The sequence below is a fragment of the Rhodococcus sp. ARP2 genome (assembly GCF_001029585.1).
Classification (GTDB): domain Bacteria; phylum Actinomycetota; class Actinomycetes; order Mycobacteriales; family Mycobacteriaceae; genus Rhodococcus_F; species Rhodococcus_F erythropolis.
The window spans coordinates 1-112073 of sequence record NZ_LEKE01000026.1 but is presented as its reverse complement, the minus strand read 5'-3'; the positions used below and the strand labels follow the sequence as shown (position 1 = coordinate 112073).

At 63.0% G+C, this 112073-nt stretch carries 97 protein-coding genes and 3 tRNA genes; 63 read left to right on the top strand and 37 right to left on the bottom strand.

Going from position 1 to position 112073, the window contains the following annotated elements; translation table 11 throughout:
- Positions 1-1123: 1123 nt before the first annotated feature.
- The 3 genes from ABX74_RS30305 to ABX74_RS06490 form a co-directional block, all read right to left on the bottom strand.
- Positions 1124-1267, bottom strand: coding sequence for a hypothetical protein (locus ABX74_RS30305; RefSeq protein ID WP_021333432.1), 144 nt, complete (start codon positions 1265-1267; stop codon positions 1124-1126).
- 450 nt (positions 1268-1717) lie between these two features.
- On the bottom strand, positions 1718-1876 hold the full coding sequence (locus ABX74_RS30300) for a hypothetical protein (RefSeq protein WP_020908247.1): 159 nt from the start codon (positions 1874-1876) through the stop codon (positions 1718-1720).
- Positions 1877-1994: 118 nt separating this feature from the next.
- Positions 1995-2070, bottom strand: a tRNA-Arg gene (locus ABX74_RS06490).
- Between the two features lie 97 nt (positions 2071-2167).
- Between ABX74_RS06490 and ABX74_RS06485 the strand changes: the two genes are divergently transcribed.
- Both ABX74_RS06485 and ssb read left to right on the top strand, forming a co-directional pair.
- Positions 2168-4303 carry a cytochrome c oxidase assembly protein gene (locus ABX74_RS06485; protein WP_020908246.1) on the top strand — a complete coding sequence of 712 codons (2136 nt, stop codon included), beginning with the start codon at positions 2168-2170 and terminating at the stop codon, positions 4301-4303.
- Between the two features lie 181 nt (positions 4304-4484).
- The gene (gene ssb / locus ABX74_RS06480) at positions 4485-4898 is read left to right on the top strand and encodes a single-stranded DNA-binding protein (RefSeq protein ID WP_007733347.1); all 414 of its coding nucleotides are present in this window, start codon (positions 4485-4487) and stop codon (positions 4896-4898) included.
- A gap of 4 nt (positions 4899-4902) precedes the next feature.
- Here the strand turns inward: ssb and ABX74_RS06475 are convergent, their stop codons facing one another.
- Complete coding sequence (locus ABX74_RS06475; RefSeq protein WP_020970009.1) at positions 4903-5361, bottom strand: MarR family winged helix-turn-helix transcriptional regulator; 459 nt, start codon at positions 5359-5361, stop codon at positions 4903-4905.
- A gap of 106 nt (positions 5362-5467) precedes the next feature.
- Here ABX74_RS06475 and ABX74_RS06470 point away from each other — a divergent pair, with 106 nt between their 5' ends.
- The 7 genes from ABX74_RS06470 (at position 5468) to ABX74_RS06440 (ending at position 16871) form a co-directional block, all read left to right on the top strand.
- On the top strand, positions 5468-7285 hold the full coding sequence (locus ABX74_RS06470; RefSeq protein ID WP_053061983.1) for an ABC transporter ATP-binding protein: 1818 nt from the start codon (positions 5468-5470) through the stop codon (positions 7283-7285).
- 95 nt (positions 7286-7380) lie between these two features.
- Entirely contained in the window at positions 7381-8559 is a 1179-nt protein-coding gene (locus ABX74_RS06465; protein WP_020908243.1) for an acyl-CoA dehydrogenase family protein, read from the top strand.
- A gap of 166 nt (positions 8560-8725) precedes the next feature.
- On the top strand, positions 8726-10405 hold the full coding sequence (gene ettA / locus ABX74_RS06460; RefSeq protein WP_007730925.1) for an energy-dependent translational throttle protein EttA: 1680 nt from the start codon (positions 8726-8728) through the stop codon (positions 10403-10405).
- A gap of 4 nt (positions 10406-10409) precedes the next feature.
- Positions 10410-10829, top strand: coding sequence for an acyl-CoA thioesterase (locus tag ABX74_RS06455; RefSeq protein WP_019749099.1), 420 nt, complete (start codon positions 10410-10412; stop codon positions 10827-10829).
- 99 nt (positions 10830-10928) lie between these two features.
- Positions 10929-15776: an NAD-glutamate dehydrogenase gene (locus ABX74_RS06450; RefSeq protein WP_047888445.1), complete on the top strand. Its 4848-nt coding sequence runs from the start codon at positions 10929-10931 to the stop codon at positions 15774-15776.
- On the top strand, positions 15773-16192 hold the full coding sequence (locus ABX74_RS06445; protein ID WP_003944573.1) for an acyl-CoA thioesterase: 420 nt from the start codon (positions 15773-15775) through the stop codon (positions 16190-16192). The genes ABX74_RS06450 and ABX74_RS06445 overlap by 4 nt, the downstream gene beginning before the upstream one ends.
- Complete coding sequence (locus tag ABX74_RS06440; RefSeq protein WP_019749097.1) at positions 16185-16871, top strand: hypothetical protein; 687 nt, start codon at positions 16185-16187, stop codon at positions 16869-16871. The genes ABX74_RS06445 and ABX74_RS06440 overlap by 8 nt, the downstream gene beginning before the upstream one ends.
- A gap of 66 nt (positions 16872-16937) precedes the next feature.
- Here ABX74_RS06440 and ABX74_RS06435 read toward each other — a convergent pair whose 3' ends face one another.
- Positions 16938-18536 (bottom strand): glycoside hydrolase family 13 protein, encoded by a 1599-nt coding sequence (locus tag ABX74_RS06435; protein ID WP_019749096.1) that lies wholly within the window; start codon positions 18534-18536, stop codon positions 16938-16940.
- A 163-nt stretch (positions 18537-18699) separates the two neighbouring features.
- Here ABX74_RS06435 and ABX74_RS06430 point away from each other — a divergent pair, with 163 nt between their 5' ends.
- Complete coding sequence (locus tag ABX74_RS06430) at positions 18700-19134, top strand: cupin domain-containing protein (protein WP_021344735.1); 435 nt, start codon at positions 18700-18702, stop codon at positions 19132-19134.
- Positions 19135-19138: 4 nt separating this feature from the next.
- Here the strand turns inward: ABX74_RS06430 and ABX74_RS06425 are convergent, their stop codons facing one another.
- Positions 19139-19546, bottom strand: a complete 408-nt coding sequence (locus ABX74_RS06425) for a globin (RefSeq protein ID WP_003944464.1) — start codon at positions 19544-19546, stop codon at positions 19139-19141.
- A gap of 182 nt (positions 19547-19728) precedes the next feature.
- Between ABX74_RS06425 and ABX74_RS06420 the strand changes: the two genes are divergently transcribed.
- From ABX74_RS06420 to ABX74_RS06410, 3 genes are all read left to right on the top strand, one after another.
- Positions 19729-20427, top strand: a complete 699-nt coding sequence (locus ABX74_RS06420; RefSeq protein WP_020908239.1) for an HNH endonuclease — start codon at positions 19729-19731, stop codon at positions 20425-20427.
- A 146-nt stretch (positions 20428-20573) separates the two neighbouring features.
- Positions 20574-20837, top strand: a complete 264-nt coding sequence (locus ABX74_RS06415; protein WP_007730943.1) for a hypothetical protein — start codon at positions 20574-20576, stop codon at positions 20835-20837.
- Entirely contained in the window at positions 20824-21303 is a 480-nt protein-coding gene (locus ABX74_RS06410) for a DUF5130 domain-containing protein (RefSeq protein ID WP_019749092.1), read from the top strand. The genes ABX74_RS06415 and ABX74_RS06410 overlap by 14 nt, the downstream gene beginning before the upstream one ends.
- Before the next feature lie 71 nt (positions 21304-21374).
- Here the strand turns inward: ABX74_RS06410 and pepN are convergent, their stop codons facing one another.
- Both pepN and ABX74_RS06400 read right to left on the bottom strand, forming a co-directional pair.
- Positions 21375-23954, bottom strand: a complete 2580-nt coding sequence (gene pepN, locus ABX74_RS06405; protein WP_047888444.1) for an aminopeptidase N — start codon at positions 23952-23954, stop codon at positions 21375-21377.
- A gap of 65 nt (positions 23955-24019) precedes the next feature.
- Positions 24020-25255, bottom strand: a complete 1236-nt coding sequence (locus tag ABX74_RS06400) for an NAD(P)/FAD-dependent oxidoreductase (RefSeq protein ID WP_047888443.1) — start codon at positions 25253-25255, stop codon at positions 24020-24022.
- Positions 25256-25421: 166 nt separating this feature from the next.
- Here ABX74_RS06400 and ABX74_RS06395 point away from each other — a divergent pair, with 166 nt between their 5' ends.
- Positions 25422-26045 carry a DsbA family protein gene (locus ABX74_RS06395; RefSeq protein ID WP_003944541.1) on the top strand — a complete coding sequence of 208 codons (624 nt, stop codon included), beginning with the start codon at positions 25422-25424 and terminating at the stop codon, positions 26043-26045.
- Here the strand turns inward: ABX74_RS06395 and ABX74_RS06390 are convergent.
- Entirely contained in the window at positions 26033-26911 is an 879-nt protein-coding gene (locus ABX74_RS06390) for a M48 family metallopeptidase (RefSeq protein ID WP_021333424.1), read from the bottom strand. The two genes, ABX74_RS06395 and ABX74_RS06390, sit on opposite strands and share 13 nt — an antisense overlap.
- Positions 26912-27011: 100 nt before the next feature.
- Between ABX74_RS06390 and ABX74_RS06385 the strand changes: the two genes are divergently transcribed.
- Positions 27012-27485, top strand: coding sequence for a ribose-5-phosphate isomerase (locus tag ABX74_RS06385; protein ID WP_003944571.1), 474 nt, complete (start codon positions 27012-27014; stop codon positions 27483-27485).
- Positions 27486-27500: 15 nt separating this feature from the next.
- A complete protein-coding gene (locus tag ABX74_RS06380) occupies positions 27501-28298 on the top strand; it encodes an Fpg/Nei family DNA glycosylase (protein ID WP_047888442.1) in 798 nt (265 codons plus the stop codon).
- Here ABX74_RS06380 and ABX74_RS06375 read toward each other — a convergent pair.
- Both ABX74_RS06375 and ABX74_RS06370 read right to left on the bottom strand, forming a co-directional pair.
- Positions 28295-29053, bottom strand: a complete 759-nt coding sequence (locus ABX74_RS06375; protein WP_047888449.1) for a hypothetical protein — start codon at positions 29051-29053, stop codon at positions 28295-28297. The two genes, ABX74_RS06380 and ABX74_RS06375, sit on opposite strands and share 4 nt — an antisense overlap.
- A gap of 193 nt (positions 29054-29246) precedes the next feature.
- Positions 29247-29320: transfer RNA gene (locus tag ABX74_RS06370), tRNA-Gly, on the bottom strand.
- 399 nt (positions 29321-29719) lie between these two features.
- Between ABX74_RS06370 and ABX74_RS06365 the strand changes: the two genes are divergently transcribed.
- From ABX74_RS06365 to clpX, 5 genes are all read left to right on the top strand, one after another.
- Positions 29720-29793 (top strand) — tRNA-Pro (locus tag ABX74_RS06365).
- Between the two features lie 115 nt (positions 29794-29908).
- Positions 29909-31282 carry a trigger factor gene (tig, locus tag ABX74_RS06360; RefSeq protein WP_019749086.1) on the top strand — a complete coding sequence of 458 codons (1374 nt, stop codon included), beginning with the start codon at positions 29909-29911 and terminating at the stop codon, positions 31280-31282.
- A gap of 216 nt (positions 31283-31498) precedes the next feature.
- The gene (locus ABX74_RS06355; RefSeq protein WP_007730960.1) at positions 31499-32086 is read left to right on the top strand and encodes an ATP-dependent Clp protease proteolytic subunit; all 588 of its coding nucleotides are present in this window, start codon (positions 31499-31501) and stop codon (positions 32084-32086) included.
- A 48-nt stretch (positions 32087-32134) separates the two neighbouring features.
- Positions 32135-32797 (top strand): ATP-dependent Clp protease proteolytic subunit, encoded by a 663-nt coding sequence (locus ABX74_RS06350; RefSeq protein WP_003944539.1) that lies wholly within the window; start codon positions 32135-32137, stop codon positions 32795-32797.
- 369 nt (positions 32798-33166) lie between these two features.
- Positions 33167-34447 (top strand): ATP-dependent Clp protease ATP-binding subunit ClpX, encoded by a 1281-nt coding sequence (gene clpX / locus ABX74_RS06345; RefSeq protein WP_003944582.1) that lies wholly within the window; start codon positions 33167-33169, stop codon positions 34445-34447.
- Positions 34448-34531: 84 nt separating this feature from the next.
- Here the strand turns inward: clpX and ABX74_RS06340 are convergent, their stop codons facing one another.
- The 3 genes from ABX74_RS06340 to ABX74_RS06330 form a co-directional block, all read right to left on the bottom strand.
- Positions 34532-35869, bottom strand: coding sequence for an MFS transporter (locus tag ABX74_RS06340; protein WP_020970000.1), 1338 nt, complete (start codon positions 35867-35869; stop codon positions 34532-34534).
- 203 nt (positions 35870-36072) lie between these two features.
- The gene (locus ABX74_RS06335) at positions 36073-38295 is read right to left on the bottom strand and encodes a glycoside hydrolase family 3 C-terminal domain-containing protein (protein WP_029538348.1); all 2223 of its coding nucleotides are present in this window, start codon (positions 38293-38295) and stop codon (positions 36073-36075) included.
- 71 nt (positions 38296-38366) lie between these two features.
- Complete coding sequence (locus tag ABX74_RS06330; RefSeq protein WP_042952259.1) at positions 38367-39041, bottom strand: TetR family transcriptional regulator; 675 nt, start codon at positions 39039-39041, stop codon at positions 38367-38369.
- A gap of 127 nt (positions 39042-39168) precedes the next feature.
- Between ABX74_RS06330 and aroQ the strand changes: the two genes are divergently transcribed.
- The 3 genes from aroQ to ABX74_RS06315 are packed head-to-tail and all read left to right on the top strand — an operon-like array spanning position 39169 to position 42406.
- Positions 39169-39618, top strand: coding sequence for a type II 3-dehydroquinate dehydratase (gene aroQ / locus ABX74_RS06325; protein WP_029538345.1), 450 nt, complete (start codon positions 39169-39171; stop codon positions 39616-39618).
- Positions 39618-40496, top strand: coding sequence for a shikimate dehydrogenase (locus tag ABX74_RS06320; RefSeq protein ID WP_021333420.1), 879 nt, complete (start codon positions 39618-39620; stop codon positions 40494-40496). Before aroQ ends, ABX74_RS06320 begins: the two co-directional genes overlap by 1 nt.
- Positions 40493-42406: a sugar phosphate isomerase/epimerase and 4-hydroxyphenylpyruvate domain-containing protein gene (locus ABX74_RS06315; RefSeq protein ID WP_047888441.1), complete on the top strand. Its 1914-nt coding sequence runs from the start codon at positions 40493-40495 to the stop codon at positions 42404-42406. The genes ABX74_RS06320 and ABX74_RS06315 overlap by 4 nt, the downstream gene beginning before the upstream one ends.
- Here the strand turns inward: ABX74_RS06315 and fdhD are convergent.
- Entirely contained in the window at positions 42357-43226 is an 870-nt protein-coding gene (gene fdhD, locus ABX74_RS06310; protein ID WP_020908229.1) for a formate dehydrogenase accessory sulfurtransferase FdhD, read from the bottom strand. The genes ABX74_RS06315 and fdhD overlap by 50 nt on opposite strands.
- Before the next feature lies 1 nt (position 43227).
- Positions 43228-45537, bottom strand: a complete 2310-nt coding sequence (locus ABX74_RS06305; RefSeq protein WP_189637310.1) for an FdhF/YdeP family oxidoreductase — start codon at positions 45535-45537, stop codon at positions 43228-43230.
- A gap of 120 nt (positions 45538-45657) precedes the next feature.
- Between ABX74_RS06305 and ABX74_RS06300 the strand changes: the two genes are divergently transcribed.
- From ABX74_RS06300 to ABX74_RS06290, 3 genes are all read left to right on the top strand, one after another.
- A complete protein-coding gene (locus tag ABX74_RS06300; protein ID WP_019749076.1) occupies positions 45658-46665 on the top strand; it encodes an iron-siderophore ABC transporter substrate-binding protein in 1008 nt (335 codons plus the stop codon).
- A 63-nt stretch (positions 46666-46728) separates the two neighbouring features.
- Complete coding sequence (locus ABX74_RS06295; protein ID WP_003944518.1) at positions 46729-47343, top strand: GNAT family N-acetyltransferase; 615 nt, start codon at positions 46729-46731, stop codon at positions 47341-47343.
- Between the two features lie 12 nt (positions 47344-47355).
- A complete protein-coding gene (locus tag ABX74_RS06290; RefSeq protein WP_047888448.1) occupies positions 47356-49389 on the top strand; it encodes an alpha/beta hydrolase family protein in 2034 nt (677 codons plus the stop codon).
- A gap of 72 nt (positions 49390-49461) precedes the next feature.
- Here ABX74_RS06290 and ABX74_RS06285 read toward each other — a convergent pair whose 3' ends face one another.
- Positions 49462-50163: a hypothetical protein gene (locus tag ABX74_RS06285; RefSeq protein ID WP_019749074.1), complete on the bottom strand. Its 702-nt coding sequence runs from the start codon at positions 50161-50163 to the stop codon at positions 49462-49464.
- A 172-nt stretch (positions 50164-50335) separates the two neighbouring features.
- On the opposite strand from ABX74_RS06285, the gene ABX74_RS06280 reads away from it, so the two are divergent.
- From ABX74_RS06280 to proB, 9 genes are all read left to right on the top strand, one after another.
- Positions 50336-53017 carry a valine--tRNA ligase gene (locus ABX74_RS06280; RefSeq protein WP_029538339.1) on the top strand — a complete coding sequence of 894 codons (2682 nt, stop codon included), beginning with the start codon at positions 50336-50338 and terminating at the stop codon, positions 53015-53017.
- The gene (gene folC, locus ABX74_RS06275; protein WP_019749072.1) at positions 53014-54453 is read left to right on the top strand and encodes a bifunctional tetrahydrofolate synthase/dihydrofolate synthase; all 1440 of its coding nucleotides are present in this window, start codon (positions 53014-53016) and stop codon (positions 54451-54453) included. The genes ABX74_RS06280 and folC overlap by 4 nt, the downstream gene beginning before the upstream one ends.
- On the top strand, positions 54450-54905 hold the full coding sequence (locus ABX74_RS06270) for a DUF4233 domain-containing protein (protein ID WP_047888439.1): 456 nt from the start codon (positions 54450-54452) through the stop codon (positions 54903-54905). Before folC ends, ABX74_RS06270 begins: the two co-directional genes overlap by 4 nt.
- Before the next feature lie 18 nt (positions 54906-54923).
- Positions 54924-55343, top strand: a complete 420-nt coding sequence (gene ndk / locus ABX74_RS06265) for a nucleoside-diphosphate kinase (RefSeq protein WP_042952256.1) — start codon at positions 54924-54926, stop codon at positions 55341-55343.
- Positions 55344-55835: 492 nt separating this feature from the next.
- Entirely contained in the window at positions 55836-59084 is a 3249-nt protein-coding gene (locus ABX74_RS06260; RefSeq protein ID WP_047888438.1) for a translation initiation factor IF-2 N-terminal domain-containing protein, read from the top strand.
- 319 nt (positions 59085-59403) lie between these two features.
- A complete protein-coding gene (gene rplU / locus ABX74_RS06255; protein WP_003944533.1) occupies positions 59404-59715 on the top strand; it encodes a 50S ribosomal protein L21 in 312 nt (103 codons plus the stop codon).
- Positions 59716-59757: 42 nt separating this feature from the next.
- The gene (gene rpmA / locus ABX74_RS06250; protein ID WP_003944532.1) at positions 59758-60027 is read left to right on the top strand and encodes a 50S ribosomal protein L27; all 270 of its coding nucleotides are present in this window, start codon (positions 59758-59760) and stop codon (positions 60025-60027) included.
- Between the two features lie 212 nt (positions 60028-60239).
- Positions 60240-61691, top strand: a complete 1452-nt coding sequence (obgE, locus tag ABX74_RS06245) for a GTPase ObgE (RefSeq protein ID WP_019749068.1) — start codon at positions 60240-60242, stop codon at positions 61689-61691.
- A 44-nt stretch (positions 61692-61735) separates the two neighbouring features.
- Positions 61736-62839, top strand: a complete 1104-nt coding sequence (gene proB, locus ABX74_RS06240; RefSeq protein WP_020908223.1) for a glutamate 5-kinase — start codon at positions 61736-61738, stop codon at positions 62837-62839.
- Here proB and ABX74_RS06235 read toward each other — a convergent pair.
- Positions 62812-63669 carry an NAD-dependent protein deacetylase gene (locus ABX74_RS06235; protein WP_019749066.1) on the bottom strand — a complete coding sequence of 286 codons (858 nt, stop codon included), beginning with the start codon at positions 63667-63669 and terminating at the stop codon, positions 62812-62814. The two genes, proB and ABX74_RS06235, sit on opposite strands and share 28 nt — an antisense overlap.
- A gap of 50 nt (positions 63670-63719) precedes the next feature.
- Between ABX74_RS06235 and ABX74_RS06230 the strand changes: the two genes are divergently transcribed.
- Complete coding sequence (locus ABX74_RS06230) at positions 63720-64241, top strand: VOC family protein (RefSeq protein ID WP_082148460.1); 522 nt, start codon at positions 63720-63722, stop codon at positions 64239-64241.
- A 44-nt stretch (positions 64242-64285) separates the two neighbouring features.
- Here the strand turns inward: ABX74_RS06230 and ABX74_RS06225 are convergent, their stop codons facing one another.
- The 9 genes from ABX74_RS06225 to ABX74_RS06185 all read right to left on the bottom strand — a co-directional run bounded on the left by ABX74_RS06225 (position 64286) and on the right by ABX74_RS06185 (position 74310).
- Positions 64286-65218, bottom strand: a complete 933-nt coding sequence (locus ABX74_RS06225; protein ID WP_007731007.1) for a D-isomer specific 2-hydroxyacid dehydrogenase family protein — start codon at positions 65216-65218, stop codon at positions 64286-64288.
- Positions 65219-65227: 9 nt separating this feature from the next.
- Entirely contained in the window at positions 65228-65626 is a 399-nt protein-coding gene (locus ABX74_RS06220; RefSeq protein ID WP_003944463.1) for an ectoine synthase, read from the bottom strand.
- 15 nt (positions 65627-65641) lie between these two features.
- Complete coding sequence (ectB, locus tag ABX74_RS06215; RefSeq protein WP_020969986.1) at positions 65642-66904, bottom strand: diaminobutyrate--2-oxoglutarate transaminase; 1263 nt, start codon at positions 66902-66904, stop codon at positions 65642-65644.
- 48 nt (positions 66905-66952) lie between these two features.
- A complete protein-coding gene (gene ectA / locus ABX74_RS06210) occupies positions 66953-67468 on the bottom strand; it encodes a diaminobutyrate acetyltransferase (protein ID WP_019749063.1) in 516 nt (171 codons plus the stop codon).
- 160 nt (positions 67469-67628) lie between these two features.
- Positions 67629-69728, bottom strand: coding sequence for a RecQ family ATP-dependent DNA helicase (locus ABX74_RS06205; RefSeq protein ID WP_047888436.1), 2100 nt, complete (start codon positions 69726-69728; stop codon positions 67629-67631).
- A 39-nt stretch (positions 69729-69767) separates the two neighbouring features.
- Positions 69768-70589 carry a MerR family transcriptional regulator gene (locus ABX74_RS06200; RefSeq protein ID WP_047888435.1) on the bottom strand — a complete coding sequence of 274 codons (822 nt, stop codon included), beginning with the start codon at positions 70587-70589 and terminating at the stop codon, positions 69768-69770.
- A 53-nt stretch (positions 70590-70642) separates the two neighbouring features.
- Positions 70643-71524, bottom strand: coding sequence for a ribokinase (locus ABX74_RS06195; RefSeq protein WP_047888434.1), 882 nt, complete (start codon positions 71522-71524; stop codon positions 70643-70645).
- Positions 71521-72963, bottom strand: a complete 1443-nt coding sequence (locus tag ABX74_RS06190; RefSeq protein WP_047888433.1) for an MFS transporter — start codon at positions 72961-72963, stop codon at positions 71521-71523. The genes ABX74_RS06195 and ABX74_RS06190 overlap by 4 nt, the downstream gene beginning before the upstream one ends.
- A gap of 243 nt (positions 72964-73206) precedes the next feature.
- Positions 73207-74310: an NADH:flavin oxidoreductase/NADH oxidase gene (locus ABX74_RS06185; RefSeq protein ID WP_020908218.1), complete on the bottom strand. Its 1104-nt coding sequence runs from the start codon at positions 74308-74310 to the stop codon at positions 73207-73209.
- Between the two features lie 218 nt (positions 74311-74528).
- On the opposite strand from ABX74_RS06185, the gene ABX74_RS06180 reads away from it, so the two are divergent.
- The 11 genes from ABX74_RS06180 to holA all read left to right on the top strand — a co-directional run bounded on the left by ABX74_RS06180 (position 74529) and on the right by holA (position 86087).
- The gene (locus tag ABX74_RS06180; protein WP_019749057.1) at positions 74529-75815 is read left to right on the top strand and encodes a glutamate-5-semialdehyde dehydrogenase; all 1287 of its coding nucleotides are present in this window, start codon (positions 74529-74531) and stop codon (positions 75813-75815) included.
- Between the two features lie 40 nt (positions 75816-75855).
- Entirely contained in the window at positions 75856-76767 is a 912-nt protein-coding gene (locus tag ABX74_RS06175; RefSeq protein WP_019749056.1) for an AAA family ATPase, read from the top strand.
- An 8-nt stretch (positions 76768-76775) separates the two neighbouring features.
- On the top strand, positions 76776-78239 hold the full coding sequence (locus ABX74_RS06170; protein ID WP_020908216.1) for a vWA domain-containing protein: 1464 nt from the start codon (positions 76776-76778) through the stop codon (positions 78237-78239).
- Positions 78240-78257: 18 nt separating this feature from the next.
- Positions 78258-78974, top strand: a complete 717-nt coding sequence (gene nadD, locus ABX74_RS06165; protein WP_003944462.1) for a nicotinate-nucleotide adenylyltransferase — start codon at positions 78258-78260, stop codon at positions 78972-78974.
- A 46-nt stretch (positions 78975-79020) separates the two neighbouring features.
- Positions 79021-79467 (top strand): ribosome silencing factor, encoded by a 447-nt coding sequence (gene rsfS, locus ABX74_RS06160; RefSeq protein ID WP_003944502.1) that lies wholly within the window; start codon positions 79021-79023, stop codon positions 79465-79467.
- On the top strand, positions 79464-80138 hold the full coding sequence (locus ABX74_RS06155; protein ID WP_019749053.1) for a histidine phosphatase family protein: 675 nt from the start codon (positions 79464-79466) through the stop codon (positions 80136-80138). The genes rsfS and ABX74_RS06155 overlap by 4 nt, the downstream gene beginning before the upstream one ends.
- On the top strand, positions 80125-80907 hold the full coding sequence (gene octT / locus ABX74_RS06150; protein WP_019749052.1) for a diglucosylglycerate octanoyltransferase: 783 nt from the start codon (positions 80125-80127) through the stop codon (positions 80905-80907). The genes ABX74_RS06155 and octT overlap by 14 nt, the downstream gene beginning before the upstream one ends.
- Before the next feature lie 4 nt (positions 80908-80911).
- Entirely contained in the window at positions 80912-81754 is an 843-nt protein-coding gene (locus ABX74_RS06145) for a DegV family protein (RefSeq protein ID WP_020908214.1), read from the top strand.
- A gap of 81 nt (positions 81755-81835) precedes the next feature.
- Positions 81836-82756: a ComEA family DNA-binding protein gene (locus ABX74_RS06140; RefSeq protein ID WP_042952244.1), complete on the top strand. Its 921-nt coding sequence runs from the start codon at positions 81836-81838 to the stop codon at positions 82754-82756.
- Positions 82753-85113: a ComEC/Rec2 family competence protein gene (locus tag ABX74_RS06135; protein ID WP_047888432.1), complete on the top strand. Its 2361-nt coding sequence runs from the start codon at positions 82753-82755 to the stop codon at positions 85111-85113. The genes ABX74_RS06140 and ABX74_RS06135 overlap by 4 nt, the downstream gene beginning before the upstream one ends.
- Entirely contained in the window at positions 85110-86087 is a 978-nt protein-coding gene (gene holA, locus ABX74_RS06130) for a DNA polymerase III subunit delta (RefSeq protein ID WP_003944476.1), read from the top strand. Before ABX74_RS06135 ends, holA begins: the two co-directional genes overlap by 4 nt.
- Before the next feature lie 666 nt (positions 86088-86753).
- Here the strand turns inward: holA and rpsT are convergent.
- A complete protein-coding gene (rpsT, locus tag ABX74_RS06125; protein ID WP_003944567.1) occupies positions 86754-87014 on the bottom strand; it encodes a 30S ribosomal protein S20 in 261 nt (86 codons plus the stop codon).
- A 197-nt stretch (positions 87015-87211) separates the two neighbouring features.
- Between rpsT and ABX74_RS06120 the strand changes: the two genes are divergently transcribed.
- From ABX74_RS06120 to ABX74_RS06105, 4 genes are read left to right on the top strand one after another with little or no spacing between them, the layout of a single operon-like run.
- Positions 87212-88834 carry a circularly permuted type 2 ATP-grasp protein gene (locus tag ABX74_RS06120; protein WP_019749047.1) on the top strand — a complete coding sequence of 541 codons (1623 nt, stop codon included), beginning with the start codon at positions 87212-87214 and terminating at the stop codon, positions 88832-88834.
- 56 nt (positions 88835-88890) lie between these two features.
- Positions 88891-89862: an alpha-E domain-containing protein gene (locus tag ABX74_RS06115; RefSeq protein ID WP_019749046.1), complete on the top strand. Its 972-nt coding sequence runs from the start codon at positions 88891-88893 to the stop codon at positions 89860-89862.
- 8 nt (positions 89863-89870) lie between these two features.
- The gene (locus ABX74_RS06110; protein ID WP_047888447.1) at positions 89871-90701 is read left to right on the top strand and encodes a transglutaminase domain-containing protein; all 831 of its coding nucleotides are present in this window, start codon (positions 89871-89873) and stop codon (positions 90699-90701) included.
- A gap of 59 nt (positions 90702-90760) precedes the next feature.
- Entirely contained in the window at positions 90761-91534 is a 774-nt protein-coding gene (locus ABX74_RS06105; RefSeq protein ID WP_019749045.1) for an aquaporin, read from the top strand.
- A 30-nt stretch (positions 91535-91564) separates the two neighbouring features.
- Here the strand turns inward: ABX74_RS06105 and ABX74_RS06100 are convergent, their stop codons facing one another.
- Positions 91565-92098, bottom strand: coding sequence for a type II toxin-antitoxin system PemK/MazF family toxin (locus ABX74_RS06100; protein WP_020969977.1), 534 nt, complete (start codon positions 92096-92098; stop codon positions 91565-91567).
- A gap of 72 nt (positions 92099-92170) precedes the next feature.
- Here ABX74_RS06100 and lepA point away from each other — a divergent pair, with 72 nt between their 5' ends.
- From lepA to ABX74_RS06085, 3 genes are all read left to right on the top strand, one after another.
- On the top strand, positions 92171-94063 hold the full coding sequence (lepA, locus tag ABX74_RS06095) for a translation elongation factor 4 (protein ID WP_047888431.1): 1893 nt from the start codon (positions 92171-92173) through the stop codon (positions 94061-94063).
- A gap of 6 nt (positions 94064-94069) precedes the next feature.
- Positions 94070-94999: an NAD(P)H-dependent flavin oxidoreductase gene (locus tag ABX74_RS06090; RefSeq protein ID WP_029255656.1), complete on the top strand. Its 930-nt coding sequence runs from the start codon at positions 94070-94072 to the stop codon at positions 94997-94999.
- Between the two features lie 80 nt (positions 95000-95079).
- The gene (locus tag ABX74_RS06085; protein WP_223257846.1) at positions 95080-96060 is read left to right on the top strand and encodes an ABC transporter substrate-binding protein; all 981 of its coding nucleotides are present in this window, start codon (positions 95080-95082) and stop codon (positions 96058-96060) included.
- 57 nt (positions 96061-96117) lie between these two features.
- On the opposite strand, the gene ABX74_RS06080 is transcribed toward ABX74_RS06085, so the two are convergent.
- Positions 96118-98076, bottom strand: coding sequence for a glycoside hydrolase family 15 protein (locus ABX74_RS06080; RefSeq protein WP_003944557.1), 1959 nt, complete (start codon positions 98074-98076; stop codon positions 96118-96120).
- Positions 98077-98158: 82 nt separating this feature from the next.
- Between ABX74_RS06080 and ABX74_RS06075 the strand changes: the two genes are divergently transcribed.
- From ABX74_RS06075 to ABX74_RS06055, 6 genes are all read left to right on the top strand, one after another.
- The gene (locus ABX74_RS06075) at positions 98159-98365 is read left to right on the top strand and encodes a hypothetical protein (RefSeq protein WP_003944489.1); all 207 of its coding nucleotides are present in this window, start codon (positions 98159-98161) and stop codon (positions 98363-98365) included.
- A 123-nt stretch (positions 98366-98488) separates the two neighbouring features.
- Positions 98489-98578: an Ms4533A family Cys-rich leader peptide gene (locus ABX74_RS30815; RefSeq protein ID WP_309599318.1), complete on the top strand. Its 90-nt coding sequence runs from the start codon at positions 98489-98491 to the stop codon at positions 98576-98578.
- A gap of 196 nt (positions 98579-98774) precedes the next feature.
- On the top strand, positions 98775-99806 hold the full coding sequence (locus ABX74_RS06070) for a sulfate ABC transporter substrate-binding protein (RefSeq protein WP_047888430.1): 1032 nt from the start codon (positions 98775-98777) through the stop codon (positions 99804-99806).
- A 7-nt stretch (positions 99807-99813) separates the two neighbouring features.
- On the top strand, positions 99814-100662 hold the full coding sequence (cysT, locus tag ABX74_RS06065; protein ID WP_019749039.1) for a sulfate ABC transporter permease subunit CysT: 849 nt from the start codon (positions 99814-99816) through the stop codon (positions 100660-100662).
- A complete protein-coding gene (cysW, locus tag ABX74_RS06060) occupies positions 100659-101465 on the top strand; it encodes a sulfate ABC transporter permease subunit CysW (RefSeq protein ID WP_003944503.1) in 807 nt (268 codons plus the stop codon). The genes cysT and cysW overlap by 4 nt, the downstream gene beginning before the upstream one ends.
- A complete protein-coding gene (locus tag ABX74_RS06055) occupies positions 101462-102511 on the top strand; it encodes a sulfate/molybdate ABC transporter ATP-binding protein (protein ID WP_047888429.1) in 1050 nt (349 codons plus the stop codon). The genes cysW and ABX74_RS06055 overlap by 4 nt, the downstream gene beginning before the upstream one ends.
- Positions 102512-102636: 125 nt before the next feature.
- Here the strand turns inward: ABX74_RS06055 and ABX74_RS06050 are convergent, their stop codons facing one another.
- The 7 genes from ABX74_RS06050 to ABX74_RS06020 all read right to left on the bottom strand — a co-directional run bounded on the left by ABX74_RS06050 (position 102637) and on the right by ABX74_RS06020 (position 109878).
- Complete coding sequence (locus ABX74_RS06050; RefSeq protein ID WP_047888428.1) at positions 102637-103533, bottom strand: universal stress protein; 897 nt, start codon at positions 103531-103533, stop codon at positions 102637-102639.
- Positions 103534-103588: 55 nt separating this feature from the next.
- The gene (locus ABX74_RS06045; protein WP_020908202.1) at positions 103589-104365 is read right to left on the bottom strand and encodes a DUF998 domain-containing protein; all 777 of its coding nucleotides are present in this window, start codon (positions 104363-104365) and stop codon (positions 103589-103591) included.
- 94 nt (positions 104366-104459) lie between these two features.
- On the bottom strand, positions 104460-105215 hold the full coding sequence (locus tag ABX74_RS06040; protein ID WP_020969974.1) for a sirohydrochlorin chelatase: 756 nt from the start codon (positions 105213-105215) through the stop codon (positions 104460-104462).
- Positions 105216-105219: 4 nt separating this feature from the next.
- A complete protein-coding gene (locus ABX74_RS06035) occupies positions 105220-106506 on the bottom strand; it encodes a sulfate adenylyltransferase subunit 1 (RefSeq protein ID WP_020969973.1) in 1287 nt (428 codons plus the stop codon).
- Positions 106506-107441 (bottom strand): sulfate adenylyltransferase subunit CysD, encoded by a 936-nt coding sequence (gene cysD, locus ABX74_RS06030; RefSeq protein WP_020908199.1) that lies wholly within the window; start codon positions 107439-107441, stop codon positions 106506-106508. Before cysD ends, ABX74_RS06035 begins: the two co-directional genes overlap by 1 nt.
- Positions 107438-108151: a phosphoadenylyl-sulfate reductase gene (locus ABX74_RS06025; protein ID WP_047888427.1), complete on the bottom strand. Its 714-nt coding sequence runs from the start codon at positions 108149-108151 to the stop codon at positions 107438-107440. Before ABX74_RS06025 ends, cysD begins: the two co-directional genes overlap by 4 nt.
- Positions 108148-109878: a nitrite/sulfite reductase gene (locus tag ABX74_RS06020; protein WP_020908197.1), complete on the bottom strand. Its 1731-nt coding sequence runs from the start codon at positions 109876-109878 to the stop codon at positions 108148-108150. Before ABX74_RS06020 ends, ABX74_RS06025 begins: the two co-directional genes overlap by 4 nt.
- Positions 109879-110381: 503 nt before the next feature.
- Here ABX74_RS06020 and hemW point away from each other — a divergent pair.
- Complete coding sequence (hemW, locus tag ABX74_RS06010; protein ID WP_019749029.1) at positions 110382-111608, top strand: radical SAM family heme chaperone HemW; 1227 nt, start codon at positions 110382-110384, stop codon at positions 111606-111608.
- Positions 111609-111643: 35 nt separating this feature from the next.
- A partial coding sequence (locus tag ABX74_RS06005; RefSeq protein WP_223257845.1) for a CG0192-related protein occupies positions 111644-112073 on the top strand: 430 nt, incomplete at its 3' end.

Genomic DNA, 112073 nt, shown 5'->3' with positions numbered 1-112073 from the left:
CGCCCACCGAGACACCACCCCCTCCCCGGCACGACGCGGGAAGACACGGTTACGCATGACGAACACCTTTCGTTCAGAACACATGATTTAGGCCCCGTTTCCGGGGCCGGCGAATAGCGAAACGGGACCTTGGAGCAGCTCTGGAGCCTGAATGCGAGCGTTGGTGATTCTCAGGCGTCCTATTGCGGAGCCGAACAGTTGGTAATCGGACCTGGTTGGCGCCAGCGCAGACCGACGGCCGGCTCTGGGTAGGCCAGGAAATTCCAAGAAAGATCGACCGCCGGCATTCCCTAACGCGACGACCTACGAGGTACTAAAGGCTGCGGCCGAGGATCTTTCCTGCGCGATTCATTGCAGTTCGGGCATGAGCACCATCCCGGATAGCAATAGCAACAGTGCGATGGCTCCGAGGGGGAGTCTTCGTGCTGCGTGCTTCGCTGCCGTGACGGTTTTCATGAAATTCCTTTCTTTGGCACAACGTAAAGAAATGTGCGCGGGGCCGTTCGCGAGAAGATGCAAATTCCGCGCAAACAACGCAGAAGGCGCAAACCGGGCGATGCGCAATCAGGAATCTAACACGAGCAAATCGCATAGCTGGACACGCCATGGACGTGCGTCCATGCAAGAAAAACTGCGCTTAGCTGGGTATATCTATCTTCCGTTGATTTCTTTCAAGTTAACTGGCTGGTTCATCACAATTCGATCTCGACCATCAGTTGCATGCCTGCCTTGGCCCTTGTCGACAATCGGTGAGCGGCCGAGCCGAGTCGGCGCTGCTGTACCGAATGGGCCTTTATGCAGTTCACCGCCCCTTATTTGCTGTCGGAACGACAAGGCGTGGAGCGAATTATCTGTGCACACACGCTCGACATAAATGCAAATCATTTTTCTGTGTATAGGAGGAGGGTGAATTAGGGGGTGAATTCAGTCGCGCGTCATCGAAACCCCTGTTCTGAAAGGATCCAGAGATAGGGGTCACATTAGATTCGTTTTTCTTAGCAGATTGGATTTCGGCCTGAGTTAACCGTCGCTAATGCTTCGGGGGCCGACATGGCATTTCGAGACGAAGAATCGCCCAGCTTTTCGTAGAAAGCCTTCGGTACGGTTACGTCAGTCCAGCTGATCACGCGCCGCAGCGACTTTTGGCGACGCTCTTGTGCGCACGGATGAGGCACTGCCTGGGATGTGAGTGGATCTCGGAAAATGCCACGTCGGAGGCTTCTTCGAAGATCTCGAGACCTCGCAAGTTCAGGTCGTTCTCGCGCATCTCGGCACGATGAAATGGCTTACTTTTCAAGCGCTTTCGATGCCCGGAGTCAAATGGTGACGGTCGTTGCGTAGTCGCTGACGGCGGATGCGGCCGGTTCGATCGGTGCGCAGTCGCCACATCCGAGCAACCGCACCGAGTAGCCGCGAGGTCCCACAGCCGGTACTTTTCGCAGCTCTCTGGACACTTCGCGAAATCGGACCTACGAATCGAGTTCTCGCGCAACCATTCTGACGCAGCTTGTGTCATTGGTGCTACACCCATGGCTGCCCGCAAGGTTCGACTGCCCCGGCTGCTGTTACGCCTTGGGATCCAGAGCTGAGAGGTTCTGTGACACTCACGGCCGCTCTGTATAGCGCGGTGCACGCGACTCAGCCGGCATTGGTGGGCAATTGCCTACCGGCTCTCGTCGTAGAACTTCGTGAGACGGCCTTTGTCGCAAGGGAAGGGCTACAACGATTGGTCGGGTCCGGTCAACGACGCGGGACCGGTCGTCGGTTGATGTGCTCCGGTGAACCTCTCGACGACGGATACCACGACGATCGCGAATGCCAGGATTCCAACCGTCCGGGCGAGTGACTTCAGGGTCTTCGGAAGTGCCTTCTTCATGCGAGGCAGATTACTGCGGACGGCACGTAATTTGTGGGCTAGGTTTCGGTCCGGATCGGACTGCTCTGCCCAGCGGCCGCTCGTCCACGCAGTGTGACTATCCGTGAATCAAATCTTGTGGTGCCCCCGGCAGGATTCGAACCTGCGACCAAGAGATTAGAAGGCTCTTGCTCTATCCCCTGAGCTACGGAGGCGCGTGGAACATCATACTCGAGGGTTCGGGATGTGACGCGCGCCGCCCAACTCCGACGCGTTGTCGTAGTCGGTTCGCGAAGGTCCTACCCTTGAGGTATGGCTACACCCGACCTCGCGCCGACAGATTCCCCACCGGAGTCCACACAGCACAGCGGTGCACCCGCTTCTTCGACCGCGATATTCGTGGTCAGTGGACTCATCGCAGGGCTCACCGCAGCCATCGTGGTGGGATTCTCCGCGTCGCAGGCACTGACTCTTCTGGGTATCCCGGATCCAGGTCCGATCACCACATACGGCCTCCCCGCGATGCGTGCACTGGGGGAGATCGCCGCGGTCATCGCGATCGGGTCACTGCTGTTGGCCGCGTTCTTCGTGCCGCCGCAGAAGTCGGGCGTCCTCGACGTCGATGGCTATCGAGCAGTCCGAACTGCATCGCACGCCGCGATCGTGTGGGCAATCTGTTCGTTCATGATGGTGCCTCTGACGCTCTCCGACACGTCGGGTCAGCCGTTCGCCGAAGCGATCAAACCGGCAAACCTCTGGTCGGGACTCGATCAGGTCGAGATCGCCGGCGCCTGGCGCTGGACGGCGATCATCGCGGTTGTTCTGGCGATCCTGGCCCGACTGACACTGCGCTGGTGGTGGACTCCGCTCCTGCTGCTGGTCGGTCTACTCGGACTGATGCCGCTCGCTCTCACCGGTCACTCGTCTTCGGGCGGCTCGCATGACATCGCTACCAACAGCCTGATCCTGCACCTCGTGGCGGCTTCGCTCTGGGCCGGCGGCTTGTTCGCGCTACTGGCACACGCGCGGCGCGGCGGCGATTACACCGACGTAGCGGCTCGGCGCTTTTCGACGGTCGCATCCATCTGCTTCGTCGTCATGGGATTCAGCGGCGTCATCAATGCGATTGTCCGTCTGCCTCTCGACGACGTGTTCACCACGACCTACGGGCGATTGATCGTCGCCAAAACAGTTGCACTGATCATCCTCGGGTTCTTCGGTTGGGCTCAGCGGAGTCGGGCGCTGCCGGCATTGGCGGAGAACCCGAAGAGTCGCTCTGCTCTGATTCGATTTGCCGGCGCTGAAACGATCGTGATGGCGGCGACCATCGGTCTCGCGATCGGCCTCGGTCGTACCCCGCCGCCTCCGCCGCTGTCGATTCCCTCGATCCCCGAGGTCGAACTCGGTTACAACCTTCCGGACCCGCCGTCGTTCATGGCGTTCGTGACGGACTGGCGATTCGACCTCATGTTCGGCACCGCCGCAATTGCTGCGGCGATTCTGTACGGCATCGGCCTGCGCAAGCTGGCCAAGCGTGGGGACTCCTGGCCCGTCGGCCGAACCATCGCCTGGATGAGCGGTTGCGCGGTGCTCCTGATCGCCACGTCGTCCGGTGTCGGCAAGTACGCGCCGGCAGTCTTCAGCGTTCACATGGGCGCACATATGGCGCTGTCGATGTTGGGCCCAGTCCTGCTGGTTCTGGGTGCGCCGATCACTTTGGCTCTGCGGGCGCTCGATCCGGCAGGCAAGGACGGCGTGCCAGGCATTCGCGAGTGGATTCTGACCGCGCTGCACAGCCCGTTCTCGCGATTCATCACCCACCCGATCGTGGCGGCAGTTCTCTTCGTCGGCGGTTTCTACGCGCTGTATCTCGGCGGAATCTACGGCGCGACCGTCGACTCGCACAGCGCTCACCTGCTGATGAACCTGCACTTCATCCTCAGCGGCTATCTCTTCTACTGGGTGGCGATCGGAATAGACCCGTCACCACGCCAATTGCAGCCGGTGACCAAGCTGGCGATGGTCTTCGGCTCACTTCCGTTCCACGCGTTTTTCGGCGTGGCATTGATGAGCACCACCGCCGTCATGGGCGGCGCGTACTTCCGCTCGCTCGGACTCGGTTGGAACAACGACCTGATCGGCGATCAGCAGCTGGGCGGCAGCATCGCGTGGGCGACCGGCGAGATCCCACTCATGGTGGTCATGCTCGCGCTGCTGGTTCAGTGGTCGCGCAGTGACGGAAGGACCGCGCGCCGAACGGACCGTGCGGCCGAGCGTGACCACGACGCCGACCTCGCTGCTCACAACGCCATGTTCGCCGAATTGGCCAGGCGGGACCGCGAGGGGTGGAAACCGCGTGAGGCTGCTGACGCGGAGACTGCAAGCGAGGACTCTGCGGACGAGACACCCAGCGAGAAGAAATCCGACGAATCCTCCACTAGCACTTAGTTCCGACACTGCCCGGGCCGTTTGGCTCGGGCAGTGCTGTTTCTCCACAGCTGTCCCGCCGATGCACAGGTGGAAATCGAAATCCCGAGCCAGGCGTTTGCCGTTCCACAATCGAAACTGCCGACGCAATGATCGGCCCCGCGGCAGTTGGCGGGTTCTGGAGTTCGAAGGGGGATCGGACATGTACGAAACGCATGCAACGGTTGTCGGAACCGTCATCACCAATCCGGTGAAGCGGCAGACAACCAATGGCGAAGAGGTGCTGAGCTTTCGGATGGCGAGCAACACGCGTCGCAAAGACGCGGTGACCGGAGAGTGGACGGACGGAGCGACCCTCTATCTCACGGTCAGCTGCTGGCGGCGGTTGGTCACCGGCGTCGGCGCATCCATCATGAAGGGTGATCCGGTCATGGTGGCGGGGGAGTTGCGCACCAACGAGTACACGACCAAAGAGGGTGTGCCTCGTTCCGATCTCGAGTTGCGGGCGACGGCAGTTGGCGCGGACCTTGCTCGTTGCATCTCGAAGATCGAGCGTCAGAGCAAGCCGACGTCGGCGGAGAATGTCGAGGACGCAGTCGACACCGTCGCTGCGTGAGAACTCAGATCGAGGGTTTCGGGCAGTCGCGGGGCCGAGAGTCGTGCCCCGCGTCCACTCGCTCGAGAAGTTCGGTGAGAGTTGCTCGCTCCGACTCGTCGAGGTCGTCGAACACATCCGAGGATTCGCGTCGTTGAGCTTTCGCGACGTCGGCAGCGAGGGTAGCGCCGGCGTCGGTGAGCTCGAGTAATACAGCTCGCCGATCGTTCGGATCGGGAGTGCGGCGCACCCATCCGGCCTCTTCGAGGGAATCCACGACGTCGGTCGCCGACCGCGGAACGATGCGCAATCGCTCGGCAAGAAACCCGAGTCGAACCGGCTCGCCCACTCGGGTCAGTACTCGCAGCGCTCGGCTTTGCGACGGCGAGAGACCGAATGGTTCCAGCGCTGCCACTTGGCGTCGGCGGATGAGCCGTGCCACGGACATCACTACGTCGGTGAGTTCGCGCTCTCGGGAATGCATGGCGTCAGTCTAGCGTTGTTGGTGTCAGCCTCATAGTGAGGTAACCTCATCAATATGAAACTAGGGTGAGAAAGCCTCCAGGAGGTAGAACGTGAAACCAGATCACATGCGAAACATCGAACGATCCGCTGTCGAGATCACTCCGGCGGACTCCGTACCGGCAAAGCGCGTACTCGGACTGTTCGCGCCGTATCGAACTCAGATCGCCATCGTCACCGCGGTCATCACACTCAGCGCGATCGTGGCGTTGGGCAGTCCGCTGCTCCTACGCGAAATGCTCGACAAGGCGATCCCGGACAAGAACCTCGGACTCGTCAGCGTTCTGGCCATCGGCATGATCGCCATTGCCGTGATCACGAGCTGTCTCGGCGTGGCGCAGACTTGGATGTCCAACAGCATCGGTCAGAAACTGATGCACCAACTGCGTGTGCGGGTCTACTCGCATCTGCAGAATCAGTCGCTCGGATTCTTCGCTCGAACCCGAACCGGAGAAGTTCAGTCGCGCATTGCCAACGACATCGGCGGTATGCAGTCGGTGGTCACCAACACGGCAACGTCCATCGCGCAGAATGCAACGACCGTGGCAGCCACCATTGTTGCTCTGTTCCTTCTGGATTGGCGGCTTGCCATCTTCTCGCTGGCGATCTTGCCGGTGTTCATCCGTATCGCACGCAAGATCGGTGACGAGCGCCGCAAGATCTCGGGTAAGCGGCAGAAGCTACTCAGTGATCTGTCGGTGCAGGTGGAGGAATCTCTCTCCGTCAGTGGCATTCTCCTCGGCAAGACGACAGGCGCGAAGTCGGCTCTGACGGATCGATTCACCGAGCGTTCAGCGGAAGTCGCGGACGTCGAACTCCGGGCCATGATGGCCGGCAAGTGGCGCATGGCGACCATGTCGATCACCTTCGCAGCCATGCCCGCACTGGTCTACTGGTTCGCCGGTTTCACTCTCGATCACGGCAACACCATCACCGTCGGCACCCTCGTCGCATTCACCACACTGCAGACACAATTGTTCCGCCCCACCATGATGCTGCTCAACACGGGCGTCGAGGTGCAGAGTTCGATGGCACTGTTCAGTCGCGTGTTCGAGTACCTGGATCTGCCGATCGACATCGCGGATCCGGAAGAGTCGAAGAGCTTCGACCGCACCAAGATGTCCGGCGAACTTCGGTTCGACCACGTCGACTTCTCGTATCCAGGAACCGACAGCAAGACTCTCGACAACATCGACCTCGCGGTCCCGGCCGGCGGAACCTTGGCGCTGGTCGGCTCCACAGGTTCGGGCAAGACCACCCTCGGATACTTGGCCGCACGTCTGTATGACCCGACTGCGGGATCGGTGAGAATCGACGACATCGATCTGCGGGACCTCGATCTGGCGACGGTCTCCGATCTGGTGGGCGTGGTGTCGCAGGAGACGTACCTCTTCCATACGACGATTCGTGAGAACCTTCGGTTCGCGAAACCCGATGCCACCGACGCCGAGATCGAGCAAGCGGCGCGCATCGCGCAGATCCACGAGTTCATCTCGGGTCTCGACGACGGGTACGACACCATGGTCGGCGAGCGCGGCTACCGATTCTCCGGTGGTGAGAAACAGCGCATCGCGATCGCGCGCACAGTTCTGCGGAATCCGCCGATCCTGGTCCTCGACGAGGCGACGAGCGCCTTGGATAATCGCACTGAACGTGCGCTGCAGGACGCGCTCGACGAGCTGATGGTCGGACGCACCACTCTTGTTGTAGCGCACCGACTCTCCACGGTTCGAGATGCGGATCTCATCGCGGTCCTCGACCAGGGCGTGGTTGTGGAAAAGGGCACCCACGACGAACTTGTGCAACAAGGTGGGCGATACGCACAGTTGCTTGCGGCCTCGGGTAGCGACGCCGTCGAACTCCCGTCGGAACTGCAGACCGTGTGAGTGTAAGAAATGTCGGCCATTTCACTTCCGCAAGTTTCTAGAACGTGTTCTACTTTAATGGTCGTTGATCGACTATCAGTGGAGGCGGAAAGATCATGGGTCAGGTTCTGGACAACATCTCACAGTTCGCCGACGAGATCCGCGCCGACGGAGTCGAGGGCGACAAGCTGATGCGCTTGACGGACGGCAGCGCGAAGCGTTTGCGCGACGCCGGCGTCATCCGGATGTTGCAGCCGAAGGAGTTCGGAGGCCTCGAGGCACATCCGCGTGAATTCGCCGAGACGGCAATGGCTATCGGCGCGATGGACGGTGCCACGGGCTGGGTCAGCGGCATCGTCGGGGTTCATCCGTGGGAGCTTGCGTTCTTCGACCGCAAGGCTCAGGAAGAGGTGTGGGGAACCGATCCTGATACGTGGATGGCGTCACCGTATGCGCCGATGGGCGTGGCGAGGCCGGTCGAGGGTGGCTACATCCTCAACGGTCGTTGGTCGTTCTCGTCCGGTACTGATCACTGTGACTGGATCATGATCGGTGCGATGGTCGGTGACGAGTCCGGTAAGCCGTTGATGCCGCCGAAGATTCTGCACGTGTTGTTGCCGCGCTCCGATTACGACATCGACCAGGACAGCTGGAATGTCGTGGGGCTGCGCGGTACGGGGTCGAAGGATCTGATCGTCAAGGATGCGTTCCTGCCGACGTATCGGACTCTTGATGCGGGAAAGGTTTTCGACGGGACGGCGTGGAAGGAAGCGGGCCGTACGGAGACGTTGTACAAGTTCCCGTTCTCGTGCATTTTCCCGTTGGGGATCACTTCGTCGTTGATCGGTATTGCTGAGGGTGCGTTGGCGTGCAATATGGCGGCGCAGCGTGAGCGTGTGACGGTCAGTGGTGTTCCGATCAAGGAAGATCCGTACGTGTTGTTCGCGATCGGTGAGGCTGCGGCCGAGATCGCTGCTTCTCGGGCTGCGATCTTGGAGACGGTGGATCGTTTCTGGGACATGACCGAGAAGGGGCAGGAAGTTTCGTTCGAGCTTCGTGCGATCGGTCGGCGTACGCAGACTGCTGCGGCGTGGCGGGCGGTGCGGGCGGTGGACGAGATCTTTGCTCGTTCCGGTGGTGGCGCGTTGCAGTTGAACACGCCGATGCAGCGGTTCTGGCGCGATGCTCATGCCGGTTTGGCACACGCGATCCATGTGCCTGGTTCCATTTTCCATTCGTCGACGCTCTCGCAGCTCGGTGGCGAGCCGAAGGGCATCCACCGGGCAATGATCTGAGCCGTCCTGGGGACACCCGGAGGTGTCCCCATCGCGGTTTTCGTGGGGGTCGATGAGCATGTCGGCGAATCTGGTCGGTGACCTCGGACTGTCCGCAGAACCCGCATCGGAGTGAGCGCCAACGCGCAATGTGGGTTATAGGACAAACACCGATAGGCTGGCGGTCATGGCTGAGTTCATTTACACGATGAAGAAGGTGCGCAAGGCGCACGGTGACAAGGTCATCCTCGATGACGTCACGATGAGCTTTTACCCCGGCGCGAAGATCGGTGTCGTCGGACCGAACGGCGCTGGTAAATCCAGCATCCTCAAGATCATGGCCGGACTGGACCAGCCGGGCAACGGCGAGGCATTCCTGGCTCCGGGCGCGACCGTCGGCATCCTCATGCAGGAGCCGGAGCTCGACGAGACCAAGACGGTTCGCGAGAACGTCGAGGACGGTCTCGGAGAGACGATGGTCCAGCTCAAGCGGTACAACGAGATCGCCGAGCTGATGGCCACGGATTACTCCGACGAGCTCATGGAAGAGATGGGCGAGCTGCAGGAGAAGCTCGATCACGCAGACGCGTGGGAGATCGACTCGCAGCTCGAGCAGGCTATGGACGCCCTGCGCTGCCCCCCGCCGGAAGAGATGGTCACCCACCTCTCCGGTGGTGAGAAGCGACGCGTTGCGCTCTGCAAGCTGCTGCTGAGCAAGCCCGACCTCCTGCTCCTCGATGAGCCCACCAACCACCTCGACGCCGAATCTGTCCTGTGGCTCGAGCAGCACCTCGCTGCTTACCCCGGCGCAATCCTCGCCGTGACCCACGATCGTTACTTCCTCGATCACGTCGCGCAGTGGATCTGTGAAGTCGACCGCGGACGCCTGTACCCGTACGAGGGCAACTACTCCACCTACCTGGAGCAGAAGGCTGCACGCCTCGAAGTTGCCGGCAAGAAGGATCAGAAGCTGCAGAAGCGCCTCAAGGACGAGCTCGCATGGGTTCGTTCCGGCGCCAAGGCCCGCCAGGCCAAGAACAAGGCTCGTCTCGATCGCTACGAGGAAATGGCGAACGAAGCCGAGAAGACCCGCAAACTCGACTTCGACGAGATCCAGATCCCGGCACCGCCGCGCCTGGGTGACGTGGTCGTGGAGGTCTCGAACCTCGACAAGGGATTCGACGGCCGCGTGCTGATCAAGGATCTTTCGTTCACGTTGCCGCGCAACGGAATTGTCGGCGTCATCGGCCCCAACGGCGTCGGTAAGACGACGCTGTTCAAGACCATCGTCGGTCTCGAGGAGCCTGACGCCGGTGAGGTCAAGATCGGTCAGACGGTCAAGCTGTCCTACGTCGACCAGAACCGTTCCGGAATCGACCCCAAGAAGACGGTCTGGGAGACCGTGTCCGACGGGCTCGATTTCATCGTCGTCGGCCAGACCGAGTTCCCCTCGCGTGCGTACATCAGCTCGTTCGGTTTCAAGGGCCACGATCAGCAGAAGCCGGCCGGCGTCCTCTCCGGTGGTGAGCGCAACCGCCTGAACCTGGCGATGACGCTCAAGCAGGGCGGCAACCTGATCCTGCTCGATGAGCCCACCAACGACCTCGACGTCGAAACCCTCGGCTCGCTGGAGAACGCTCTCGAAGAGTTCCCCGGCTGCGCCGTCGTGATCTCGCACGATCGCTGGTTCCTGGACCGCACCTGTACCCACATCCTCGCGTGGGAAGGTGGCTTCGGCGACAACGAGGCAGCTTGGTACTGGTACGAGGGCAACTTCGAGGGCTACGAGGCGAACAAGGTCGAGCGACTCGGCCCCGACGCCGCACGCCCGCACCGCGTGACTCACCGCAAGCTCACCAGGGACTGATCCGGTGTCCGACGTATACACAGCGCAGATCCAGGTCCGGTGGGGCGATTCCGACCGGTTGGGTCACGTCAACAACACGCGTTACGTCGAGTACATGCAGGAAGCTCGCATCCAGTTCCTGGAAGCGAAACTGGCGCCGCTCGGCGGCCGACCGGGATACCTCGTGGTTCGAAAGATGACCATCGAGTTCCTCAAGCCGGTCACCGATCGGTCCGGTCCGTTGAACGTGGAGATCTTCACGACTCACGTCGGGACTTCCTCGTTCACGGTTCGGCACGTCATCCGTGACAACGCGGGTGTCGAATGCGCCTTCGGCGACGCGTTGATGGTCGGATTCGACACCGTGTCCGAAAAGTCCAGACCGCTGGCGGACAGCGAACGTGCGGTGCTCGAAGCATCGCTTGTTCAGATGACGACATCGTAGATTTCGTTTCTCAGTTCACCCTAGGTACTGGTTGCCGCGGCTAGTCTCGAGTCAGAGATTGGTCGCGGCGATCAGAACCCACAAGGATGTGAGCCAGGAATGACAGACCGTGTACGGCAGCAGGGCACAGGCCTCGACGAAGCGACGTTGTTGACGCGTCTTCGCGAGGCCTTTTTCACGCACATCGACGAGGGTGACAGCGACGATGTCATCAACGGTCGATCGGATCGAGTCCTGCTCGCGCATCTCGCGCTCGGGAGGCAGCGGACGCCAGGCACGGCCGTATGGCGTGTGTACCGCCCGTCAGGATCCGAGGGTCTCGGCGCTGCCGTCCAGATCGTCACCGACGACATGTCGTTGCTCGTCGAGTCCGTTACCGCGATGCTCAACCGACAAGGCGTGGGAATCAGTCAATTCGCCCATCCGATCCTGACGGTTGAACGCGACAACGCGGGCAATCTGATTTCCTTGGGCGACAGCGGTATCCAAGAATCCTGGATGCACGTCCAGTTGGACTCCGAAGTCGAGGATTCCGATCTCGACGCGATCGAAGCCCACCTCGGCAAAGTGCTCGCGGACGTCCGCCAGGTGGTTGGTGACACCCCGGACATGAAGGCACTGCAACTGCGCGTTGCCGACGAGTTGGAGAGTGCTGCAGAAACTGCCTCCGGGAGGATCACCCCCGAAGAATTCTCCGATACCGCTCGGCTGCTCCGGTGGATGGCGGACGGAAACTACGCCGTACTCGGATACCGGCGATTCGAGGGCACGAAGGACGGCTCACGCACGGTCGCCGGCAGCGGGCTCGGCGTGCTGCGCTCCGACGCGGTCACCGAAGGCCCGATGAGTTTGCCTCCAGTTGCAGATCTCCCGGATCGACCGCTTCTGGTCCTGACGCAGGGATCGTTCCCCGCCACGGTGCACCGCGCTGTCTACCCGTACTTCGTGGGTGTCTCGATCCTCGACGACGAGGGAAACATCGTGGGGGAGCACAGATTCCTGGGTGTGTTCACCGTGGTCGCACTCCACGAGAACGTCCTCGCGATTCCTCTGATCGAGCGACGCGTCCGCGAAGTCATCGCGCGTGCCGGTGTCGACCTGCATTCGTACTCCGGGCAGGCGATGCTCGAGGTCATCCAGTCCTTCCCGCGCACCGAGTTGTTCTCGAGCGATGCCGAGACCTTGTTCGAGACCGTCCACGCCGTGCACAGCATCGGGCTGCGTCGACAGGTGCGACTCTTCGTCCGCGAGGACACGTTCGGACGGTTCGTATCCTGCTTGGTGTATCTGCCTCGCGACCGGTATACGACGCGGGTGCGACTGGCGATGCAAAACCTGTTGTGGCGCGAATTCGGCCCAGGCACAGTTGATTACACCGCCCGGGTTACCGAGAACGATCTTGCGCTGTTGCACGTGACGATCCGGCGCGATCCGGACAGTGAGCCGGTTCATCTGGATGTCTCCGAGGCCAACCGCGAGCGAGTTCAGGCCCTGCTGACCGAAGTCAGTCGTAGCTGGGACGACCGCATCAACGACCTTGTTCGCGACATTCCGGGTGTGGATCCGGAACTGGTGCAACGGTATTCGCGGGTGCTTCCCGATGGATACAAGGAGGACTTCGAACCGTCACGCGCGCTGGCCGACATCGCCAGGCTCGAGGCGTTGGCGCCAGGCGCGATCGACGTACTGCTCTATCGCGCTGTGGACTCCGCGCCCGGTGCCTGGCGCTTCACGCTCTTCGTCGGCGGCGACGGTATCTCGTTGAGTCAGGTGCTCCCCGTGCTGCAGTCACTCGGCGTCGAAGTTCTCGACGAGCGACCGCACGTCGTGCAGCGACTCGACGGCGTTCAGTGCTGGATCTACGATTTCGGATTGTCGGTACCGGCGGATCTTCGGGCGTCGGTCGAGATCGACCTCGATGCGCAGGTGCCACTCGAGACCAGTACCGCCCCGCTGACCGAGGTCCAGAAGCGATTCACGGCTGCATTCGGTGCAGTCTGGTTCGGCCGGGCAGAAGCTGACCGATTCAACGAGTTGGTGCTGCGGGCCGGAATGTCCTGGCGGCAAGCCGTGGTGTTGCGTGCTTACGCAAAGTATTTGCGCCAGGCCACATTTCCGTACAGTCAGTTCCACATCGAAGGAATCGCGCTAACGCACCCGCAGACCGCGTTTGCATTGGTGCAGTTGTTCGAGGCGATGTTCGACCCCGAGAAACAGGACGACATTCGCGTCGCCGAATTGGACGAGCAGTTGCGTGCGTCCATCGACGAGGTGCTCAGCTTGGATGCCGATCGCATTCTGCGTGGAATGTTCTCCTTGGTGAAGGCGACCTTGCGTACCAATTTCTACGTCGTCGACGCCGATGGCCGCTCTCGCGACTACCTGTCGGTCAAGCTCGATCCCTCGCGGATCAGCGAGTTGCCCAAGCCGCGGCCGGCTTTCGAGATCTACGTGTACTCACCCGAGGTCGAAGGCGTCCACCTGCGATTCGGCGCAGTCGCGCGCGGCGGACTCCGCTGGTCCGACCGGCGCGAGGATTTCCGCACCGAGGTGCTCGGCTTGGTGAAGGCTCAGGCCGTCAAGAACGCGGTGATCGTGCCGGTCGGCGCCAAGGGCGGCTTCGTCGTGAAGAATCCGCCTCTGCCGACGGGTGATCCGGCCGCTGATCGAACGGCGACGCTGGAAACGGGCAAGGCCTGCTACACCACGTTCATCTCCGGATTGCTCGACATCACGGACAACGTGCACGCGGCCACCGGCGAAGTTGTGACGCCGGATCGAGTGGTGCGCAAGGACGATCAGGATCGCTACCTGGTGGTCGCCGCGGACAAGGGCACGGCGACGTTCTCGGATCTCGCGAATTCGGTTGCCGCCAAGTACGACTTCTGGCTCGGCGACGCGTTTGCCTCCGGTGGCTCCGTGGGATACGACCACAAGGGCATGGGAATCACCGCTCGCGGCGCCTGGGAAAGCGTCAAGCGGCACTTCCGCGAACTCGGGGTCGACACGCAGACGCAGGATTTCACGACGGTAGGCGTCGGCGACATGAGCGGAGACGTGTTCGGCAACGGAATGCTCCTCAGTCGGCACATCCGTCTGGTGGGCGCGTTCGACCATCGACACATCTTCCTCGATCCGAACCCGGATGCACCGAGCTCGTTCGTCGAACGTCAACGACTTTTCGAGTTGCCACGGTCGTCATGGGCCGACTACGACAAGAGCCTGATCAGTGAAGGTGGCGGCGTCTGGGACCGCACGGTCAAGTCGGTTCCGATCGCCGAAAGCGTCAGAATCGCACTGGGTCTGGCCGAGGGGGTCACGAAGCTCTCGCCGCCGGAATTGATGCAGGCGATTCTGTCGGCACCGGTGGATCTGCTGTGGAACGGCGGAATCGGTACATACGTCAAGGCTTCGACCGAGACGAACGCGCAGGTCGGAGACAAGAGCAACGACGCGGTGCGAGTCGACGGTCAAGACCTACGAGTCAAGGTGATCGGTGAGGGCGGCAACCTCGGCGTGACTGCTCTGGGACGAATCGAGTTCAGCGCCAACGGCGGTCACATCAACACCGACGCCATCGACAACTCGGCCGGGGTCGACTGCTCCGATCACGAAGTGAACATCAAGATCCTTCTCGATTCGCTCGTGCGTTCGCAGTTACTGCCGACGCAAGAACGGAATCCGTTGCTGGCGTCGATGACCGACGACGTGGCGGCGTTGGTGTTGGCGGACAACATCGCCCAGAACGCGCTGCTCGGAATCTCCCGCGTGACCGCGCCGCAGATGCTCGGTGTTCACCGCCGTCAGTTGACGGATCTGACCAAGGCACGTGGCCTTGACCGCAAGCTCGAGGCGTTGCCGACCGACAAGGAGATCGAGCGTCGACTCGAGGCTGGTGTGGGTCTGACGTCGCCGGAATTGGCGACGCTGACGGCGCACGTCAAGCTTTCACTCAAGGACGATCTGCTCGCAACCGAGTTGCCGGACAACGATTTCTTCGCCCAGCAGATCCCGCAGTACTTCCCGACCGCTGTTCGCGATCGGTTCGAAACGGAGATCAAAGCACACCCATTGCGGCGGCAGATCGTCGCGACGATGCTCGTGAACGAAGTGATCGACAACGGCGGAATCACGTACGCCTACCGCTTGGCCGAGGAGACCGGAGCGAGCAGTACCGACTCGATCCGCGCGTACGCCGCTGTGCGAGAGGTCTTTGCGCTCGACGAGGTGTGGTCGCGAATCCGCTCGGCCGGCGTCAGTGCAGAGATCGAAAACGAGCTGATCGTGGAGTCATGCCGCTTGCTCGACCGCGCGTCGCGGTGGTTCCTGGCCAATCGGCCCCAGCCGATCGCGGTCGGCGCCGAAGTTGCGCGCTACTCGGCAGCGTATCGGGCGACGGCGCCGCTGGTTCCGGGGCTGCTCGCCGGCCACCAGCTCGACGATCTGCTCGTGCGCGCTCAATCCGTGATCGATCGCGGGGCTCCGGAAGCGTTGGCGCTGGACGTGTTCCGACTGCTCGACGTCTACTGCCTGCTCGACATCGCGGATATCGCCGACATCGCAGATCACGACATCACCGAAGTCGCGGAGCTGTATTACGCCTTGGACGCGCATCTGGGAATCGACTGGCTGCTGAGCGCGGTCTCGGGACTCGAGCGCGGCGATCGCTGGCACTCGCTTGCTCGGCTCGCGTTGCGAGACGACCTCTACAGTTCGCTGCGGCAGTTGACGATGGAGGTTCTGGCCGGCGGCGAGCCGGGGGAGTCGCCGCAGGAGAAGATCGACGAATGGGAATCGACCAACGCCTCGCGGCTGAGTCGGGCGAGGGCAGCTCTCGTCGAGATCTTCGAGTCTGGGACGCTTGACCTCGCGACGCTCTCGGTGGCGGCGCGTCAGGTTCGTAGCATGGTGCGCAGCATGGGCACCCGATCGGAGGTAGGACGTTGAGCGAAGGATTCCACGCCGAAGTTGTGGTTCGGTGGTCCGACATGGATGCCTTCCAGCACATCAACCACGCACGGATGGTGACGTTGCTCGAAGAGGCGAGGATTCCTTGGTTGTTCGAAGACTCGCGCCCGACGGTCACCCTGCGTGACGGGGCTGTGATTGCCGATCTCCATGTGCGGTACCGCGGGCAACTGCGGCACGACGATTCACCGCTCGATGTCTTCATGTGGGTGGAAAAGGTTCGCGCGGTGGACTTCACCATCGCGTACGAGGTTCGCCCCCGCGGCGCCGATCTCAGCGTCCCGCCGTCCATCGTGGCATCGACTCAGATCGCGGCCTTCGATATCGACACTCAACGTCTGCGCCGCCTCAGCGGGCCCGAGCGGGAGTACTTGGAGAGCTGGCAACGTGCATGAACGTGTCCTGACCGTGCCCGAGGAGGCCGAGCGAAAGAACTTGGCCGGCTTCATCGGTCACGCCTTGCGTTTGGACGAGTCCGCGGTCATCCGAATGCGTCGACGCGGCGATGCGCACCTGAGCGTCTGGGCGTCAACGGGTTTCGACGCTCTGGCGACGCGAACCGTGGCGGGCACCATCAACCCTGACGACACGTCGGCTGCCGGCGATCAGTTGCTCTCGGCGGTGGAGCAGGCAACAGGTGAGCTGATCGATCCGGGGTTCGCCATGGATTCGGCGTGGCGTGGGGCGTTGCCGCCGATGGACGGCTTCGAGCACCTGGACGACGTACCCGCCCGGGTGTTGATCGAACTGGCGCAGCGGGGCAACGCCTTGGCGCTCGAGCATGGAAGTAGTCACGGTCCGCCGGCGTCGTTGCTCGATCAGGACGTGCTCGAGGTCAGTGGTCCGTCAGGCACGGTCGGGATCTCGATGCGAGTTATTTTTGCCTTGACCGCAATGGGATTCGTTCCGCACGCCGGATCCGAAGCGATGACTGCGGACATCGATCTCGAACAGATCGACGCGTCGGAGCTGGTTCGGGTGCGGGCGAGTCGATCGTGGGTGCGCCTCGATGCACGGTTTGGTTCGATCTACCGTCACCGCGGTGGTTCGATACCGCTGATGGTTGCGCGGTAGGAGTTCAGGCGACGGCCACCTCCAGCGCGATGGGGCCGCCGCCTGACGACGTGCGAGAGTGTTCGGTCAGATCAGCCACGCCGCAGCGTTGACGGGCAACTGACCGTCGACGAGTGGTGCGCTGCTCAACAGCAGCTGCCCGCTCGGCAGTGCGATCGGCACCTCCGTGGTGTTGAGAGCGCAGATCAGACCGCCGCGTCGACGGAAAGCGAGGCAGCCGGGGGGACTGCCGTACCAATCGATGTCGGTGCCGGAAAACTCCGGCCTGGCGCTACGAAGTTCGAGGGCGGCGCGATACAGCGAGAGCATCGAGTCCACATCCTCGATCTGAGCCTCCACGGTGAGCGTCGACCACTCGGCCGGCATCGGCAGCCAGGTGCTCGCACCGGTGGTGAATCCGAAAGGCGGCTCGGTTCCTTCCCAGGGAAGGGGCACTCGACAGCCGTCGCGTCCTCTCTCGGCATGCCCGGATCGTTCCCAGACCGGGTCCTGTAGTGCATCGTCGGGCAGGTCGACGTTCGGCAGGCCGAGTTCGGCTCCGTTGTAGATGAAGCTCGCGCCCGGAAGCGCCAACTCGACGAGGATCATCGCCCGTGCGCGTTGCGTTCCGATCTCGCCCCCGCCGTAGCGCGTGACTTCACGTTCGACGTCGTGATTCGACAGTGTCCACGTGGGCACACCCCCGACCTCGGCGACGGCCGCGAGGGAGTTCTCCACGGCCTCTCGGACGGACTCGGCGGAGAATTCGGTTTCTGCAAGCCGGAAGTTGAATCCGAGATGCAGTTCGTCTGGCCGGATGTATTCGCCGAACTTCTGGTTGTCCTTCACCCAGATCTCGCCGACGGTCATCGCCTCCGGGAACTCGTCCATGACCTTGCGGATGCCGCGGTGGATTTCGTGAACTGCCGGATTGTTGAACCGCGGGTCGTCGTCGGAATTGCGCATGAGCTCGTTGAGCTCCCAGTCGTGGTCCGGCAAACCGTCGGGCTTGGCCATTCCGTGGGCCACGTCGATGCGGAATCCGTCGATTCCGCGTTCGAGCCAGAAGCGCAGAGTCTTGGCGAGGTCGTCGAAGACCTCGGGGTTGTCCCAGTTCAGGTCCGGCTGTTCCTTGGCGAAGATGTGCAGGTACCACTGGCCGGGTGTTCCGTCGGCTTCGCTGACGCGGGTCCATGCCGGGCCGCCGAAGATGCTCGGCCAGTTGTTCGGCGGTTCGTTGCCTTTTTCACCTTTGCCGTCTCGGAAGATGTAGCGGGATCGCTCCGCAGAACCGGGCGCCGACGCCAGGGCTGCCTTGAACCACTCGTGCTGATCACTCGTGTGGTTCGGGACCAGGTCCATGGTGACCTTGATTCCGCGCTCGTGGGCTGACGTGATCAGCGAATCCATCGTCGCCAGATCACCGAACAGGGGATCGATGTCGCGAGGGTCCGAGACGTCGTAGCCGTGGTCTGCCATAGGTGACTTCATCACCGGGCTCAACCAGATCGCGTCGATGCCGAGCAGTTCGAGGTAGCCGAGTTTCTCCTCGACTCCGCCGAGGTCGCCGATACCGTCACTGCCCGAATCGGCAAAGGAACGCGGATAGATCTGATAGAAGACCGCCTCGTTCCACCACGGGGCTTCGGGCCGGCTTACAGAGGACGAATCCGCGGGGGTGCTCACAGCAGTTCATAGTGCCAAACGTCTGGCACTCTCACGACTTGGACACGGCAAAAGCGTGACTCTTTACCTAGCCTTGGTGTACTTTGCATTCACGCGGTGACTCCATGTGGCAACTTTGGTGTTACTGCCGGGGGAGAAGTATCGAGAATTCAACCAAGGGGGCTTGGCCTTGACTTTGTCGGCAATCGAAGCGGTCAGTTTGGATCACGTACTGCTCGACGATGATCCGATCAACCGTGACTGGATAATCTTCGGCACACCGGTTGCACGGTCGGCGCAATGGTCGGCGAGTAAAGACGGGACCACGACTACGCACGTCTGGGATTGCACGAAGGGGCGCTTCCGCTGGTACTTCCATGCGGACGAAATCGTGCACATCATCGAAGGGTCGGTCACCGTTCAGGGCGACGGAATCGCGAAACGAACCCTGGGCGTCGGCGATGCCGCACTGTTCCGTGCGGGCAGCTGGTCGGAGTGGGAGGTCGAAGAGTACGTGCGCAAGCACGCAATCTTGAGTTCTCCCCTGCATCCCACGGTGTCGTTCGGGGTACGAGCGGCCCGCCGGATCGCGCGTGTGTTCAGGCCGAAGGCGAAGTAAACGGTCAGATGGCGGAGTTCACCATGGACGCAGCAGCCATCTCCATGTAGTCGATCAACTGCTTGCGGTGCACCGGGCTCAGGGTCTTCTCGTCAATGGACGCGATTGCGACGTGCATGCACCGAAGCCACGCATCACGCTCGATCGGGCCGATCACGAAGGGATTGTGGCGCATCCGCAGACGCGGGTGCCCACGTTCCTCCGAGTACGTGTGCGGCCCGCCCCAGTACTGCTCGAGGAACATCCGCATCCGCCGCTCGGCCGGGCCGAGATCCGCCTCGGGGTAGAGCGGGCGCACAACCTCGTCCTTCGCGACTTCTTCGTAGAATCGCGCGGTGAGCTTGTGAAACGTCTCGGCTCCGCCGACGGCGTCGTAGAAGGTCTGCTGCACGTCGTGCTGTACGTCATTCATGGCAAGTTCCATTGTGCCTGACGGCCGTAGTGGTCGGTTTCCGGGTCGACGACGGTTGCATCGGGTCGGAGTGCGTACCCATTCACCGGAAATTCACCGGCCGTCCTGGCAATTTTGTTCGAAATGGGAGTGCGTAACGCGATCATCCGTGGTCAACTTGGGGGCAGTCTCCCGGAGGTCGTATGAAGAACCGACATGCTGCACGCAATCACCGACAACTCCAGCCCACTAGCGCGCGGAACGACCACGCGTTAGGGGCTGTTCTGGAAGTTGTTCCTGACGGGTTCGCGCACACTGCTGACCCACTCTTTTCCGAAGAGCATTCTCACCTCGAGATGTTCCCTCCCGATCGCGTTGTGCCCGAGTGGGTAAAACGTCGGGTGCTACTGCTCAACGTCACGTACGAACCGCTGACCGCCCTTCCTGCCAGGCGCGCGGTCGTACTGATGGCCTGCGGCAAGGCCGATACCGTCCACGAGGACGAACAAGGCCCGGTAGTCCATTCTGCGGACTGGTCGGTGCAGGTTCCCTCGGTCATTCGATTGCGCACCTACGTGCGCGTTCCGTATCGCGCCCGCATCCCCATGACCCGTGCCGCACTGATGCATCGTGACCACTTCCGATGTGCGTACTGCGGAGCCAAAGCCGAAACCATCGACCACGTCGTTCCTCGCAGCCGAGGTGGCGGGCATTCGTGGGAGAACTGCGTCGCGTGCTGTGCCCCCTGCAATCACCGCAAGGCCGACAAGATGCTCAGCGAACTCGGATGGACTCTCCGTGCGGAATTGGTTCCCCCGTCCGGTCCGCATTGGCGTCTGCTCGCGGCGACCAAGGAATTGCATCCGGCGTGGATGCCGTATCTCGGCGTGGGCGCAGCCTGAGCTATGTGTCGGCGTGGGCGCAGCCTGAGCTATGTGTCGGCGTGGGCGCAGCCTGAGCGGCGTTCTGTCGTCACCGAAACGAAATTGCCCGAGAATTTGTGGCCCTGACGCTTTCCTTCCTGGCGTTCTGGGCTACGTTATCTGGTGTGAGCATTCTCGAGGTAGTACTGATATACGTTGGGATTCCGGCCTTGATCACCGCGTTCTTCGCGGCTGCGTCCTTCCTCGGGAAGAAGACGCCGGGACCGGTTCCGCCGGCGTTCCATCTCGGTGAGTCGTGGGATCACGCTCCCGTGCTGTGGAGTGCTGTCGACGAAGTCACCGTTCGCGGTGGCCATCACGGCAGTGCACACGCAATCGAAGCCGGTTCGGCTGATCTGATCGGAGGGTCCGCAAGTGGCAAGTGGTGATCATTCGACCGCGCTCGCAGTAGCGCCCGAGGACCTGCCCGTCGGCAGCGTCGTCACGTCCAGCGGACGCGTTTCCGGTGTGCACCGCATCGGCGAGCCGTTCACCGACGATCTTCCGTTCGAGACCATGGACCTGGTCGCGCTCGACGTCGCGATGACCGAAGCGACGCGGGCCACCAAGGTGCGATTCAACGCCTACATCGGTGATCTCGGTTCTGATCCGGCAGCGGGTGCCGACGCACTGTTCCCGACCACGCCCGAAGCCGAGCGTTCCGTGCTGATCGCCGTCTCGCCCAACCAGCGCACCGTCGAGGTACGCAGCGGGCGGGCAATCGCCGATCGGGTCACTGATCGCGTTACCCAGCTCGGAGCAACGGCAGCTGTTGCATCCTTCAGTGAAGGCAACCTGATCGACGGACTGATCAGTGCCATCCGCGTTATGGCAGCCGCAATTTCAGCGCCGTAACTGTTTGTCAGACACAGGCCGGTGCCCGCGTCGATTCGTGAGAATCGACGCGGGCACCGGCCTTTCGCATGTCAGCTCGCGTCGAACTTTCGTGCTGCGAGTGAACGAACCACACCGGCCTGGCCTTCGACGACCAGACGACGTAACGCGGGAGGGATGTCGCCTTCGAGGAATCGGTCTGCCGCCGCGACGGATTCTGCGGAGATCGACCACGCCGGGTACAGCCCGATGACGACGGTCTGTGCCACTTCGCTCGAGCGTCGTTCCCACACCGCCGCGATGTCGGCGAAGTAACGGGAGACGAAGGGTTCGAGCAATTCGTCCTGGCCTTCGCGAGCGAACCCGCCGATGATCGATCGTGCGGTGATGTTGGGCACCGAGTCGTCGCCGACGACCTTCGCCCAGACCTCTTCCTTGACAGCAGCCTGCGGACGTCCGGCCGCGGCCGCCGCGGCCTGACGAGCGCCCGCAGCGGTCGGGTCACGCTGGGCTTCGGCGTCGATGAACGGAGTTGCGGTTCCTTCGGCGTCGATCTCACCGGCAGCTGCCAGTGCCCCGACGATGCGCCAGCGCAGGTCCGTGTCGACGATCAGGCCGTCGAGCCCAACGGTGGAGGGATCGGCGTCGAGCAATTCGCGCAGTACCTCGGTGTGCCACGGGGAGAGTGCTGCACCGGTGAGTGCGTTGACGAATGCCAGCTGGTGGTCGGACCCGGCCTCTGCCTCACGTGCGAGTTCGAGCAACCGATTGGCGAAGCTCGCCGCGCCTTCGGCCTCGGCCCAGGCCGGATCTGCGTAGGAGCCGATGGTGGTTTGGGCTTGGAGCAAGAGACGTTGCACCACACCGACTTCGGTCTCTGAACTGATGCCGCGCTCGACCAGCGCGACGAAGTCGCGTGCCTTCAGTTCGGCCTGACGAGTCATTTCCCACGCCGCCGACCAGACCAGGGTGCGGGGGAGTGAGACGGTGATGTCGCCGACCCGCTCGATCGCCGTCGCCAAAGATTCGGGATCGAGTCGCACGGAGCCGTAGGTGAGATCGTCGTCGTTGACCAACACGAGTGCACCGCGGGCGACGCCGACAAGTGCGGGGACATCCGTGCTTTCCACGGCATCGAGGTCGAGTTCGACGCGATGGCTTCGTACCAACTTGCCGTCGACGTCGTCGTAGATGCCGATGGCGATCCGGTGGATTCGCCGCTCGCCGGCGCCTGGTGCCGCACCGTCCTGCAGGACGGCGAAGCGGGTGAACTTTCCGTCTGCGTCGACATCGAAGTCGGGGCGCAGGATGTTCAAACCGGTGGTCTTGAGCCACTGTCGACCCCAGTCGGAAAGGTCACGGCCCGAGGACTTTTCGAGTGAGCCCAGCAGATCGTCGAATGTTGCGTTTCCGAATGCGTGCTCACGGAAGTACTCACGCAGTCCGGCGAGGAACGGCTCGAGTCCGACGTAGGCGACCAACTGCTTGAGGACGCTGGCGCCCTTCGCGTAGGTGATGCCGTCGAAGTTGACCTCGACGGCAGCCAGGTCCGGAATGTCCGCGGCAATCGGGTGCGTCGACGGCAACTGATCCTGGCGGTATGCCCACGACTTCTCGACGTTGGCGAACGTCGTCCAGGCGTTCGTGTACTCCGTGGCCTCGGTCTGGCACAGGACCGAAGCGAAGGTCGCGAACGACTCGTTGAGCCACAGGTCGTCCCACCACGCCATCGTGACGAGGTCGCCGAACCACATGTGCGCCATTTCGTGCAGCACCGTCTCGGCACGACGCTCGTACGAGTAGCGGGTCACCTTGGAGCGGAAGACGTAGTCCTCGAGGAAGGTCACGGCGCCGGCATTCTCCATCGCGCCCGCATTGAATTCGGGGACGAAGAGCTGGTCGTACTTGCCGAAGGCATAGGGAACACCGAAGTTGCGGTGGTAGAAGTCGAATCCCTGCTTGGTCTCGGTGAAAAGCCGCTCCTCGTCCATGAACTCGGCCAGCGAAGCGCGGCAGAAGATTCCGAGCGGGATGTCGCCGTGCTCGTCGGAGTAGTTGTCGGTCCACTGCGCGTAGGGACCGGCGATGAGCGCCACCAGGTACGTGCTCATCTTCGGGGTGGTCCGGAAAACGTGCTTGCCGGGATCGGCGGCGAGGGTCTCGACGACCGCGGAGTTGGAGATGACCTTCCACGACGTGGGAGCGGTGACGCGGACGTCGAAGGTCGCCTTCAGATCGGGCTGATCGAAGCACGCGAACATGCGCTTGGCGTCAGCCGTCTCGAACTGTGAGTAGAGGTAGACGGTGTCATCGGTCGGGTCGACGAATCGGTGCAGCCCCTCGCCGGTGTGGGAGTAGATGCAATCGGCCTCGATGACCAACTCGTTGTCGGCAGCGAGGTCGGGAAGGCTGATGCCCGTCGACTCGTCGTAGTCGGAGACGTCGAGTGCGGTGCCGTTGAGGACCGCGGAATGGACTCGGGCCGCGACGATGTCGATGAAGCTGCTTGCTCCGGCCGTAGCCGTGAACGTGACGGTGGTCTTCGAAGAGAACGTCTCCTCGCCGGGTGCGTCGTTGCCGTCCGTGAGATCGAGTTCGATCAGGTAGTTCTCGACGGTCAGGATTGCTGACCGTTTCGCTGCGGTTTCGCGTGTCAGGTTCGGTGCGACCACAAAGATCTCCTCGTAGATGGTGCGGATCTATTACGTCCATCCCATCACGAAGAGAACGGCTCTACTCAAGCGGACACTTCTGCCAGCGGAATCTCCGGATCGGCCAGCCGTTCCGGATCGACGGGACGCGAAGAGGCGACCAATTCCTTGATGGCGTCACCGGCATCCCAGATGTTCACGTTCATGCCGGCGAGCACCTTGTTCGCGGAATCGAGCCAGAAGGCCAGGAACTCGCGCTTGTCGACATCGCCGCGAGTGACGACACGGGAGTAGCCGCCGTGCGGCGCGTGACCCACGTATTCCATCCCGAGGTCGTACTGATCGGTGAAGAAATACGGCATGCGCACGTACTCGGCGGGCCGACCCAACATGGTGTCTGCGGCGGTCTCGGGTTGGTTGAGTGCGTTTGCCCAGTGCTCCACCCGAATTCGTGCATTCAGAATCGGATGCTGTGCGGCCGCGATGTCGCCTACTGCAACGACGTCGGGGTCGCTGCTCTGCAGACCGGCGTCGACGAGAACTCCGTTGTCGACGTCGATACCCGCCTCCGACGCCAACTCGGTGTTCGGCAACGCGCCGACAGCAATCAATACGGCGTCGGCTGGAATCACGGTGCCGTCGCTCAAAGTGACGCCGGCGGCGTGATCGCCGTCGACAGAGATTGCGCTGACGTCCGTGCCAGTGCGCAAGTCGACGCCGTTCTGGCGGTGCAGAGCGGCGAAGACCTCACCCATTTCCGGGCCCAGGGTCGATTCGAGCGGAAGGCCGGCATGCTCGAGCACGGTGACATCGACGTCGAAACCGCGAGCCGACGCGGCAATTTCGAGACCGATCCAGCCGGCACCGATCACGACGAGCTTCTTGTCGGCGGCCAGGGTGCGCAGTAGCGCAGCGGCTTGATCGACTGTTCGCACGTAGTGAACGCCCTCGGCGTCGGACCCCGGGATGTCGAGGCGCCGCGAACGTGAGCCGGTGGCCAAGGCGAGCTTGTCGTAGCTGATCGTGGAACCGTCCGGAAGTGACACGGTGTGCGCAGCGGGGTCGATGGCCGTTGCCGTCGTTCCCGGACTCAGATCGATGTGATGGTCGCGGAACCACTCGCCGTCGTGGACGGTGAATTCGGGGAGTGTCTTCTTGCCTGCGAAGAACTCTTTCGACAGCGGCGGCCGCTCGTACGGAAGGTGGTCTTCTTCGCTCAATACGGTGATCTCACCGTCGAAATCTCTGTCACGCAGGGCTTCTGCGATCTTTGCGCCCGCGAGCCCGCCGCCGACGATCACGAATCTCCGGTTGGTGCTCATTACTGAACCACTCCTTCGTACTCGTTTCTTTTCGACACTACTGCGATCGGAAGGTGGTTCGGGGGAAAGCGCGGGAAGGATTACGGGTTCATGATTGTTGGCAGAACGGGAGTATGTCCCCGAACTGACAGAACCTGACCGACAAGAACTGATAGGGAGTTTCTTCGTGAGCGCAACCTCGAGTAAGACCACGGACACTGCTGACTTCTGGTTCGACCCGCTCTGCCCGTGGTGCTGGATCACCTCGCGCTGGATTCTCGAGGCCCAGCAGGTACGCGACATCGAGGCCAAGTTCCACGTGATGAGCCTTGCGGTTCTCAACGAGGGCCGCGACCTCCCCGACGAGTACCGCGAGATGATGACCAAGGCCTGGGGCCCGGTCCGCGTCGCTATCGCTGCAGCGCAGCTGAAGGGTGACGAGATCCTGCTGCCGCTGTACACGGCCATGGGTACGAAGATTCACAACGAGGGCAACAAGGACTTCGCCGACGTCATCAAGTCGTCGCTCGCCGAGGTCGGACTGCCGCCCGAACTGGCCGAGGCTGCCGACACCGACAAGTACGACGAGGCACTGCGTGAGAGCCACCACAAGGGCATGGACGCCGTCGGACCCGACGTCGGAACCCCGACGATCCATGTCAACGGCGTGGCGTTCTTCGGTCCCGTGCTGTCACGTATCCCGCGCGGCGAGGATGCAGGCAAGGTGTGGGACGGCGCCGTCGCGCTGGCCGGCTACCCGCACTTCTTCGAGCTCAAGCGGACCCGCAACGAGGATCCTCAGTTCGACTGAGCGGTAGTGAGCGCCGGATTTCGGTAGAGCTGACCGGGCCGGAAGAACAGATGCCCTGAGTGCGTGCGGTTGCGAAGCGCGGCCGCACGCCAGGTCAGCACCGGATGCGACGACAAGATGTTGACGAACCACGGGAAGAAACCGGATTCGAGTGTCGCGCGATCGGCGAGTTCGTCGAACCCGACCAGACCCACGAGATACTTTCCGGCGCCGAGGACACCCATGGCGCCCGGTGCGCCCTGTGGGCGCATGTGAAAACCGAAGTTGTCTGCCGTGTACTCCATGGAACGCGACAGCGAAGACCCGATCACCGGAATGTAGTTCGACGCGAACTGTCCCCACTGGCGCCAGTACGACGCATGCCCAGCAGCGATGTGGCCGACCTCGTGACCGATGATGAATGCGAGCGCATCGGGCTCGCGGGCCTGCCCACCGACCTCGAACAGGTCGCTGTAGACGACGACGAAACGCCGAAATCCGTGCCCTGACGCAAATGCGTTGATCCGTCCGTTCCCCAGCACGACGTAGGCATCCGGCGGAGTTTTCATGCCGAACCGTGCCGCGGCCTCGGCGACCAGCTGATACCCCTCCGGAAATTGCGAAGGCGTCATCTTGATTCCGTTGACCTGCTGCGATCCGTACAGCTGACCTCGCGCGAGGAACAGCAGGATCGGAGCCGCGAGCACCACGAGGATCCACGTCGACAGATCACCCGCAGCGATCAGAACGATCGCCACCACATAGGTGACGACTGTCGTCAGAACGGCGAGCACGAGTAGCGGGATTTCCCACGGGTGGCGAACCGCGTCACTGCCTGGTGACACACGAACGGCGGGTGCAGCGGCCTGGCCGTTGACGGGGTACATGGGCACCACGATAGGTGCGCTCGCGCGGCGATGCGTGTTCCTGAAAGTGTGACGTCGACCCGGGTGCGCCCGGCTGGTCGGGCCTGAGAGAATTGTCGCCATGCGCGTATACCTGGGTGCCGACCATGCCGGATTCGAACGTAAGAACGAGATCATCGAACACCTGAAAGCGAACGGCCACGAGGCTATCGACTGTGGTGCTCACGAGTACGACGCCGTGGACGACTACCCGGCATTCTGCATCGAAGCCGCAAAGCGCGTCGTTGCCGACGAGGGCAGCCTGGGAATCGTCCTGGGTGGCAGTGGCAACGGTGAGCAGATCGCCGCGAACAAGGTTCCCGGCGCACGGTGCGCTCTCGCTTGGAGCGTCGAAACGGCGAAGCTGGCCCGCGAGCACAACAACGCTCAGCTGATCGGCATCGGCGGACGTATGCATTCCCTCGAGGAATCACTCGCCATCGTCGACGCTTTCCTCGCCACCGCATGGTCGGGTGAAGAGCGTCATCAGCGTCGTATCGACATCTTGTCCGAGTACGAGAAGACCGGCGTCGCACCGGCTCTGCCGCAAGCCTGATCCGAAAGTTGTTCCGTGCCTGAAGGTCATACCCTGCATCGACTGGCACGGTTGCATGCCCGCAAGTTCGTCGGTTCACCGGTCCGCGTCCTCAGCCCGCAAGGCAGATTCGCCGAGGACGCGCGTCTGGTGGACGGACACGTACTCACGTCCTCGGATGCCTGGGGGAAGCACCTCTGGCACACCTATGACAACGGATTGACAGTTCACGTACACCTCGGGCTGTACGGAAAGTTCACCGACTCCGCCCTGCCGATGGAAGAACCGGTAGGCCAGGTCCGGATGCGAATGGTCGGTGCCGATTTCGGCACCGACCTTCGTGGTCCCACCGCCTGCGAAGTCCTGCTGCCGCCTCAGGTTGCCGCGATCGAGGCCAGACTCGGGCCGGACCCACTGCGCCGAGGCGCGGATCCGCGCAAGGCGTGGGTGCGAATCTCCAAGTCCAAGAAGGCGATCGGCGCGCTGCTCATGGACCAAGCGGTCCTGGCGGGTGTCGGCAACGTTTATCGCGCCGAACTTCTCTTTCGCCACGGAATCAACCCCGAACGACCGGGGAATCTCGTCTCTCACGACGAATGGACTGCCATGTGGGCAGATCTTGTCGAATTGATGAAGGTTGGTGTCAGGCGCGGGAAGATGCACGTCGTTCGCGCCGAGCACGACAACGGTGATCCGGCGTACGCGAAGGATCGTCCGCGGACTTACGTTTACAGAAGAGCAGGATCGCCGTGCCGCGTGTGCGGCACACCGATCCTGCATTCCGTCATGGAGGCGCGAAACCTGTTCTGGTGCCCGGTGTGCCAGTCGGTTTAGAAGTCGAAGCCTCCGAAGTCCCCACCACCGAAATCGCCGCCTCCGAAGTCCCCGTAGTCGCTGCCTCCACCGTCTGCGGTGAAATCGGTGTTGTCGACACTTCCTTGATCCGCTCCCGAGTCACCGGCGTCCATACCCTGATCTCCCGAGTCGCCGGCTCCCGTATCGCCCCCCTGCGCGAAAGCTTCTGCGCCGTAAGGAACCCCGGCCATACCGGAGAACATGGTCGAGAACAGCATCATCGAACCCAGACCCCAGGCGCCGGCGACGAGGGCAGGCTTCCACCAGGGTTCGGAGTACCAGCCGGCCGGGACCGGGCGTCCGGCGACTCGGCCACCGGGGTAGTAGTTGGGTGTGTGCGACGACGGATTGGGTGATGCCGCGACCTTGCGGCCCTCGAATTCGACCTCACGGTCTTCGGTGACCGAACCCGCAGCCTTCTGTCCGTCGATGGAAGGAACTTCCGGTCCCGGATCCATGCCCATTGCCACCCGCGCCGCGCGGATGTAGTAAAGCCCTTCCAGCGCAGTCTGTTTCGCGAGACGTGCTTGCACCGGCGTTGCGGCCTGATCGATCTGCGAGCCTGCGGCGTTGTACCGTTCGGCCGCGTCGGCGAGGGCTTGGCGCGACGCGTCGTCACTGCCGGTCAGGTTGTAGACCTGACCGCCGAGGCGTTCGATCGCCTGCCTGGCATCGGCTTTCGCGTCGTCGAGTTGTGTTGCGCTGTGGCCGGAACCGCGTTGCTGGCTTTTCATGACCAGAAATACGACTACGGCCAGAACGACGAGTATGAGAAGAATCGTGGTCACGAGTGGCCTCCCGAGCAGAATCGATCCGGACAACTCCAGGATACGGACCACAGGGGAGTGGCCTGAGTGCACAAAGTCTGAATACAAAAAATCCGCACCGGCCAGGCCGATGCGGATTTTTGTGGAGTTTCCCTCCTGATGGAGGGGATGACGGGAATCGAACCCGCGTGATCAGTTTGGAAGACTGAGGCTCTACCATTGAGCTACATCCCCGTGCATACGACAACTCGGGATCGCCGTGTTCGTCGTCTGCGATACGAAACTGTACCCAATGCCCCACCGGATTTCATAATCGGGGGATTGGAGAAGTTCGATACCGTCTTTCACCTGGGGAATTGCCGAAATGCCCGGCGAGTCGGGGTGTCTTGCCTTGCGGCCCGGCTTCTGATTCCGGCTGTCATCACGTTTCGTTCAGCCAAGGCTGTATGTGGCGGCGGTCGGATGACATACTGACGGGGTCGGGCAGGCGGGCCGTGTACAAACGGCGGTCGGGTTCGTGAGAGAGTAGTGAGCGCGATAGGGTTGTGCGCGGTCACCGATGGTGGCTGCCTTTGTGGCCCGCGGTCTTCGTGGCCTCGGATGGCCGTATCGTGTGTTTCATGTGATCGGAAACGGGATGTAGCGCAGCTTGGTAGCGCATCCGCTTTGGGAGCGGAGGGTCGCAGGTTCAAATCCTGTCATCCCGACAAGTACGTACATGGCACTTCACCTCCAGTAAGTCCGGGAGTGAAGTGCCGCGCCAGACAGCAGTACCGATTCAACACAAGTTGTGAGCAAGACCAGACGAAGGAGCGAAGTTTCGTGAAGAGCACCGTCGAGCAGCTCAGCCCGACGCGAGTCCGTATCAACGTTGAGGTGCCCTTCGCGGAACTCAAGTCTGATTTCGACAAGGCCTACAAGGCCCTCGCGCAGCAGATTCGTCTCCCCGGCTTCCGTCCCGGCAAGGCTCCGGCTCGCCTCCTCGAAGCACGTGTCGGTCGCGGCGCTGTGCTCGAGCAGGTCGTCAACGACGCTCTGCCGTCGCGTTACTCCGAGGCTGTCACCAGCGCCGGCGTGAAGGCCATCGGCCAGCCCGAGATCGAGGTCACCAAGATCGAAGACGGCGAGCTCCTCGAGTTCACCGCCGAGGTCGACGTGCGCCCCGAGATCGAGCTCCCTGACTTCAGCTCCATCAACGTCGAGGTCGATCCGATCGAGATCACCGACGAAGCCATCGAAGAGCAGTTGCTTTCGCTGCGTCAGCGTTTCGGCACCCTCACCGGCGTCGACCGCGCAGTCGAGGACGGCGACTTCGTCTCCATCGACCTGTCGGCCACCGTCGACGGCGAGAACGTTGCCGAGGCAACCGCTAGCGGACTGTCGCACGAGGTCGGATCGGGCCAGCTCATCGAGGGCCTCGACGAAGCCATCATCGGCCTCAAGGCGGGGGAGTCCAAGGACTTCACGTCGACGCTGGTCGCCGGCGAGTACGCGGGCAAGGAAGCTGTTGTCACCGTGACCGTGCAGACGGTCAAGGAGCGCGAGCTTCCGGCTGAGGACGACGAGTTCGCTCAGCTCGCCAGCGAGTTCGACACCCTGGAAGAACTGAAGGCTGACCTCCGCGAGCGCGTCGCACGCGTCCGCAAGGTCGAGCAGGCCGGTCAGATCCGCGACAAGGTTCTCGAGCAGCTGCTCGAGACGGTCGAGGTTCCGTTGCCGGAAGCCGTCGTCAAGGCTGAGGTCGATGCTGCCCTGCATGACGCCGTTCACGGTCTCGATCACGACGAAGAGGCACTGAACAAGCTCCTCGAAGAGCAGGGCAGCAGCCGCGAAGAGTTCGACAAGGATGCCCAGGAAGCCGCTGAGCGCTCCGTCAAGACGCAGCTCTTGCTCGACTCGATCGCCGATGCGGGCAACGTCACCGTCGGTCAGGACGAGCTCACCGAGCGCATCCTGTTCCAGGCGCAGCGTTACGGCATGGCTCCTGAGCAGTTCATCCAGCAGATCCAGCAGGCCAACCAGCTCGGCGCCGTCTTCGCAGACGTCCGTCGTGGCAAGGCTCTCGCGTCCGTCGTCGAGTCGGCCGGTGTCAAGGACACCTCCGGCGCCGTTGTCGACACCGCTGAACTGTTCGGCAGCAGCGAGGACGAAACCGAAGCGGATGCGTCTGATTCCGCCGAGAGCGAAGACAAGTAAAAACGCAGGCGGACGGGTGTTTTCACCACGATCGACTGCACTGAGTTTTCCGCTTTGAGCGAAGTAGGGCGGCACCGGGACTCCGGTGCCGCCCTACTTCGTTACTGTCTGTGTCAGTAGAAGTGTTTCGCATAGACGATCCACCGCACAAGTAGATCCACATAGAAGGCAGGTACCGTGACTTCCAATCACCTGGAGACTTTGCAGAGTCCCGCCATGACTTCAGCGACCGCTGGGTTGAACCTCAGCGACTCGGTGTACGAGCGCTTGCTGCGAGAGCGCATCATTTTCCTCGGTACCCAGGTCGACGACGACATCGCCAACAAGCTGTGCGCGCAGATCCTGCTGCTCTCGGCCGAGGACCCGACGCGAGACATCTCGCTCTACATCAACTCGCCCGGTGGATCTGTCACCGCAGGTATGGCGATCTTCGACACGATGCAGTTCGCCGAGTGCGACATCGCCACCTTCGGTATGGGCCTTGCGGCGTCGATGGGTCAGTTCCTGCTCTCGGCAGGCACCAAGGGCAAGCGTTACGCACTGCCTCACGCCCGCATCATGATGCACCAGCCGTCCGCCGGTATCGGTGGTTCCGCCAGTGACATCGCGATCATGGCCGAGCAGTTCAAGCACACCAAGCGCGAAATGGCCGAGCTGATCGCTCAGCACACCGGCCAGACGGTCGAGCAGATCACCGCGGACTCCGACCGTGACCGTTGGTTCACGGCGAAGGAAGCTCTCGAGTACGGCTTCGTCGACCACGTCGTCTCCCGTGCGAATCAGGCCGGCGGCACCGGCAACTGAGCCGGTTCGTCCATCCTCTCGCTGCCCAATTCATACTTTGGAGAACTGATGACCAATCTTTTCGGAGCTAACTCGCTGGGCGGCCAGGCGCCGTCGGGCCCCCAATCGCGTTACATCCTGCCCCAGTTCACGGAGCAGACCAGCTACGGCGTCAAGACGTCCGACCCGTACAACAAGCTGTTCGAGGAGCGCATCATCTTCCTCGGCTCGCAGGTCGACGACGTCTCCGCCAACGACCTCATGGCACAGTTGCTGGTTCTCGAATCGCAGGATCCGGACCGCGACATCACCATGTACATCAACTCGCCCGGTGGTTCGTTCACCGCGCTGATGGCGATCTACGACACGATGCAGTACGTCCGTGCCGACATCTCCACCGTCTGCCTCGGTCAGGCTGCTTCGGCAGCTGCTGTGCTTCTCGCCGGTGGTACGCCGGGCAAGCGCTTCGCGCTCCCCAACTCGCGCATTCTGATTCACCAGCCGGCCACGGGCGGCATCCAGGGTCAGGTTTCCGATCTGGAGATCCAGGCTGCGGAAATCGAGCGTATGCGTCGACTCATGGAGAGCACGCTGTCGCTGCACACTGGCAAGGATCCGGAGACCATCCGCGTCGACACCGATCGCGACAAGATCCTCACGGCCGAGCAGGCCAAGGAGTACGGCATCATCGACGACGTGCTGGCTTACCGGAAGCTCAGCGCACAGAAGTAGTCGATTTCCGCCTCGTGTCGAGGATCTGTATTCCGATTCCCGACACGAGGCGGACACGTCGAGAAGTGCCTGGTGGAGCGCTCGCCAGGCTGAGATCTCGACTCTTTTCTTTTTTATCCGCAGGCGAAACGCCGAGAACAGGTCGACCCCGTTCGGGATCTGCGGGTACCGTCACTTCACGGGCTGGTTCTCGACCGGCGTTCTGCGATTGTTCGACCAGATTTGTTCGATCGGTTTGTTGATCAGTTTGTCTGATCCGACAACTTCTGATCTGACAACTTCTGATCTGATACCGAGTACTGCGGAGCGTCTCGACCGATCGAGTGGCGGCGAGTGCACGTACATGATGGAAAGTAGGGACCTCACGAGATGGCACGCATCGGCGACGGCGGGGATCTGCTCAAGTGCTCTTTCTGCGGCAAGAGTCAGAAGCAGGTCAAAAAGCTCATTGCAGGACCCGGGGTGTACATCTGCGACGAGTGCATCGACCTCTGCAACGAGATCATCGAAGAGGAATTGGCCGAGTCGAGCGAGGTCAAGCTCGACGAGCTTCCCAAGCCTGCGGAGATCCGAGAATTCCTCGAGAACTACGTCATCGGTCAGGATTCCGCCAAGCGGACGCTGGCCGTGGCCGTCTACAACCACTACAAGCGCATTCAGGCCGGAGACAAGGGCCGTGATGCGCGGGGTGAGACGGTTGAGCTCGCAAAATCCAACATCTTGATGCTCGGCCCCACTGGCTGTGGCAAGACGTACCTCGCTCAGACTCTCGCGAAGATGCTCAACGTCCCGTTCGCCATCGCCGATGCGACGGCGTTGACCGAGGCCGGCTACGTCGGTGAGGACGTCGAGAACATTCTGCTCAAGCTGATTCAGGCTGCCGACTACGACGTCAAGCGCGCCGAGACCGGAATCATCTACATCGACGAGGTCGACAAGATCGCTCGCAAGAGCGAGAACCCGTCGATCACGCGTGACGTCTCCGGCGAAGGTGTTCAGCAGGCGTTGCTGAAGATCCTCGAAGGTACGCAGGCGAGCGTCCCGCCGCAGGGTGGTCGCAAGCATCCGCACCAGGAATTCATTCAGATCGACACCACGAACGTGCTGTTCATCGTCGCGGGCGCTTTCGCTGGTCTCGAGCGGATCGTCTCCGATCGTGTCGGCAAGCGCGGTATCGGTTTCGGCGCCGAGGTTCGGTCGAAGGCCGAACTGGATACGGTCGATCGTTTCGCCGAGGTCATGCCGGAGGATTTGATCAAGTTCGGTCTGATTCCCGAGTTCATCGGCCGTTTGCCGATGATCGCGTCGGTGACCAACCTCGACAAGGAATCGCTCGTTCAGATCTTGTCGGAGCCCAAGAACGCTCTCGTCAAGCAGTACCGTCGTCTCTTCGACATGGACGGCGTCGAACTCGAGTTCACCGAAGAAGCGCTCGACGCTATTGCCGATCAGGCGATCTTGCGTGGAACCGGCGCTCGTGGCCTGCGCGCCATCATGGAAGAGGTTCTTCTTCCGGTGATGTACGACATCCCCAGCCGTGACGACGTCGAAAAGGTGGTCGTCACCGCGGAGACCGTCAACGACAACGTACTTCCGACCATCGTTCCGCGTAAGCCGGAGCGTGGCGAGCGTCGAGACAAGACGGCGTAGAAACTTCAAAACGACTGTGGCCCGGTATCTCTCGCGAGATGCCGGGCCACAGTCGTTCGTGCAGGGTGTCTGGGGGGTGTTCGGCTAGATCGGGTTGCCGAGTTCCTTGAGGGGAGTGCGGAACGTCTCCTTGGCGGTGAACGCGGAGATCGCGCAGATGACGCAGGCCACCGATGTCAGAATGGCAACGGGCATCCAGTGTGTCTTGTCCCCGCCCATGAGGGCGTTGCCGATGGCGGGTGCAAAGCCTGCGAGGGCGAAGCCGACCTGGGTGCCGATCGCGATGCCGGAGTAGCGGACCTTGGTGTTGAACATTTCGGAGTAGAACGACGGCCAGATGGCATTCGGGGCAGCGTAGAAGACGGACATCAATCCGATTGCGGCCAGGAAGATCAGCGGGACGTTGCCGCTGGCGATTGCGCCGAAGTACACGTAGATGAACACCGCGCTACCGAGGGCGCCACCGATGAACAGCGGCCTGCGACCGATCCGGTCGGAGAGAATCGCCCAGGCGGGCTGGCTGAGCAAGGCCACGGCGTTGGCTGCGATGGCCACCCAGAGCATGGTCGACTTCGGAATCCCCACTTCCTCGGTGGTCGCGAAGGCGAGTCCGAAGACGGAGAAGATGGTCGAGACGACGGCGATGAAAGCGCAGCAGATCACGCGAATCAGATTTGCGCTGTGGGTGCGAAGGAGATCGGCAACAGGCAATTTGGCGACGGCCTTCGACTCCTGCTGCTCGGTGAACTCTTCCGGCTCTTCGAGCTTGAGACGCATGATGTATGCAGCCACGAGAACGATCAGGCTGCCCCAGAACGGGATTCGCCAGCCCCACGTGTAGAGGATGTCGTCGGGGAGTGCGGCGATGGGCAGGAAGACGAGGCTGGCGAGGATGAAGCCGGCCTGGGTGCCGTTGAGGGTCCAGCTGCAGAAGAATGCCCGTCGACCTTCGGGAGCATGTTCGAGAGTCAGTGAGCTGGCGCCACTCTGTTCGCCAGCGGCGGAGATGCCCTGAGCGATTCTCATCAGGACCAGCAGTATCGGTGCAAGAACTCCGATCGAATCCGCGCTGGGAATACATCCGATGAGGAATGTTGCTGCGCCCATCATGATGAGCGTGAGCAGCATGATCTTCTTGCGGCCGACGCGGTCACCGAAATGGCCGAGGACTACAGCGCCGAGGGGACGCGCGACGTACGCGACACCGAAGGTGGCCAGCGAAAGCAGTGCCGCATGTCCGCTGTCCGGGAAGAACACGGTGGGGAAGATGAGTGCAGCGGCGGATGCGTAGATGTAGAAGTCGTAGTACTCGAGCATGCTGCCGAGAAACGACGACGTTGCGGCGCGCTTGACCTTGGTCGTGTCCGGCCTGGCCAAGGATCCCGCCTCGGGGCCGGACGGTGTAACCGTACTAGCTGACATGCTCATCTCCTGGGTGGAAGCGTCGTGGAGGCTCTACATCCGCCGATGATGTTCGTCGAGGGTGTTCGTATCGAGAACGTCTGTGCGGAGAGCGATACAAGGAATGTAACCGACGCCACAGCGACTACACAAGATTATTAACCAAATAGTTCATAAAAATCTACCGGCGGACTCTTCGCACGTCGAAACCGCAGTTCAGGCGGTCAGGAGCCTGGCTGCGCGGCGGCCGCCACCAACTGCGCCACCTGTTCCTCGGTGATGCCGAGGCCGAAGGTGGCGAGTTTTCCGAGCGGCATCGAGCCTGCGAGTGCCATCATCTCGGGGCTGACCGCCTGTGCGCCGTCGCCCGCTGCGGCAGCCATGGCGGCGCCGAGAACTGCGCTGCCGACGGGATGGGCGAGCCATTCGCCGATGGTCGACATGGCGTCGAGCGTGCCGACGCCGACGTTCCCGGCCAGGGTGATCGTGTCGGTGGTTGCGATGTCCCGAGACGAGAAGCCGACGCGGATCTCGTAGTCGCCAGGTTCGATCGCCCAGTCCTGCGCCGCGACGGACCAATAGGCGAATGCCCTGGTGTCGAGCGTGATGGTCACAGTCGCGGATTCGTCGGGGTCGAGGTGGACCTTGGCAAAGCCCTTCAATTCCTGCGCGGGTCGATCGATGCTTGCCGAGGCGTCGTGGACGTAGACCTGAACGACGGTGCTGCCCGATCGGTCGCCGCTGTTGCGCACGGTGACGGTCACTTCGGCGGAGTTCTCACCGGCCTCGACGGAGGTATCGGTGATGTCGAAGGTGGTGTAGCTCAGCCCGAACCCGAACGGGTACGCCACTTCGCGCAGCGCGGAGTCGTAGTAGCGGTATCCCACGTACAGGCCTTCGCCGTAGCGGACGTGCTGCTGTGATCCCGGGAAATGCAGATACGACGGATTGTCTTGGAGGCGAAGCGGAATGGTCTCCGTGAGGCGGCCGGACGGATTCGTGATGCCGAACAGAAGATCGGCAATCGCCGAGCCGCCCGCCTGGCCGAGTAGCCAACCCTCGAGGATTGCGGCGGCATGATCCTTCCAAGGCTCGGTCGAAACCACACCGCCGTTGGCGAGCACGACGACCGTGTTCGGGTTCGCGCCGTGGACCGCTTCCAGCAGGGCGATCTGGTCAGCCGGCAGTTCGATGTCGGTTCGGTCGAATCCTTCGGATTCTGTGGCGGACGGTAGTCCGAGGAACAGCACCGCGACGTCAGCGCGGCGTGCGGCGTCGACAGCCTCGGTGACCATGTCGTCGTTCGGAGTGCCGTCGAAGGTGAAGCCCGGTGCGAAAGTGACGCGGTCGGCGCCTTCGAGGTCGAGGATCGCGTCCAAGGCATTGTCGAGCTTGGTTGGAACCACCTGTGAACTGCCGGCCCCCTGGTACCGCGGGCTGCACGCGAATTCGCCGATCACCGCGACAGTTTGCCCGCCGGGGGTCAGCGGCAGTAGTTCTCCGTCGTTGGCCAGCAAGACAGCGGACTCCGCTGCAGCGGTCCGTGCCAGTTCGTGGTGACGCTCGACGTCGTACGTGTGGCCTTCGGTGCGCGCGGCGGCGGTGCGTTTCACGAGCGTCGACAGTCGTTCGGCTGCAGTGGTGAGCACGGATTCGTCCAGGTCGCCGCCGCGCACGGCGTCGACGATCTGGGTATCGGTTCCGGTCGGCGGCATTTCCAGGTCGAGGCCCGCGGCGAGTGCCGCCACGCGGTCGTTGACCGCTCCCCAGTCCGAAACGACGAGGCCGTCGAAGCCCCACTGTTCGCGGAGTACCTCGGTGAGTAGCCAATGGTTCTGGCTCGAGTACACACCGTTGATCTTGTTGTACGAGCACATGACCGTCGTCGGGGCCGCGGTCTTTACGGCGTATTCGAAGCCGGCCAGATAGATCTCGCGCAGCGTCCGTTCGTCGACATCGGCACTGACTCTCATCCGGTCGTGTTCTTGGTTGTTGGCAGCGAAGTGCTTGAGCGAGGTTCCGACGCCGCGAGACTGGATGCCGGTGATCAGCGCTGCCGCGACGCGGCCGGAGAGGAATGGGTCCTCGGAGACGTATTCGAAATTCCTGCCACACAAGGGTGATCGTTTGATGTTGATGCCTGGGCCGAGGAGGACCGAGACCTGTTCGGCTTTGGCTTCGTCGCCCAGAGCCTCACCGACCTGGCGGATGAGGTCGAGGTTCCACGACGAGCCCAACCCGACCGCCGGTGGGAAACATGTCGCTGGAATGCTGTGGCCGAGTCCGAGTGCGTCGCCGCCCTCGGGTTGTTTCCGGACTCCGTGCGGACCGTCGGTCAGGAGTATCGATTCGATTCCGGCAACGGACTGGCTGTGCCAGAAATCCGAGCCGGACGTCAACGACGCCTTCTCCTCGAGTGAAAGCCCGTCTACGTAATTCTCGGTCACGTCATTCCTCCCGGTGGCAGCTGTGAGTTCCACTCACCACCGTAGGGGGATTTTTCGGACTTCGGGGTAGGTCAGGACGGCGCCTTCGAGGTCAGGAACGCAACAACCATGTCGCCGAGCATTGTTCGAAGATGCTCACGATGCGTCGAGTCGGTCAGATCGCGGTCGAAGAGCGCTTTGAAGGTGTACCGATTGGCGATACGAAAGACGCAGTAACTGCTGATCACCATGTGAATGTCGAGAGCATCGACGTCGGAGCGGAATGCCCCAGACTGCTGCCCGTCTTGCAGGATCTGCGAGACCAGGTCGGCGGCAGGGGCGCCGAGGCCGCTGAGTAACTCGGATTTCTCGATGTGCTCGCCGCGGAGCATGTTCTCGTTGGCCACGAGCCGAATGAAATTCGGGTGCTGTTCGTGGTGGTCGAAGGTGAGTTCGGCCAAAGCGCGGACTGCTGCCGTGGGGTTCAATCCCTCGAGGTCGAGTTCACGTTCCTGCGCACGAATGACGCTGTACGCATGCTCGAGTACCGACTTGTACAGCCCTTCCTTGTCGGTGAAGTAGTAGTAGATCATGCGCTTGGTGGTATGCGTCTTGGTTGCGATCTCGTCGACCCGGGCGCCGGCGAAGCCTTTGTCGGCAAACTCCTCGGTCGCGACGGCGATGATGTTCACCCTGGTCAGATCGCTGTTTCGGCGTCGTTTCTCCGGCTTCGACACCACAGAGTTCACTGACTGCTCGGAAACCATGTGCTCACTCTATCTGCCAGCAGTTTGTCGACTTTGCTTGTCGAGTTCACGTCGGGGGAGTAACGTCCAGTGAACTAACTCACTAGTTCGTACATTAGTTTCGAGCGTCAACCCCGAGGTGCCCCTGATGACTCCATCTCTACCGGTTCTGGTCCTCAACGGACCCAACTTGAATTTGTTGGGCCAGCGCCAACCGGAGTTCTACGGGAGAGACACCCTGGACGACGTCGTTTCCCGCTGTGAAGCGGCGGCCGAGAAGTTCGGAGTGGTGGTCGAGGCAAAGCAGTCGAACCACGAGGGCCAACTGATCGATTGGGTCCACGAGGCCAGGGGAAATGTCGCGGGCATCGTCATCAATCCCGGTGGGTACTCGCACACCTCCGTTGCGTTGCGCGACGCTCTGGTCACACTCGATGCCCCCGTCGTGGAGGTGCACATCAGCAACATCCACAGTCGCGAAGAATTCCGTCACCACTCGTATGTCTCCGGCATCGCCGACGCCGTCATCTGTGGATTGGGAATCGACGGATACAGCGCCGCAGTCGAATTCGTCTGCATCCGAGAAGGGAAGAACTGATGAGTGATTCGATCCTCTGCGGTCTGATCGGCACCGGAATCGGAGCCTCCTTGACTCCGATCATGCACGAGGAAGAAGGGCGCAGACAGGGCCTGCCTTACGTCTACCGCATCCTCGATCTCGACGTGATGGGAATGGCGCCGTCGGACATCGGTGAACTTCTCACCTATGCAAGACGTTTCGGCTTCCGCGGCCTCAACATCACTCACCCGTGCAAGCAGTTGGTGATCGAACACCTCGACGAGCTCTCGCCGGATGCGAGCCGGCTCGGAGCGGTGAACACGGTCCTCTTCGACTCCGGCAAGGCGATCGGACACAACACTGATTGGTCGGGCTTCGGCCGCAACTTCGACGACGGACTTCCCGGAGCACAGCTCGATCGCGTCGTGCAGCTCGGTGCCGGCGGAGCCGGTGCGGCGGTTGCCTATGCAGCGCTCACCCGCGGTGTCGGGACACTGACGTTGGTCGATTCGAGCCTGCCTCGCGCGGAGGAACTTGCACAAACCTTCGCGCAGCAGTTTCCGGCGCAGGTTGTCGAGGCGCGGCACACGAGCGACCTCGCCGAAGTGCTCGGCAACGCAAACGGATTGATCCACGCGACTCCGATGGGAATGGCGGCTCATCCCGGAATGGCATTCTCGCCAGATCTGCTCCGTCCAGATCTGTGGGTAGCGGAAATCGTCTACCGCCCGCTCGAGACCGAGCTGTTGCGTCAAGCGAGGTTGATCGGAGCCCCGACGCTCAGCGGAGGCGGAATGACTGTCTTTCAGGCCGTCGACGCGTTCCGGATCTTCACGGGCATCGAGCCCGACAGTAAGCGGATGCTCGCGCACATGACGGAACTCGTGCACGGCGAACAGACTGCGGCAGCGCTGTGAGTGCCCCGGTCCGGACGTCGATCGCGACGGTATCGCTCAGTGGGACTCTCGAGGAGAAGCTCGACGCCATCGCTGCTGCCGGCTTCGACGGCTTCGAGGTGTTCGAGCCGGATTTTGTTGCTTCGCCGTGGTCCCCGAAGGAATTGCGAACGCGGGCTGCGGATCTGGGCTTGACCCTCGATCTGTATCAGCCATTCCGTGACTTCGACACGGTGGACGAGGCCCAATTTGCTCGGAATCTTGTTCGAGTGGAACGCAAATTCGAGCTCATGGATCAACTGGGGTGCGAGACGCTCCTGGTGTGCTCCTCGCCCCTGCCGACCGCAAGTCACGATGACGGTCAGTTGACAGAGCAATTCGGAGCTCTCGCCGAACTGGCGTCCGAGCACGGCAAGAAGGTTGCCTACGAGGCGCTCGCATGGGGTGCCCACGTCAATACGTACGGCCATGCGTGGCAGATCGTCGAGGGCGTCGACCATCCTTCGCTCGGTACCTGTCTGGACAGCTTTCACATCCTCTCGCGCGGTGACGATCCCGCCGGAATTCGCGAGATTCCCGGCGAGAAGATCTTCTTCCTCCAGTTGGCGGACGCTCCGTTCTTGGCGATGGACATCCTCCAGTGGAGCCGGCATCACCGAAACTTTCCGGGGCAGGGCAGCTTCGATCTCAGTGCGTTCGCTCAGCATGTCTACGCCACCGGTTACGACGGACCGTGGTCGCTCGAGATCTTCAACGATGTATTCCGCCGCGCGGACACCCAGCGGACGGCAATCGACGCTCATCGGTCGCTCCTCCATCTGGAAGAACAGGTCGCCGCCGCGAACCCTGCCGCCGGTGGACCCACGCTGTTCACCGCCCCGGAGCGCACCCCGCTCGAAGGGATCGTGTCTCTGCGAATCGCTGCGGGTCCGGCTAAACAGGACCAGGTGCACTCGATGCTCTCTCGCGTCGGTTTTCATCTGGTCGGACGGCACCACGATCACGACTTGCAGTTGTGGCGGCACGGACCGCTCACCGTTGCCGTCGACGCGACAGCGGGCACGGTGTGGACGGCGCCCGGGCTGCCCGCGGATCTGCCGGTTCTCACTCAGATCGGCATCAGGGCAACCGAACCCGAAGTGTGGGGAGAGCGCGCTCTGGCACTCGAAGTACCGGCGACGCGCGTGCAGTTGCCCGGTTCGAGCGACGAGAACTCCGAGGTACCGGACGTCGTACGCTTGAAGGTCACCGATGCGACATCGATCGACCTTCGTGGCCCCGGCAGCGCTGCAGCGTGGGAATCGGCATTCGAGATCTACCCGCTGCCCTCCGAGCGCAATCGTGAACAGGGCGCAGTGTTCACCGGGATCGACCACGTGGCACTGGCAGTTCCGGCCGAGAGTTGGGACGGCATCATGCTGCTCCTGCGGTCCGTGTTCGAGATGCAACCGCACGAGGGGCAGGACGTCACCGATTCGGTCGGACTCATGCGGAGCCAGGCACTTACGCTCGTTCAGGACGGTGACGGACATACCCTGCGGATCTCACTGAACATGGTGGAGGGCAGTCGAAGCGGGCTGCCGACGGTCCGTCGCGGCGGCGTCAGCCACGTCGCTTTCGCGTGTGAGAACATCTTCGGTGCCGCTGCGTCCATGCAGGACTGGGGCTTTGCTCCGCTACCCATTTCCCCGAACTACTACGACGATCTGGACGCACGTTTCGGCCTGAATTCAGAACTGCTCGACCGGATGCGCAGCGCCGGAATCCTTTACGACGCTGACGCCCGCGGTGAGTTCTTCCACCTGTTCACCCCGACGGTCGGGGGAGACCTTTTCTTCGAGGTCGTGCAGCGAGTGAGTGGATACGAGGGCTACGGGGAGGTCAACTCCGCTGTGCGACTGTCGGCTCAGTTGCGCGCGAATCAGACGTGACCTCGACTCGGTGCGGGTGCGAGTAGATATTCATCGAATCGCCGCGGATGAAACCGGCGAGGGTCAACCCCGATTCCTGTGCCAACTCCACGGCCAATGACGACGGCGCGGAGACTGCGCCCAGAATCGGAATGCCCGCCATGACGGCCTTCTGGACGAGTTCGAACGACGCCCGCCCACTGACGATCAGGATCGTGTCGTAGAGCGGCACTCGGCCGTCGGTGATTGCCCAACCGATCACCTTGTCGACTGCGTTGTGCCGGCCGACGTCCTCGCGCAGCGCCAGGAGTTCGCCGGTGGCGGTGAACAATCCGGCTGCGTGCAGGCCTCCGGTGCGCTCGAAGATCCGTTGGCTCTCCCGAAGCGTGACCGGCATGGCAGACAGGACGGTGGAGGTGACGGAAGTCGTGTCACCGACCAGGGGATGCCGCGTGGTGGTTCGGACGGCATCGAGTGACGTCTTGCCGCACACGCCGCACGCGGAACTGACGACGGTGTTGCGATCGGTGGTGTGATCGGGCAACGGCACTCCGGGAGCGAGCGCGATGTCGAGGACGTTGTAGGTGTTCGCGCCGGTTTCGTCGACGCCGTCGCAGTACCGGACGACGCTCACGTCGTCGCGGGTACCGATGACGCCTTCGCTGAGAAGGAATCCGTGGACGAGGTCGACGTCGTTGCCTGGTGTTCGCATCGTCACGGCCAGCACCTGACCGCCAACCCTCATTTCGAGTGGTTCTTCGACGGCCAGCGTGTCGGGGCGCGTGACGACCCGATCACCCGAGATTCGAACGACCGGTGTTCGTGCGGTGACCCGTCCCATCTCAGGCGCCTGATGCTTCGAGTCGAACAGTGACGGCCTTCGAGACCGGCGTGTTCGACTTGGCTGCAACGTGTTCGAGGGGAACGAGCGGATTTGACTCGGGGTAGTACGCCGCCGCATTGCCGCGGGGGGTGTCGTAGGAGACGATGCGGAATTCCGTGACCCGACGCTCTTCGAGTGTTCCGTCTGGTGTTGTCCACTCGGACACGATGTCGACGAGATCGCCGTCGCGGAATCCGAGTGCAGTGATGTCTTCGGCATTGACGAGGATAACCTTGCGTCCGCCCTTGATACCGCGGTATCTGTCGTCGAGGCCGTAGATCGTGGTGTTGTACTGGTCGTGGCTGCGCATGGTCTGCAGTATCAGGCGCCCGCTCGGAGTGGGTATCCAGTGCAGTTCGTTCACGCCGAAGTTGGCTTTGCCGGTGTGCGTGCGGAACTCACGCGAGTCACGCGGTGGGTGTGGGAGCTGGAATCCATCCGGCTGGCGAACCCGGGTGTTGTAGTTTTCGCATCCGGGCACCACTCGTGAGATGGAGTCGCGAATCAGGTCGTAGTTGCCCTCGAAGGCCGACCAGCGGACGGAGTGATCGCTGCCGAGTAGTTCGCGGGCGAGTTGGCAGATGATGGCGACTTCGCTACGTAGGTAGGGGCTGACCGGCGTGAGGCGTCCGCGCGACAGGTGCACCATGGACATCGAATCTTCCACGGAGACAAGCTGCTTTCCGCCGGCCTGGACGTCGAGGTCCGTGCGTCCGAGGGTGGGCAGGATGATTGCGGTCTGCCCGTGAACGACGTGGCTTCGGTTCAGTTTGGTGGAAACCTGAACGGTGAGTTCGCATTGGCGCAGCGCGGTTTCGGTGGCTGCGGTGTCCGGGCTGGCCTGGATGAAGTTGCCGCCCATCGCCATGAAGAAGCTTGCCTTGCCGGCATTCATCGCGCGGATCGCGTCCACGGTGTCCCACCCGTGCTTGCGAGGGCTCGAGATCGAGAACTCGGTGTCGAGCGCGGCCAGGAACTCTTCCGGCATCTTCTCCCAGATGCCCATCGTGCGGTCACCCTGGACATTGGAGTGTCCTCGCACCGGACAGACCCCGGCACCGGGTTTGCCCATCATTCCACGCATGAGCAGCAGGTTGACCGCTTCTTCGATGGTGGCGACTCCGTGTGTGTGCTGAGTGATGCCCATGGCCCAGCAGGTGACGGTTCGCTCGGATCGGGCAAGCGCGGCAGCCGTTTCCTCGAGCTGCGCCATCGACAGGCCCGTCGCCTCGAGTACCGTGTCGAGATCGACCGCGCGGATGTGCTTCTCGTATTCGTCCCAACCGGCGCAGTAGCGGTCGACGAATGCGCGATCGACCACGGTGCCGGGAGCGCGATCTTCCTGCTCGAGCAGCAGCTTCCCCAGACCTTGGAACAGCGCCATGTCGCCGCCCAGCCGGATCTGCAGGAACTCGTCCGCGATGTCGACTCCGTGCCCGATCACGCCGGAGACTTTCTGCGGATCCTTGAACCGTCGCAATCCCGCCTCGGGGAGGGGATTGATGGCAATGATCTTGGCGCCGTTGCCCTTTGCCTTCTCGAGTGTCGAGAGCATTCGAGGGTGGTTGGTGCCGGGATTCTGTCCGGCGATGAGGATGAGATCGGCGTTCTCGAGGTCGGGAACCGTCACCGAGCCTTTGCCGATGCCGATGGATTCGGTCAGTGCGCTTCCGGACGACTCGTGACACATGTTGGAACAGTCGGGCATGTTGTTGGTGCCGTAGCTACGAATCATCAACTGGTAGAGAAACGCTGCTTCGTTGGACGTGCGACCGGAGGTGTAGAACACTGCTTCGTCCGGCGACGCGAGGCCGTTCAGATGTTCGGCGATCAGTGCGTACGCGCCGTCCCAGTCGATCGGCTGGTAATGGGTTGCTCCCGGGGTCAGGACCATCGGGTGCGTCAGTCGGCCTTGTTGGCCGAGCCAGTAATCGGTCTTGCCTTCGAGGTCGGCGATCGAGTGCTCCGCGAAGAATTCAGGCGTGACCGTGCGAAGCGTTGCTTCCTCGGCAACGGCCTTCGCTCCGTTCTCGCAGAACTCGGCGGGCTTGCGATGTCCGGGAGTCTCCGGCCACGCACACCCCGGGCAGTCGAAGCCGTGACGCTGGTTGAGCCTGGTGAGCGTTCGGGCGGTCCGCAGGGCTCCCATCTGCTCGATTCCTCGTTGCAGCGACACCAGAACAGCCGGCACTCCGGCGGCGTAGTCCTTGGGGTGCGTGACTTCGAGATCCGATTCGTCGATGTCTTTCGAGGGGCCCTGGCGCGTCATGTCTCCATACTGGCCCGAACGGCGCGGTACTGCCATCGAATGGGCCGGTCGAACTCACCGGAATGCGACATTCATCGGCTAGCCTTACCTACCGAACGAGCGGACTTAAGGGGTAAGAGCATGGATCGAACGGACGCAGGTCGGCTGACCCGGCGCGGATTTCTGATCGGCACGTCGGGAGCGTTGCTGGCATTCGCCGCAGCCTGCTCCAGTTCGAACGACGAGGACACGCCCCCCAGCGGGGACTCTGCGGGATCGATCACCCACAAATTTGGGGCTACCGAGCTGCCCGAGGATCCGCAGCGGATCGTCAGTGTCGGATACAACGATCAAGATGCGATCCTCGCCCTCGGTGGGACTTTGGTCGGAACCTTCGACTGGTACGGCGATTACCCCTACGGTGTGTGGCCATGGGCGCAGCCGTTGTTGAACGGGGCGACTCCCGAGATCATCGGAACCGCGGGCACCACCATTCAGATGGAGAAGGTCGCTGCCACGACACCCGACCTGATTGTCGGCACCTACTCCGGGCTCACTCAGGCGCAGTACGACAAACTCAGTGCCATTGCGCCGACGGTGGCGCAGCCGAAGGAGTTCGCGGATTACGGAATCCCCTGGCAGAACCAGACGACCATCATCGGCGAAGCGCTGGGGCAGCAAGGAAAGGCCACCGAGCTGATCGCCGGCGTCGACAAGAAGTTCGCCGACGTGAAGACAGCCAATCCGGCGTTTGCCGGCAAGACCGTTCTGGTCGGCGCGTTGAAGGGGCCGGGGCAATTCGGGGTCTACGGACCGGAAGACCCCAAGGTGAGGTTCTTCACTGAACTCGGATTCGTGAATCCGCCTGTCACCGATCAGATCACGGGTAACTTCGCCGAGATCAGCACCGAGCAACTCTCGCTTGCGGACGTCGACGTACTCGTCTGGTACGCCGGTGGTGGCTACGGCGACAAGCTTCGGGCGGAATTGGACAAGACCCCGATCTACCAGGAACTCGACGTCGTGAAGGACGGCCGCGCGATCATTCTGGAAGACGCTGCTGCCGAAGCCATGACGTGGAGCACCGTACTGAGCTTGCCCTATGCGCTCGAACAGATTCCGCCGCGGATTGCGGGCTTGCTCGTCTGATCGGTTCAAGGACAGCGCTGTTCAAAGTCCAGGGATTCGGACAGTCGGCGGTACTCTCGCCTCATGGGTGTACACGTGCGGCCGGCTGTCCGATCCGATATTCCGGCGCTGTCGGCGGTGTTGGCCGAGGCGTTCGAAGATGATCCTTTGATGGCCTGGATGTTGCCGGACGAGGACTCCAGGGCTGAACGCCTGACGAAACTGTTTGCCGCAGAAGCTCGTTACCACCACTTCGCCGGTGGCGGTGTCGAGGTAGCCACCGATGACAACGGGGTGATCGGCGGGGCAACTCTGTGGGATCCGCCGGGGCGGTGGAAGCAGTCGTGGATTTCCGGGCTCGTGAGCCTGCCCGCAATGGTGCGTGTCTTCGGCAGGGGGCTACGACACGCGGCCGAGGTCAGCTCCGTTCTCGAAGGAGCACATCCGAATTCGCCGCACTGGTATCTCGCGACGGTCGGGACCGGCAGCGCGGCGCGCGGTGGGGGATACGGCAAAGCCCTACTGAACTCCCGGTTGGAGCGTTGCGATCGTGAACACGTCGACGCTTACCTCGAGAGCAGCAAGGAATCGAACATCCCGTACTACAACCGCTTCGGTTTCGAAGTGACCCGTGACATCGTCATGCCAGGCGGCGGGCCGACGATCTACGCAATGATGCGTCAACCGCGGGGCGCGTGATACCAACTAGTGGTGACCCAGATTCCCGAGCTCCACGCAGGCACACCGTTCGACGAACTCGACGACTACATCGCCTTGGCCAGGTTGTCCGGCCTGGTGTTGTCACCCGACGGCTCGCTGCTGATCTGCGCGCGCGCCGTTCTCGACGACAAGAGCGCCGAATACGTGTCCTCGTTGTGGGAGATCGACCCGGAAGGTCGGCGTCCGGCGCATCGGTTGACCTGGGGCTCGACCAGCGAGTCGGGTGCTGCCTTCGCGTTCGACGGCGACGTGCTCTTCACCGCCACGCGAGCCGTGCCGGGCGAGAGCGATCCGCAACCCGCACTCTGGCGCTTGCCCGCGGCGGGCGGAGAAGCTCAGCTGTTGATCTCACGTCCCGGTGGTGTCTCGTCGGTATCAGCGGCCAAGGCGGCGCCGACGTTCGTGGCCCAGACTTCGGTCATGGCTTCGGCGATCAGCCTCGACCAGGACGATCAGGTGCGATCGGCGCGCAAGGACAAGAAGGTCACGGCGATGCTGCACACCGGGTATCCGGTGCGCCACTGGGACCACGACCTGGGCCCCGATCATCCGCATCTGGTTGTCGCCGAGACGGATTCGAAGGAATCCGTCGAATTGCGGGACATCACACCGACTGCAGCCGCGGCGCTGCGAGAGACGTCGACCACGATCTCCGACGACGGTCTCTTCGTCGTGACCACGTGGACTGTCGGCGATGCGAGTGCCGCCCGCCGATCGACGTTGGTTCGGATCGACACGGTGACCGGCGACCGAACCACTCTTGTCGACGAGGCCGACGCGGACGTCTACAACCCGGTGCTCTCACCGGACGGAACCAAGCTCGCGTTCATCCGGGAGACTCTCACCACGCCGGAGTTCGCACCGCGAATGACTCTGCAGCTCTACGACTTCGGATCCGGTGCCGTGACCGGCGTCGCCGACGGCTGGGACCGCTGGCCCACCTCACTTGCCTGGCTACCCGACGGATCCGGGCTGGTGGTCACCGCGGACGACGGCGGCCGAGGGCCGATCTTCACCATCGACCTGTGGGGCCAGCCGGTGCGCTTGACAGCCGACGACGCGGCGTACACCGATGTTCGAGTGGCGCCGGACGGCGAGTCGATCTACGCGTTGCGAGCCTCGTACGAAGCGCCCCCGCACGTGGTGCGGGTGGATCTGGGATCCGGTGAGATCACTGCACTTCGTGGACCCGACGCATTGCCGGAGCTGCCGGGAACACTGACCGAGATCACCGCTCGCGCCGAGGACGGTTCGACAGTCCGGAGTTGGTTGGCACTGCCGACCGGCGCCGCACCGCACGCGCCGGTGCCATTGCTCCTCTGGGTCCACGGCGGCCCACTCGGTTCGTGGAACACCTGGTCCTGGCGGTGGAATCCGTGGCTGCTCGTCGCCAAGGGCTATGCCGTACTGCTGCCCGATCCCGCACTCTCGACCGGATACGGGCAGGACTTCGTCCAGCGCGGGTGGGGTCAGTGGGGCAAGGCGCCCTTCACCGATCTGATGGCGATCACCGATGCTGCCGTCGCGCAGCCCGAGATCGACCCCAAGCGAACCGGCGCGATGGGTGGTTCGTTCGGCGGTTACATGGCCAACTGGATCGCCGGCCATACCAACCGTTTCGACGCGATCGTCACCCACGCAAGCCTCTGGGCACTCGATCAATTCGGCCCGACGACGGACGCGGCCTGGTACTGGCAACGCGAGATGTCGCCGGAGATGGCCGTCGAGAACTCGCCACACCTGTACGTCGCGGACATCACGACTCCGATGCTGGTCATCCATGGCGACAAGGACTACCGGGTTCCGATCGGTGAGGGCTTGCGACTCTGGTACGAACTGCTCGCCGAGTCAAGTCTGCCCGCCGACGACGACGGGAAAACGGACCATCGCTTCCTGTACTTCCCCGACGAGAATCACTGGGTGCTCAAGCCGCAGCACACCAAGATCTGGTACGAGGTGGTCACCGCGTTCCTCTCCGAGCACGTTCTCGGCGAAGATGTCGCGCTGCCGGAGATTCTGGGCTGAACGCGCGCATGCCTCGTTCGGCTGAAGCAGCCGAACGAGGCATGATCGTCTTCGCGCGGATCCGGACCGGACTCAGGCGCCGGGGCAACGAACGGTGTACGACCACTCGGTGTGGTCAGGGCCCGTGACGCGAACCAGAACGGACGACGCCCCACCGGCGGGCACGTTGACGACAGCTGAACCAGTTCCCTCGTTGATGTTATCGCCGATGTATCCGGTGCTGTGGATCAACCGACCTTCGTAGTACACCTCGATCAGGTCCGGGACGTTTTCGGTCTCGTAGCCGAGCACGAACGAGGTCGGGCCACCGCGGCCGAGTTCGTGCTTGGTGCTGGTGATTCCTGCGCCGCCCGAGACGGTCGAGGCGTCGCAGCGCTGCGTGGGTGCAAACGATCCGCCGCCGCCGCTGCCGCTGGCCAGGCCACTGAGAATGTCCCTGACGTTGCCACTGGCCAGGCCGTTGACGATGTCCGTCGCGCTGGTCGAACCGGCGTTCAGGCCGCCGAGGACGTCGTTGAGGTTCCCAGTGGCAATCCCGCCGACGATGTCGCCCACGCTGCCGCTGGCGATGCCGTTTGCGATGTCGTTCCCGATATCGCCGACGCTTCCGTTGATCGTGGCGCTGCCACTGTCGATGCTTCCTTGCACACTTTCTTCGATGCCGGGGGCAGCGGACGCAGTCGCCGGAAGCACGAGGGCAACCGCCGCTCCGATCGTCGCGGCCGCCGCCAAGGTTCGAACGCCGGGACGGCGAGAACTCCAGTTGTTCAACATATTTGCTCCACAGGTAGTTGGTCGGTCGTCCTTCAGAGCGATCCTGTCAGCGGAGCGGATCGGTGAATATCGTTTGTTCGGCTGACCCCGGACTGCGGGGCAGTCGTTCGTGTGCGCCGCGGCGGCCGACGGGCGAATTCGTTCACGACGGGGGAGTCATTAGGATCAAGTGGTGACCAGTGCAGCTCCAGAGAACCCCCAGACCCCCGCCGACGCCCTACCCAAGAGCTGGGACCCCAGCGCTGTAGAGGCCGATCTGTATCAAGGCTGGGTAGACGCCGGGTACTTCCAGGCCGACGCGACCAGCGACAAGCCCGGCTACTCCATCGTGCTGCCGCCCCCGAACGTCACGGGCAGCTTGCACATGGGCCATGCCCTGGATCACACCCTCATGGACGTGCTCAGCCGTCGCAAGCGGATGCAGGGCTACGAGGTGCTGTGGCTACCTGGCATGGATCACGCCGGTATCGCCACGCAGTCCGTCGTCGAGAAGCAGCTCGCTGCCGACGGCAAGACAAAGGAAGATTTCGGCCGCGAGCTCTTCATCGACAAGGTCTGGGACTGGAAGCGCGAATCCGGTGGAACCATCGGGGGCCAGATGCGGCGCATCGGTGACGGTGTCGACTGGAGTCGCGATCGTTTCACCATGGACGAGGGCCTCTCGCGCGCCGTCCAGACCGTCTTCAAGCGCATGTTCGACGAGGGTCTGATCTACCGCGCCGAGCGTCTCGTGAACTGGTCGCCGGTGCTGCAGACCGCGATCTCCGACATCGAGGTGAAGTTCGAGGACGTCGAGGGTGAGCTGGTTTCCCTGCGCTACGGCTCGCTCGACGACAACGAGCCGCACGTCATCGTCGCGACCACTCGCGTCGAGACGATGCTCGGTGATACCGCAGTGGCGGTCCATCCCGAAGACGAGCGCTACAAGCACCTCATCGGAACCACTCTCGATCATCCGTTCACCGGGCGTCAGATTCCGATCATCGCGGACGACTACGTCGACCCCGAGTTCGGAACCGGCGCAGTGAAGATCACGCCGGCTCACGACCCCAACGACTTCGAGATGGGCCTGCGGCACAACCTGCCGATGCCCACGATCATGGACAAGACCGGCAAGATCGCCGACACGGGAACCGAATTCGACGGTATGGACCGCTTCGAGGCTCGCGTCAAGGTTCGCGAAGCTCTCGCCGAGCAGGGCCGCGTCGTCGCCGAGAAGCGCCCGTACCTGCACAGCGTCGGGCACTCCGAGCGCAGTGGCGAGGCCATCGAGCCTCGTCTCTCGTTGCAGTGGTGGGTCAAGGTCGAGACGCTCGCCAAGGCTGCGGGTGACGCGGTTCGCAACGGGGACACCGTCATTCACCCGGCGAGCCAGGAACCGCGATGGTTCGACTGGGTCGACAACATGCACGACTGGTGCATTTCCCGCCAGCTCTGGTGGGGCCACCGCATTCCGGTCTGGTACGGCCCCGAGGGTGAAGTTGCGTGCTTCGGTCCCGACGAAACGGCACCGGAAGGCTGGGTCCAGGATCCCGACGTCCTCGACACCTGGTTCTCCTCGGGACTGTGGCCCTTCTCGACGATGGGCTGGCCCGACAACACGCCCGAACTCGAAAAGTTCTATCCCACCAGCGTTCTCGTCACCGGCTACGACATCCTGTTCTTCTGGGTCGCCCGCATGATGATGTTCGGCACCTACGTGTCCGAGGACGAGTCGATCACCGCCGGTCCGGGTAAGTCCGGCGCGCAGATGCCGTTCAAGGACGTGTTCCTGCACGGACTGGTCCGCGATCAGTACGGCAAGAAGATGTCGAAGTCTCGCGGCAACGGTATCGACCCACTCGACTGGGTCGATCGTTTCGGCGCCGACGCCCTGCGATTCACACTCGCACGCGGCGCCAACCCGGGCAGTGACCTGTCCGTCGGTGAGGATTCGGCGCAGTCCTCGCGCAACTTCGCGACCAAGTTGTTCAACGCGACCAAGTTCGCACTGATGAACGGCGCTGCTCCCGCGCCGCTGCCTGCTCGAAACGAACTGACCGACGCCGATCGTTGGATCCTCGACCGTCTCGACACGGTCCAGGCCGAGGCGGACGCCGCATTCGATCGCTACGAGTTCAGCAAGGCGTGCGAAGGCTTGTTCCACTTCGCGTGGGACGAGGTCTGTGACTGGTACCTCGAACTCGCCAAGGTGCAGTTCGCCGCCGACGAGGCTGTCGCCGCGAACACCCGCGCCGTGCTCGGCAACGTTCTCGATGCACTGCTCCGCCTCCTGCACCCGGTCATTCCGTTCGTGACCGAAACCCTGTGGAAGGTGCTCACCGGCGGCGAATCCGTCGTCGTCGCCGACTGGCCGACGTTGTCCGGTGTGGCAGTCGACACCCAGGCCGCCACCAGGATCGAAGACACCCAGAAGCTGATCACCGAGGTGCGACGTTTCCGAAACGATCAGGGGCTCAAGCCTTCCCAGAAGGTTCCGGCTCGTGCGTCCGGGCTCTCGGAGGCAGGCATGGACGGCCAGTTCGCCTACGTGGCGGCGCTTGCCAAGCTGACCGAACCCGAAGAGGGGTTCACCGCGTCGATCTCCGTCGAGGTGCGTCTGAGCCAGGGCACCGTCACGGTCGACATCGACACCTCGGGCACCATCGACCTCGGCGCGGAGAAGAAGCGTCTCGAAAAGGACCTCGCGGCAGCGCAGAAGGAGCTCGTCACCGCTGACAACAAGCTGGCGAACGAGGCCTTCCTGGCGAAGGCGCCCGACGCCGTCGTCGACAAGATCAAGACACGTCGCCAGATCGCCGTCGAAGAGATCGAGCGCATCACAGGACGTCTGAAGGAGTTGGCCGACAAGTGAGTTCGTACGAGCCGTCCCAATTCGACGCTCAGAGTTCGGTTCCGACTCCGGTCGACATCGCCGAACTGGCGCTGGTGGAAGCAGAACTCGACAAGCGTTGGCCTGAGACCAAGATCGAGCCGTCACTGACTCGTATCGAGGCGCTCATGGATGTCCTGGGCTCACCGCAGCACAACTATCCGTCGGTGCACGTCACGGGAACCAACGGCAAGACGTCGGTGACGCGCATGATCGACTCCTTGATGAGCGCTCTGCATCGTCGTACCGGCCGAACCACCAGCCCTCATCTGCAGATCGCGACCGAGCGGATCAGCATCGACGGTCATCCGATCTCCCCGCGGCTCTACGTGGATACGTTCCGCGAGATCGAGCCGTACGTGCAGATGATCGACGCACAGTCGCAGGAAGCCGGGGGACCGGCGATGAGCAAGTTCGAAGTGCTCACTGCGATGGCCTATGCGGCATTCGCGGAGGCTCCGGTGGACGTCGCCGTGGTCGAGGTCGGCCTCGGCGGACGCTGGGACGCCACGAACGTGATCGACGGACAGGTCGCGGTGATCACGCCGATCAGCCTCGATCACGCCGAGTACCTGGGCACCGACCTGGCCGGAATCGCGGAGGAGAAGGCCGGGATCATCAAGAAGGGCCGCGAGGACTTGGTTCCGGTGGACACCGTCGCGATCATCGCCGAGCAGACTCCAGAAGTGATGGAGGTATTGCTGCGCCGAGCAGTCGAGGTCGAGGCCGCGGTCGCGCGTGAAGGCTCGGAGTTCAAGGTGCTTGCTCGCCAGATCGCGGTAGGTGGACAGCAGCTCGAACTTCAAGGCCTGAGTGGTGTGTACACCGACATCTTCCTCCCCCTTCACGGTGAGCATCAGGCGCGCAACGCCGCGCTCGCGCTCGCTGCCGTCGAAGCGTTCTTCGGTGCCGGTCCGGACCGACAACTCGATCAGGACGCTATCCGCAACGGGTTCGCCTCGATCGTCAATCCCGGTCGCCTCGAACGTGTTCGGAGTGCGCCGACGGTCTTTCTCGACGCCGCACACAATCCCGACGGTGCGCGTGCTCTCGCCGCCGCACTGGCCGCGGAGTTCGACTTCCGCAAGCTCGTGGGAGTTGTCAGCGTCATGGCGGACAAGGACGTCGACGCCATCTTGACCGCATTCGAATCCGTCTTCGACGAGATCGTCGTCACCCACAACGGGTCACCCAGGGCGATGGATGTCGAGGAGCTGGCGAACATTGCCGTCGCGAAGTTCGGCGACGAGCGCGTCGTCGTGGCGCCGGTGCTTGCCGACGCGCTGGAAGTCGCGATCGAAATCGCCGAGCAGGTCGCCGAACCCGGCGAAGCCGTATCAGGGGCAGGTGTGGTGGTGACGGGATCCGTCGTGACCGCAGGCGCCGCCCGCACGCTGTTCGGAAAGGACCCCGCGTGAGTACCCCGTCAGATGCCAATCCCGAATCCGGAGGCCACGAGCCCGGGGGCCCCGAGTCCGGAGACACTGCCGGCGAGTTCGGGCCTCCGACCAAGGACCCCTGGAAAAGTTTCCGCGGAGTGATGGCCGGAACCCTGATCCTCGAGGCGATCGTCGTGCTGCTGGCTTTGCCGGTTGTCGCGGTCGTCGGCGGTGGCCTCACCGCGGCCTCCGCGGGATTCATCATCGGGTTGGCGGTACTGATGATTCTGGGAGCCGGCGTCCAGGGCAAGCCGTGGGCGATGGGGTTCAACGTCGCACTGCAGGTGATTCTTCTATTCGGATTCTTCGTCCACCCGTCGATTGCCGGTGTGGCGATCACCTTCGGGATCGTCTGGGGATACCTCGTCTACCTGCAGAGAGACATCAAGCGCCGGATGGACAAGGGCCTGCTTCCCGGCCAGCGGGACTGACCATTTAGGCTGTCCGCTGTGACTGAGCGCACCCTCGTACTGATCAAGCCCGACGCCGTTGCCCGTGGATACGTAGGAGAAATCCTCAGCCGTATCGAGCGCAAAGGCCTGACAATTGCAGCACTCGAACTCCGTGTAGCTTCCGAAGAGGTGGCTGGTAGCCACTACGCAGAACACTCCGAGCGCCCGTTCTACCCGAGCTTGTTGGAGTTCATCACCTCCGGTCCGCTGGTGGCCGCAGTGCTCGAAGGCCCCCGCGCCATCGCTGCTTTCCGTCAGTTGGCCGGCGGAACCGACCCGGTCGACAAAGCTCTTCCGGGCACCATCCGTGGCGACTTCGGACTCGAAGCGCAGCAGAACCTCGTTCACGGCAGTGACTCCGTGGAGTCGGCAGAGCGCGAAATCGCTCTGTGGTTCCCCGCGCTGTCGTCCATCTGAATCTTCGATCGGGGCCTCTGGCCCACATGTAACGGGCCTCCGGCCCACATGAACGGGCCTCCGGCCCACATGAACGGGCCTTCGGCCCACATCTCCACAGCGAATTCTCGGCACGTATCCCACATCGGTGCGCCCTTTGCAGTTGCAGGCGCGTTGGTGTGGGATACTGCTTTCAGTTGAACCGCAATTTGTTTTACGCACGTTCAACCGGATGACACCTAGGTTCGATGCCCTTTCATCGCTGCTCCAGGTCAACAGGAAATCCCTGGACCTCTGCACGCTGGATGATCAGGCGCTCGCGCACAGGACAACGGCCATCCAGCCAGGCACTTCATGTGCTCGCAGTGAATAACGGGCATTGCGGACCATGCGGAGCGAGACCTTACAATCTCGCACTCACTTCTGAGTGCGAGTACACACAGCACGCTCCCGCGTGGCCGCGTGACAACTCGACTTCTGGGTTGGACGCGCCCGGGGGCTGAGGAGACTTACGTGGCCGATCAATCCCCAACCGAATCAGATTCCAGCACCACCCCGGAATTTCCCGACAAGATGCGCGTACACGCGCTGGCGAAGCTGCTCGGTGTCACCAGTAAGCAGGTCCTTGCCGAAGCCGCAGCGCTCGGTACCGAATTGCGCAGTGCGCAGTCGAGTCTCCAACGGGACGTTGCCCAGCGGATTCACGCCTCGCTGACTTCCGCGGCCGAGGCCATCGAGCCGGTCGTGGCCGAACTCGATACCCTCATCGACCCGGTTGTCGAGGCCCCTGTTGCGGAAGAGCCTGTTGCAGAGGCTCCGGCCGAGAAGCCTGTCAGGGCTCGTCGCACCCGCAAAAAGGTCGTTGTCGAAGAACCGGCTGTCGAAGAACCGGCCGCCGAAGAACCTTCAGCAGAAGAAGCAGTGGATCCGGCTGTCGCCGAGATCAGCGCTGGACTCGACGCCGCTGCTGCGCTGCAGAGCAAGGAAGCCGAGCAGTCCGATCTGTTCACTTCCTTCGAGGCGCCGCAGACCCATCAGCCCGAGGTGGCTCCCGCCGCGCCGCAGGTCCCGCTGTTCCTGCAGCCGGATCTCGAAGCCGCCGAGGTAGCTCCGCGTCGCCGTCGCGCACGCCGCGAGCCCGCTGCACCGGCGGTCGTCGAAGAGAAGCAGACAACTACGGAAGCCGAAACCGTCGTTCCCGAGGCAGCACCGGTTGCAGTTCCTGCCGTCGAAGAGCCGGCTGTGACCGCACCGCAAACCGAGGGCGAGAGCGCCGAGTCCGAGGACGAGGACGACGATCAGCCGCGTCGCCGTCGTCGTGGACGCCGTGGACGTGGACGTGGTCGCGGTGAACAGGGTGGCGAGCAGGGCTCGGACGAAGAGTCGGATACCGCTACCGAATCGGAGCAGGAATCTGCCCCTGCGGCAGTCGAGAAGCAAACCGACGACGCTGCCGGCGAAGAATCCGGTGATAAGTCCGAGTCCACCGCTGATGCGGATTCCGAGAATGCCGACGATTCCGATCTCGATGCCGACGGATCGAGCCGCCGTCGCCGCCGTCGTCGTCGTCGCAAGACCGGCACCGACGGCGCCACCGACGCGACTGCGACGTCCGAGGACGATCCGCCGAACACCGTCGTTCACGAGCGCGAACCTCGCAACAAGACCCGCGTCAAGGACGAGGTCCAGGGCATCAGTGGTTCGACACGTCTGGAAGCGAAGCGTCAGCGTCGCCGCGACGGTCGTGACGCCGGCCGTCGTCGTCCGCCGATTCTGACCGAGTCGGAGTTCCTCGCGCGTCGTGAGGCCGTCGATCGCGTCATGGTTGTGCGCGATCGAGCAGACAGCGGTCAGCCGCATGCGACTACACAGGTAGCAGTCCTCGAAGACGGAGTGTTGGTCGAGCACTTCGTCACCAACTCGGCGTCCGCGTCGATGGTCGGCAACGTGTACCTCGGACGTGTCCAGAACGTGCTCCCCAGCATGGAAGCGGCGTTCATCGACATCGGACGTGGCCGCAACGGCGTTCTCTACGCCGGTGAGGTCAACTGGGAGGCTGCCGGTCTCGGTGGCAACTCGCGCAAGATCGAGCAGGCCCTCAAGCCGGGCGATCAGGTGCTCGTTCAGGTCAGCAAGGATCCGGTCGGTCACAAGGGTGCTCGACTGACCACACAGATTTCGCTTGCCGGTCGTTTCCTCGTCTACGTGCCCGGTGGTACGTCCACGGGTATCAGCCGCAAGCTTCCGGACACCGAGCGCAAGCGTCTCAAGGAAATCTTGCGCGACATCGTTCCCGCCGACGCCGGCGTGATCATTCGCACGGCGTCCGAGGGCGTCAGCGAAGAAGAGTTGGCGCGCGACGTGACTCGTCTGCAGGCTCAGTGGGCCGGCATCGAGGAGCAGGCCGCGGCTGCGGACACCGGTAAGTCCGGCAACCCGCAGGCGCTGTACGAAGAGCCTGACATGCTGGTCAAGGTCATTCGTGATCTGTTCAACGAGGACTTCTCCAAGCTGGTCATCGAGGGCGAGAAGGCGCATACGACGGTCGAGAACTACATCAACTCCGTTGCGCCCGATCTGCTTCCGCGACTCGAGAAGTACACGCCGAACAACGGTATCGACGTCTTCGCCGCTCGCCGTATCGACGAGCAGTTGGCCAAGGCACTCGATCGCAAGGTGTGGCTGCCGTCCGGCGGCACCTTGGTGATCGATCGCACCGAGGCCATGACCGTCGTCGACGTCAACACCGGAAAGTTCACCGGAGCCGGCGGAAACCTCGAAGAGACTGTTACCCGCAACAACCTCGAAGCAGCCGAGGAGATCGTTCGCCAGATGCGCCTGCGGGACATCGGCGGAATGATCGTCGTCGACTTCATCGACATGGTCCTCGAATCGAACCGGGACCTGGTCCTGCGTCGGCTCACCGAATGCCTGGGTCGCGATCGCACGCGCCATCAGGTGTCGGAGGTCACGTCACTCGGACTCGTGCAGATGACGCGCAAGAAGTTGGGCACCGGATTGGTCGAGGCCTTCTCGACCACCTGTGAGCACTGCCACGGCCGCGGCATCATCGTCCACTCCGAGCCGGTCGAGGTGAAGTCCTCGGACGACGGGGGATCGCGTTCGGGCTCGCAGCGAAGCGAATCCGGCACCTCGCGCAAGAACAAGCGAGGCCGCGGAGACAAGTCGCCTTCGACCGAGTCCAACGGACAGGAAGCTCCGGCGCCGGAGGTTCCGGCTGTCGACGCGACCGTCAAGCGGGCTCATCCGGTGGCATTGGCGATGGCCTCGCACCACCACGACGACGACGAGACCGTCGCGGCCGGCTCGATCGAGTCTGATTCCACCGGTACGTCTTCGGGGGATGATGCATCCAAAAGTGCCGATCGGCAACAGGATCGGCCGATCGATACTCCTGCTGCTACTGAGCGCCATGACGTTCCTGTTGTGGACTCTGCTGCGGAAGAAGTATCCGCAGTGGACAACGAGTCGGCGACAGCTTCGACCGAAGCAGCTCCGCGCGGTCGTCGGCGTAGTCGCCGGGCGTCGCGGGCAGCGTCGGCACCGGTTGCCGAGGCAGCTCCCGAGGTGGGTACGGTCTTCGTGATTCCGACTCCGGAACCCGTGGCAGAAGCGGTCGTGGAAAACGTTCCGGCTCCGGCCACCGAAGTTCCGGCTGAGGAAGAAGTTGTCGTCGTCAAGCGACCCCGTCGCAGGCGTGCAGCAGCACGTCCCGCAGGTCCTCCGGTAGACGGAGAGTAAGAACTACTGGCTTTCGGTCGGTTGGATGACTTCGCGATGAGCGAGGACATCCAACCGTTATCCGAAGTTTCAGCTGGTAGAAGCAGTATAGAGTAGTAAGCACCACCCCTCGGCGGGGCGGTTTGACCCTGACGGTTGCTTTCCCGTAACCTTGGAGGGTCGCCACCCGGCGGTAGAGATTCCGTGTGCCTAGAGTGCGCGTGAATGTCCCGGTACGTCAGTGCCGAGCCGAGGTGACATAAACCAGACCAGTCGCGATGCATTTGAAGCCTCAGGCAGCAGCGCGAGCAAGTTCGAAGAAGCAAGGGGTAGCCCTCCGATGGCAACGTACGCGATCGTCAAGACCGGCGGAAAGCAGTACAAGGTCGCTGTTGGTGACCTCGTCAAGGTCGAGAAGATCGAGGGTGAGCCCGGCACTGCTGTCTCGCTTGCTCCCGTTCTCGTGGTCGACGGATCTGACCTGACCACCGACGCGGCCAAGCTGGCCAAGGTCGCAGTCACCAGTGAGATCGTCGAGCACACCAAGGGCCCGAAGATCCGCATCCACAAGTTCAAGAACAAGACCGGTTACCACAAGCGTCAGGGCCACAGGCAGCCGATCACGGTGCTCAAGGTCACGGGCATCAAGTAACCAGTTCTTTCTAGCTAATTTCACCCGAGGAGGGTCAATAGCATGGCACATAAGAAGGGTGCATCCAGCTCCCGTAACGGTCGCGATTCAAACGCCCAGCGCCTCGGCGTGAAGCGCTTCGGCGGCCAGTCGGTCAGCGCAGGCGAAATCCTGGTTCGCCAGCGCGGCACGCACTTCCACCCCGGCGTCAACGTCGGCCGTGGCGGCGACGACACCCTGTTCGCTCTCGCTGCCGGTGCAGTCGAGTTCGGCCAGAAGCGTGGACGCAAGACCGTGAACATCGTTCCGGCCGTCGTTGCGGCTGAGGTCTAGTCTTTCTCGCTAGTTGTGCGTCACCGGTTCTACTTTCGGTAAGAGAGTGACGCGTTCCAAGCTCCCGATAGGGGCGGACCAGGGTTGAAATAACCCGGTCCGCCCCTATCGTTTGTTTAAGCAGTGCCAGTTTTACCCCGAGCAACCCTGCTCACCAGAAGTTCAGCTCATCGCGTGAGACCCGCAATTGACTGAGGAAGGATCCGGCAGTCATGTCCCGATTCATTGACCGTGTTGTGCTGCACGTCAGCGCTGGAAAAGGCGGCAATGGTTGCGCCTCCGTACACCGCGAGAAGTTCAAACCGCTCGGCGGTCCGGACGGTGCCAACGGAGGTCGCGGTGGCGACGTCATCCTCGTGGTCGACGAGAACATCCACACCCTCCTCGACTTTCACTTCCATCCCAACGCGAAGGCGACCAACGGCAAGCAGGGCGCCGGCAGTAACCGCGAGGGTGCAAACGGTGAAGACCTCATCCTCAAGGTCCCGGATGGAACTGTGGTTCTCGATACCGACGGCAACGTCCTTGCCGACCTCGTCGGTGTCGGCTCGCGCTACGACGCCGCTCAGGGCGGCCGCGGCGGACTCGGCAACGCAGCACTCGCCTCGAAGGCTCGCAAGGCCCCAGGTTTCGCACTCCTCGGTGAAGACGGTGTCGAGCGTGACCTGGTTCTCGAACTCAAGTCGGTAGCCGACGTCGGTCTGCTCGGATTTCCCTCTGCCGGTAAGTCTTCGCTGGTGTCCGTTCTCTCGGCGGCCAAGCCGAAGATCGCCGACTACCCATTCACCACTCTGGTCCCCAACCTCGGCGTCGTCTCGAGCGGTGACACCACCTTCACCGTCGCCGACGTGCCCGGGCTGATCCCCGGTGCCAGCGAAGGCCGCGGTTTGGGCCTGGACTTCCTGCGCCACATCGAACGCTGCGCCGTATTGGCGCACGTGATCGACTGCGCCACCCTCGATCCGGGGCGTGACCCGATATCCGACATCGACGCCCTGGAAGCAGAGCTGGCCGCGTACACGCCCGCGCTCTCCGGCGACTCGGGACTCGGTGACCTCGACAAGCGCCCGCGCGTCGTCATCCTGAACAAGACCGACGTTCCGGAGGCAGCCGAGCTGGCCGAAATGGTCACACCCGAGATCGAAGCTCGCGGATGGCCGGTCTTCACCATCTCGGCGGTGAGCCGAGAAGGTCTGCGACCGTTGACATTCGCGCTGGCGAAGATGGTCCGCGACTACCGCGAAGCTCATCCGAAGCCCGAGCCGAAGCGCCAGGTCATTCGCCCGGTCAAGGTCAAGGATTCCAGCTTCACCATCGAGAAGGATCCCGATATCCCTGGTGGGTTCGTCGTCCGAGGCACCCGCCCGGAGCGGTGGATTCGTCAGACCGCCTTCGACAACGACGAAGCCGTTGGTTACCTCGCCGACCGTCTTGCACGCTTGGGTGTCGAGGACGCATTGGTCAAGAAGGGCGCTCAGCCAGGGGCTTCCGTCACCATCGGTGACGTCAGCTTCGAGTGGGAGCCGATGACGCCGGCCGGTATCGATCTGACCCGTACGGGCCGTGGAACCGACCCGCGTCTCGATCAGGTGGAGCGTATCGGCGCCGACGAGCGCAAGCATGCTCGTCGCGTCCGCCGCGGGCTGCTCGACGAAGACGCCTGACTCACGCGATTTCAGGACGAAAACCGAAGAGAGGGAACGGGACTGTGCTCGGGTCCACCAGGGAGTCGATAGCGTCGGCTCACAGTATCGTCGTGAAGATCGGGTCGTCTGCGCTCACCAGTCTGGTGGCGGGACTCGACACTCACCGACTTGATCTGTTGGCCGATGCCATCGAGACCCGCATGCGCGCGGGCTCCGATGTAGTCGTCGTCTCGTCCGGTGCCGTCGGCGCCGGACTGGCGCCGCTGGGACTGACCAAGCGACCGCGGGATCTCGCGACCAAGCAGGCTGCGGCCAGCGTCGGTCAGTTGGCGCTGGCTCACGCCTGGGGTACGTCGTTCGCCCGTTACGGGCGTACCGTCGGGCAGGTTCTACTCACGGCGGACGACATCGCTCGACGGACGCAGCACCGCAACGCCCAACGGACACTCGATCGTCTACGGGCATTGCACGCGGTGGCGATCGTGAACGAGAACGACACCGTTGCCACCACCGAACTTCGATTCGGTGACAACGATCGGCTGGCTGCTCTGGTTGCTCATCTCGTCGGCGCCGACGCGTTGATCCTGTTGTCGGATGTGGACGGCCTGTACGACGGGGATCCCCGAAAGGGCGATGCCACACTGATTCCCGAGGTCAACAGTCCCGAGGATCTCGACGGTGTGGTTGCCGGATCGGGTGGCGCTCTCGGTACCGGAGGCATGGCGTCAAAGCTCTCAGCAGCACGCCTGGCCGCTGATTCCGGAGTGCCGGTGCTGCTCGCGGCAGCATCGGACGCTGCGCAGGCACTCAGTGGTGCCGATGTCGGAACAGCATTTGCGCCCCGGCCGACGCGATTGTCGGCTCGCCGATTCTGGGTACGTCACGCCGCTGACACATCGGGTGACCTTCACCTCGACGAAGGCGCCGTTCGCGCGGTGGTGTCCAAGCGTCGAAGCCTGCTGTCCGCGGGCATCGTCGGTGTGTCCGGCGATTTTCACGCCGGCGATGTCGTGTCGCTGATGGGACCGGGGGAGAAGCCCGTCGCTCGGGGTGTCGTTGCGTTCGACGCTACGGAGATCGAGGAGATCCTGGGGCGCTCCACCGCCGATCTACCGGCCGACATGCAGCGTCCCGTGGTTCACGCGGACGACTTGGTGGCGCTGTAGCTGTCGTACTCGACCAGGGCGGAAAGTGCTTCAGCACAACCGACTTCGAGCTTGAGGTCGGCGTATTCGTCACCTCGGGTCGTTCCGCGATTGACGATGGCGATCGGCTTCCCGGTCTTGGCGGCATGCCGCACGAAACGCAGACCGGACATCACCGTCAACGACGACCCGGCTACCAACAGTGCATCGGCTTGGTCGACGAGGCTGTACGCCCGGGCCACACGTTCCTTGGGGACGGATTCACCGAAGTAGACGATGTCCGGCTTGAGTAGCCCACCGCACACGGCGCAATCCACGACGCGAAAGTGTGCGGTGGATTCGATCACGGCATCCGCATCGGGCGCGATCTCGACTCCCGTTGCAGCAGCCACAGTTTCGGCAAATCCGGGGTTGGCTTCCTCCAGTCTCTCGGCGAGAGTGGTGCGGGAGATCAGCCGCTGGCAGCTCAGGCATCGAACCTGCGCGTAGGTGCCGTGGAGGTCGATGACGTTTCGCGCGCCGGCCTTGGTGTGCAGGAGGTCGACGTTCTGGGTGATCACACCGACGGCTCGCCCTGTTCGCTCGAGTGCCGCGACGGCCCGGTGGCCCTGGTTGGGCCGCGAGCTGTCCATGTATCGCCAGCCGATGTGGTTACGCGCCCAGTAGTGACGTCGAAACGCCGGATCCCCGATGAACTGCTGGAACGTCATCGGATTGCGCGGGGGTGAATCGGGGCCACGGTAGTCCGGGATTCCGGAGTCGGTGGAGATGCCTGCACCCGTCAGAACTGCCAGGCGACGGCCGGCCAGGAGCTCGGGAAGGGCGTCGAGGCGGCTGTTGTCGGTAGGCACCGTTCCAGGATAGGCGCGTGTGCGAGACGGCGGCGCGGAGGAAGTCCGAAATGTTCAATAGAACACGTGTACGACTGTCGATACTCGTAGACATGAACACAGTGAAACCAATTCCCGCTGGTTACCACACGATCACTCCCTACCTTGCGGTGCCGGACGGCCATGCCGCACTCGACTACTACAAACGAGCACTCGGAGCTGAGATCGTCGACGCGATGAATGCACCTGACGGCACTCTCATGCATGCCGAGATTCGGATCGGTGATTCGATGCTGCAGCTTTCGCAGGAGATGCCGGACTTCGGTCTCAGGTCGCCGCAGGACGGCTGGGTGCATTCGTCCATCGTCGTTTACACCGAGGACACGGATGAGTTCGTCGATCGGGCCGTCGCCGAGGGAGCCACGCTGGTCACGGCGGTCGCCGATACGTTCTCGGGTGACCGGCACGGAGTGTTTCTCGACCCATTCGGCCATCGGTGGGCCGTATGCACGAAGGTCGAGGACGTACCTGCGGAGGAGGTGGCTCGCCGGGCGCGGGCGCTCTTCTTCCCGGATACGGATTCGCCACAGTAACTTTCGGCAGCTTTCACCGGATCATTCAGGCTGCGGCGGCGTGCTCAGTATCCGGCGACCGGGTCGACGAGGGCAGCCAGTGCCTCGCCCTTCGCGAAGCGGGTCACGTTCTTGGAGACGTGATCCGCAAACGCGGCGGGGCGAACTCCCGGCGGATTGGAATCGTGGGGTGTGATGATCGCATTCGTCAGATCCCACAGCGGGTGACCGTCCGGGAGGGGTTCGGGGTCGGTGACGTCGAGACCGGCGCCGCCGATCTGCTCCGACTCGATTGCCTCGACCAGCGCGTCGGTATCGACCAGTGATCCGCGCGCGACATTGATCACCCAGGAATGGGGTTGCATCGCCGCCAACTGCGCGCGGCCAACGAGGTGACGGGTGGCCGGGGTGGCGGGCGCAGCGATCACGAAGTGATCTGCGCGAGAATAGATTTCATCCATCCTGGATGCGGGGTACGTCGAGATGGCCCCGGGAACCGGGCTACCGGAACGATTGACTGCGATGCTGTCCGCCCCCTGCGCGGCCAGCATCGGAATCAGCGCGCGGCCGATACCGCCTGCGCCGATGATCGCAACCGTCGAGCCACGAAGGGTGCCGATCTTGGGAAAGAACTCGAACTGACGCCACGTTCGAGCTTCGATGTGTGCGGGCAGGTGACGAACTCCGGCCAACAGCAGCATGAGCGCGTGCTCGGCCACCGAGGCCGAAAACGCGCCGGCCGCCGAGGTCCACGTGATTTCGGTGTCCTTCGGAATCACGCCGGAGTCGAACCAATCCTCGATTCCCGCCGACGGCAGCTGCACCCACCTGACCGACGCCGGTAACTCCGACGGAAAAGTTTCGGGTGAGCCCGCCCAGATCAGGGCGTCGGCAGTGTCGATCGGACTGATCAGACCTCCGCCCCGAAGCACCGCGCTGTCGAGCAGTGCATCGGGGACGGGGCCGATCGCTACGCGTGGAGAGGTGTCAGTCGCCATGACTAGACGCTACGCGGGGACCTCCACCAGTGGGTAGACACCGTTCTCGTCGTGTACCTCACGCCCGGTGACCGGCGGATTGAAAACGCAGAGCATGCGCATCTGCGTATCGGGCTCGACGCGGTGACGCTCGTGACCGTTGAGCAGGTACATCGACCCCGGTGCGAGATCGTATTCCTTGTTGTTGTCCAGGTCGATCAGCTTGCCGGTGCCCTCGACGAGCCAGACCGCTTCGACGTGGTTGGCGTAGTGGAACTCGTTGACCGAACCTGCCTTGATGGTGGTTTCGTGGAACGAGAACCCGACGCGGTCGCCGCCGAGGACGATGCGCTTGCTGCGCCAGTTGCCGTCCTCGCTCGTGATGTCGCGGTCGGTGTCGGTGATCTCGGTGGTGGTGCGAACGATCATGGGAGAGTCCTTCCTCTAGCTGCAGACCTTGAGTGTCGCCTCGGCCAGGATGGAGAGGCCGTGCTCGAGCTCGTCATCGGTAATCGTCAGTGCCGGAAGCAGTTTCACAACCTGGTCGGAGGGTCCGGAGGTCTCCGCGAGCAATCCCTCGTCGAATGCCAGCTGGCAGACCTTGCCGGCGCGCTCGGGCTGATCGAAAACGAGGCCCTGAACCAGGCCGCGTCCACGGTGCGAGACCTCGCCGGGGAACTGATCGGAGAGATTGGCGAAGCATTCGCTGATGCGTGCGCCCTTCTTCAAGGTTGTCTTCGTCAGTGCGTCGTCGGACCAGTAGTGGTCGAGTGCAACCTTGGAGGTGACGAACGCCGGGTTGTTGCCACGGAAGGTGCCGTTGTGTTCGCCCGGTCCCCAGACGTCGAGTTCACGCTTGAACAGCGTGAGCGCCATCGGCATTCCGTAACCGCTGATCGACTTGGACAGCGTGACGATGTCGGGAACGATTCCGGCCTCTTCGAAGGAGAAGAACGGGCCGGTGCGGCCGCAGCCCATCTGGACGTCGTCGACGATCAGCAGGATGCCACGATCCGAGCACAGTGTTGCCAGTGCCCGAAGCCATTCGGGGCGAGCGACATTGACGCCGCCTTCGCCCTGAACGGTCTCGACGATCACTGCCGCGGGACGGTTGATGCCGCTACCGGAATCATCGAGAACGCGGGAGAACCACTGGAAGTCCTCGGTGACGCCGTCGAAGTAGTTGTCGAAGGGCATCGGTGTCGTGTGCACGAGCGGAACACCGGCGCCCGCGCGCTTCATCGAGTTGCCGGTCACGGAGAGTGCACCAAGTGTCATTCCGTGAAATGCGTTGGTGAAGTTGATGACTGCCGAACGTCCGGTCACCTTGCGAGCCAGCTTCAGTGCAGCCTCGACGGTGTTCGATCCGGTCGGGCCGGGGAACTGGACCTTGTAGTCCAGGCCGCGCGGCTCGAGGATGTTGCGCTGAAAGGTCTCGAGGAACTCGCGCTTGGCGACTGTCGACATGTCGAGGCCGTGCGTGATGCCGTCGCTCATGATGTAGTCGACCAGCGCCGATTTGAGCACCGGGTTGTTGTGGCCGTAGTTGAGGGCGCCGGCACCGGCGAAGAAATCGAGGTATTCGCGTCCGTTTTCGTCACGAATCCAGGATCCGGATGCGCTGGTGAACACTGCAGGCCAGTCACGGCAGTAGCTGCGGACCTCGGACTCGAGGGTTTCGAAAATGCTTGCTTCGTTGATATTCATATCTTCTTTGTTCCTCCGGGGCATGCTGTATGCCGAGCGCGAAGTGCGCTAGGCGCCGATCGTGTAAAGATCTTCGGCTTCGTGTCCATCGGGAAAATCTTTGGGCGAGAACAAGTTCTGCCTGGTTATCGGTACTTCGCGTCGACGTGCGAGCGCGGTGAAGAGTGCGATCGAAGCCTCGTTGTCGGGGCTGATCGTCGTCTCCAGATGTGTAACACCCAGTGGGGCAGTGCGATCCATCAAGTCGGACAGCATGCGGGCAGCAATTGCCTTGCCGCGCTGGTCCTCGTCGACCGCGACTTGCCACACGAACAGGGTTTCCTGCGCGCTGGGACGGGTATAACCGGAAACGAATCCGACTACGCGGCCGTCTACCTCTGCGACGATGGACGTCGCGCTGAAATCCCTGCACCACAACAGGTATGCATAACTCGAATTGAGGTCGAGCACCTTCGAATCACGTGCGATCTCCCAGAGCCGGACTCCGTCATCGATCTGTGGGCTTCTGAACAACACCGCGTCCGGCGCGGTGGTCGGGATAGCTCTCGTATCAACAGGCTTCATCGGTCATCTGAACGTAACAATCATTGCTGTCGAAGTCATGCAGATGTCCGTTTCGGGCCGTGCGGAACCCGTTGCGCCCCAGGTGAGGACATGAATGTGATCGTGCTCACATTATGTAACTTTTGGTGTTGTCCGAGCGACTATTTCGGGCCAAAACTCGCTATTTGGGGCTCGCGAGCGCCAATGGGAGGACCGAATGCGCACCTGCCTGCCGAAGTGCGCGTGCGGCCATCGTGAAAGTCCAACCGGTGTCGGCGATTGCGTCGACAAGAAGTATCGGTCCCTGATGGATACTCATGTCCGGAACTTCCCAAACATCGACCAGTCCGGACACGCGATAGGCGGAGTTCGCTGCCGACACCGGAGGGTGGTCGGGTCGCAAGCGAAGGGTGCCCAGGTCGGTCAATCGCCCGACCTCGGCCAGCTTGGCAGCCAGGCTCGACACCAGCAACGGATGCGTCGTGGATTCGAGGGCCATCACACCGGTGGGGCGCTCGGCCCAATTCCAGGCGGCCAGAACGCTGATACACGCGCTGACCACCGCATCGGGTACCTCGGCGTCGGGACCGTCGAAAAGCGCGCGGAGACGTTGGCCCCAGCCCAGGTCCGACATCCGTCCGAGAATGCGCCCGGTTTCCGGTCCCTCGGTGATCTTCCCGGACAGCTTGACGCCCAGCTTGCTCAGGCCGGTCGGCCACATCTTGCGCGGCTCCAGGTCGAATCCGGGGCGCTGCAAGCGCGCCCGAGTCTCGTCGAGGGCGGTGGTGTCGACAGTGGTGTCGTAGCGATTGCCGGTGCAGTTGTCACAGCGTCCACACTGTGAGTTCTCCGATGTCAGACCAGGATCGTCGAGTTGTTCACGCAGGAAGGTCATTCGGCACGTGGTGATGCTCTGGTACTCGACCATTGCAGCCTGCTCGGCCTGGCGAGCGTCGTCGAGTCGACCGTAACGCTCGGCGTCGTACACCCAAGGTTCTCCGGTGCTGATCCAACCGCCCTTGACTCGTTTGACCGCGCCGTCGACGTCGAGAACTTTGAGGACCATTTCGAGACGGGTGCGATTGAGCTCCACCAGCGGTTCGAGTGCCGGTGTCGACGTGGCCTTTTCGGTGTCGAGGTGCTCGATGACGCTGCGGACCAGATGCTCGCGGGGGAAGGCGACCGAGGCGAAGTAGCTCCAGATCTGCTTGTCCTCGGCGCCCGGCAGCAGGATCACGTCTGCCCTGTCGGTGGAACGCCCGGCGCGGCCCACCTGCTGGTAGTACGAGATAGGTGACGACGGTGCGCCGAGGTGGACGACGAACCCGAGATCAGGCTTGTCGAAGCCCATCCCGAGGGCCGAGGTGGCCACCAGAGCCTTGACGCGATTGCCCAACAGGTCCTGCTCGAGGGATTCACGTTCGGTGGGATCGGTCTGGCCCGTGTAGGCGGCGACGGTATGACCGCGCTCGGAGAGCAGGCTTGCGAGGTCGCGAGCGGCCGAAACCGTCAGCGTGTAGATGATGCCCGATCCCGGCAGCGTCTCGAGTATGTCGGCGAGCCAGGCAGCGCGCGCCGTCGCCTCGGGAATGTGAACCACGGAAAGGTGAAGTGACTCGCGCTCGAGCCCGCCACGAAGTACGAGCGTTTCCTCGCCGCCGACGCCGAGTTGGGCGGACACGTCCTCGACGACGCGGTTGTTGGCCGTAGCCGTGGTCGCGAGGACGGGAATGCCCTCGCCGAGTTCGGCGATCAAAGTCCTGATACGCCGATAGTCGGGACGGAAGTCGTGTCCCCAGTCGGAAACGCAATGAGCCTCGTCGACCACCACCAAGCCGGCATCAGCTGCCAGGGACGGGAGGACCTGATCGCGGAAGTCGGGGTTGTTCAGGCGCTCGGGGCTGACCAGCAGTACGTCGAGATCGTTGGCTGCAACGCGGGCGTGGATGTCGTCCCACTCCGTGACATTGCCCGAGTTGATGGTCGCGGCTCGCACCCCGGCACGCTCGGCAGAACTGACCTGGTTTCGCATCAGGGCCAACAACGGAGAGACGATGACCGTGGGGCCATGACCTGCTGCCCGGAGCAGCTTCGCCGAGATGAAGTAGACCGCAGACTTGCCCCAGCCGGTCCGCTGGACGACGAGGGCACGCTTGCGTTGCACCACCAGCGCCTCGATGGCCGTCCACTGGTCCTCGCGTAGGCGGGCATCCGGCCCCGCGAGTTCACGGAGCAGTCGCTCGGCTTCGTCGCGCATGGCTGGGGCAGTGGCGGTGGTCATGGACCCCATGGTGCACGACCCTGCCGACACGTGCGGGCTTCAGGCCTTGGCAACAGGTTCCTGCAGCTCGGTGACCCAGCCGTCGACGTCCTCCGGGCACGCCAGCGTGACCTCCCGGCTGGGGCCGGCATTGCGGTATCCCGCTGCGTCGATCCACTGAGCCAAGGCTTGATAGGCGGGCAGGCAGTTGTCCATCGACCCCTTGTGCAGCAGCGAGGCCACCTGAGCTTCGGCCTGCAATTCGACGACCGCGAACTCGTAGTCGCCCTCGGGATCCGCATCGACCGGTAGCGCGGCATGCACGACGACGTTCTCGTCGTCACCGGCATCCTCGTAGTACGCGAGCGCAGGTCCGATCGTGGCGATACCGGCACGATCCAAACCGGTGCACAGGCGCTCGTACAGCCCGCGAACCACCGGACCGATCGACGACGGATCCATCGTCTTGGCGGTACCGGTCAACTCCGCGACCCGCAGCGCCGGAACGGACTTGATCACAACCTCGTATGCGGACATCTGTCCCTCACTTTCGATGATGCGTAGGCGCGCCTGTACATGCGCCAGTCGCGCGGTGTCTTCCTGGATTCGGGTCTCGAGTTCTGCTCGGCGAAGCGTGAGCATCCCGCGGATTTCGTCGACGGTGACCGCCGACTCCACCACCTGCTGGACCTGGGCCAGGGTCAGGCCCAGCTCCTTGAGCGCAACGATGCGGTTGAGCAGCGCCAACTGGCCCGCGGTGTACGAGCGGTACCCGGTGGATGCGTCGACCCTCGCGGGCACGAGCAGGCCGATGGCGTCGTAGTGGCGGAGCATGCGCACCGACACACGACCTGCTCTCGCGAAGTCTCCGATGCTCAACATGGTTACTTGCCCCGTTTCTCCCTCACGAACCCGACACCTACAGGTTTAGAACCTCACACGGTGTCAGAGTCAAGCTGTCGGTTCAGGACTTTTTCGATCTCAGCGCGAGTGGGCGACGACACCGACGCGCCGCGAACCGTCGTCGCCAGACTTCCCGCCGTGGCAGCGAACTGCAGGGCGCGGTCCTGGTCCTGCACCCACTCCACGGCGAAGGCCCCGGTGAAGGCATCGCCGGCGCCGGTGGTGTCCACGGGTGTCACGGCCGGGGAGTCGGCGTGGATTGTCTCCTCGCCCGACCGGAGATCCGCGCCGCCGGCCCCGAGCGTCGTGACGAGGTATCGGACGCGACCGGTGACCGCGGCCAACTGCTCCGACTCGGTCTGGTTGACGATCAAGATGTCGACTGCATCGATCAGTGAATCCGGAAGTTCTTGCACAGGAGACGGATTGAGGATGACCGTCGTCCCGTTAGCATGTGCGTGCTCGGCTGCCGCTGTAACTGTCTCGACCGGGATCTCGAGTTGGCACAGGAGGATGTCGGCGCGGGAGATCGCGTCGAGGTCTGCTTCGGTCAACGAAGTGATCGAGGAATTGGCGCCCGGGACGACGATGATGTTGTTCTCCGCGTCTTCGCTCACGGTGATGGCCGCGACGCCACTCGGGCCGTCGACACTACGTAGCAGTGCGGTGTCGACCCCGGCGTCTTGTAGGGTCTCGCGCAACTGGGTGCCGAAACCGTCGTCGCCGACCGCGCCGACGAAGGACACGTCCCCACCGGCCTTCGCGGCGGCGATGGCCTGGTTACTGCCCTTACCTCCGGCCGCGGTGGCAAAGGCAGTGCCGAGCAGCGTTTCTCCCGGAGCGGGGAATCTGGACACTGACGTGGTCAGATCCATGTTGATACTGCCGACGACGACGATTCGAGGCGTGCTCATACCTCGAGGTTATCGGCCTTCATTCTCTTGCGGCGAACCTTGCGGATGATCCGGCGTGCTTCCTCGTCGGTGGCCACGGCGGGCGGAGAACCGTCCAGTGGCTTCCGTGCGGTCTCGGGGATCATCAGGACTGCGATACCACCGATCACCGCGGCGATCATCATGTACATCGGTGCGACCAGATTGCTGCCCGTTGCACTTTCGAGAGCTGTCAGCACCAGGGGAGTGGTTCCACCGAAGATCGACACCGCGAGGTTGTATCCGATTGCCAAGCCGCCGTACCTGATTCCGGTCGGAAAGAGTGCGGGAAGCACAGACGGGAACACCCCGACGAACAGCAGGAGCAAGCCGCCGAGAATGGCGAGTCCCAGGAAGACCGTCACGTAGTTGCCGATGCCGATCAACAGGTAGGCAGGCAGGGACAGGACGAAGAATCCGATGAAACCGCTGAGCAGCAAGGGTTTACGCCCGACGCGGTCCGAGAACTTTCCGACGTAGCTGATTCCCATCATCATCACGATCATGACGATGATCATCAGAACGAGTCCGTGGGATTCGTCGTAACCCAACGTGTTGGTCAGATACGTCGGCATGTAGCTGAGCAGGCCGTAGTGAGCGATGTTGTATGTGGCCACCAGGACGATGCACAGAACAAGCGGACGCCAGTTGTCGACGAGAGTTTCGCGTAGTTTCTTGCCGGTGGATTCGTCTGCGAGGGAACGCTCTTCGGCCTGCTCCATCATCTGGAATGCGGGAGTTTCCTCCAAACGTAGACGGAGGTACAGGCCGATGAGACCCAGCGGTCCGGCAATGAGGAAGGGGATGCGCCAGCCCCATTGGAGGAGGTCCTCGGCGCTGACGACGGTCTGGATGATCGTCACGATGCCCGCTGCCGCCACATATCCTGCCAGAGTCCCGAATTCGAGGAAGCTGGCGAAGAAACCGCGCCGCTTGTCCGGCGCGTATTCGGCAACGAACGTACTGGCCCCGCCGTATTCGCCGCCCGTGGAAAAGCCCTGCAACAGGCGTAGGAGTACCAGCAGGATCGGGGCGGCGATACCGATGGACTCGTAGCTCGGGATGAGGCCGATGGCGAAGGTGCTGCCCGCCATCAGAATGATGGTGGTGGCCAGGACCTTCTTGCGTCCGATGCGGTCACCGAGTGGGCCGAAGAACAATCCGCCGAGAGGGCGGACGATGAAGGCTGCTGCGAAAATTGCAAACGTCGAGAGGAGTTGAGCGCTGCCGCTCGCCTCCGGGAAGAACACTTTTCCGATAGTGGTAGCTAGATATGCGTAAACGCCGAAATCGAACCACTCCATGGCATTTCCGAGCATCGTCGCCTTGACAGCGCGCTTGACGGACGCATTGTCGGTGACGCAGACATCGGGTGATTCGGCCACTTCGAGAGCGCTGATCGAGTTCTCTGGTGTAGTCATGACATGCGCTCCCCAGCGCAATCATCGAACCGAGCGGGGCACGTACCTGATGCACGCATCTTTTCGTTGCCCACTCGCCGATGAGCCGGTCGGGAAATCGAGCGTCCGCGTGCCCTGTGGCTCGTTGCGACCCCCGTCGCACGGCTCTGGCCCGCGGCAGTGTCCGGAGCCCACAGGGCTCCGGACTACCGGCAAGTAAGACGCTTACGCTATCAAAGTTGGGCGCGGGAGCCGATTTTCGGGCTAGAAGGCGCGGGCGTACTGCGACGGGATATGTGGTCCAACCTCGGCGTTCAGTTCCCGCGCCGCCCGGCGCGCCCAGTACGGATCACGCAACAGTTCGCGGCCGAGGAGCACCGCCACTGCGCTTCCGTCTTCGACGATCTTCTCGGCCTGTTCGGGTTCGGTGATGAGGCCGACGGCGGCGGCCGGTAGCAGGCTCTCGTTCTGCAGGCGACGGGCGAACGGAACCTGGTATCCCGGTTCCACCGGAATCTGTGCCGCCGGTGAATTGCCGCCGGTGGAGACGTCGACGAGATCGACCCCGTAATCGGAGAGGATGTTGGCCAGGGCAACGGTCTGATCCGCGGTCCAGCTGTCGACCTCGAGCCCACGCTCTTCCGTCAGCCAATCGGTCGCCGAGACCCGGACGAAGAGCGGTAACTCGGCCGGCCACACCTCGCGGACTGCTGTCAGGATTTCGAGGAGCAATCGAATGCGGTTCTCGAAGCTGCCTCCGTAGCGGTCCGTTCGCTTGTTGCTCTCGGGGGAGAGGAACTGATGGATCAGGTATCCGTGGGCCGCGTGAATTTCCACGACCTTGAATTCGGCCTTCAATGCGCGGGTAGCCGCCGCTGCGAAGTCCGCGACGACCTTCTCGATGCCCTCCGTGGTGAGCTCTACCGGATCGGCAAGGTGCCCGAACGGAACCGCGCTCGGGGCAACCGTCTGCCACGAGAGTCGGTCGTCGGCGGGCAGACTCTTGCCGCCGCGCCACGGAACCTGCGTCGACGCTTTGCGTCCGGCGTGGGCCAGCTGAATTCCGGGCACTGCGCCGAAGTACGCGAGTTGCGCGTTGATCTCGGCGAAGGCTTGCGCCTGCGTGTCGTTCCAGATCCCCAGATCAGCTGCCGATATGCGGCCTTCGGGACTGACGGCCGTCGCCTCGGTGAGAATCAGGCCGGTGCCGCCGATTGCACGGCTCACCAGATGCGTGCGATGCCACTCGTTGGGCACTCCGACCTGGTCGCCGATGACGTCGGCCGAGTACTGGCACATCGGTGCCATCCAGACGCGGTTCGGGATGGTGACGCCACGCAGGGTCAAAGGCTCGAACAACACACTCACGGATGGCTCCTGACTCGAAGAAGAAGGTCGGTGGGTGCAACAGCGCCGCGCGTCGGAATTGTTCCCCGGCGGTCCGCCGAAATGTTCGCAGGCGGTCCGCCGAAATGTTCGCAGGCGGTCCGCCGAAATGTTCGCAGGCGGTCCGCCGGAATGGTCCCGGGTGGTCACAGCCTCGTTCCGCCGAGCAAGCCGCGGAGGTGGGTGGTTAATGTGTATTCATGACCGCTGTGACTTCCAACGCAGAAACCGTCGACTCGAACGCGTCCGACACCAAGTCCGTCGTGCACGACGCCGCACGCCGAGCCCGTAAGGCTTCGCGCGTCCTGGCTCTGCTGACCACGGCGCAGAAGGATGCTGCTCTCCACGCCGCAGCCGACGCAGTTCTCGCGGCAAGTGATCGGATTCTCGCGGCCAACGCTCTCGATATCGACACCGCGAAGGCGGGTGGCACCGAGGAATCGCTGCTCGACCGTCTTCGTCTGACCGCTGACCGCATCGAGGGCATCGCGTCAGGTCTGCGCCAGGTTGCCGGACTACCTGATCCGATCGGCGAAGTTCTTCGCGGCTCCACTCTGCCGAACGGTTTGGAACTACGGCAGCAGCGCGTTCCGCTCGGTGTCGTCGGCATGGTGTACGAGGCTCGTCCCAACGTGACCGTCGATGCCTTCGGGCTCACCCTCAAATCGGGAAATGCTGCGCTGCTTCGTGGTTCGTCCTCGGCGGTCAAGTCCAACGAAGCGTTGGTAGCGGCCCTGCGTGCGTCGCTGGTTGCTCAGGGACTGCCCGAGGACTCCGTTCAACTTCTGCCAAGTGCGGATCGCTCCACGGTCACTCATTTGATTCAGGCCCGTGGCCTCGTCGACGTCGTCATCCCACGAGGCGGCGCCGGCCTGATCAGCGCCGTAGTTCGCGATGCCACCGTTCCCACCATCGAGACCGGTGTCGGTAACTGCCACGTCTACGTTCACTCGGCCGCCGATCTGCTCATGGCCGAGAAGATTCTTCTCAACTCCAAGACCCGTCGGCCCAGCGTGTGCAACACCGCGGAGACGGTGTTGGTCGACGCCGCCATCGCCGAGACGGCCGTGCCGAAGTTGCTTCAAGCGCTTCAGATGCACGACGTCGTCGTGCACGGCGATCTGCCGGGACTCGTCCCGGCCACCGAGGACGACTGGTCGAAGGAGTACCTCACGCTCGACGTCGCGCTCAAGGTCGTCGAGAACCTGGACGCTGCGGTCGAGCACATCGACCAGTACGGGACCGGCCACACCGAAGCCATCGTGACTTCCGATCTCTCGGCTGCCCGTGAGTTCACCGCTCGCGTCGACGCCGCGGCAGTGATGGTCAATGCGTCGACTGCCTTCACCGACGGTGAGCAGTTCGGATTCGGCGCCGAGATCGGCATCTCCACCCAGAAACTGCATGCGCGTGGCCCTATGGGGCTACCGGAACTGACGTCCACCAAGTGGATCGTCTGGGGCGACGGGCACACCCGACCCGCCTGAAAAGTTCACCAGACTTGCCCCACCCTTTTAGGAGTTAACCGTGGACCGAGCTCTTCCCGATACAACACCGTTCTTCTCGAGCGTCGACGACGTGATCGAGCGTTTGGCCGAGACGGGTTACCTGTCCGACAAGGGCACTGCAACGGCAGTGTTCCTGGCCGACCGACTGGGCAAGCCCCTGCTCATCGAGGGACCGGCCGGTGTCGGTAAGACGGAACTCGCCCGCGCAGTCGCCCAGACGACAGGCGCCGAGTTGGTGCGCCTGCAGTGCTACGAGGGCGTCGACGAGGCTCGTGCGCTGTACGAGTGGAATCACGCGAAGCAGATTCTTCGGATTCAGTCGGGCGGGGCGAGCGGAGCGAGGGGTGATGTCGCGGTCGACCACAGCTGGGACTCGACGAAGGCGGATGTCTTCTCGGAGGAGTTCCTGCTCGCACGTCCACTGCTCAAGGCCATTCGCCGCGAGGACCCGACGGTGCTGTTGATCGACGAGACGGACAAGGCAGACGTCGAGATCGAAGGTCTGCTCCTCGAAGTGCTCAGCGACTTCGCGGTCACGATCCCCGAGCTCGGAACGATCACCGCCACCCGCAAGCCGTTCACGGTGCTGACGTCCAACGCCACGCGCGAACTCTCGGAGGCTCTGAAGCGTCGTTGCCTCTTCCTGCATCTCGATTTCCCGGACGCCGACCTCGAGCGTCGTATCCTCGCAAGCCGGGTGCCGGAGCTTCCTGAAGCGATTGCCGAGCAGCTGGTCAACACCATTCGTGTTCTTCGCGGAATGCAGCTCAAGAAGGTTCCGTCGGTGTCCGAAACCATCGACTGGGGACGCACCCTTCTCGCTCTGGGCATGGACACGCTCGACGACGACGCCGTACGCGCCACGCTCGGCGTGATCCTCAAGCACCAGTCGGACCAGGTGCGCGCCGCCGCTGAACTTCGGCTGAACTGAGGTCTGACATGGCTCCCGCAGGATCGACGTCGCCGCTCTCACCCGGCGGCCTGGCAGCGCCGCACGGGATTCCCGGTCACCTCGTCGATTTTGTCGAGGCTCTGCGACGACGCGGAATCATGGTCGGCCCGTCCGAGACCGTCGACGCCGGTCAGGTCATGTCGGTTCTCGACCTGCTCGATCGTGAAGCGCTTCGTGAAGGGCTGGCATGCTCGCTCCTGCGCCGACCTACCCACCGGGCGACGTTCGACGCCGTCTTCGACCTGTGGTTCCCCAAGGCGATCGGTGACCGTGCGGTAGGCGACGTCGACGTCACACTGCCGCGCAAGCCAGACGGCTCGATCGACCTACAGGCATTGCGTGAGCTGATCGCCGAACTGCTGACAGACGGCAGCGACGAGGCGATGGAGATGACCGAACTCCTGACCGCCGCGATGGTCGAGGAACTCGGGCAGTACCAGTCGAGTAACGGCCCGTCGTTCTCCGCCTATCAGGCGCTGCGCGACGTCGCCCCGGAGACGTTGCTCAACAAGATCCTGCAAGGTCTACTCGGCAACCAGGAAGGCGCCGGGTCCGAGGGCAAGGACAATTCCGACTATCAGTCCGAGGTCGCCAAGCGCACGGCAGCGCAGCGAATCGCGGACTTCCGCAAGATGGTCGAGAAGGAAACGCGTCGACGCACCGCCGAGAATCTGGGTAAGGAACGCGTCGCCACGTACGGCGTTCCGAAACTCGCCGAGGAAGTCGACTTCCTGCGGGCCTCCGACGCCGAACTCACCACACTGAAGAAGAACGTCGCACCACTCGCTCGTCTGTTGGCCAGCCGTCTCGCGGTGCGTCGTAGCCGCTCCCGCTCGGGTTCGATCGACCTGCGTCGCACGTTGCGCAAGTCCATGTCGACGGGCGGAGTGCCGATCGATCTGGTGCAGCGTAAGCCGAAGCGAGCGCGTCCGGAACTTGTGGTGATGTGTGACGTGTCGGGTTCGGTAGCGGGGTTCAGCCATTTCACCCTGCTCCTCGTCAACGCGTTGCGCGAGCAGTTCTCACGAGTGCGGGTGTTCGCGTTCATCGACACGACCGACGAGGTCACGCGGTTCTTCGACTCGAACGCAGACCTCGGGTCCGCGATGTCACGGATGGTGCGTGAAGCCGAACTGATCACCTACGACGGCCACTCCGACTACGGGCACGCCTTCGGGGTCTTCCAGGAGAAGTTCGCGCAGTCGATCACCAGTCGCACGTCGCTGCTGGTACTCGGCGACGGTCGCAACAACTACCGCGATCCCAACCTCCAGTCGCTGTCGCAGATGGTTGCGGTTGCCAAGCACGCACACTGGCTCAACCCTGAGCCGAAGGGGCAATGGGGAACGGGTGACTCCGCGGCGAAGGTGTACAACGAGGTCATCAGCATGCACGAGTGCCGCTCGGCCCAGCAGCTTGCCGACGTCGTGTCCCGTCTGCTGCCGGTCTGACCCGTAAGCTCGACACTCGTGCAGAAGGGACTATCGGTGGAACGTGCTCGACGCCTCGGAGTGATGGGTGGCACCTTCGACCCCATTCACCATGGCCACCTCGTTGCGGCCAGTGAGGTCGCCGACCGGTTCGGACTCGACGAAGTGATCTTCGTCCCCACCGGGCGGCCCTGGCAGAAGCAGGGGAAGGGCGTCAGTCCTGCCGAGGACCGGTACCTCATGACGGTCATCGCCACCGCCTCCAACCCGCGGTTTTCCGTCTCTCGGGTCGACGTCGACCGTGAGAAAGTGACGTACACCGTGGACACACTGCGAGACCTCCGGGCCTACCATCCCGACGCCGAACTCTTCTTCATCACCGGTGCCGATGCGCTGGCCAGCATCCTTTCCTGGCAAGATTGGGAAGAGTTGTTCGCATTGGCGAAGTTCGTCGGGGTATCGCGACCGGGTTTCGATCTCAATGCAGAGCACCTGGCCGGTCACCTCGACACCATGCCCGCCGACGCGGTCACGTTGATAGAGATTCCGGCACTTGCCATTTCGTCGACCGAATGTCGTCGTCGGGCAAGTGAAGACCGCCCTGTCTGGTACCTGGTGCCGGATGGAGTGGTGCAGTACATCTCGAAGCGGAACCTGTATCGACCTGTCGACGCGGAGCGCCGCGACGGAGCTACAACGATGTCGGAGCCCGCACCGGGGAAGTCGGAAGCCGTCCCGGGCGCCGAATCGAGCTAGCCGAGAACAACAAGTACTTTCTGAAGACGAAACTGGAGAACATCGAGTGAGTGCAAACACCGAAGCCATCGACATGGCACGCATCGCGGCCTTGGCAGCCGACGAGAAGCTGGCCACCGAAGTGGTGGTGCTCGATGTGTCCGAACAGTTGGTCATCACGGACTGCTTCGTGATCGCATCTGCGACCAACGAGCGTCAGGTCAACTCGATTGTCGAGAACATCGAAGACCGCCTCCGCGAAGCGGGACACAAGCCGGTCCGCCGTGAAGGCACCCGCGAGGGCCGCTGGGCACTGCTCGACTACGCCGACATCGTCGTCCACGTCCAGCATGACGAGGAGCGCAACTTCTACGCTCTCGATCGTCTGTGGAAGGACTGCCCGACGGTCGAGGTCGAAGGCCTCGGACAGAACCGTCCCGGCCCCGCCGATGCCAACACGGTGTTCGAGACCGACACGGTTTCCGAGCCGGACGCGCAGGATCCCTCGCTGTGACTTCGTCGGCGCCCAGTGCGGCGTCGAACCCTGTCCGCCGGCTCATCCTGCTGCGTCACGGACAGACCGAATACAACGCCGACTCTCGGATGCAGGGGCAACTCGACACCGACCTGTCGGAGTTGGGACGCACGCAGGCCAAGAGTGCAGGTCCGGTGATCGCCGATCGCAGACCGTTGACGATCGTGTCCTCGGATCTGCGGCGCGCGTATTTCACGGCAGTCGCTGTCGGTGACGCCGCCGGACTTCCGGTCCTCACCGACACGCGTCTGCGTGAGACACACCTGGGTGAATGGCAAGGCCTGACTCATCATGACGTCGACGAGCGCACTCCCGGTGTGCGATCTGCCTGGCGAGCGGATGCCACGTTGGCGCCGCCCGGCGGCGAAAGCCGAATCGACGTCGCGAATCGTAGCCTCCCCGTAGTTCACGAATTGCTCGACACGCACCCGGACTGGGCCGAGCGGCCCGTAGTTCTGGTGGCGCACGGAGGCTTGATCGCGGCACTGACAGCGGCATTGCTCGACCTACCCGTCGATCGCTGGGCCGTCCTCGGCGGATTGGGAAACACCAGTTGGGTGCAACTCAGCGGACACGGCGACGTCAAGTCGATCGAGTGGCGACTCGACGTATGGAATGCTTCTGCGAGTGTCGCAAATGACGTCCTCTGAAAGTGCCGACGGGCAGCGCCCCGTCCTCCTCGTGCTCGCGGATTCGCTGTCGTATTTCGGCCCCAAGGGCGGCCTCGCGGCAGATCATCCACGCATCTGGCCCAACATCGTGGCCGACGAACTCGGCTGGGACGTCGAGTTGGTCGCCCGTATCGGCTGGACGTGCCGCGACGCGTGGTGGGCACTGACTCAGGATCCTCGTGTGTGGGCGGCGGTGCCGCGGGCCGGCGCCGTCGTGTTCGCGGTCGGCGGTATGGACTCGCTACCGTCCCCATTGCCTACCGCGCTCCGCGAGACCATCCGCTACGTTCGTCCTCCGGCGCTTCGACGCGTGGTGCGCGAGGGTTATCAGTGGCTGCAGCCGCGGCTTGCACCTCTGGGCCGCCCGGTCGCACTTCCGCCCAAGCTGAGCGTCGAGTATTTGGAAAGCTCGCGAAATGCGTTGGAGTACATGCGGCCGGAACTGCCGATGATCGCGACCCTGCCGTCGGTGCACCGCAGCGATGCCTACGCGAGCGTGCACGCCGGACGACCTGCCGCGGTGTCCGCGATCACCGAGTGGGCTACGGAGAAAGACGTTCCCGTAGTCGATCTCGCGGATGCAGTGCGTGACAACGTCTTTTCCGAGAACGGCAACCCCGACGGTATTCACTGGGGTTGGGACGGTCATGTCGGTGTAGCCCGCGCGATGATCGCTGCGATTCGCGGGGTGGAGTCGAAGAAAGTGGTTTCGCCGCAACTGGTATCACCGCCGAGCGAAGTCGGGTAGCAGAATGCCGGTCGTCGTCGTCACGGATTCCTCCGCCTGCATCCCGCAGGAGTCGGCCGACGCATGTGGGATTCAGGTGGTTCCGCTCCATGTGCTCCGTGACGGCTGCGACTTGCGTGAGGGTGTCGACGCAATGCCGAGCGACCTGTCAGGAGTGACAACGGCCGGAGCGTCGCCCGCCGAGTTGTCCGAAGCGTATGCACGCGCCCTGGACATGAGCGACGGTGACGGCGTTCTCGCCGTGCACATTTCACGGCAACTCTCGGGAACGTGGGAAGCCGGACGAGTCGCAGCCCAGGAGTTCGGTGGCGCCGTCCGGATCGTCGATTCGCAGTCGGCCGGAATGGGTTTGGGCTATCCCGCTCTCGAAGCTGCGCGCTTGGCCGAGAAGGGCGCGTCACTCGAAGAGGCGTACGGCCGGGCGGTCGACGTCGCGAGCCGTGGGCGCTGCTACATCGTCGTCGACAAACTTGATCAATTGCGTCGGGGCGGACGAATCGGAACCGCAGCCGCGTTGTTGGGTACTGCATTGGCGATGAAGCCGATCCTGCATCTGGTGGACGGCAAGCTCGTGCTCGGTGAAAAAACACGTACGACTACCAAAGCGCTTGCACGCTTGGTGGATTCGGCAGTCGAGCGCGCCGGTCTCGGCCGCGTGGCGATAGCCGTGCATCACATGCGAGCGCGAGAGCGTGCCGACGCGATAGCGGAACAGTTGGCCGAGCGCATTCCCGATGTGGCGGAATCCGTGGTCACCGACTTCAGCGCGGTTATCGGAGCGCACGTCGGTGTCGGCGCGATCGGTGTTGTCGTGTGTCCGCTGCCGGAGATCGACACGAGCGCCTGATCGTTTCTCCACAATCCGCGAGTTCTCCACAGGCTGAAATTGTTCGTCTTCGGCGGCGTGGTCTCTCGTTAGCGTCCTGTCATGAGGATCAGCGAGGAGCGCGAGCGGGCGCGTGATCGCCTCGCGGCGATGGACGGGAACTACCGGCAGCGACAGGCCGTCGACGACTTCGAGGATTCAGCGTCTTTCGAGAGGTCCCCGCAGCCATTCGAGAGGTCCCCCGAGTGGCTTCAGGACTTCGACGAAGACGAATACGAGGCTCAACCCGACGCGTCACGGTTCGATCGGCTGCCCGAGCGCTGGCGCGGTACACGTTGGCGCCCGAGCCGATCGGCGACCTGGGTGTTGGCGATCGTTGCAGCCCTGGCCACGGCAATCGGCTTGTTCACCGTGTGGTGGGATTCTCCGAGTTTGCAGGCGGTCCCACCGTTGCCCTCGCCCCAGAATGTCACGGAGCAGAATGTCACTGCGCAGAATGTCACGGCCGACGATGGTGAATCAGCCAGTCCCGTACCGACCGGCGTCGTAGCGGAGCAGCCGCCTGAGGCTTTGGTGGTCAGTGTCGTCGGACTCGTGCGCACGCCTGGGCTTGTCAACCTTCATTCGGGCTCGCGCATCGCCGACGCGCTCGCTGCGGCAGGTGGAGTGCTCGAGGGCGCAGAGACGGTGGGCCTGAATCTGGCACAGAAGCTTGCCGATGGTGATCAGATCGTGGTGGGGGCCGCCGATCAGTCCGGTGGTGTTTCAGCGAGTTCGAGTACCACTGCGGGAGGGACCGGCCCCGCCGCTGCGGGGGAATCCGGCGGGGCTGGTCTGGTGAACCTCAACACCGCTACCGAGGCCGAACTGGACGACCTTCCCGGGGTAGGGCCGGTAACGGCTGCGGCGATCATCTCCTGGCGAACTTCCAACGGAAAATTCACGGACATAGAACAATTGGGGGAAGTCGACGGGATCGGCCCGGCAAGGTTGGCCAAACTGCGAGTGCTGGTATCGGTGTGAACGAACCGGAAGTCTCGCCGGTCCTCGACGCTCGACTGCTACCGTCGGCCGTCGCAGTGTGGGGGAGCAGTGCGGTGGGGATCCTGTTCGGCGCGGTCGCCGCGTGGGTACTGGCGGTGGCATGCGCTATTCCAGCGGCAATCCTCACTTACGCGGTTGTGCGCCGGACATCTGCGGGGTGGGCACGAATCATGTTGGTTGCATTGCTGTTCGGTGCCGGATGCAGTGTCGTCATCGGGTGGCGGGCGACCGAGGTCGAGGGGCACCCACTGACCCGGGCTGCCCTCGAGGGAGCGTGGGTGAGTGTCGAAGTGGAACCCTCGGAGGATCCGCACGCAGTCTCTGGCGCGGCGGGTCAAGGTCAGATTTTCTTCAGGGCAACCGTCAATTCGGTGACTTCCCAGAATCGCAGGTACTCCGGAGGCGGCCTGGTCACGATCCGGGCGCCCAGTTCGTCGTGGCTCGAAGTTGTTCCAGGGCAGAGCCTGACGGTTCGCGGCCGGGCGAGTCAGCCATGGCGTAGCGATTCCACGCTCGCCGTGATCACGTCCGAGGGGCCTCCCGTCGCAGTTGGAGAAGTGCCCTGGTATCAGCGATGGGCGAGTGTGGTGCGTACTCGTTTCGCCGCTGCGTGCTCGGCTGCGCTCCCGCCGGATCAGGCAGGTCTGCTGCCTGGCCTCGTCGTCGGAGACACATCGGCGTTGTCGCCGGTGGTGAAGGACAACTTCACCGTTGCCGGGCTTTCCCATCTCACCGCGGTGTCCGGCGCCAATATCAGCATTCTGCTCGGGGCGGTTCTGCTGCTGGTCAGAGCCGCGGCGCTCAGTCCGCGCGTCGGCGCTGCTTTGGCGCTGGTAGCCCTCGTTGCGTTTGTTGTCGTCGCGAGGCCGTCGCCGAGTGTTCTGCGCGCCTCGGTGATGGGCCTGATCGGCCTGCTCAGTCTGGTGACCGGTCGACGCAAACAGGCACTGCCCGCTCTTGCCGCAGCCGTCATCGTTCTGGTTGTCATGATGCCCGAACTTGCCGTCGACTGGGGGTTTGCGCTGTCGACTACTGCCACGGGCGCGTTGGTAATCATTGCTCCGGTGTGGGTGGATGTGCTTCGCCGACGAGGTTGGCCCCGTTGGTTTTCGGAGATGACAGCGGTCTCGAGTGCTGCGTTTGTCGTGACTGCGCCACTGGTGGGCGCCATGGCGGGAACCTTCAGTGTGGTCACGATTGCCGCAAACATGGCCGTGGCGCCTGTGATCGGAATCATCACGGTGTTCGGTGCGGTGATTGCCTTGTGTGCGCTGATCTGTCCACCGATCGCGGTGTTCATCACGCCACTGGTCCGGCCGCCGATGGGGTGGCTGCTGTACGTGTCCGAGCGGGCGGCGGCGCTTCCCGGCGCGTCGGTGGCGGTGCCGCCAGGGCTCATCGGTGCTCTGATCGTCGTAGGCGTCTTACTGGCCGCGGCCCTGACGCTGTGGAATCGGATCTCGAGATGGGTGGTCGGCGTCCTCGTTCTGGGAGTTGTTCTAGCCCTCATCTTTCAGCACGTGTTCGGCGGTGGTCGTATTGCTCCGGGGTGGGTACTGGTGATGTGCGACGTCGGTCAAGGGGACGGTCTTGTGCTCTCGACTGGAGACGGCAGGGTGATCGTCATCGATGTCGGTCCTGATCCCACGTCGATGGATCGTTGCCTGAACATGTTGGACGTCAACGACATCGCGTTGCTGATGATCAGTCATTTTCATGCCGATCACATCGGTGGATTGGAAGCAGTTCTGGGTGGGCGTTCGGTCGCTGCGATCGGAGTCGGGTCGATGTTGTTGCCGGAGTCAGGTTTTCGGGCGGTAAAGGATGCCGCCGAGTCGCACGGCGTTCCGGTTGTCTCGTTGCGTGCAGGTATGGAGTTGACGTTGGGATCGGTGAACATGGAGGTTCTCGGACCGTTGCTTCCGACTCCCCGCGATGCGAGGGACGGCGCGGACGCCGCCAACGATCAGTCGCTGGTGGTGATGGCACACACGGACGCGGGTCGCATTCTGTTGACGGGCGACGCCGAAGTTGCGGGGGAGGAGGCCATCCTCCGATCGGGAACGGACGTGAAGGCCGATGTGTTGAAGCTGCCCCATCACGGTTCTCGGACCACGTCGTCGGCTTTTCTGGAAGCGGTGCGTCCGCGGTTGACGATGATCAGCGTCGGCGACGGCAACAGTTTCGGGCACCCGAATGAGGAGGTTCTCGACGAACTGGATTCGTTGGGCGGGGCGGTGGTTCGGACCGACGTCGACGGCACCGTCGCTGTGTACGGCGGGGGCGGCGGGTCTGTGTCGATCGTGTCGGTTCCTCGTGGGACCATCTTCGGGTGAGTAATCCGTCTGGAGTCGATCCGCTGCATCTCGTTCTCGGGGACGACGAGTTCCTGATCGACCGCACGGTATCGCAGCTCATCAGAGCCGTCCGCGGTGACCGCGGCCAGGGTATTTCGGATCTCCCGGTAACCAAGATGCGTGCCGGAGACACCAATGCTCCCGAGTTGGCTGAGCTGCTCAGCCCTTCTCTTTTTGCCGAAGACCGTGTGATCGTCCTGGAATCGGCCGCAGAAGCAGGCAAAGATGCCGTAGCTCTTGTTCTCGAGGCGGCGCGTGAGCCGGCAGAAGGCGTCGTTCTGATCGTCGTGCACTCGGGCGGCGGTCGCGCGAAAGCGTTGGCGCCGGCTCTCGAGAAGCTCGGCGCGACGGTTCACAACTGCGGAAAACTGAACAAGAGTCAGCTTGTCGACTTCGTCCGGGGTGAGTTTCGGACCGCCGACGTCAGGGTTGCGCCCGATGCGATCGCCGCGATGATCGAAAGCGTCGGCTCCAACCTTCGCGAACTTGCGTCGGCCTGCTCGCAATTGGCGGCAGATACCGGCGGCAAGATCGACGTGGATGCGGTCCACAAGTACTACTCGGGCAAGGCCGAGGTTTCCGGATTCGATGTGGCCGACAAAGTTATCGTCGGCGATACCCGGGGTGCGCTCGAGGCTCTGCGATGGGCTGACCAGATCGGAACGGCGCACGTACTGCTCGCTGACGCCCTCGCCGATGCAGTCCACACCATCGCGAAGGTCGGCCCGTTTGCACGGGGCGGTGACCCGTTCCGGTTGGCGTCGGATCTCGGGATGCCGCCGTGGAAGGTCAAGAAGGCGATCAAGGAAGTCGGCGGTTGGGATCCCACGTCGATCGGCGCTGCGATGCAGATCGTCGCCGCTCTCAATGCCGACGTGAAGGGCGCCGCAGTCGACTCGTCCTTCGCTCTGGAGATGGCAGTGCGGAAAGTGTGCGCGTTGCGGAAGAACTGAGGACAACATGGCCGATCGCGCGGCCGGCCAGAAGTAGTCCGACGACAGTGGCGGCCGTGGCCTCGGCCACCCGGTAGTCGAGGCGTTTCACGCAGGCTTGCTCCAACTGGGTGTGCGGAATGGCCTGAGGCCGTGTCGTTGGTTCACCAGTCCTGATGTCGGTCACTCGTAGGGAGTCGTTCGGCGCCAGATTCATCACACTGCCGCAGACAATTGTTTCTTGGCCGATGCTGTCTACCGGCACCTTCACGGTGGTGAGAAGCGCTCGTCCAGTGGCGAGAAACGCCAGAATCGCAACGAGTGAACACATCACGCCGAAGAAGATCCAGAATTCGCCCCGTTGCCTGCGCCTCCACCATCCGTAGCTTGCTGCGACTCCGACGACTGCAACCGTCAATGATTCCCACCAAGGAGGGATCCCCAGGGCTGCCAATACGCCGAAAGCGACGACCGCCCAGAAGACAGTCGTGAACAACCAGCTACGAGGGCGTTTCCCGTTGACCGCCATCATCAGATGGTCGCAGCCCGATCCACATATACCGTGCAAGACATGGATGGCGGGTTTTTGCTCTGATCCGATTGAGTACGCAAAATAGCCGCCTGGTCTTTCGACCTGGCGGCTATCGAGACGAACCAGTATGACGGCGAACCGTCACAGTGGAAACGTCAGAGCTTGTTGGCAGCCTGCGAGAGTGCAGACTTCTTGTTGGCAGCCTGGTTGGCGTGAATGACGCCCTTGCTGGCTGCCTTGTCGAGCTTGCGGCTGGTGGAGACGAGGAGCTCGTTGGCCTTGTCCTTGTCACCGGCTGCCGCAGCCTCGCGGAATGAACGGATCGCGGTACGCAGCGAGGACTTCACCGACTGGTTACGGAGTCGGGCCGCCTCGTTGGTACGGATTCGCTTCACCTGGGACTTGATGTTGGCCACGCGTAAAATCCTTGTCGTCTTTAGCTGGTTACGGTCGAGAAAGCTGTGGGCGCACTGATGCACCGACTGGCAAGATTACCAGCCGAGGGCCCAAGAACCCAAACCGTCGCACGTTGCGTCTGTCGAGAAGAGTACACCGAGCGCCCGATTTCTCGCCGCGCTGCCGAATAGCCCCACTTGTAGCAGCATGTTGCCCTATGACGCCGCCGCCTTCGAAAAGTTCGAGTAAAACAGGTTCGACCACCACCCGAGCGCGTCCAGCCGCAGTGTTCGACGGATATTCAGACATCGGTCGCTACGAGTTGGCTTTCGACGAGATGTTCGAGCCCGACGGCTCGGTGCGTGCCCCGTACAAGGGTGTGTACAAAGCCCTGGCGCCGACGAGCAGCGCCGACCTTGCCGCGCGTGCCGACGCACTCGGACGCGCATTCATCGACCAGGGCGTGACGTTCTCGCTGTCCGGGCAGGAGCGACCGTTTCCGTTGGATCTGGTGCCGCGCGTCATCGCCGCGCAGGAGTGGTCGCGGCTGGAAAAGGGCATCAAGCAGCGAGTGAAGGCGCTCGAGTTGTTCCTTGCGGACATTTACGGCGAGCAGCGAATCCTGCGCGATCACGTGTTGCCGCGCCGCCTGGTGACCTCGTGCGAGCACTTCCACCGTGAAGCAGCCGGCATCGTGCCGCCCAACGGTGTGCGAATCCATGTCGCGGGTATCGACCTGGTCCGAGACGAGGCGGGAGAGTTCCGAGTTCTCGAGGACAATCTGCGATCTCCGTCCGGTGTCTCCTATGTGATGGAAAACCGTCGCACCATGACTCGGGTGTTCCCGGATCTGTTCATGTCCCACAAGGTGCGGGCGGTAGGTGATTACGCAACACACCTACTGAGGGCACTGCGTGCGGGTGCTGCACTCAACGAAGCGGACCCGACAGTGGTTGTTCTCACACCGGGTATCGCCAATTCCGCCTATTTCGAGCATTCATTGCTCGCTCGTCAGATGGGTGTGGAACTCGTCGAAGGTCGCGACCTGTTCTGCCGCGACAACATGGTGTACATGCGCACGACGGAAGGCGAGCGTCAGGTCGACGTCATCTATCGCCGCATCGACGACGAGTATCTCGACCCGATGCACTTCCGTCCGGATTCGATTCTCGGCGTCGCAGGCCTACTGAATGCGGCGCGAGCGGGCAACGTGGTGATCTCGAGTGCCGTCGGCAACGGAGTCGGTGACGACAAACTCGTCTATACCTATGTTCCGCAGATCATCGACTACTACCTCGGTGAGAAGCCGCTCTTGCAGAACGTCGACACGTTCCGCTGTTGGTTGGACGAGGAGTGCGAGCAAGTCCTCGACCGCGTCGCCGAACTCGTCATCAAGCCGGTGGAAGGGTCCGGCGGCTACGGAATCGTCTTCGGACCGGACGCGAGTCCCAAGGAACTGGCCGCGATCACCCGCAAGATCAAGGCAGACCCGCGCGGGTGGATCGCGCAGCCTCTCGTGCAGTTGTCCACGGTGCCGACCAAGATCGACGACGTTCTCTCGCCGCGCCACGTGGACTTGCGACCCTTTGCCGTCAACGACGGTGAGGACGTGTGGGTGTTGCCCGGCGGCCTGACCCGGGTGGCACTTCCGGAAGGTTCGCTGGTGGTCAACTCGAGCCAGGGCGGCGGAAGCAAGGACACATGGGTGCTCGCCAGCCGCAGCTCGGACGAGGACCCAGAGCTGTCCGGTGAGGAACTGGTGTCCGAGCCCCCGGAATCCGCGGAGCCGGTGCAGGGACCCGAACTGAGCACCTCTCAACAGCAGCAGCAACAACAGTGAACACCTCAGTAGTGCCCAGCTACCAAGAACTATCAGCGAACGGAGCGTGGTGACCGATGCTTGCTCGCAACGCAGAGTCCCTCTACTGGATCGGCCGCTACGTCGAGCGCGCCGACGACACCGCTCGGATCCTCGACGTCGCCGTCCACCAACTGCTCGACGACGCAACCGTCGACCCGGACCGCACGTCGCGTCTGCTCCTGCGTGTCCTCGGCATCGAAGCGCCGGAGGAGAAGCTCGACGTGCGCTCGCTCACCGACCTGGTTGCGTTCAGCCGCAATCAGGTTGGATCGATCGTGGACTCGCTGGCAAGTGCCCGTGAGAATGCTCGCGGAGCACGTGAGGTCACGTCGAGTGAGATGTGGGAGTGCCTGAACACCACGTACAACGGACTGGCGGAGCGTGAACGCGCGTCACGCAGGCTGGGGCCACACGAGTTCTTCCGTTATGTGGAGGAACGCGCAGCGATGTTCGCGGGGCTGGCGGATTCCACACTCAGCCGCGACGACGGTTACCGGTTCCTTCTGCTGGGCAGGTCGATCGAACGTGTCGACATGATTGTGCGGATGCTCCTGGCGCGCGCCGGTGACCGCCCGTCGTCGCCGGCGTGGGTCAGTGTTCTTCGCTCGGCGGGCGCACATGACACGTATCTGCGTACGTATCGCGGAGCGCTCGACGCCAACCGCGTCGTCGAGTTCATCTTGTTGGACAGACTCTTTCCGCGCTCGGTGTTCCATTCGATCAGGCAGGCCGAGAAGTGCCTGCAGGAACTCGACCCGCAGCCGGGCAGCCGCGTCGGAATCCGGGCGGAGGCGCCGCGGCTTCTCGGCCGCGCACGCAGCGAACTGGAGTTTCTGCCGCAGGGCGTGTTGCTCGAAGATCTGCAAGGACGGTTGCTCGGTTGGCAGGAGACCTGTCGCGAACTGGGTGAGGCGATTGCATTGCAGTACTTCCACGCTGCGCCGTGGGTCGCGTGGACGGATGCCGGCGCCGCGTATGCGGAGTCGACGGTGGAGGGAGAGCTGTGAGCTGGCGAATGAGGGTCGTGCACACCACGGGATATGCGTACGACGCCCCGGTGACGTCGTCGTACAACGAAGCGCGATTGACACCCCGCGGCGACACCAGGCAGACGGTGATCCTCACGCGCGTCGAAACCCAGCCGGCAACGCGTTCCTATCGGTACACCGATTACTGGGGCACCGCGGTGACCGCCTTCGACTTGCACGCCCCGCACACGGAGCTGGAAGTGACCGGACTGTCGGTGGTGGAGACGGAACCGTTTGTTCAGCCCGAGGAAACCGTCGACTGGGATGAATTGTCGGGAAACGCGATTAAAGATCGATTCAACGAACAACTGAGTTTCACGAGATATGTTCCGCGTGATCGTAAGCTGGCGCCAATTGCCAAGGAATTGCGCAAAGATAAATCACCTGAAGATGCAGTAGTGGCTGCGTCGCAATGGGTTTACGGTGAAATGTCATATGTTCCGGGTACGACCGGAGTGCATACGTCGGCGGTCGAGGCCTGGTCGGCCAGGAAAGGCGTCTGCCAGGATTATGCACATCTGACCTTGGTGTTGCTTCGAACGATGGGCATTCCCTGTCGGTACGTTTCCGGCTATCTCCACCCCAAACGTGATGCGGCAGTCGGGGACACGGTGGTCGGGGAATCGCACGCGTGGATCGAAGCGTGGACCGGCGCGTGGTGGGGATATGACCCGACCAATGCGATAGCTGTGAATGAACAGCATGTCTCGGTCGGAATAGGAAGGGACTATTCGGATGTGCCGCCTTTGAAGGGAATCTTTTCCGGTGGACGCTCCACAGATCTCGAAGTTGTTGTGGAGATCACCAGGCTTGCGTAAAGTCCGGCAAATCTAGGCGCGTGAGCATTACTACCGTTCGATGAGAAGAAGGTGGGAATATGTCTCCAACTGCACAGGAATTGACTGAGATCGAACCGATCTCGGATGTGAAGAAGTATGCGGCCGAAGCGGTGGGGACATTTGTGCTCGTGTTCTCCGCGGTCGGAACTGCCGTCTTCGCAGGTGCGAAAGTCGGCAATCTCGGAGTTGCCTTCGCATTCGGCTTGACCCTGCTGTTCCTCGTATATGCGATCGGACCGATTTCCGGTTGCCACGTCAACCCAGCCGTGACTCTCGGCCAATTCGTGATCGGGCGCATCTCGGCCGTCAATGCGGCGATTTACGTTGTCGCGCAAGTGATCGGCGGCTTGGTCGCCGGCGTCGTGATCTACACGGTGGCCAACAGTCTCCCGGCGTACAACCGGGCCGCAGACGGACTCGGCGCAAACGGTTGGGGCGCACACAGTCCGTCAGCCGAGAAGAATCTTCTCGGACAGGTGGTTTCCGACGGTTACGGCATCGGTGCCGCGATGATCATCGAGATTCTCCTGACCGCTCTGCTCGTGTTCGTCGTTCTCGCGTCGACCGACCAGATCTCCGACGTGCCGCTCGCCGGGGTGTCCATCGGCTTCACCCTGGCCGTCATTCACCTGATCTCGATCCCGATCGACAACACCTCCGTCAACCCCGCTCGAAGTCTCGCTGTCGCGCCGTTCCAGGACGGTGCACTCGGTCAGGTGTGGTTGTTCATCGTGTTCCCGCTGATCGGCGGTGCGCTCGGTGCACTCATCTATCGAGCACTCTTCGGACGGTTCAACCGTCTGGACAGCTGATCGATACTGTTTCCATCGTTCGGGTCGGCTTCAGCTCCAGCTGAAGTCGGCCCGAAGTTTTGCCGCGACGGCGTCGAACTTCTTGTGATCCATGACGGCGCCCTCGCGCCGAATCCCGCTCTCGGGAACGTCGAGCACCCGGTCGAGCCGGACCCAGCTGGGCCTTCCCTCGCCGTCCCACGGGCCCGAACCGATTGCGAGCCAATCACGCTCGCCTTCGCGTTTGCTCTGCGAGGACAGCATCAAACCGAGCAGCGTGTTGCCGTCACGGCCGACAACCAGCACCGGGCGGTCTTTGCCCTGGGTCGGATCCTCCTCGTAGGCAACCCAGGTCCAGACGATCTCGCCCGGATCGGCCTTGCCGTCGAGGTCGGGGGAGTACTCGACCTTGCGGGCGCGATGTGCGGTCGGAGACGTCCGCGCGGCGATCGGCCGGCCGGACGGACCCGGCTTCGAGGCAGACGACTGAGACGTGGACGACTGCAACTGGCGCAGCAACGCAGGGCCCTTCTCCACCGCGAGGGCGCCGAGGGTTCTGCCGATCTGCTTCCACATGCTTGCCATAGCGTTCGAGCATAATCACCCACCCGTGGGAACCCCTGGTACGGCGGCGCCGAGACTTGGATATCCTGAGGGTTGACAGTGGCCCGGATCCGGGCCGGTGCCGGTCCGACTAAGGGGTCTCCCATCAGCAGCTTCGCCGACAAGACGTTCACGGATCCTGCGCAGATCCGGAACTTCTGCATCATCGCGCACATCGACCACGGTAAGTCGACGCTGGCAGATCGCATGCTTCAGCTCACCGGCGTGGTCGAAGAGCGGGCGATGCGTGCGCAGTACCTGGACCGCATGGACATCGAGCGTGAACGCGGCATCACCATCAAGGCCCAGAACGTTCGTCTGCCCTGGATCGTCGACGGCGAAGAGTTCGTCCTCCACCTCATCGACACACCCGGCCACGTCGACTTCACGTACGAGGTCTCCCGCGCGCTCGAAGCATGTGAGGGCGCAATTCTGCTGGTCGACGCAGCTCAGGGCATCGAAGCTCAGACGCTGGCCAATCTGTACCTGGCGATGGAGAAGGATCTCAAGATCATTCCCGTCCTCAACAAGATCGACCTCCCGGCCGCGGATCCCGACCGCTATGCCGAAGAGATTGCGCACATCACCGGCTGCGAGCCAGGCGATGTCCTGCGCGTCTCGGGCAAGACCGGCATGGGCGTCAAGGAACTGCTCGACGAGGTGATCAAGCAGGTACCTGCACCCGTCGGCGATGCAGACGGCCCCGCCCGCGCGATGATCTTCGACTCCGTTTACGACGCGTACCGCGGCGTGGTCACCTACGTGCGTGTGGTCGACGGTCGGATCCGTCCCCGCGAGAAGATCACGATGATGTCCACGGGCACCACACACGAACTGCTCGAGGTCGGCATCATCTCGCCCGAGCCGAAGGCCAGTATCGGTCTGGGCGTCGGCGAGGTGGGCTACCTCATCACGGGTGTGAAGGACGTCCGCCAGTCGCGTGTCGGTGACACCGTCACCACAACCCGCAACGGCGCGACCGAACCGCTGGTCGGCTATCGCGATCCAAAGCCGATGGTCTATTCCGGTCTCTACCCGATGGACGGCTCGGACTACCCGGTGCTGCGCGACGCTCTCGACAAGCTCCGTCTCAACGACGCCGCCCTGGCGTACGAGCCGGAGACGTCGGTTGCCCTCGGATTCGGCTTCCGCTGCGGCTTCCTCGGCCTGCTGCACATGGAGATCACCCGCGACCGCCTCGAACGTGAGTTCGGCCTCGAACTGATTTCCACTGCGCCCAACGTCGTCTACCGCGTCGTGATGGAGGACGGGGCCGAGGTCATCGTCACCAACCCGTCGTACTGGCCGGAAGGCAAGGTGCGCGAGGTCTACGAGCCGGTCGCCAAGTGCACCGTCATCGCCCCGAGCGAGTACGTCGGCGCCATCATGGAGCTGTGCCAGTCCCGTCGCGGTGAGCTCGGCGGCATGGACTACCTCTCGGAGACGCGCGTCGAACTGCGCTACGAACTGCCCATGGGCGAGATCATGTTCGACTTCTTCGACGCCCTCAAGTCCCGCACCAAGGGATACGCCAGCCTCGATTACGAGGAGGCCGGTGAGCAGCAGGCCGACCTGGTGAAGGTCGACATCCTTCTGCAGGGCGAGGCCGTCGACGCGTTCTCGTCGATCGTGCACCGCTCCAACGCCGGTGCTTACGGCGGACGCATGACGTCGAAGCTTCGTGAGCTGATTCCTCGCCAGCAGTTCGAGGTTCCGATTCAGGCCGCGATCGGCGCGAAGATCATCTCGCGCGAGAACATTCGCGCAATCCGCAAGGACGTTCTTGCCAAGTGCTACGGCGGCGACATCAGCCGTAAGCGCAAGCTGCTCGAGAAGCAGAAGGAAGGCAAGAAGCGCATGAAGACCATCGGTCGCGTCGAGGTGCCGCAGGAAGCATTCGTGGCGGCCCTGACGTCGGAATCGGTCGGCGAGAAGCCCAAGAAGTAGGAGCGCATGGTCACCACCTGGTTGTCCCGAGAGTTCGGAATCGAAATCCCGGTTCTCGGGGCGCCCATGGGTGGTCGCGCGGGCGGCGCGCTCGCCGGAGCTGTTTCGGCGGCCGGTGGGTTGGGTCTGCTCGGTGCGGCCCGGTACAACACACCGGAGTGGATCGAGGCCGAAGCCGAAGTGGCCCGCTCGATCGGCGGAAAATTCGGCGTCGGCCTGATGACGTGGTCGCTGCCCGAGAACGAGTTGATGCTCGACGCTGCGATTGCCGTCGAGCCGACCATGATCACCTTGTCGTTCGGTGATCCCGCCGCGTATGTCGGACGAATCCACGATGCGGGCATTCCCGTTGTGTCACAGATCAATACGCTCGCGGACCTTCGCATTGTCGAGGCCGCAGGTGTCGACGCTGTGATCGCGCAAGGCGGTGAGGCAGGCGGCCACACGGGCCGAATCGGCACCTTGCCGCTGCTGCAAGAGATCCTCGAAGCGACATCACTTCCGGTGCTGGCAGCCGGCGGAATCGGAACCGGACGCGGTTTGGCCGCCGTCCTGGCAGCCGGTGGCGAAGGCGTGATGATCGGAACGGCGCTGCTCGCCAGCCCGGAGACGGTCGGGCCGGACTATGCCCGCGACCGCGTCGTCGAAGCCGGAAGTGCGGACACGATTTACACCTCGGTATTCGACCGAGCGCGCAGTCAACCGTGGCCGCAGCGGTGGGGTGGCCGCGCGGTGGCCAACGAGTTCACTGCCGCGTGGCACGGAGTCGACGCCGACGAGGAAACGCTGGCACAGGCGTACGACCCGTCGGATCCGCACAGCGGAGTCGTCTATGCCGGAGAAGCTGTCGGACTCGTGCACGGAACCCATCCGGCCGGCGATGTGGTTCGACGCATCGGCGCGGATGCGGAGCGTCTGCTCTCTCGTTTCGCCTGAAAGCAAGGTCGGACACAGCCGGGTCCCATATGAGAAGGTAAGCCTCTACTAACTAGTGGAGGAGTATTTTCGTGCGTGCGATGAAGTTCTCGGCGGTGGCTCTCTTGGGAGCACTGGTCGTAGGTATCAGTGGATGTTCGTCCTCGGACGCCGACGAGATCGCGGACGGTCGGGTCACCACGATCGATCACAAGTTCGGCGCCACCACGATCACCGGGACGCCGACGCGTATCGTCGCGGCCGACACCCAGTGGCTCGACGCTCTGCTCGAACTCGGAATCCAGCCGGTGGGGTACCTGGCTGCCGGCCCGATGGGCGACGAGCGTGGCCTGTTCCCGTGGGAGAGCGGCGTGGACGCGTCGGCGAAGGAACTTGATCGCTCGGCGATCCAGCAGTTCGGTGTCCCGCTCAAAGCTGAAGAAATTGCAGCATTGGATCCCGATCTGATTCTCGGCGGGTTCTCCGTCGCCGATCAAGACGATTTCGACCAGTTGAGCAAGATCGCTCCGACAATTGCCGGTCTGTCCGACGTCCAGGTCGATCCGTGGCAGGACCAGGTCGAGATTCTCGGTCGAGTTCTCGACAAGGAGTCGCGCGCCGACGAGATCGTCGAGGCGACAAGCGGGCAGATCGATGCGCTCGCGCAGCGGCTGCCAGGCCTGAAGGGCAAGACGGCGCTTCTGTCGCAGTACGTCTTCCCGACGTCGCAGTTGGTGATCGTCGCCGATCCCAAGGACGGCGCATCGGGATTGTTCACTAGCCTGGGAATGTCGTTGCCGCCCAAGCTCGTCGAAGAGGCGGGCGTTACCGGTGGCCGGCTGATGCTCAGCCCTGAACGGGTCGACGCTCTGAGCGCCGACGTCGTGGTGTTACTGCCGAACGGCGGAACGCTGGAAGACATGATGAAGCTGCCGGGGTTCGCCGACCTACCCGCAGTCAAGAGTGGCGGTCTGGCGATCGTCGACTATCCGACTGTCGCCGGGTTGAACACTCCGTCGTCGCTGTCGCTGAAGTACTCGCTCGAATCGATAACGCCGCAGCTCGAAGCGGTAGCCGGCTAGCACTGCTGTGCGCCTTTATTAACCGCGGGCGGTTAATAAAGGCGCACAGCAGGGGGTCTAGGTCGCGTTGTGCGCGGGCTGGAAAGCTCCGGCTTCGGCAGCTTCCTCGGCGCGGATCACGTGGACCACGGCGTTGATCAGCGCCAGGTGTGTGAACGCCTGCGGGAAGTTACCCAGATGGCGACCGGTGTGGGCGTCGATCTCTTCGGCGTACAGCTTGAGCGGGCTCGCGAACCCGAGCAGACGCTCGCAGAGATGCTTTGCCCGATCCAGTTCGCCGATCTCGACGAGGGCGGAGACGAGCCAGAAGGAACAGATGGTGAACGTGCCCTCCTCTCCGCTCAAACCGTCGTCGGTGGTGTCGACGCGATAGCGCAGGACCAACCCCTCCTCGGTGAGCTCGTCGGCGATCGCCAGCACCGTCGCCCGGATGCGCGGATCGTCGGCCGGCAGGAAGCGCAGCAGCGGTGCCAACAAGAGCGACGCGTCGAGTGAATCGTGGCCGTACCGCTGTGTCAGAACTCCACGTGAGTCGACACCGTGCGCGAGGATGTCGGCCTTGATCTCGTCCGCGATGGCCGTCCATTGCTGCGCAAAGCTCTTCTCGCCCTGCATCTCCGCCAGCTTGGCGCCGCGATCGAGTGCGACCCAGCACATGATCTTCGACGACGTGAAGTGCTGTGGTTCACCGCGCACCTCCCAGATCCCACGGTCGGGTTGGCGCCAGTGCTTGATCGCTTCTTCGACCTGCTTCTTGAGTAGCGGCCACAGCGCTTCGGGGACACGCTCGCGGGTACGGATGTGGAGATACACCGAGTCGAGCATGGTGCCCCAGATGTCGTGCTGCTGTTGATCGAATGCGCCGTTGCCGATGCGCACCGGACGGGCACCGTCGTATCCGGAGAGATGGTTGAGTTCGGATTCCTCGAGTGTGCGCTCGCCGCCGATGCCGTACATCACCTGCAAGGGATGTGGCTGACCGTTGTCCGAACTCGACACGTCGTAGATGAAGTTGAAGAAGTCGTTGGCCTCACGGTCCAACCCGAGCGTGTAGAGACCCCACAGTGCGAAGGTGGAATCGCGAACCCACGCGTAGCGGTAGTCCCAGTTACGTTCTCCGCCTGGTGTTTCCGGAAGCGAGGTCGTCGATGCCGCGAGCAAGGCTCCGGTCGGGGCGTAGGTGAGGCCCTTGAGTGTGAGCGCACTGCGCTGCAGGTATCCGCGCCACGGGTGATCGGGGAACTTGCCGATCGTCACCCACTCGCGCCACGACTTGGACGTCTGCCACATCTTGTCGGCGGCCTCGTCGAACGTCTGCGGCGCGGGAAGATCCGACCACGAGAGCGCGACGTACACGTTGTCGCCTTCGACCAGTCGCGTCCGGGCCCGTGCCTCACGACCTTCCAAACCCAGTCGTAGGTCAGTGGTCAAGCGCAGAGTTGGGTGGTCTCCGGGCTTGGCGGAGCGACACGTTGCCGTTGCTTCCTCGTAGACCTTTCCGGTGTACTCCCAATTCGCCGTGCCGCGGTGATAGTCGAACGCGGGCTCGCAGCTCATCTCGAGTTCGACGGTGCCGCTGACGCATTTGACCGTACGGAGAAGGGTGTGTTCGGCATCCCAGTCTGTGGGTGTGCGCTTGTGGGTGTTCGATCGCTTGTCGACGTTGTGCCAAGGACCGAGAACCAGGGCGTCGCGTACGACGAGCCAGCCGGTCTCGGTCTGCCAGGTGGTCTCGAGAATGAGTCCACCCGGCAGATAGCGTCGGGCGGCCGGGACGTTCTGGCCGTACGGGCCGATGCGGAAATGGCCTGCGCTGCGGTCGAGGATGGCACCGAACACGCTGGGGGAGTCCGGGCGGGGAACGCACATCCACTCGACAGATCCGTTACGGGCAATCAGGCACGAGGTTTCGCAATCGGAAAGAAACGCGTAGTCGTCGATAGGGGGAAAGTTGCTTCGATGGTGACCCGTGGAGGCGGGAGGAATAGTCTGCACCACTTCGTCGTCAGCACTCATTCGGCCATCATCCGGCCAGAATCGACACACGTCCAATCCACACGCTGTCGGGACCGTATCGTCCGAAGGATAGGGTGTTGGCGTGGATCGGATAGCGGATTGGTGGGACAGCTTCGAGCTGTGGATGGCGGGGCTCCCGTTCATCCCGCAGGTCGCGTTGGTCCTGATCGTCGTCGTTCCGCTGTGCCGCCTGGTGGCCATCGGTCTGGATCGCGCGTTGGCCGCCGTTCTCGCTCTGCCGCTCTTCGGCTGGTTGCGTAGGAATTCTCGAGAAGTAGAGGAAAGCTGATGCCCCGCTCACGGGTCACTCTCGCCCTGATAGCCCTGATTCTCCTCGTGATCGTCGCGTGGCTTCTCACCCGTTAGTTCTCCCGATTAGAGCGGGCGCTGGTGCTCTGCTAAAGTCCACCGCGTGTCCGAAGCAACAGCTCCCGTAATCCGCCACCAGTTGGCGTTGATTGCTGTCGGCATGCTCGACGTCGCTGACGTCGCCTGTTGTTGATTTCCTGAGTTCGACCTCTCCGGTGGTGCTGCGCACCCCACTCGAACTTCTCTGCGTGTAACTCGCGCCCCCGATTCAGGGCTCATTGCCCGTCGGCTCTCCATGTCTGAACATCCCGATGGAATCAGCCCCAGAGGTCTCGGACTTGTCGTTTGACCAACCCTCGTTTGTCAGTCCTTTCAGGAAGGTATCTGCAATGAAACGCCGTTCCCGCACACTTCTCACTGCTATCGCGACCATGGGGGCCGTGGTACTCACAGCGTGCAGTGGTGGCTCGAGCGACACCGTGGGTGGTGACAGCGCCGCCAGCGACGGTAGCGCCGGCACGATCAACCTGTTCGCCTACGCCGTGCCGAAGCCCGGCTTCGACAAGCTCACCGCAGCCTTCCAGGCGACAGACGAGGGCAAGAACGTCAACTTCAATCCTTCGTACGGCGCCTCGGGCGACCAGTCGCGCAAGGTGAAGGACGGCGCCGAGGCAGACTTCGTCAACTTCTCCGTCGAGCCCGACATCACCCGCCTGGTCGATGCCGGTCTGGTAGATCAGAACTGGAACCAGGACGCCTACAACGGAATTCCGTTCGGATCGGTAGTCACCATCGTGACGCGTCCGGGGAACCCGAAGGACATCAAGGACTGGGACGACCTGCTTCAGCCCGGCCTCGAGGTCGTCACGCCGAACCCGTTCAGCTCCGGCTCGGCCAAGTGGAACCTCTTGGCGCCGTACGCCGCCAAGAGCGACGGTGGCAAGAACCCGCAGGCGGGTCTCGACTACGTCACCGCCTTGGTCAACGATCACGTCAAGATCCAGCCCAAGTCGGGACGCGAGGCTTCGGAAGCCTTCCTGCAGGGCAGCGGTGACGTTCTGATCAGCTACGAGAACGAGGCACTGTTCATCGAAGGCAACGGCGACCCGGTCGAGCACGTCACCCCGCCCACGACCTTCAAGATCGAGAACCCGGTTGCCGTGATCTCGAACAGCAAGGTCCTCGACAAGGCGACCGCGTTCAAGGACTACCTGTACACGACCGAGGGTCAGACGCTCTGGGCCGAAGCAGGATTCCGTCCCGTTGATCCCGCCGTCGCTGCCAAGTTCACCGACAAGTTCCCCGAGCCGACCAAGCTGTGGACCATCGCAGACCTCGGCGGCTGGAAGGCCGTGGACAGCGCTCTGTTCACCAAGGACACCGGTTCGATCGCAGTGATCTACGACAACGCGACCAAGTAAGACTGACGTGACTGACACTATTGACCCCACCCCCGTGGCTCGTCGGCGAAAACTCGCGCGGGTCACGGGGAGTGTGGGGCCGCTCGGAATCGGAGTGGCCACCCTGTGGCTCTCCGTGATCGTTCTGCTTCCGCTCGCCGCGTTGACCGCCACCGCGTTCGACGAGGGGATCTCCGGATTCTGGGACGCCATCACCGCACCCGTCGCCTTGGCGTCGTTGCGCGTGACGTTGTTGGTCTCGGTGATCGTGGCATTGATCAACGTCGTGATGGGCACGATCATCGCGTGGGTGCTGGTCCGGGACGACTTCCCGGGCAAGCGCATCGTCAACTCGATGATCGATCTGCCGTTCGCGCTACCCACCATCGTGGCGTCGATCGTGTTGCTGTCCCTCTACGGACCGCAGTCGCCGATCGACATCCACCTCAACGCAACCCAGCCCGGACTGATCGTGGCTCTGGCTTTCGTGACCTTGCCGTTCGTCGTCCGTTCGGTGCAGCCGGTGCTGATGGAGGTCGACCGCGAAGTCGAGGAGGCCGCTGCGTCCTTGGGCGCTTCCAACTGGACGATCTTCCGCTCGGTCGTTCTTCCGACGCTGGCGCCTGCCGTCATCTCCGGCGCGGGACTCGCGTTCGCCCGCGCGATCGGTGAATACGGCTCGGTCGTTCTGATCGGCGGCAACATTCCGCGCGTGACGCAGATGACGTCGCAGTTCATTCAGCAGCAGATCGAGATCGATCGGCCTACCAACGCCGCTGCTGTCTCAGTAGCGTTGCTGGCCATCGCATTCGTGACGCTGTTCGTCCTGCGAATCTTCGCTTCGCGGGGACAGCGACGTGAGGAGAGTTCCCGATGAACGTGTCCAGAGGATCGAAGATCGGTCTGCGGACCATCGCTCTCGTCTACCTGTTCGTGTTGTTGGTCGTGCCGATCGGCGTGATCCTGACGCGAACGTTCGAAAACGGAATCGGCCCGTTCCTCGAATCGATCACGACGCCGGCAGCGATCTCCGCGCTGAATCTTTCGCTGATCATCGTGGCGATCGTGGTCCCGATCAATGTCGTGTTCGGTGTGGTCACGGCTCTGGCGCTCGTGCGTGGGCGTTTCCCGGGGCGGGGCGTACTGCAGTCGGTGGTCGACCTGCCCTTCGCAGTCTCGCCCGTCGTCGTCGGTGTGTCGTTGATCCTTCTGTGGGGTGCCAACGGTTGGTTCGGCGGCATCGAATCGTTGGGGTTCAAGGTCATCTTCGGTTTGCCCGGCATGGTGATCGCGACGATTTTCGTGACGCTGCCCTTCGTCGTCCGGGAAGTCGAACCCGTACTTCACGAGATCGGCGACGAGCAGGAACAAGCTGCCGCGACGCTCGGTGCCTCGGGCTGGCAGACGTTCTGGCGGATCACCTTGCCCGCGATCCGCTGGGGCCTGACATACGGAATCGTGTTGACGGTGGCGCGTTCGCTCGGTGAATTCGGCGCAGTCATCATGGTCTCTTCCGGCTTCCCCGGGGTATCCCAGACACTGACATTGCTGGTGCATTCGCGATACATCGACGACCACAACACCTTTGGTGCGTATTCGGCGGCAACGCTGCTGATGGGCATCGCCATCATTGTCCTGTTGCTGATGACGCTGCTGGACCGTAAGAGGAGCACCACATGATCACAGTGACCGGGGCCCGCAAGAACTACGGTGATTTCGCGGCGCTCGACGACGTGACGGTCAACATTCCCTCGGGTTCGTTGACGGCATTGCTCGGGCCCAGTGGCTCGGGAAAGTCGACGTTGCTGCGTTCGATCGCAGGGCTCGAAGAACTCGATTCGGGAACCATCACCATCGCAGGCAAGGACGTCACCGGCGTCTCGCCGCAGAAGCGAGACATCGGTTTCGTGTTCCAGCACTACGCGGCGTTCAAGCACATGACGGTGCGGGACAACGTGGCGTTCGGGCTCAAGATCCGCAAGCGCCCGAAGCCGGAGATCGAGAAGAAGGTCAACGAACTACTGGGGATCGTCGGCCTCGACGGCTTTCAGCATCGGTACCCGGCGCAGCTGTCCGGTGGTCAGCGTCAGCGCATGGCGTTGGCGCGCGCTCTGGCTGTCGACCCGCAGGTGCTTCTGCTCGACGAGCCCTTCGGCGCGCTCGACGCGAAGGTTCGTGCCGACCTGCGCACCTGGTTGCGTCGTCTGCACGACGAGGTGCACGTCACCACCGTTCTGGTCACCCACGACCAGGAGGAGGCTCTCGACGTGGCAGACCGTATCGCGGTGCTGAACAAGGGTCGGATCGAGCAGATCGGCGAACCAGCCGACCTGTACGACCGCCCGTCCAACGACTTCGTGATGTCCTTCCTCGGATCCGTCGCGAAGCTCAACGGGCAGCTGGTTCGTCCGCACGACATCCGCCTCGGCCGCGATCCGAGCATGGCTCTCGCTCAGGAGTCCGGAACGGCCGAGTCCCTGGGCGTCACACGCGCCACCGTCGAGCGCGTCGTCTACCTCGGCTTCGAGGTTCGAGTGGACCTGCGCAACGAGGCAACCGGTGAGTTGTTCTCGGCTCAGGTCACCCGCGGTGACAGTGCAGCTCTGCACCTCGAGGCGGGGGAGACGGTCTACGCCCGGGCTACTCGGGTGCCGGATCTGCCGGAGACTCCGGTGGTGAGGCCGGAGCAGGAGCCGGTGACGGTGAGCGTCGTCGGCCAGGTATGAACCGCTAGCCCTGTTTGACCTGTTTCACCCCCACTCCTGTTTGAGCGAACGGCACTTTCGGTCTCCTGATGGCGCCGAAAGTGCCGTTCGCTCAGAGGTGGGGGCCGGGCAACAGCGAGACCAGTTCAGCCCTCTCGGCAGACGAGGACCGGGCATTGGGCGTGGTGGATGAGGCTCTGACTGGTCGATCCGACTATCGACGCCATGAACGGGCTGCGGCCGTGGCTACCGACGACTACGAGTTGCGCTTCCGCCGAGTGCTCGAGCAGTGCCTTCATCGGTCCGCTGCGCTGGACACTCCGGGTGACTTCGACATCGGGGTACTTCTCCGTCCAGCCGGCGAGGCACTCGGACAGCAGAGCGTGCTCATGCTGTTCGTACGGTCCCCAGTCGACGAAGCGCCTGGCTTCGGAGTACCCGCCGAGCGAGGCGTGCTCGTTCCAGGTGTGAACCGCAACCAAGGGAGCGCCGAGGAACGCGGCAAACTCGAAAGCATGCGCGACGGCGAGTTCGCTTAGCTTGCTTCCGTCGACGCCGACGACGATGGGCCTGATGTCGGCTACCGCGTGCTCGCCGGTACCGCGGAACACCGCCACGGGACAGTGCGCCCGGTTGACCACCCGAATGGTGTCGGAACCGAGAAACACCGATTGCATTTCGCTGGTACCGGCCTGACCGAGTGCAACGATGCGAGCGGATTTCGAAAGTTCGACGAGTGTGGTTGCGGGAGTGCCGGTCACGAGGCCGCGTTCGACGGTGACGTCGGTGTGATCGTCGCGAATGGCGTCCTCGGCCTCGTCGAGTAACTTTGCACCCTCGACGCGAAGGTGATGGTCGAACATCTCTTCGTCGGTGACGTTGGTACCGCCACCTGACTCGGGTTGTCCCGGCAGAACGTGGGTCAGTCGCAATGGTTCGTCGAATCTCTTTGCAGCCGATGCTGCCCACCTCGCGGCGTTGACCGCGCTTGCCGAGCCGTCGATGCCGGCCACGATTCCGTGTCGAACAGATGCACTGGTCATGGAAGTCTCCTCGCGTCGCCTCCCTACCAGTGTGTCCCTGGTCACCCCGGGTGCGCTACAAACTCGTCAGCTCCCGCGGTGCGAGAACGTCGGTAGGCACTGCTGCGCGAGTTCGACGCGGGCGCAACGACAACAGAGCGGTGATGAATCCGTTACCGGGCAGTGTCAATTCCACGTTCTTCAACACGGTTCGGCGCATCAACGCGAGCAGGGCTGCGACGCCGGTGACTGCCATCCACATCGGCAGCGGGTACAGCGTCAAGCGTTCACCCAAGCCGAAAGTGAGTGTTCGTCCGAGAAGCAGTACGGCGCCGACGATTCCGGTGGCCGCGCACAGTCCCGACCATACTGCGATCCATTTGCTGTGCTTCCAGAATTGAATTGCCATGAGGACGAGAACGGCATGACGGGCGACGAAGCCGGGAAGTACTGCGGTCCAGTGAACGAAGGTCCCGTCGTTGGCCGGGAAGAGGCCGGTAGCCGCGGTGCTCAGTGCAACGACGACGGCAAGGCCGAGAATCCACTTTTTCGCACGACCGTCCGGAATGTACTTGTGCAGCAAGGCTGCACCGAGGATGGTGAGCGCACCGAGGATCATGAAGGCCGCGTTCATGACGTCGTGCATCGGCGAACACGAATCCACGCTGCATGTCGTCACGCCCAGCGAACTGATGGAGTCACGCGCGAAGCTGTACGGCGTCTTCCAGGCTCCGGCCGTGAAGATCTCGACAAGCAGGTAGAGCACCGACAGGACCCAGGCGGTGCCGGCTGTGCCGAGGCGAAGATTGTGAGTGATGGTGTTCCCTCTCGCGGCGCTCTGAGGGGATTGCACCCAAAGATCTGTTTCGCAGGCGAAGGATGAACCTTCGCAGGCTGGACAGATCCAACACTACGGTAACAATCTGATAACGGCCTGTGAAACCGGATCAGGCGGAGCGGACCAGACGGTCGGGTAGTGCATCAGCGACTTGTCGGTAACGGTCGATCATCGTTTCGATCAGTAGAGAGTGCCCACCGATCGTTTCGGCGAAACGCGCGCGCGGACATACCGTTGCTGCTGCAGCGCTGAGCCGGTCGGTCAGTAGGCCGGGAGCCAAGAACCAGGGTGCGACGACAACGCGTTCGGCGCCGTTCTGCTCGAGAGCGGAGATCGCCTGGGCAACTGTTGGTTCCGCGGATGTCGCGAAACAGATTCGAACGCCCGACCAGTTGGTTCCGCTCAGGAGAGTGGACGCCAGTTCTGCGGTCGCGGCGTTGGCACGTGCGTCGGACGAGCCGACTGCCGCAAGAGCGACACCGACCGACGGATCGTCCGGCCGGGCGCCCGCTTCGAGGATTCGCTCGCGCACTGCCTCGATAAGCCGAGCATCGCGACCTAGTACGTCTGCTTGGAACACGGTCAGTTGGGGGTGGCGTGTCGCGGCAGCGGCCAAGAGCCCGGGCAGATCTACCCGAGCGTGGAAGGCGTTGCCCAGCAGCATCGGAACAACAACGGCGTGAGTGTGGCCGTCGTGTGCAACTCCGTCCAGGACCTGATCGATGGACGGTGCATTGAGATCGAGAAACGCCAGGCGGACATCGAGGTCTGGCCGGGCTTCACGAAGAGCCGCCACGGCAGCCGCGATCACCCGAGCAGAACGGGGATCACGGCTGCCGTGCGCAACAGCAATGAGCGGAACCATCGACTTAAACGCGCTCGCCCAATTCGACAGCGGAAATGACGTCGCCGACCAGGCCGGCTGCGAGAGTGTTTCCACCAGCGGGATCGATCAACAGGAAGCTGCCGGTGTGGCGGTTCACTGCGTAGTCGTCGGCCACGATCGGCTCGGCCACGCGGATCGAGATCTTGCCGATCTCGTTGAGCTCGAGAGTATCCGGGCCCTGATCCGTGGTGAGATCCTGCTCGTTGAAGCGCTCCACCAAGCTGCCGACGATGGCCTGCGTCGTGCGCGTGCCGTGCTTGAGCAGCAGACGTGCGCCGGGGCGCAGCGACTTCTCGGCCAACCAGCAGACGGTGGCGTCGAATTCGCCGATCGGCTCGGGTGCGTCAGACGGCGAGGCGATGGTGTCGCCGCGAGAGACGTCGACGTCGTCGGCCAGGATCAGCGTGACGCTGCGCCCCGCGTGGGCGACGTCGAGTTCGCCGTCGGCCGTGTCGATACGAGTGACGGTGGTGCGCGTACCCGAGGGCAGGATCACCACTTCGTCGCCGGGTACGACGGAACCGGCGGCAACCTGGCCGGCGTATCCGCGGTAGTCGAGGAACTCGGCGGTACGCGGACGGATCACGTACTGCACCGGGAAACGCAGGCCGACGCGATGCGGCTCGGCGTCGACCGGAATCGACTCGAGGTGCTCGATCAGCGTGGGGCCGGTGTAGTACGGGGTCTTGTCGGAGCGGATGGCGACGTTGTCACCGTGCAGTGCCGATACCGGGATCTCGACGACGTCTTCGCTTGCCCAGCCCAGTGAGCTGGTGAGTTCGTTGAACTCGGCGGAGATCGAGGTGAAGACCTCTTCGGGGTTCTCGACGAGGTCGATCTTGTTCACGGCGAGAACGAGCTTCGGGACACCGAGCAACGCGAGAACCGCTGCGTGCCTACGAGTCTGCGCGATGACGCCCTTGCGAGCATCGACCAGCAGGATCACGAGCTGAGCCGTCGAGGCGCCGGAGACCGTGTTGCGGGTGTACTGCACGTGGCCCGGTGTATCGGCAAGCACGAATGTGCGCTTGGGGGTCGCGAAGTAGCGGTACGCCACGTCGATGGTGATGCCCTGCTCACGCTCGGCGCGCAGTCCGTCCACCAGGAGCGACAGGTCAGGGGTGTCGAGACCGCGGTCCACCGACGCACGGGTCACGGCGTCGATCTGGTCGGCGAGAACGGATTTCGTGTCGTACAACAGGCGGCCCACGAGTGTGGACTTTCCGTCGTCGACGCTGCCGGCAGTTGCCAGTCTGAGCAGATCGCTCATCAGAAGTAGCCCTCTCGCTTGCGGTCTTCCATGGCCGCTTCGGAAACTCGGTCGTCGCCACGGGTCGCGCCGCGCTCGGTCAAACGTGATGCCGCAACCTCGGCGAGAATCGCTTCGTTGTCAGCCGCATCGGAGAGAACAGCACCGGTGGTCGAACCGTCGCCGACGGTGCGGTAACGCACCGAAAGGGTCTGCAGCTCTTCGCCGTCAGCCGGACCACCCCAGACTCCGGGGGTCATCCACATGCCGTCGCGCTGGTACACCGGACGCTGGTGGGCGTAGTAGATGCTGGCGAGTTCGACGTTGTCGCGGGCGATGTAACGCCAGATGTCCAGCTCGGTGAAGTTGCTGAGCGGAAAGACGCGCACCTGCTCGCCGGGGGAGTGGCGACCGTTGTAGAGGTTCCACAGTTCCGGGCGCTGCTTCTTGGGATCCCACTGGCCGAAAGCGTTGCGCAGCGAGAAGATCCGCTCCTTGGCGCGGGCGCGCTCCTCGTCGCGGCGAGCGCCACCGAAGACGGCGTCGAAGCGGTTCTCGGAGATCGCGTCCAGCAACGGAACGGTCTGCAGCGGGTTGCGGATACCGTCGGGGCGCTCGGTGAGGCGACCGTCCGCGATGTACTCCTCGACGCTGGCCACGTGCAGGCGCAGGTTGTACTTGGCGACGACGTGGTCGCGGAAGTCGAGAACTTCCTGCAGGTTGTGGCCGGTATCGACGTGCAGCAGGGTGAACGGCAGCGGCGCAGGCCAGAAGGCCTTGATCGCCAGATGCAGCAGCACGGTGGAGTCCTTACCGCCCGAGAAGAGAATGACCGGGCGTTCGAACTCGCCGGCCACCTCTCGGAAGATGTGGATCGCTTCGGACTCGAGGGCGTCGAGAGTATCGAACTGTGTGCCGTCGAGCTGAGGACGTGAAAGTGTCAAGTCAACTGTCATGATGCGTGCAACCCGCATTCTGTCTTGGAGGCACCGGCCCAACGACCGCTACGCGGATCGCTGCCGGGGGCTGGCTTGCTGGTGCAGGGTGCGCAGCCGATGGACGGATAGCCCTCGTCGACAAGAGGATTGACGAGGATGGAATTGGTGTCGATGTAGTTCTGCATCTCCTCGTCCGACCACGGAGCGATCGGGTTGATCTTCACGAGGCCGAAGGCGTCGTCGAAGGAGATCAGGGGAGCGTTGGCGCGAGTGGGCGCTTCGACGCGGCGGATGCCGGTCACCCACGCGCTGTAGCCGGACAGTGTCTGCTTGAGGGGTGCGACCTTGCGCAATGCGCAGCAGCGGTTGGGATCACGGGCGAACAGATCCTTGCCCTCGGCGACATCCTGCTCGGCGACGCTTGCCAGCGCGCGTGCATTGATGACGTTGACGCCGTAGACCTGCTCGACCGCGTCACGCGTGCCGATGGTCTCGGGGAAGTGGTAGCCGGTGTCGAGGAAGAGTACGTCGACGCCCGGATGCACCTGTGCGGCAAGGTGAACCAACACACCATCCTGCATGTTCGACGCAACAATGTAAGAGTCACCGAACGTGTCCTCGGTCCACTGCAACAGTTCCTGTGCGCTGGCTCCGTCGAGTTCTACGGCACCGCGCTCGGCGATGGACCGAAGCTCGTCGGCGGTTGCTCGCGAAATGTCCACTGTCATCGCAAATCTCCTTCGTCTGCGCGCACTGCCCATTCGGCGAACCGTTCACCTTCGTTGCGGTTCTTGACGAACTGACGTACGACGCGGTCGATGTAGTCACCCATCTCGACGCTGGTGACCTTGTGCTGGCGCAGCTTGCGTCCGAAGGCGCTGTCGAATCCGAGGCTGCCTCCCAGGTGAACCTGGAAACCCTCGACTTGATTCCCCTCACCGTCGTCGACGAGCTGGCCCTTGAAGCCGATGTCGGCGATCTGCGAGCGAGCGCAGGAGTTGGGGCAACCGTTGATGTTGATGGTGATCGGCACGTCGAGCTGGCTGTTGATGTCGGCGAGACGCTGTTCGAGTTCGGGCACGAGCACCTGCGAACGCTTGCGTGTCTCGGCGAACGAGAGCTTGCAGAACTCGATGCCGGAGCAGGCCATCAGGTTCTTGCGCCAGTGCGACGGACGGGCGGGAAGGCCCAGCGCGTCGAGATCGGCGATGAGCGGCTCGAGGGTCTCGTCGGCGACGTCGAGGATGATCAGCTTCTGGTACGGCGTGAAGCGGATCCGGTCGCTGCCGGCTTTCTCCGCGGCGTCGGCGACCTGAGCCAGGATGTCTCCCGAGACGCGGCCGGCGATCGGAGCGAAGCCGACTGCGTTGTGGCCGTTGCGGGTCTTCTGGATGCCGACGTGGTCGATCGGGCGCTTGGGCTTCTCCGGCGCGGGGCCGTCGATGAGCGGGCGCTCGAGGTACTCGGTCTCGAGAACCTCGCGGAACTTTTCGATGCCCCAGTCCTTGATGAGGAACTTGAGCCTTGCCTTCGCGCGCAGACGGCGGTAGCCGTAGTCACGGAAAATCGAGACGACACCCTCCCAGACATCGGGGACCTCGTCGAGCGGAATCCAGGCGCCGACGCGCTGCGCCAGCATCGGGTTGGTGGACAGTCCGCCGCCGACCCAGAGGTCGAGGCCCGGGCCGTGTTCGGGGTGGTTCACGCCGATGAAGGCGATGTCGTTGATCTCGTGAACGACGTCCTGCTGACCGGAGATGGCGGTCTTGAACTTGCGCGGCAGGTTGGAGTACTTGGGGTCGCCGATGTAGCGGCGGACGATCTCGTCGATCGCCGGGGTGGGATCGAGGACCTCGTCGAGCGATTCGCCGGCCAGGGGAGAACCGAGGACGACGCGGGGGCAGTCACCGCACGCTTCGGTGGTCTTGAGTCCGACGGCTTCGAGCCGCTTCCAGATCTCCGGAACGTTCTCGACCTCGATCCAGTGGAACTGGACGTTTTCGCGGTCGGACAGGTCGGCGGTGTTCCGGCCGAATTCCTTCGAGATGCCGGCGATGGTGCGCAGCTGCTCGACGTTGAGAGCGCCGGCGTCGCAACGCACGCGCATCATGAAGTATTTGGCCTCGAGCAGGTCGATGTTCTCGTCGCCGGTGAAGGTGCCGTCGTAGCCTTCTTCGCGCTGGGTGTAGAGACCCCACCAGCGGAAGCGGCCGCGAAGGTCGCCCTTGTCGATGCTGTCGAAGCCCTGCTTGGAGTAGATGTTCTCGATGCGGGCCCGAACGTTGAGCGGGTTGTCGTCCTTCTTGGCCTGCTCGTTGGCGTTGAGCGGCTCGCGGTAACCGAGGGCCCACTGACCTTCGGCGCGACGCTTGGCGGGACGCGCAGCGCGTGCGGGCCGGGCTTCGGCAGGTGCTGCCGAATCGGCGGGTGTGGCGGCGTCGGTGGTCGACGTCATCGATGAACTCCTGGATCTGGGCGGTTGATCGGCACGCGGCACGCACTATCGACGAACTGTGGCGGTGTCTGATCGGGACGCACCGGTCCGTGTCGGAAATCGAGGGGGCTGTCCTCGGTCTCGGAAAGCTCGCGGCCGGCAGGTGTGCTCACGAAAACGAACAGCTGGAGAAGCTGTATCTCTGAAACGACGTGTCTCTGCAGAGAGTTGTTTCGGTGAAGCAGATGGAGATGAGCGGGAAAGGCTGGAAGATCAGTGAAAGATCAACAGCTACACAGGTGCAGACACGACGAGCTGCACACACGCTTGAAGTCGACATGGCGACGCGCCACAAGTCGCACTCCGAGTCCGGTCATGCGGACCATTGTGCCACGTCAACTCGATAATTCCGACTCGGGCGCATATTTCCACGAAAAACGGGGGAAATATCGAGTTCAGGCCACGCGCCGACCTGCATCGCAGGCTGAATAGGTGTGCGTTCCGGATGCTGGGACACTGGAGGCGTGAATGCCACCAGCACGACTCCCACTCGACAGAGCGAGGCGACCCCCTTCGCCTTGCCCGCGCGATCGCTCGAGGGTGTCGGGAAACGGCCGTTCGGGATCTACATCCACGTCCCGTTCTGTGCCACCAGGTGTGGGTACTGCGATTTCAACACCTACACGGCCGGTGAGCTCGGAACCTCGGCGTCGCCGCAGTCGTGGCTGGAGGGTCTGCGACGCGAACTCGATCTCGCGGCCGAGATGACGGGCGCCCCGGCGGCAGAGACGGTGTTCGTGGGCGGTGGAACGCCGTCGCTGCTCGGTGGCGACGGGCTGTCCGACGTGCTGTCGGCGGTTCGCAGCAGCTTCGGCTTGGCGTCCGGCGCCGAAGTGACCACGGAATCGAACCCCGAATCGACGTCGCCGGAATTCTTCGACGCTCTCCGCAGTGCGGGATTCACCCGCATTTCCCTCGGCATGCAGTCCGCGGCTCAGCACGTCCTGAAGATCCTCGACCGCACCCACACTCCCGGCCGCGCCGTCGCTGCCGCGAAAGAGGCTCGCGCAGCTGGTTTTTCGCACGTGAACTTGGATTTGATCTATGGAACGCCGGGGGAGCGAGACCAAGATCTGGACGCCTCACTCGACGCGGTTCTCTCCGCCGATGTCGACCACGTCTCGGCCTACGCGTTGATCGTCGAGGACGGCACCGCCATGGCTCGCAAGGTCAGGCGCGGCGAGCTGCCCGCGCCGGACGACGACGTGCTGGCCTCACGATACGAACGAATCGATTCACGCCTGTCCGAGGCCGGCTTGCACTGGTACGAGGTCTCCAACTGGGCAAAGGCGGAAACCGCGGACTCCGGTGACACCCGGTGCCGTCACAACCTCGGCTACTGGGACGGTGGTGACTGGTGGGGCGCCGGACCGGGCGCGCACAGTCACGTCGGCGGAGTGCGGTGGTGGAACGTCAAGCACCCGGCACGGTACGCGGAACAGTTGGCCCTCGGTGAACTTCCCGTCGGCGGCAGCGAAGAACTGACCGCCGAGGACGAACACATGGAGCGCGTCATGTTGACCGCGCGGTTGCGTACGGGACTTCCGTTGTCGGAACTGTCTGCATCCGAACGCCTTTCGGCCGAACAGGTGGTAGTCGACGGGTTGGCCGTGATCGAGAACGATCACGTGGTTCTCACCGACCGTGGCCGCCTGCTCGCTGATGCGGTGATTCGCACGATCCTGACCTGACGCTGCACCATCCTTCGCCGCGTAATGTGGCCGTGGTGGCCATCATTCATCGTGCGCAGCTGAATCCGTCCAAGAACGACCTGCTCCGAGCGTGGGTGCCCAAGCAGCCATGGATCAGGTCGGTCGACTGTTCGACGCTCGAACGCGTCGACGCCTATCGTTTCGACGACCCGGACGGCGAGGTCGGAGTCGAGACGCATCTGCTCCGCTCTGCCGACGGTCGAATTCTTCAGGTCCCGCTCACTTATCGTGGTGCTCCGCTGGACGGGGCGGAGACTGCGCTGATCGCAACCATGGATCATTCGGTACTGGGCGAGCGGTGGGTGTACGACGCTTGCTGCGATCCGGTCTACGTGAGCGCGGTGGCGACCGCGATTCTGACCGGTGGGGCCGGAGTCGATCTGGTTTTCGCGGACTCCGCCGATCACATCCCGGTGACGGCTCACGTAGTAGGCAGCGGTACGG

Excerpts from the sequence above, each read along its gene's own strand:
- ABX74_RS06375 (WP_047888449.1), bottom strand. The coding sequence starts at position 29,053 with ATGAAAAGCCAGCAACGCGGTTCCGGCCACAGCGCAACACAACTCGAC.
- ABX74_RS06230 (WP_082148460.1), top strand. The coding sequence starts at position 63,720 with ATGTTCAATAGAACACGTGTACGACTGTCGATACTCGTAGACATGAAC.
- ABX74_RS06330 (WP_042952259.1), bottom strand. The coding sequence starts at position 39,041 with ATGGTTTCCGAGCAGTCAGTGAACTCTGTGGTGTCGAAGCCGGAGAAA.
- aroQ (WP_029538345.1), top strand. The coding sequence starts at position 39,169 with ATGACTCCATCTCTACCGGTTCTGGTCCTCAACGGACCCAACTTGAAT.
- ABX74_RS06110 (WP_047888447.1), top strand. The coding sequence starts at position 89,871 with ATGAGGGTCGTGCACACCACGGGATATGCGTACGACGCCCCGGTGACG.
- ABX74_RS30300 (WP_020908247.1), bottom strand. The coding sequence starts at position 1,876 with ATGAAGAAGGCACTTCCGAAGACCCTGAAGTCACTCGCCCGGACGGTT.
- ABX74_RS06285 (WP_019749074.1), bottom strand. The coding sequence starts at position 50,163 with ATGTTGAACAACTGGAGTTCTCGCCGTCCCGGCGTTCGAACCTTGGCG.
- ectA (WP_019749063.1), bottom strand. The coding sequence starts at position 67,468 with ATGAAGCCTGTTGATACGAGAGCTATCCCGACCACCGCGCCGGACGCG.
- ABX74_RS06190 (WP_047888433.1), bottom strand. The coding sequence starts at position 72,963 with ATGACTACACCAGAGAACTCGATCAGCGCTCTCGAAGTGGCCGAATCA.
- ABX74_RS06470 (WP_053061983.1), top strand. The coding sequence starts at position 5,468 with ATGCGAAACATCGAACGATCCGCTGTCGAGATCACTCCGGCGGACTCC.
- ABX74_RS06090 (WP_029255656.1), top strand. The coding sequence starts at position 94,070 with ATGGTCACCACCTGGTTGTCCCGAGAGTTCGGAATCGAAATCCCGGTT.
- ABX74_RS06225 (WP_007731007.1), bottom strand. The coding sequence starts at position 65,218 with ATGGCGACTGACACCTCTCCACGCGTAGCGATCGGCCCCGTCCCCGAT.
- rpmA (WP_003944532.1), top strand. The coding sequence starts at position 59,758 with ATGGCACATAAGAAGGGTGCATCCAGCTCCCGTAACGGTCGCGATTCA.
- ectB (WP_020969986.1), bottom strand. The coding sequence starts at position 66,904 with ATGAATATCAACGAAGCAAGCATTTTCGAAACCCTCGAGTCCGAGGTC.
- ABX74_RS06355 (WP_007730960.1), top strand. The coding sequence starts at position 31,499 with ATGACTTCAGCGACCGCTGGGTTGAACCTCAGCGACTCGGTGTACGAG.
- ABX74_RS06320 (WP_021333420.1), top strand. The coding sequence starts at position 39,618 with ATGAGTGATTCGATCCTCTGCGGTCTGATCGGCACCGGAATCGGAGCC.
- ABX74_RS06020 (WP_020908197.1), bottom strand. The coding sequence starts at position 109,878 with ATGACGTCGACCACCGACGCCGCCACACCCGCCGATTCGGCAGCACCT.
- ettA (WP_007730925.1), top strand. The coding sequence starts at position 8,726 with ATGGCTGAGTTCATTTACACGATGAAGAAGGTGCGCAAGGCGCACGGT.
- ABX74_RS06200 (WP_047888435.1), bottom strand. The coding sequence starts at position 70,589 with ATGTTGAGCATCGGAGACTTCGCGAGAGCAGGTCGTGTGTCGGTGCGC.
- ABX74_RS30305 (WP_021333432.1), bottom strand. The coding sequence starts at position 1,267 with ATGCGCGAGAACGACCTGAACTTGCGAGGTCTCGAGATCTTCGAAGAA.
- rplU (WP_003944533.1), top strand. The coding sequence starts at position 59,404 with ATGGCAACGTACGCGATCGTCAAGACCGGCGGAAAGCAGTACAAGGTC.
- ABX74_RS06080 (WP_003944557.1), bottom strand. The coding sequence starts at position 98,076 with ATGAGTGCTGACGACGAAGTGGTGCAGACTATTCCTCCCGCCTCCACG.
- ABX74_RS06205 (WP_047888436.1), bottom strand. The coding sequence starts at position 69,728 with ATGACCACCGCCACTGCCCCAGCCATGCGCGACGAAGCCGAGCGACTG.
- ABX74_RS06025 (WP_047888427.1), bottom strand. The coding sequence starts at position 108,151 with ATGACAGTGGACATTTCGCGAGCAACCGCCGACGAGCTTCGGTCCATC.
- ABX74_RS06385 (WP_003944571.1), top strand. The coding sequence starts at position 27,012 with ATGCGCGTATACCTGGGTGCCGACCATGCCGGATTCGAACGTAAGAAC.
- clpX (WP_003944582.1), top strand. The coding sequence starts at position 33,167 with ATGGCACGCATCGGCGACGGCGGGGATCTGCTCAAGTGCTCTTTCTGC.
- ABX74_RS06485 (WP_020908246.1), top strand. The coding sequence starts at position 2,168 with ATGGCTACACCCGACCTCGCGCCGACAGATTCCCCACCGGAGTCCACA.
- ABX74_RS06220 (WP_003944463.1), bottom strand. The coding sequence starts at position 65,626 with ATGATCGTTCGCACCACCACCGAGATCACCGACACCGACCGCGACATC.
- ssb (WP_007733347.1), top strand. The coding sequence starts at position 4,485 with ATGTACGAAACGCATGCAACGGTTGTCGGAACCGTCATCACCAATCCG.
- ABX74_RS06295 (WP_003944518.1), top strand. The coding sequence starts at position 46,729 with ATGGGTGTACACGTGCGGCCGGCTGTCCGATCCGATATTCCGGCGCTG.
- ABX74_RS06400 (WP_047888443.1), bottom strand. The coding sequence starts at position 25,255 with ATGAGCACCAACCGGAGATTCGTGATCGTCGGCGGCGGGCTCGCGGGC.
- ABX74_RS06305 (WP_189637310.1), bottom strand. The coding sequence starts at position 45,537 with ATGACGCGCCAGGGCCCCTCGAAAGACATCGACGAATCGGATCTCGAA.
- cysW (WP_003944503.1), top strand. The coding sequence starts at position 100,659 with ATGAACGTGTCCAGAGGATCGAAGATCGGTCTGCGGACCATCGCTCTC.
- ABX74_RS06145 (WP_020908214.1), top strand. The coding sequence starts at position 80,912 with ATGCCGGTCGTCGTCGTCACGGATTCCTCCGCCTGCATCCCGCAGGAG.
- ABX74_RS06085 (WP_223257846.1), top strand. The coding sequence starts at position 95,080 with ATGAAGTTCTCGGCGGTGGCTCTCTTGGGAGCACTGGTCGTAGGTATC.
- ABX74_RS06420 (WP_020908239.1), top strand. The coding sequence starts at position 19,729 with ATGAAGAACCGACATGCTGCACGCAATCACCGACAACTCCAGCCCACT.
- ABX74_RS06300 (WP_019749076.1), top strand. The coding sequence starts at position 45,658 with ATGGATCGAACGGACGCAGGTCGGCTGACCCGGCGCGGATTTCTGATC.
- ABX74_RS06040 (WP_020969974.1), bottom strand. The coding sequence starts at position 105,215 with ATGGTTCCGCTCATTGCTGTTGCGCACGGCAGCCGTGATCCCCGTTCT.
- ABX74_RS06115 (WP_019749046.1), top strand. The coding sequence starts at position 88,891 with ATGCTTGCTCGCAACGCAGAGTCCCTCTACTGGATCGGCCGCTACGTC.
- ABX74_RS06425 (WP_003944464.1), bottom strand. The coding sequence starts at position 19,546 with ATGAATGACGTACAGCACGACGTGCAGCAGACCTTCTACGACGCCGTC.
- ABX74_RS06180 (WP_019749057.1), top strand. The coding sequence starts at position 74,529 with ATGACCGCTGTGACTTCCAACGCAGAAACCGTCGACTCGAACGCGTCC.
- ABX74_RS06070 (WP_047888430.1), top strand. The coding sequence starts at position 98,775 with ATGAAACGCCGTTCCCGCACACTTCTCACTGCTATCGCGACCATGGGG.
- ABX74_RS06120 (WP_019749047.1), top strand. The coding sequence starts at position 87,212 with ATGACGCCGCCGCCTTCGAAAAGTTCGAGTAAAACAGGTTCGACCACC.
- ABX74_RS06350 (WP_003944539.1), top strand. The coding sequence starts at position 32,135 with ATGACCAATCTTTTCGGAGCTAACTCGCTGGGCGGCCAGGCGCCGTCG.
- ABX74_RS06475 (WP_020970009.1), bottom strand. The coding sequence starts at position 5,361 with ATGCATTCCCGAGAGCGCGAACTCACCGACGTAGTGATGTCCGTGGCA.
- ABX74_RS06465 (WP_020908243.1), top strand. The coding sequence starts at position 7,381 with ATGGGTCAGGTTCTGGACAACATCTCACAGTTCGCCGACGAGATCCGC.
- octT (WP_019749052.1), top strand. The coding sequence starts at position 80,125 with ATGACGTCCTCTGAAAGTGCCGACGGGCAGCGCCCCGTCCTCCTCGTG.
- ABX74_RS06340 (WP_020970000.1), bottom strand. The coding sequence starts at position 35,869 with ATGTCAGCTAGTACGGTTACACCGTCCGGCCCCGAGGCGGGATCCTTG.
- cysD (WP_020908199.1), bottom strand. The coding sequence starts at position 107,441 with ATGACAGTTGACTTGACACTTTCACGTCCTCAGCTCGACGGCACACAG.
- obgE (WP_019749068.1), top strand. The coding sequence starts at position 60,240 with ATGTCCCGATTCATTGACCGTGTTGTGCTGCACGTCAGCGCTGGAAAA.
- ABX74_RS06195 (WP_047888434.1), bottom strand. The coding sequence starts at position 71,524 with ATGAGCACGCCTCGAATCGTCGTCGTCGGCAGTATCAACATGGATCTG.
- ABX74_RS06170 (WP_020908216.1), top strand. The coding sequence starts at position 76,776 with ATGGCTCCCGCAGGATCGACGTCGCCGCTCTCACCCGGCGGCCTGGCA.
- ABX74_RS06140 (WP_042952244.1), top strand. The coding sequence starts at position 81,836 with ATGAGGATCAGCGAGGAGCGCGAGCGGGCGCGTGATCGCCTCGCGGCG.
- ABX74_RS06450 (WP_047888445.1), top strand. The coding sequence starts at position 10,929 with ATGACAGACCGTGTACGGCAGCAGGGCACAGGCCTCGACGAAGCGACG.
- fdhD (WP_020908229.1), bottom strand. The coding sequence starts at position 43,226 with ATGGGACGGGTCACCGCACGAACACCGGTCGTTCGAATCTCGGGTGAT.
- ABX74_RS06390 (WP_021333424.1), bottom strand. The coding sequence starts at position 26,911 with ATGTACCCCGTCAACGGCCAGGCCGCTGCACCCGCCGTTCGTGTGTCA.
- ABX74_RS06050 (WP_047888428.1), bottom strand. The coding sequence starts at position 103,533 with ATGACCAGTGCATCTGTTCGACACGGAATCGTGGCCGGCATCGACGGC.
- ABX74_RS06100 (WP_020969977.1), bottom strand. The coding sequence starts at position 92,098 with ATGGCAAGCATGTGGAAGCAGATCGGCAGAACCCTCGGCGCCCTCGCG.
- ABX74_RS06105 (WP_019749045.1), top strand. The coding sequence starts at position 90,761 with ATGTCTCCAACTGCACAGGAATTGACTGAGATCGAACCGATCTCGGAT.
- ABX74_RS06055 (WP_047888429.1), top strand. The coding sequence starts at position 101,462 with ATGATCACAGTGACCGGGGCCCGCAAGAACTACGGTGATTTCGCGGCG.
- ABX74_RS06035 (WP_020969973.1), bottom strand. The coding sequence starts at position 106,506 with ATGAGCGATCTGCTCAGACTGGCAACTGCCGGCAGCGTCGACGACGGA.